Below are 111,402 nucleotides of genomic sequence, written 5' to 3'. Positions count from 1 at the left end.
CGTGCAAAGCCGTTTCGCCTGCGCAGCGGGAATCCGGCAAATGCGCGAAATGTGGTCGCGCTCTGGTCGAAATTCTGAGCTGCAGGAGTTCACTGCAATCGAGACAGCGAAACGGCCCCATTGACCTACCGGTGATCTGATCGACGTGTCGTGCGACGCCATCATTGCATCGGGCAAACGGCACTCTCAGGTCGCCGGACCTTTGCCATGTAGTGGCACAAGGTCGCCTTGCGTCTGTCAAAATGCCATCGCCATTGCCGTAGATCGGGCGATTCTGCGGGAGAGCCCGTTCAAAGGTTCATTTGCGGAGCCGGGCGCACGCACGAGGACTCAAACCTGGATTGGAATATCGACCACCGGACGGATGGCCTCCAGTTGGGTGGCATATTTGCGCACGACTTGATCGTACAGATCAAGTGTGTTGCGCGCTTTGACCGTGATGATCATGGCGTATGACAACGGTTCGTCAGGCCGGAAGTCACGTCCTTCAAGCCGGGCGTTGTAGTGCAAGTCGAACGACGGATTGCGAAGGCTGCTACCCCTAAAGGACTTGGTTGCGTGCAAGCAGTTTTCCCATTTCCACGCATCCTTGCGCAATTCGTCCTCTGTCATGCCATTGACGGTCGTTCCAAAGAAACTCTTTGAATCGGGGTGCAACTGCCCCTCACGCGAGAATTTCTGTTCATGGGGGCGGAAGGTCAGTTCCAATCCCGCACGCGTATAGTTGCCGGGATGGTGCGGGTCGGTGGGCGTCTTGTAGCACAAGGTGGCCTTGATGGAGACATTGCCGGTCAACTCCTCGGCAGGCATTGGCACCGGAATCCGGATATACCGCGCAGGCGAGATCGTGCCTTGGTATACGATGCGGATAGTGTCATCGTCGCAAAGGACAATTGCGCCGAGATCTCGCGGCACCCGTCCCCAACCAACTTCCTGCCGCGAGTGGTCGGCGCACTCCGTGCTGTGGATCAGCAAAGTCCGGATTGCCAACAAGTTCAGTCCCGAGCCGAAGTGCGCTCTGATGCCCGTTCCCAACCTAAGGACACTTGGAGCAGCAAACGAAGTGCCACCGGTGGCGTCAAATTCAGGGGTTAGTCCGTCACCCACAACGAGAAAGGGTCGACCGAGCGAGCCGCCGAAGTCGACAAGGTCAGGCTTCATGAGTCCGGGACTACGCCCGGGCCCCACGGAACTGTACGCAGCGCGCTGCCAGTCTGCATCAGGTGTGTCGCAGGCGCCGACAGCGAGTGCGTTGACGCAATCTGCGGGAACTTGGATGCGGTTCAACCCAAGAAGGGCGTCGCCCTCACCATCGTTGCCGACGGCAATGGCGGCTAGGGTGTCGGTGCGGGCCAATCTGTCGTCGAGCACGGCCGTCCAGGCATGCACATCGTCGTCTTCAATCGGCAGGCGGGGTCCCAGACTGAGGTTCACGAACTCGTAGGGCTGGTCGGCCAAGACACGTTCAATGCGATCAAGAACGTCGAACAATTCATGCGGGTTTTGTCCGGGATCGGTATCGAGGACCCGGTAATGATCGATATTCGCATATGGCACAGCTGGAGGCGCTTTGGGGTCGAGATGCCCAAACAAGAGCGCCGACGAAACTCCAACGCCATGCTTCAGAAACTCGCTGTGTGCCGTGCCGATGCCATGAGTTTCAAATGGGGTAACCCATGTGGTCAAAGGATGCGTGTCCGGAACCCCGCCGTCAAAGACGGCGACCCTGATCGATGTATCCATAGCTGGCGCAGTCGGCAGGATCAAAGCTTGACCTGGCAAGGTGGCCGCGCGGATCGTCGGGCGCAGCATACGCAAACGCGGCATTTCCCGCAGCGCTCGTACAACAGTGAAGGTCGCAATCTCATCGGCCAGGTCCACGGGGGCTTCGAGCTCGAGAAAGCACAGGCCGCCCGCGTAAAAGCGCCGTCCAAAGTCGGCTTCGACACCCAGGCGCGCGAGGTATTGCTGGAAATAGGGAAGGACAAACTTGTCGCCGGTCAGCGAGTCGGCGTGCAAGACGACTTCGAACACCGCTTCTTGAGCTTCGGGCAGCTTACCCTTGATCTTGTCTTCGGGGCCGGGAGCCTCGATCTCCTCAAGGGAAGCAAGGTCTTTAGCGCCGGGTGCATTCTCTACCAGCGATGGCAACAATGCCCCCCAATTTCTGAATGTCGCACGCGGGGCCATGACAAAGAGTTCGGTGGTCAGCGTTTCGGACGGCACTCGATTCCGTGACCGCCGCTCTGGCGTGATCCGGCGAGGACGACTGCCGACAGGCGTGACACCCGCGGCCTTCAGCAGTTCCAGCGGATAGGCAGATTTTGAGAGGTATTCGGGATTGAGCGTGAGGCCCATCACAGCTTGTTCGTTCGGGCAAGCCGCATCGGGCAGGGCATCGATCTGCGAGGATGCTTTTTGCAGCATTGGAGTCAGCCGCTGGCGGGCCTCGAAGAATGTGTATGGGGCTTCCTTCGGCCCGCCTCCACCACGAACGGTGATGTCTTCGGCAAGTCGCTCGCCTTTGCCGAGCAGGAAATTCCTTTTCATCCGACTTTCCTCTTTCGACCAGGCCGTGCCGGACCGGTGGCGCTGTGTGCCCGAATTGTATCACGCGAGACTCCAGTGAGTTCGGCAGCTTGGCGCTGAGTTGAGAACCCTTGGTCAACAAGCGACGTCGCGAATGCTATACGCTGCTCCTTCGACAGGGACTCCAACTGCAGCAAACTCAGCAGTTGTTCGTCTACCGACGTGCGCTGAAGCGCTGCTGCCCGTCGGGCGGACTTGAGATGTCGATCAATGTCGCTGAACGAATGACCCGCCAGCGCAGATGCCAGCACGTCGGCCCAAGCTTCAGATTTTTCGCTCAAACCATCCAACTCTCCAGCGATGAAACGTGCCGCGATGGCGGGAGTGGGAAGGGGAAACTCGACGGCCAGCTCAAAGCGGCGCCAGATTGCCGGATCCAGTAAGTCGGCGTGATTTGTAGCGGCTATCAGAAGTCCAGAAGCAGGCCAGTCATCAAGTTGCTGCAACAGGACCGTGACGAGACGCTTGAGCTCTCCGATCTCGCCGCGGTCGTCGCGGCGCTTGGCAATCGCATCAAGTTCGTCGAGCAGAAGCACACAGTCAATCGACTTGGCGTAATCGAGCACGTGGCGAAGATTTGACCCCGTCCGACCGAGGTAGCTGCTCATGACGGCAGACAGGTCCAGGATCAACAATGGGCGGCCGAGGGCTCTGGCAACCCAACGCGCCGCCAAAGTTTTGCCAACTCCGGGCGGGCCAGTGAAGATTGCCGATCGCACCGGCTCAAGCCCGGCCTCGCGTAGGACGATCTCTTCCCGCCGCTCTGCGACAAGCGCGTCAAGTGCAGATTGCACATCGTTTGCAAACACGGGCTCGTGATCAAGAAACGGCACTTCCTCGACCCGGAGAAGCTGGAATCTCGAATCGACGTCCACGGGAAGCGCGGCCTCGGTAGCTCTCCGCAATGGCGAGGATCGGGTCGGGGTCTGACGCAGCAGGTCTGTCAATGCGGCCGATAGCTCGGGAGACGCCGTGCGGTAGCGCTTCGAAATGCGATGGATGAGCGACTGCACGTCCTGCGTGCGACCGGACAGGCCGATCCGGGCCATTTGAACAAAATCCTCAACCATTTTTTCCACGACGTCGACTTCCCCGGCTTTGCGTTATCCGAGGTGTGTGCCAAAGAATGGCCTACTTTTCAACCCACCATGTCAATATTAGTCCATATAATGTATATATCGCTGAAATTACGTCATATTTAATGGCATTTTTAGAGGACGCGAGTGTGATGGCCCCATGCAGCGGCTAAGCGGACATTTGGCTTGCGTAAGCAAGCGTCAATGCTTTGCATCTGAGCACGCCCCCCCGCAATCGACCAATGCCAGGCCGCGAAAAACCGCTCAGAATAGCCGGTTGAATGGTGAGCTCCGCCGGGAGGCACCCAAACACCGCCGTTTCTGCGGGTTACGCCGCTTACGCCGTGCTTACTTTTGTGATTTTGCGGAGCGCGTAAACAGAAAAAGCGACCCACTAGGATCGCTTAACTGCTTGTTTTTCCTTAGAGAAACTGGAGCGGGCGAAGGGATTCGAACCCTCGACCCCAACCTTGGCAACTTCGATATCCGCCTACGCCACGGTTTTCGATTATACGATTTTATACGATATTTCAAATAGATATTGATTTTGCGCTGCGCCGCCTTATCCTCCAATGCGCTGCGAAACGGCTCATTTCTATTACGTCCCTATTACTTTTGGGTCGGCCGGAGCCCGCGTAATAAATTGGAGGAGCTTCCGATGGCGCAAGCCAAGCTGAACAAGCGGACGGTTGACGCACTCGTCCCTCCGAAGGCGGGCCAGGACTTCATCTGGGACACCGAGATCAAGGGCTTCGGGGTCCGGGTCGGCTCCACGGGCGCGAAGACCTTCGTCATCCAATATGTGAACACGGAGGGGCGCCTGCGCCGGGTCAAGATCGGGCGCTTTGGTGTCTTCACGGTCGACCAGGCACGCGATCTGGCCAAGATCAAGCTTGGCGCAGTCGCTGCCGGAGAAGACCCGGCGGAAGAGGCGCGCCGCACGCGCAATGAGATGAATGTCGATGAACTGTGTGACTGGTATCTGACCGAAGCACGGGCCGGGCGGATACTCGGGCGCAAGAACCGGCCTATCAAGGCGTCCTCGCTCGACATGGACGAGAGCCGTATCAGGACGCACATCAAGCCACTGCTTGGCAAACGGATCGCCCGCCATCTGACAATTGCCGATGTCGAGGCGATGCAGACCGATGTCATGAACGGGAAGACCGAGAAAGCGCGCACCGGCGGTCGCGGCGGCAAGGCCACCGGCGGACCCGGCGTGGCGGCGCGCTGCGTGGGCACCCTCCAGGCGATCCTCGGACATGCCAAGCATAAAGGGCTTCTCGTCGAGCACCCGACCAAGGGGGCGAAGAAGCTGGCGGGGAAGAAAAGAACGCGGCGCCTCAGCGTTGCCGAGATCGAGGCGCTGGGCAAGGCGATGGCATATGCCGAGCACAATGGCGAAAGTCCTACCGCGCTTGCAGTCATCCGCACGCTTCTCCTCACCGGCTACCGCCGCGAAGAAGCGCAGGCGATGCAGCGAACCTGGGTCAATCCAATGGGCGGCTTTGTCGCCTTCCCGGATACTAAGGGCGACGCGCAGATTCGCGCGATCGGGCCGGAAGCGATCAAGGTCGTCGTCTTGCAAGCGGAGATCGCGGGCAATCCGCACGTGTTTCCATCGGCAACGGCGGATGGTCCGTACACGGCGGTCAGCGCCTGCCTCAAACGGGTCTGCCAGCTCGCCGGCCTTGCCAATGTTACTCCCCATACCCTGCGGCACACGTTTGGCAGCATCGCCGGCGAACTCGGCTTCTCGGAACTGACAATCAGGGCGATGCTGGGCCATGCATCGCAGAATGTGACGCAGGACTACATCCATATCGACGAAGCCTTGAAGCTCGCCGTCCGACGCACATCGGACGAGATCGCCCGCTTGCTCGCGCAGGGCGCGGCCAAGTTGGACCGTATGCGCCTGGTCGCCTGATCGAGGGTCATCACTGGACAATTGGTAACGTATATGTTACCCGAAAGGGCGTGAGTTGATTGTTCAGGAGTATATTCGCGAGGACGGCTCCAGCCCGTTCCGATCATGGTTCGACGATCTCGATTCCCAGGCTTCGGCCAAGGTGGCGACTGCCATCGTCCGGATGGAACTGGGCAATCTTTCGAACGTCAAATGGATCGGCGGCGGACTCGGGGAATACCGGATCGATTGGGGACCGGGCTACCGGCTCTATCTTGCCCAGGATGGGGATGAACTCATCATCCTGTTCGTGGGCGGAACGAAGAAGCGGCAGCAGTCCGACATCGATCGGGCCGGCGGGCTGCTGAGCGAATACAAGGCCCGCAAGGCGGCGGCCAGGAAAGACAGGAAGTGACAAGATGGTGCTGACCCGCGACTTCAAGGAGACGGTGAAGGAACGCGCGACGCGCGATCCCGCCTTCGCCAAGGCCATGCTCGATGAAGCGGCGACCGCGTTCCTCAATGGGGAACCGCACGTCGCGCGGCTGATCCTGCGCGATCTGGTCAATGCCTCGGTCGGCTTCGAGGAACTGGCGACGGAAACCAACCGTCCGAGCAAGAGCCTGCACCGGATGCTTTCGGAAAAGGGCAATCCGAGTATGGACAATCTTGCGGCAATCTTCGGCGCTGTCCGCAAACGCCTTGGCGTGGCGTTCGAGGCTCATGCGGTCGAGGCTGCATAGAGAACGCCAAAAGCCTTGACTGGGCAGTCACCTGAACGCCATTCATCCTTTGGATTTGAGCGCCAAAGGCAGACCAGCAAACATCATAACGACCTCGTCAGTCGCTGCCGCCATCACCTGATTGATCCTGCCCGCAACATCACGGAATCTTCGGGCAAGCGCGTTGTCTGGTACAATGCCGAGCCCCACTTCATTGGCGACCAGAATGACCGGCCCCCGTGCGGCTGAAACCGCGCAGATCAGCCCTTCCGTGGCCGCAGCGGCATCCCGCTCTGCCAGCATCAGGTTCGACGCCCAGAGCGTCAGGCAATCTACCAGCACTACCGTTTTCGGCGTGCTGCATGCCGTAATCGTCTCCGCCAGATCCAGCGGCGCCTCGACAGTCGACCAGCGCGGGCCGCGATCGGCCCGGTGCAGGGCGATCCGCTCGCGCATCTCCTCATCGAAGGCTTGGCCCGTCGCCAGATAGACCAGCTTACCCGTCAGGGCTTCGGCCCGCCCTTGGGCAAAGCGGCTCTTCCCCGAACGCGCGCCGCCCAGCACCAGCAGGTGAGAAAAGGCATTGCTCATGTCCTGAATCCCGCCAGGCCGGAGGTGGATCGCTCCGCCTTGGCCAGCGCCATGAGCGCATCGATATCGAGATGCTCCTCCAGCGCGAATGCGATCTCATCCAGCGCCAGTTTGATAGAGACACCATAGTCCACACCCCCGGCTTCGACAGCCATGCGCGACAGAAGCGCGTGGCGAAGCCCTGCATCGGCCAGAAGGCCATGGACATAGGAACCGAACACTGTCCCCGCCGCGTTTACCGCGCCATCGCGGCGACCATCAGAGAACCTGGCGAAGGGACGCTCCGTATCCGGTCCGCTGGTCTGGCCCATATGCATTTCATATCCCTGAAAGGGTGCGCCCATCGCTATCCCGCTGACCGGGCGCAGCGCCTTGTGCGCGTGCAAGTGCGTTTCGACATCGAGCAGGCCAAGGCCATTTGCGACGCAAGCCGGACCTTCCAGCCCATCGGGGTCGGCAATGCTTTTGCCGAGCATCTGGTAACCCCCGCAAAGCCCCATGATCAGCCCGCCGCGCCGATGATGCCCGAGAATATCGATGTCCCAGCCTTCGCCGCGCAGTGTAGCCAGATCGGCGATGGTCGCCTTCGATCCGGGCAGGATGATGAGCGCCGACTCCGCCGGGATCGGCTGTCCGGGCGGGACCATGTGCAGTTCGATACCCTCTTCGAGCTTAAGCGGATCGAGGTCATCGAAATTGGAGATGCGCGGCAGGATCGGGCAAGCGATCAGCTTGCTGCCTCCCGCGCGCGTGCTGTCACGCTCCAGCACCACGGCATCCTCGCTGGGCAGCCGGGCGGTTGCATTCAACCAAGGAACAACGCCGAATCCACGCCAGCCCGACAGGCTCTCGATTTGGGCGTAGCCATCGGCGAACAGGGCGGGATCGCCCCGGAACTTGTTGATGATGAAGCCCTCGATCATCGCCGCGTCGGCCGGGTCGATGATCGTTCTGGTGCCGACGATGGCGGCGATGACCCCGCCGCGATCGATATCGCCGACCAGAACGACGGGCACACCCGCCGCCCGCGCAAATCCCATATTGGCGATGTCGCCGGCGCGCAGGTTGATTTCCGCCGGAGAGCCCGCGCCCTCGACCACGACAATATCGCAAGCCCGGCGGAGCCGATCGTAACTGGCCATCACTTCGCCGAGCAGGCTCCCACGCGCCTGTCGGAAATTGCCTGCGTCCAAGGTGCCGCGCACCTGGCCATGCACGATCAGTTGCGACGTGCGGTCCGCCTGCGGCTTCAACAGCACGGGGTTCATGTCGGTATGCGGTGCAACCCCGCAGGCGATCGCCTGCAAGGCCTGCGCTCGCCCGATCTCGCCGCCGTCGCTGGTGACAGCCGCATTGTTGGACATATTTTGCGGCTTGAACGGCAAGACCCGCAGTCCGCGTTTCACCAGTGCACGGCACAGCCCCGCCACCAGCACGGATTTGCCGACGTCGGAGCCGGTGCCCTGAAGCATTACAGCGCCCATGCCACGCCCCCCGCCATGAACCACAGACACAGGCAAGCCCGGCGATAGATGCTCAGCCCACGCCGAATATCCTCAGCCCCGGCAGAGCGATCGCCCTCGCCGATCCAGGGCTTGTGTGAAAGAATGCCGTCATAGGCGATCGACCCCGCCAGTCGCAGCCTCAGCACACCGGCCATCGCCGCCTCGGGCCAACCCGCATTGGGTGAGGCATGGTTGGCCGCGTCGCGCCACATGATCTGCCAACCACCTCCGCCGCACAGGCAGATCAGCAATCCGGCGAGACGCGCCGGTGCAAGATTCATCGCATCGTCGCTGCGCGCCGCGGCCCAACCGAAAGCGCGCCATCGCTCCTCGCGATGCCCGATCATGCTGTCGGCGGTGTTGATCGCCTTGTAGGCCCAGATGCCGGGCAAACCGAGAAGCAGGAGCCAGAAGAGCGGCGCCGCCACCCCATCGCAAAAGCTTTCCGCCAGGCTCTCGATTGCCGCGCGAGTGACGCCCGCTTCATCAAGATCCGATGTATCACGGCCTACGATCATGCCCACCGCGGCTCGCGCAGCGGGAATATCCTGTCGCTCCAGTGCCTCGGCAACCGGGCGGACATGGTCGTGAAGGCTGCGCTGCGCCAGACCCGGCCAGGCCAGGAGCGCGATCAACGGCCAGGCCCAAGCCCCGGCCATAGCCGCGAACAGACTCTGCAGAACCCAGCCCGCTCCGCCCGCGATAGCCAGGAGGATCAGCACGGTGGTCACCCCGGCCATTCGCCGCTGTCCATCGGAACGCGAGTGATCATTCCATCGCCTCTCCGCCAAGTCGATGATCCGGGCAAAGACGCCCACCGGATGACCGATCCGGCGATACAGCGACTGCGGCCAGCCCACCGCCGCATCGAGCGCCAGAGCCAGCAAGGCGACCGGATCAGCCATCGGCCAGCGCCCGATCGAGGCGGTCCAGCGCCTCGCGGTTGACGGGCAGGCCCAGCCGGAGCCAGCGGGGAGCATAGTCGAACGGCCGCGTCAGGATCGCCTGCCGCGCGAGACGTTCGAACAGGGCGGCGGCATCGGCTGCCTCGATCAGCCGGAACAAGGGGCAGGCGCCCATCGCCCTGAAGCCGCGCCGGGCCAGAACCGCATCCAGCGCCTCTGCCTGCTCGCGCAAGCAAATCCGCATGGAGGCGCACCAATCCGCGTCCCGATAGGCCGCCGTTCCAATGGCCAGCGCCGCCGCCGAGAGCGGCCAACTGCCGAGCCTCCGGCGATATTGCGCGATCAATGCTCGCGGTCCCAGCACAAAGCCGAGCCGCACCCCCGCCAGCCCGAAGAATTTGCCAAAGGATCGAAAGACGATCAGCCGCTGCCCGTCATGCACATGGGCGGCAAGGCTGATCTCGGGAGTGGCATCGACAAAGGCTTCATCCACCACAAGCCAGGACGCGCTACCTTGCCGTGCCTCCAGCCAACCCAGCAGTGTGGCGGCCGGGGTGATCCGTCCATCGGGGTTGTTGGGGTTGGCAAGGACAATGGTCGCCTCCTCCGCCCCCGTCTGATCGGACAGGGCTACAGGGCGGCTATGGGGTAACATCTCGCCATGGGTGCGATAGCTGGGCTGGGCATGGATGGCCGGTCCGGGCAGAATGTCGCCCAGCATCCGCAGACCGATCTCCGTGCCGGGCACGGCACAGACATGGGCGCGGTCGGTGCCGAAACAGGCGGCGGCAGCGGCTTCCAGATCGTCCAGCGCGCCCGGATCGGGAAGCGCCTGCCAGTCCATCGCCAGATCGCCGGCCCCCGGCCAGCCATGCGGATTGATGCCCGTCGAAAGGTCGATCCAGGGCGCATCGCCCATGCCGAAATGCGTCTTGGCCTCGGCAAGCCTGCCGCCATGAAAGCTGAAGCCGGTCATGGCCCAGGGATCCATGGGGCGGTGACCACCAGGGTCAGCAGCAGCCCGGTTTCGATCAGTTCGATGCCTGCCCCATGACTATCGCCGGAAATCCCGCCGATCATCCGGCGCACCTGCCAGCCCCACCACAGAACCAGCAATGGCGTGACCAGGAACGCTGGATAGAACCATGACGCCGCCGCCAGCGCGGCGGTCCAGACCGTCAGTTCAATCGGGCCGATGGCTGACCGGAATCTGGCAGCCAGCCCCTGATGCAGGGGCATGAGCCACCAGGTCCAGACGAGCGGGCCGATGCGCGCGGCGAAAGGCACAAGAACGAGCGGGAGAAACACATGCGCCTCGACCAGCATATGCAGGAGCATAAGCTTGCTCAGAAGTTGCAGGACAATGGCGACAACGCCGAAACTGCCGACATGCGGATCGGCAAGGACTGCCAGCAACCGCTCGCGATCACCCCCTTCGGCCTTGTGCGCCGCTCCGCTGGCGTCGGCCAGGTCGGACAAGCCATCAAGGTGCAGCGCGCCGGTCACACCCACCCAGACAATCAGTGCAGCCAGCGCACCGAGCCGGCTATCGGCCAGCCCTCCAGCCCATGCGGCCCCCGCGACCAGCGCACCGATCACCAGCCCCGCGGCAGGAAACCAGCGCATGGACCGGGCGAACGCGGCATCGTCAACGACGATCACGGGTGTCGGCAGGCGCGTCAGGAATTGCAGGGCGATGATGAAACCCTTCACGGATAGAGTCCCGCTATCTGGGCCGTGGGCCGCTGGCCAAGTCCGTCCCCGGGCCAAACGCGCAGCGACAGTAGGCAGTTGTAGGGCAGATCGATCGCCCAGGTCTGGCGAACGTCGAATCCGCAAAGCACCGCCAGCGCCGCCCGCATCGCGCCAGCGTGCGTGACAATCAGCGTGGGCCTTGCCGCCAGATCGCCAATGGCACCCGAAACTCGACGTACCAGCTCCGACCAGCATTCTCCTCCCGGCGGCGCATGAACCTCGGGATCGTCCCAGAACCGCGCCAAGGCCGGGCCTTCGACGTCCCCGGGCGCCAGCCCGTCCCATGCCCCAAAGTCCAGTTCGCGCCAGCGCGGATCGATGGACAGCGGCACACCCGTTGCAAGGCCGATCGCCTCACCCGCCAACCGCGCGCGGGATAGATCGGAGGCGATCAGCACCTCTGGCCCCAGATCCCGCGCCTGATCGACGCAAGCCGCGATACCGGCGGCTGTGGGCAGGGCGTCGGTACGGCCGATCAGCCGCCCCGCGCCTTCCGGCTCGCCATGACGCAGGAGATGAAGCGCAAAACCGCTCACAGGCTGTCTGCCACCCCGGTCTCGGCGAATGTCGCCATGCCGTTGTGCGCGGCCAGCGCTGCGCGGATCACCGACACGGCCACCGCCGCACCGCTGCCTTCCCCCAAGCGCATGCCGAGCGAGAGCAAGGGATCAAGGCCCAAATGCCCCAGCAGGCGGATATGCCCCGGCTCGGCGGAACAATGGCCCGCCAGGCAATGATCGATGATCGTCGGAACGGCTGCGGCCAGGGGTGCGATGGCGGAGCAACTGATGAAACCATCGAGCACCACGGGCACGCGCTGGCGGCGGGCCTCCAGCACGGCTCCGGCGATCGCCGCGGTCTCCCGGCCGCCCAGCCGCCGCAGGGTTTCGAAGGGCGTGCGCGGCGCGGCGTCATGAAAGGCCAGGGCCCGTTCCACCACCGCCACCTTGCGCGCGATGCCGTCCGCATCGACCCCCGTTCCCGGCCCCGCCCATTGCGCGGGCGTCCCGCCATAGCTGCGCGCGCAGAGCGCGGCGGCGGCGGTCGAATTGCCGATGCCCATTTCACCCACGACCAGCAGATCGAGACCAGGCCTGACTACCGCAGCCCCGGCGGACAGCGCGGAAAGGCACTCCACTTCCTCCATGGCCGGGGCGATGGTGAAGTCCGCCGTGGGCCGATCGAGATCGAGCGCGACCACCTTGAGGTCGAGCCCGGCGGCCGCTGCCAGCGCGTTGATCGCCGCGCCGCCCGCGGAAAAATTGCCGACCATGGCCGCCGTCACGCTGGCCGGAAAGGCGCTGACGCCGTGGACGACGAAGCCGTGATTTCCCGCGAAGATCGCCGCGCGCGCCTGCTCGATCACAGGCCGCGAAGTGTCCTGCCACCCGGCAAGAAAGACGGCGATATCCTCTAGCCGACCGAGCGCCCCCGCCGGTTTGGTCAACTCACCCTGCCGCGCGCGGGCGGCGGCAATCGCATTTGCGTCCGCCGCCGGAAGCGCCGCGAGCGCCGCCTCGAAGGCGGCAACGGTCGCAAAAGCGCTCACTCGGCCACATAGCCCGGCGGCGGGGTGCGGGTGATGAAATGGCCTTTCACGCCTTGCGGCCATTGCTTGAACGGCACCCGGCCATGCTCGCTGGCGGCATAGTGAACGGCATAATCGAGAATGGCGGTGGCGGCCTCCTCGTTCGGCGTGAACCGACCCAGCACATAGCCGACCTTGCCCGGCGCGCGCAGGTGAACGGTACAAAAGTCGGTGCAGGCGAACAGGCAGGGCATTTCCTGCACGGCGACTCCGGCATAGCGGGCATCGCTCTCCTGGACCGAGCGCAGCGCCGCCGCCATTTGCGCGCCGCCGCGCATCCCGGTGTCATCCTCCCGCTCGTCCGCGCTGTGACGGCAGGTATTGCAGGCCACGATGGCGGGGCCATCCTCCACTTGTTTCAGCATGGTCTTCCTGTCCTTCGGTAGAGGGTCATCGCTCGAACACCCGGTCATTCCACGGTTCGCGGGACTGCCAGCCGCGCCGTTCCAGTTCGGGTGTGTCGGATTCTTCGGCCGGGTAGCCGATGCACAGCAGCGCGATCAGTGACCATTCGGCGGGCACGTCCAGCAGGGCCTGGACGGTCCGCGGATCGAGGATCGACACCCAGCCGAGGCCAATGCCCCGCAGCCGCGCGGCCAGCCACAGATTGTGGATCGCCAGCACACAGGAGTAGCGGAGCATCTCGGGCATGGTGGCAATGCCGAGGCCGTGCCCGGCGCCAGTTCGTTCGTCACAGAACACCGCCAGCAGTTCGGGAGCCTCGCGCAAACCGTGCAGCTTGAGCGAAACATAGTGATCGTACCGGGCCTGCCCGGCGTAGCGCTCCGCAGCGCGCGCGCCCTGCGTATCGACATGGGCGGCGAGCGCATCGCGAATACCGGGCGAGCGCAGGCGCACGAAGCGCCACGGCTGCGCATTGCCGACCGACGGCGCGAAAGAGGCGCAGGCCAGCAGCGCGCGCATGTCCTCCTCCGCCACGGTGCGGCAATCGAAATGCCGGACATCGCGGCGCCAGCGCAGCAATTGCGTGAAACCCGCCGCGAATTCCGCGTCGAACAGAGGGGGGGCCTCGCTCAGAACTCGATCCCCTTCTGCGCCTTGACCCCGGAGCGGAAGGGGTGCTTGACCATGGTCATCTCGGTGACGAGGTCGGCCGCCTCGATCAGCGCTTCTGGCGCGTTGCGGCCGGTAACGATGACATGCTTCATCTCGTCGCGCACGGTCAGAACGCTGAGAACTTCGTCGAGCGGCAGATACTCATAGCGCAGGGCGATATTCAGCTCATCGGCCAGCACCATGTGGTAGGCCGGGTCTGCAATCATGCGCCGGACCTCATCGAGCGCGGCGCGCGCCGCCGCGATGTCACGCGCACGATCCTGTGTGTCCCAGGTGAAGCCCTCGCCCATCGGCTTGAATTCGACATTATCGGGAAAGGCGTCGAACACGGCCTTCTCGCCCGTCGACATCGCGCCCTTGACGAATTGGACCACGCCCACCTTCATGCCGTGGCCGATCGCGCGTATCACCATGCCGAGCGCCGCGCTGGTCTTGCCCTTGCCCTTGCCCGTGTGGACGATCAGCAGGCCCTGTTCGCGGGTCTTGTTGGCCATGATCTTGGCCTGCGCCGCTTGTTTCTTCCGCATCTTTTCGGCGTGGCGGGCATCGCCGGCCAACGCTTCCACTTCGCTGTCAGCTTCCATCGATTTGCTCCCTTCGCATGAGATAGACATCCATGATCCAGCCATGGCGTGCGCGCAGTTCGGCCCGATGCGCGGCGATCCTGGGGCCGGCTTCAGCCAGCGGCCCCTGGTCCAGCGCTTCCTGAGCCATGCCCAGATATGCGCCCCACCAGATGGTGATGCCCTCCGGCTCCAGCACCTCGAAGGCGCAGCCGCTGTCGAGCATGACGACGAGCGTGTCCGCTCCATCGGGCCAGCCATGAGTGCGCAGCATCCGTCCGGTGGTGACCGTCACCGGCCCGGCCAGCGGGCTCAATGGTATGGCATGGGCCGCGGTCAGCGCCTGGATACTGGTGATGCCGGGCACGACCCGGACCCGAATATCCATGCCTCCGTCCTTCAGCCGTCCGGCGATCCGCAAGCTGCTGTCGTAGAGCGAGGGATCGCCCCAGACGAGCAGCGCCAGCCTGCCGCCATCCGGCAGATGCATGGCGATCTGCGTGGCCCAGGCGGCGGCTATGGCCGCGTGCCAGTCATTGACGGCATCCAGATAGACCGCATCCGCATCACGAACGGGCAGATCGAACTCGACGATCCAGACGGGGCCGGTCAGCACCTCCGCACAGATGGCGCGGCGCAGGTCAATCAGGTCGGACTTGGCGCGACCCTTGCGCGGCAGCAAGATGAGGTCGGCGCCGTTCATCGCCCGAATCGCCTCGGCCGTCAGGTGGTCGGGGTTACCCGTGCCGATGCCAATGAGGTGCAGGTCGATCATTGAGACTCTCCCCTCGAAACGGGGGCGATCAGGTGGAAATAGGTTCCGGTCACGTGGCCGCGATGCGATCCGGTTTCAGCGACCTCCATGCCGTCGGCATCGGTCACGCGGGCAAGCGGCGCGTCGGCCTGTTCGACAATGGTCGAATAGTGGAACTCGTGGCCGCGCAGCCTGGTCCCGGCGGCAAGGCCCGATACCGGCGCCAGCAGCTCGGCATGACGATAGCCGAGATGCATCCGGCGCTGGGCATGGCTGGTGACAAGCCCGAGCAGGCCCGCCATGCGGTGCCGCTCGCCGTTCTTGTCGACCAACGCTTCGCCCAGCACCATATAACCGCCGCACTCGCCATGGACGGGCCGCGTCTCGGCATGATGGCGCAGGCTGGATAGGAAGTTCTCCGCGGCGGCGATGGTCCCGGCGTGGAGTTCCGGATAGCCGCCCGGGAGCCAGACCAGATCCGCGTCACGGCAGGGCGCTTCATCCGCCAGCGGCGAAAACGGCAATATCTCCGCCCCGGCGCGCCGCCAGCCTTCGAGCAGATGCGGATAGACGAAAGAAAAGGCGGCATCGCGGGCAATGGCGATGCGCTGGGCTGGAGGGAGAGGGAGCCGCCCGCCGCCGGGCAAGACCGCCGGCGCACTCCCGCCGGCCGCGCTGCGGATCGCATCGAGATCGGCATGGGTGCGAAGGAACGCGGCATAGTCGGCAATCGCCCGGTCGAGGTCGGGATGTTCGACCGCCTGCACCAGCCCCAGATGCCGCTCGGGCAAGGTCAGATCTCCCCGCCTGGGCAGCGCACCCAGCACGGGAATACCGGCCGTCTCCAGCCCCTTGCGCACCAGCCGCTCATGGCGCGGACTGGCCACGCGGTTGAGGATCACCCCAGCGAACGGCACGTGCGGATCCAGGCTCCTGAACCCCAGCGCGGTGGCGGCGGCGGACTGCGCCTGGCCCGACACGTCCAGCACAAGCACCACGGGCCAGCCCATGCGGCGAGCCATGTCGGCGCTGGCGCCATTGCCCGAGGCGCCCATGCTGGCAACGCCATCGTAGAGCCCCATCGACCCTTCGGCGAGCACCATGTCCGCTCCTGCCGCCTCGGCCACGATAGCGTCGAGCAGACCGCCGTCCATCGCCCAGCTGTCGAGGTTGAACGAAGCCCGGCCGCAGGCGGCACGGTGAAAGGCCGGATCGATATAGTCCGGCCCACTCTTGAACGGCTGCACCGTCAATCCGTCCTCGCTCAGCGCGCGGAGCAGGCCCAGCATCACTGTGGTCTTGCCTGTCCCCGATGCCGGGGCGGCAATGATCAAGCCCAAAGTCGAATTGCGCACGCTCATTCGGAGACCTCCGAAAAGCGTGAAGTGGCGTCCTGGGGCCGGAAGCGGCGGTCATAGCCGGGTGCGTAGAGGCTGCTTTCGGCAAAATCCTGGGCCGCCAGCACGCGCCCGACAAGGATCAGGGCGGTGCGCTCCATGCTGCCCGCGACGGCCTGCTCGCAGGTTTCGAGTGTGGCGCGGACGATCCGCTGGTCGGGCCAGCTTGCCCGCCAGACCACGGCGACGGGGCAATCCGCGCCATAGGCTGGGGTCAGGTCCGTCACCACGCGCGCGAGGTTGTGGATCGAGAGGTGAATGGCCAGCGTCGCGCCGGTCACCGCGAAATTGGCGAGGCTTTCGGCAGGCGGCATGGTGCTTGCGCGGCCCGGCGTGCGGGTGAGTACCAGCGATTGCGCCAGCTCCGGCAGGGTCAGCTCTGCTTCAAGCGCTGCGGCAGCAGCAGCGAAGGCGGGAACGCCGGGCGTGATCGTGAAAGGAATATCCATCGCGCGCAGGCGGCGCAATTGTTCGCCCATCGCCGACCAGACCGAAAGGTCGCCCGAATGGAGCCGCGCCACGTCCTGCCCGGCGGCGTGAGCCGCGGCGATCTCAGCCATGATCTCGTCCAGTTCCAGCGGTGCGGTGTTGACGATCCGGGCACCGGACGGACAATGATCGAGCACTGCCGCCGGGATCAGCGATCCGGCATAAAGGCACACCGGGCTACCCGCGATCAGGTCGCGCCCGCGCAGGGTCAGAAGGTCGGGCGCGCCGGGGCCGGCGCCGATGAAATGGACGGTCATGTCGGAGATCCTTGGGCAATGGCGCAGGTCGCCATGCGATCGGGGGAGATGTGGCGCGGCCCCAGCAGGCCCGCGCCCGCGCCAGCGCCCGCCAGGGCGGACGCTTCCGCGACGCTGCCGACATCGCGCGCCGCCAGACTGGCGACGGAGCGCGTGGCGGTCGAGACGGCAATCAATGCCTCGGGCGCCACGCCGGTCAGCGGCAGGCCCAGCGCTTCGGCGAGCGGAACCAGCGCCGCGACCTTGTCCTGCACCGTGGCAAGATGCGTGACCGGAGGTTGGCCCTGCTGCGCCCGGGCCAGAGCCCCACGCAGCGAGGACAGGCCGGCGCCCGACCGAAAGCCGAAACCCGCGACGATCACAGCACCGCGCTCCATTGCACCACGGGATAGCGTGCGCGCCAGCCATGCCGGTTCCCCAGCGGCGCGGCGTCGGCCAGTTCGATGCGGAGGAGACTGCCTCCTTTTTGACCATGCCAACGCGTCAGCAAGGCTTCCGATTCCAGCGTCACTGCATTGGCGACCAGCCGCGTTCCGGCGGGCAACCGCGCCCATAGCGTTTCCAGCAAGGCATCCGATAGTCCACCGCCGATGAACACGGCATCGGGCGGGGGCACTCCCGGCAAGACATCCGGGGCGATCCCGACGACGACCTCCAGCCGATCAACGCCCAACGCGACGGCGTTGGCACGCGCGCGATCAGCACGCACCGGATCGGCCTCGACCGCGCAGGCCCGGTTCGCCGGATGGGCCAGCAGCCATTCGATCCCGACCGATCCCGACCCCGCGCCAATGTCCCACAGCAGTTCGCCCGGACGCGGGGCGAGCGCCGCCAGCGTGAGCGCGCGGACCGGGCGCTTGGTGATCTGCCCGTCGGAGGCAAACCAGTCGTCCGGTAGCCCCGCCGTGACGGGCAATGTTCTGCCCTGTCCGGCGCAGTCGATCCCGACCGTTACCGGATGGGCGATGCCGGTCAATGCCAGCGCGTCAGCGGGTACACGGCGCACGCGTTCGCGCGGACCGCCCAGCGCCTCCATCACATGCAGCGTCGAGGGGCCGAAGCCCTCCCGCACCAGATAGTGCGCTAGCGCGGTGACCGCCTCGCCGTCACGCAGCAGTGCCAGCACACGCCGACCCGGTACGAGATGGGGCCTCAACCGTTCCAGCGGTGCGGCATGGAGCCCGAGGCAGGGCGTCTCCTGCAGAGGCCAACCCAGTCGCGCGGCGGCCAGGGCGAAAGTCGACGACGCGGGATACGCCAGCCATTCGCCCGGATCGAGACGCTGCGTCACGCTGGTCCCCGCGCCGAACCAGAAGGGATCTCCCGAAGCCAGCATCACCACGCGCCGCCCGCGATGTTCCATCAGGCGCGCAATCCCGTCAGCAAAGGGCACTGGCCATTCGATCGTGGGGCAGGTAATCGCGGGCAGCAGCGAGAGGTGCCGGGCCGATCCCATGACCAGTTCGGCCTGCGCCAGCGCGGCACGTGCCGCGGGGCCGAGGCCATCCGCCCCGTCCTCGCCGACGCCGATGATCGTCAACCACGGCATGTGCCGAAACTGGGGAGCCGCGTCAGCCATGCCGAATGTCCTCCTGCTGGGCGGCACGACCGAGGCGAGCGCCCTCGCCCGCCTGCTCGCGGCACAGGGCGTCGCGGCGACGCTCAGCTATGCGGGCCGCACGGAGACTCCCCGCGCGCAGCCGGTGCCGGTGCGTGTCGGAGGCTTCGGCGGCGTTACGGGGCTGGCCGATTATCTGCGCCGCCATCGCGTGACCCATCTGGTTGACGCGACACACCCCTTCGCCGCGACGATGAGCGTTCATGCCGTGGATGCGGCCCGGCTGGCCGGCGTCGCCCATGTCGCGCTGACCCGTCCGGCCTGGGAGCCGGTCACCGGTGACAGTTGGATGCATGTTCCGGACATCGACGGCGCGGTGGCGGCGCTGAACGGGCCGGCCCGCCGCATCATGCTGGCGCTGGGGCGGATGCATGTGGAAATGTTCGCTGCCCAGCCGCAGCACCATTATCTGTTGCGCTTCGTGGACACTCCGGAACGCCCGCCCGCTCTTCCCCATCATAGCCTGATCGTCGATCGCGGTCCCTTCACGGTCGTAGGGGACAGCAACCTGATGCAGCGCCATGCCATCGACCTGGTGGTGTGCAAGAACTCCGGCGGTCAGGGGGCCGAAGCCAAAGTGCTCGCCGCGCGACAACTCGGCTTGCCGGTGCTGATGATAGATCGCCCCGCCATTCCAGACCGGACAGAGGTCTCTCGCCCTGAGGATGTCCTCGCATGGTTGGTCCATGGACTCGGTCACGATGCCGGCCCGGACGCTGAACGCGGCGTATAGAGGATCGGGCCGATCGCCCGTTCGATCACGCGGGTCAGGCTCGATCCGACGATGACCATGGTGCGCATGTCGGCCATGTCGGCAGTGGCCTGGCCCAACGGCACGATCCGCAATTGCTCTTCCGGCGTCGACACGGCGCGCGCGAACAGGACCGGGCGATCATCGCCGCACACCCCGCGCAGCAGGTCCAGCACCCGCGCGAAACCCTCCGGCCGCGCTTTCGACCTCGGGTTGTAGAAAGCCATGGCGAAATCGGCCTCCGCCGCCAGTCGCAACCGCTTTTCGATCAGGGACCAGGGCTTGAGGTTGTCCGACAAATTGATGGCGCAGAAATCATGCCCCAGCGGCGCCCCCGCCCGGGCGCTGGCCGCCAGCATGGCGGTAATGCCGGGCAGCACCCGGATGTCGATATCGCGCCAATTGGTCGGACCGGCCTCCAGTGCCTCGAAGACGGCTGCCGCCATCGCGAAAACGCCAGGATCGCCGGAGGACACCACGACCACGTGCCGCCCCCGCGCCGCCAGTTCGAGCGCATGGGCCGCCCGGTCCAGTTCCACGCGGTTGTCAGACGGGTGAAGCGTCAGCCCCTCGCGCGGAGCAACACGGGCGACATAGGGGATATATCCGATGACATCGCTCGCCCCGGCCAGAGCGGTGGTGACTTCGGGCGTGACCAGTGCCTCGTCCCCCGGCCCCAGACCGGCGATGGCAATCCAGCCGCTCATGGCCGGCGGCCCTGGCCATGGATCAGCAGGATCGAGAAATAAGGCGTGACGCTTGTCGCTTCGACGAGCCGGGTGACACGCTGGCCGGGCATGGCGGCATGTTCGACCAGCCAGGCCGCGTCCTCGCGTCCTGCCGTCGCCACTGCGCGGCGCAGTTTGGGCAGGTTGCGGCCGATCTTCATAACCACCAGCGCATCGGTGTCACGGATGCGCCGGGCCAGTTCCTCCTCGGGAAGGGTAGCCATCGCCACCGTCAGCACGTCGTCGCCCCAGGTAATGGGGACACCCGTCGCGTTCCAGGCTCCGGCCATGCCGGTGATGCCCGGCACCACCGCCACCGGGACCATGCCCGCCAAACGGGCATGAAGATGCATGAACGAGCCGTAGAAGAACGGATCGCCTTCACATAGGACGACGACATCCTCGCCGGCCTGCGCCAGCTCGGCCAATCGCTCCGTGCATTCGGCGTAAAAGGCGGACAGACAGGCGTTGTAACGCGGATCGGATACCGGGATCTCGGTCGTCACCGGGTATTCCATCGGGATTTCGATCGCGTCGGCGCGCAGCATTCCTTCGGCAATGCGCCGGGCCTGCCCCGGGCGCCCCACCTTGCGGAAATAGGCGACATGACGGGCGCCGCGCACCAGCCGGTCGGCGCGCACGCTCAGCAGATCGGGCGCGCCGGGGCCCAGACCAACGCCATGAATCGTTCCGCAAGACATGACCGTGCTCATTCGGCGCGGCTCGCCAAAGCGTTGATCGCGGCGACCGTGATCGCGCTGCCGCCAAGGCGACCCTCGACGATACAGCAAGGCGCAGGCGGCGCAGCCCACAGCGCGGCTTTGGATTCGGCCGCACCGACGAAGCCCACCGGACAGCCGATGATCGCCGCCGGGTGCGGACAATCGGGATCTTCCAGCATATCGAGCAGATGGAAAAGAGCGGTCGGCGCATTGCCGATAGCCACCACCGCGCCCGCCAGATGCGGCCGCCACAGTTCCAGCGCGGCGGCGGAACGGGTGTTGCCCATCGTCCGCGCCATGGCCGGCACTTGGGTATCGCCCAGGGTGCAGATAATCGGATTGGCGGCGGGCAGACGCGCGCGCGTGATCCCTTCCGACACCATCCGGGCATCGCAGAGGATCGGAGCGCCATCGGCGAGCGCCGCACGCGCCGCGCCTGCGAAACCGGGCGAGAAGCGGATATGCGCCGCCAGGTCCACCATCCCGGCGGCGTGGATCATGCGGACCGCCACCGGCTCCTCATCGAGCGAAAAGTTCGCAAGATCGGCCTCGGCGCGGATCGTGGCAAAGGACTGGCGATAGATTGCCGCACCATCGGTTTCATAAACATGGGGCATCAGGCAGCTCCGAAATGGGCAAGTATCTCGGCCGGGCCGAGGGCAGAACGAAGCGAAGGCCCGCCAGCGGGGGCATTCCGGCACAGATCGAACAGGCCTTCCCGGCCGGTCAGCGTGACATCGGCGGCGCGCGGGTGGGCGCAGCCCTTGGCGCAGCCGGAGACATGCAGCCGTCCCTCGACATGCGGGGCAAGGCGCCAGGCAAGGTCGCGGGTTTCGACCGTAGCCTGGGGGCAATAAGGTGCGCCGGGACAAGCCTCTGCCCGCAGCAGCGGATCGGCAGGATCGCAGAGCAGACCTTCGCGGCGCGCAGCAGGCGCGCCCTCGAGGAGCAGCACGCGCCAGGGTGTGAGCCGTATAGCCCCGGCTGGCGGCGTTTCCATCATCCCGGCCAGAAACCGTGCCTTCACCCGGCCGAACGGCAGGCCATAGGCCGAACCCAAATCGTGCCGGCCTGGCGGGATGCGGGCAATGGGCGGCGCGGGCAGAATATCGCCCTCGGCCCAATCCGGCAGGACAGCCTGGTGCCGAACCATGCGTCCGGCATCTGCGCCGCCGCTTTCGCCGAACCAGTTGGCGAGCGCGATCAGCGCATCCGCTTCCTTGCCCGGTGCGACGGCAACGCCGGCAGGGCGACCGTCAGCGCGCAGGATGAGGTTACCTTTTTCGCCGCGCTCGATACGGAAATCGCCCGCCTCGCCGCAAAGGGCCGTGGCCTGCCCCGCATCGATGACAAATCCGACCTTACTAGACAGACCCGGCAGTTCACCCAACCGTTCCTGCAATTCGCTGGCGATGCGGTGGCTGTCGTCCCCGGTCCGCCAGTCCGGAGCGACCAGAATGTTGCGTCGCTTTTCGATGGCGGGATCGGCGTCCACCAGGTTCAGGGCCAGCAGCCGGTCCAGCACCGCCTGCCAGCCGGCTTCACGCACCCCGCGGATCTGGAGATTGGCGCGGCGGGTCATGTCGATCAGCCCATTGCCATGCGTCATGGCGGCATCGCACAGGCCCAGCACCTGCTCGCGCGTCAGGCGGCCAAGCCGTGGCTTCACCCGAACCAACAGGCCATCGCCCGCCATCATCGGGTGCCATGCATCGGGACACCAACCCTGGACTGCAAAATCGCTCATGCCCCGTCTTTCGGGCCGGAGGAAATCGGCAGTCCGGCGAGGATCGAATTGCGCCGCGTCCGCCACAACCCGGCGGCGTGAAGCGCGGCGAAGCGGCTTTCCATCGCCGCCAGCGCGCCGGGGTTCTCGCGTTCAAGAAACGCGCAGACCTCCGGCTGGCCCAGCGTGGCATCATGATAGAGGTCGAACAGGTGCGCGGGCACGCTGCCCGATAGATGCGCGAACATGCCCATATGATCGAGCGTGGCCGCCAGTTCGGCAGCCCCGCGAAAGCCGTGGCGCATCATGCCGGCAACCCAGCCTGGATGCGCGGCGCGGGCGCGAACGACGCGGGCAATCTCTTCGGCAAGGGTGCGAGCCACAGGACTGACCGGATCGCGATTGTCGAGGTGATAGAGCGCCGCCGTGCCGCCCGCGAGCATCTTGGCGGCGGCAAAGCCCGCCTCGTGCGCGGCATAGTCGGCGGCCAGCAGCAGATCGGTTTCGGGCAGGTCCTGAAGATGGACGAAGGCATCGGCCGCCACCACACGCTGGCGCAGGCCCCCAGTGTCTGCGTCGGAGTCGGCAGGGGCGCCGGCCGGATCGCAGATCGTGTCCAGCGCATGGTCCGATGCCGCCAGCCATGCTTCTCCGGCAGCGCGCCGGGCATCGTCGGTATAGACTTCGGCCGTATCGCCCATTCCCAGGCCGTAGCGGCCAGGTCGTGGGCCATAGACGCGCGGGGCCACGGGCTTGCCCGCGAAGGGATTCCAGTCCGCCGGTTCGTCCCGCGCGCCTAGCGCCCGCACCGCCTGCCCGAACAGCGCCGGCAAGGTCGGAAAGGCGTCGCGGAACAGTCCGGAAACGCGCAGAGTTACGTCAATGCGCGGTCGGTCCAGCAGGGCGAGCGGCAGGATCTCGATCCCTATCACCCGTTCGGACGCCATGTCCCACAGCGGTTTGGCGCCCAGCAGGTGCAGCGCCATGGCAAATTCCTCTCCCGCCGTGCGCATCGTTGCCGAGCCCCAGAGATCGACCAGCAGCCCGCGCGGATAGTCGCCATGATCCTGCAAGTGCCGCCGGATCAGTTCCTCCGCCAGGCAAACCCCTTGCGCATAGGCGGCACGGGTCGGCACCGCGCGCGGGTCGATCGTGTAGAGGTTACGCCCCGTCGGCAGCACATCGCTGCGCCCGCGATAGGGTGAACCGGAAGGACCGGGCGCCACGCGCCTCCCGTCCAGCGCCGCCAGCAACCCGGCCCGTTCCGCCGCGCCATGCTCAGTCCGGCCAAAGACATGCAGCCCGTCGCCGAACTGGCTGGCCTTCACATCGCAGACGAAGCGGTCGATGCGCGTGATCGCCTCGACCAATGTGGTCGCGCTATCCAAGCCCAGCTCGGCCTCCAGGCCCAGCGCGCGCGCTTCCTCGCGAATGGCATCCTGGAGCCGGTCGCGGCGGGCCGGATCCAGCCCATCGGCATTGGAAAATTCATCGAGCAGAGCCTCGATGCGGGTAAGGCCCGCACCGCTGCCGGTCTGCGTCAGGGGTGGCGGGACGTGACCGATGGTGACCGCGCCGATGCGGCGCTTGGCCTGCGCCGCCTCGCCCGGGTCATTGACGATGAAGGGGTAGATCACCGGCATGGCGCCCACGAGCGCCTCCGGCCAGCACGCATCCGACAGGGCGACCGCCTTGCCGGGCAGCCACTCCAGCGTGCCGTGCGCGCCGATATGGACCAATGCGTCCACGCCCTGTTCGCGCAGCCACAGGTAGAAGGCGACATAAGCATGGCGCGGACAGCGCGAGAGGTCGTGATAATCCTCCGCGCGGCTGGCGCTGATACCCCGCTCGGGCTGCAAGGCGACGATGGCCTTGCCGGCCGCGACCGCGGGAAAGCAGAATGCGCCGTCCCACACCGCCGGATCGCTTTCCGGATCGCCCCAGGCAGCGGCAAGATCGGCGCGCAGCCCCTCGGGCAAGGCAGCCAGCGCCCTACGATAGTCGGCTAGAGGCCAGCGCAAGTGCTCGCACTGGAGCGCTGTCGGCAAATCCGCGCGGGGAAGCACCTGGTATCCCGCCTGCGCAAGGTCGGCCAGGATCGCCTCGGTGGAGGCAAAAGTGTCCAGCCCCACGGCATGGGCCATCTGGTAGGCCTTGCCGGGATATGTGGAGAGGGCAAGCGCCACGCGCCGATCGCCAAGAGGCTTTCGGGCCAGCGCGGTCCAGCCGGCCACGCGGGCGACGATCGCCTCGATCCGCTGCGGATCGGCGCGATGGAGGCTGCGGGAAAATTCCAGCGCGGGATCGCGCGTCCCCGCTTCCTTGAAACTGGCGACACCGGCAAAGACGCGGCCATCCAGTTCGGGCAACACGACATGCATCGCGAGATCGGCGGGCGACAGCCCACGCGCTGCGCCTGCCCAGGCGGCGCGGCCCGATGTGGCGAGCGCCAGTTGGAACACGGGCACGCCCGCGCCGTCGAGCGGCGTGTCGATCCCATCGCCGCGGGCAGAGAAGGCGGTGGCGTTGATGATGGCGACCGGAGCAAGGGCACGGACCCAATGATCGACCTGGCCGCGCACCAGAGGCGCCTTCAGCGACGGGACGAAAATCGACAATGTGTCGAACCCCCGCTGCTCGAACGCGGCGTGAAGGGCGGCGAAGGGGTCCAGATCGTGGGCCGCCAGGTAGGAGCGATAGAATACCAGCAATACGAGGGGCCGGCCCGAATCGCGCGCGAAGGCTTCCGGGCAGACGACGCCATGTTCGGGATGCCAGCCGCCCGCTTCCGGCAATGCTTCGCTGGCCGACGCGGGCAAATCGACCAGCCGCGCGGCCCGCGCCAGTTCGACCAGCGCCGCCCGTGCCGCTCGCTCGCCGCCGGTATCGCACAGCCGCGCAAGCTCTCGCAGGACAGGCACGGGCAAGGTCGATACCGCATCCAGGCGTTCGTCGGGCCGACCGTCTCCAGGCAGGACGGCCAGCGCGATCCGATGCTCGCGGGCCAACGCCTCGACCTGCTGCAGTCCGTAGCTCCAATAAGGCATGCCGCCGATCAGCCGTATCAGGATCGCCTTGGCGCCGGACAGCGTGCGCTCGACATAAGTATCGACCGACAAGGGATGCATGAGCGCCGACAGATTGGCGAGCCTGAGCGAGGGTACATCTTCATTGACTGCGCGCGCGCCGTGCCATGCGGCCGCGAATGCTCCCAGGTCGCTGTCCGAAAAGGACAGCACCACCAGATCCGCAGGCTGCTGCCCCAGATCCTGCGGGACGGCAGTTTCCTCCATCCCATGGGTTTCGCGGAAGATGACGTGCATCGGCGGCGTTCAGCCTTCCAGCACCGCGCGCAGGACGCCATGATCAATAGCGTCATGCTCGGCGATGGCGACCAGCGTGGTGCGACGCGGCTCGTCCGGCCGCCACGGGCGATCGTAGTGATGACGCACCCGCGCACCCACGGCCTGCACCAGCAGGCGCATCGGCTTGCCGGTCACGGCGGCATAGCCCTTCACCCGCAGGATCCGGTGATCGCGCGCCAGCGTTTCGATCCGGTCCACGAGGTCGGCCGGATCGGCGATCTCACTGAGCGCGATCACCGTGCTGTTGAAATCCTCGTGCTCATGCTCGTCTTCGCCGTCGTGGTGCGAGGGGCGCGCGGCGATATCGTCCTCGGCGGCGGCTCCGAGGCCCAGGATCACACGCGGATCGACCACGCCTTCGGTGAGTTCGATCACCGGCACCGGACGCGGCGCTTCTCGTAGGATTACGGCGCGCGCGGCAGCCACGCCTTCGGGTCCGGCCAGATCGACCTTGGTGAGCAAAACCATGTCGGCGCAGGCCAGTTGATCCTCGAACACCTCCGACAGCGGTGTCTCATGATCGACGCTCGGATCGGCGGCGCGCTGCGCATCCAGCGCGGCTACGTCGGGTGCAAACCGACCGGCAGCGACAGCCTCGGCATCGGCCAGGGCCAGCACGCCATCGACGGTGATCCGGCTGCGGATCGCCGGCCAGTCGAACGCCTTGAGCAGCGGCTTGGGGAGCGCCAGGCCCGATGTCTCGATCAGGATGTGATCCGGGCGCGGATCGAGCGCGAGCAGCTTTTCGACAGTGGGAATGAAATCGTCCGCCACGGTGCAGCAGATGCAGCCATTGGCCAGTTCGATGATGTTTTCAGCCGGGCAATCGGGAATGGCGCAGGCTTGGAGAATGTCGCCATCCACGCCCAGCGTGCCGAATTCGTTGACCACCACCGCCAACCTGCGGCGGCCCGCATTGCGGATCAAGTGGCTGATGAGCGTGGTTTTCCCCGCGCCCAGAAAGCCGGTAACGATGGTGACCGGCACCTTGGAAACATCGGACTTGGACAGGTCGGACACAGTCAACTTCCCCGCGCGCCGGAGCGAGAAAAGCGGGGGCTTGCCGGACATATCCGGTCGGAGCGCGACGACGGGCGGGCGCGACAAGGCGCCCGTGACCACGCAACCCGTGCAGCCCCAGCCGCACAGCTTCGTCGCTCAGACGGAGAGTTACCGTGCCGTGACCATCCCCTGGATCAGGCAAGAGCGACCGGTGCGCCGGCAGGTCTCCTGGCTCGCGGGTCACAGCTTGATGCACGCCTTCCCAGACTGCGTGCATACGCTGTCCAGTGGCCGCTCCTGCATTCAGGAGCATGTGCATCGCGCTATCCGCTTACAGTTGCAGGGACAGCCGCGGATTTGGAAGCAAGCTTCCTCACCGCATTCCCGATTAAGTCCCTTTCGGGACACCGGCGCGATCATCGAAGGGCGGAATCAACCGACCCTTCGCCGCCCGCCCTAACCGAAAATGGGAGCCAAGCCAATTGATGTCGTTGCTGTATCTTCTTCGCGCCACCGACGTATCTCTGCCGGGTGGGCTGCCAGATGCTCGATCGCATCGCATGGATAAGTCCAGAGCGAGATCTCGGTTGTGCCTTTTCTGATCCTGGAGACCCCCGATCGCGGCAAGCGTCCGTCTTTGGCCCACCGTATCCGCTCGCGGGATGTGATGCCGAGAATATTCTCCACTTGCCGTTGGCTGATGGGCTTGTGCGCTATCCGGAAAAGGCGTTCGCGTATGTCGTCGGCGAGAGCTTCAGCAACCTTTCGTGAAGCCGGATCAAAAACGCAGCTCAGGCTCGACTTTAAGAAAGCTCCGGCAGAGCGCTTCATCAACATCCGGATCGCTGCATCGCGTTCACCGTAGTGTACGCGAAGTCCCAGCGGCATGTGGACATCGAGATCGATTGAGACAGTGCAAGCCTGCTTGTCATACCGAAGCATGATGCATCGATTCACACGGGCACGGTCAGGCAACGACCGCAACCTCGATCTCGTCGAAGCGCTTCCAGCGATAGATCGCGAAGCTTGCAAGCCAGCAGAGCACGAACAGGCCGATGATGGCGAAGCCGAGGCTGTTGAAGTTCTCTCCCAATTTCGCGGCAAGGTTCCATGGCCACCCCGTCAATCCGAGTTTGTCGCCGATCAGGGCGAGCGTCTCGATTCCGCCGATAACGATTGCCACGATGGCCGAGATCAGGGTGATGGTGATGTTGTAGTAGAGCTTGCGGATCGGTTTCACGAAGGCCCACTCATAAGCGCCCAGCATCACCACGCCGTCAGCGGTATCGATCAGCGCCATACCGACCGCGAACAGCGCAGGCAGGACCAAGATCGTGCCGATCGACAGGCCGTTGGCGGCCTGGCTGGCCGACATGCCCAGAATGGCGACTTCGGTGGCGGTATCGAATCCGAGCCCGAACAGAAATCCCAGCGGGGCCATGTGCCAGCTTTTGTTGACCAGGCGGAACATCGGCCTGAACAGCCTTGCAAGCAATCCGCGCGACCCCATCAGCAGATCGAGATCGTCTTCGACATAGTCGCCGCCAGTGCGGACATGGGCGAAGGTACGCCAAACGGAGCGCAGGATTAGAAGGTTCATGCCTGCAATCGTGAACAGGAATAGCGCGGAAACTGCGGTCGCCACTACCCCGCCAATCTCCTTGAACGCGGCAAACTCAGCCAGCGCGCTGGTCGTCAGCGCTATGGCGATTGACGCTATGGCAATGATCCCCGAATGCCCGATCGCAAACCAGAAGCCGACCGCAACCGGGCGCTGGCCATCCTGCATCAGCTTGCGGGTCACATTGTCGATGGCGGCAATATGATCGGCATCGACCGCGTGACGCAGACCCAGCCCCCAGGCCAGCAAGGCGGTGCCCAACATCAGGGGCTGCGCGTGAAAAAGACTATAGGCCCAGACCCAGACCGCAATGTTCGCGGCGATCAATCCCGTGAACAGGGCGCCGATCCGTCGGCGCAAGGATAGCGATGCGGCGGATGAGATCATGACGGGCTCCGTGATCGAAGGAAGAACGAGCGGCGGGACAGCCGCCGGATACGGCGCCGAATACGCCACAGGTCGCGGGCCAGCTTGCGCATGCCCATCCAGGCTCCGGTCCCGCAGACCAGTGTGACGGCTGCGAGCAAGGGCAGGATGATGATGTACCGCAAGCGGCTCTGGCGCAGGCCGGGCAGATCGAAGCTGTGCGGCGCGTTCCACAGCCAGCGTTCGGCACGGCCCGTGCCGTCGACCGCACGCAGCAAGGCGCCGGACGCCGCGTCGATATAGAGGCGTGTGGCTTGCGGATCGGCCAGCACGGCGCGCCACACTGGCAAGCGCACCGGCTCCTTGTGGGCGTAATAATAGCTGTCACCCTCGGACAGCAGGTCAAGCGACACGACGCGGGGGCCGCTGCGCAAGGCTGCCGCGACATCGGCCCGCGTCAGGACCGCGGGTCTGCCCGAACTGTTCAGCCGCACCATGCGGCCGTCGGCCGCAATGGCGACAAGCGCCATTTTCCCGCCGAGCGGCGCGCTTTCCACACGGACTGTATCGATGGGGAACTGGTTCATATTGGCCAGCGCGGCCCGCATGTCGGTCCAGCACATCGGTCCCGCAAGGCGCTGACGCTCGACAGGTCCGGCGTCGCTGTCGAACAGGCCCCAGGGGCTCATCGAGAACAGGCCGCTGCCGACCCAGGTGAGGGCGAACACCCCAAAGACCAGCCCCGCCATATGATGCCACCACCACAGGCCTCGATAGGGCGAGCCGATGGTTCCATCCTTGCCCCGCCTTAGCCGGCTGATGCCGACCCAGATGCCGGTGAGGGTGAGGAAGCAACCGATCAGCGACGTCCAGATGACCACCTGGCTCCATGCGGCGGGGTTCTGGCGAAGCACCGTCGGGTAAAGCCAGTGCGGCACGGCGCCCAGCCAGCCCCAGAACCGCTCAAATCGGGTCGTTCGCTGGACGACTTCTCCGGTCTGGCCGGCGATATAGGCCGCCGAGCCCGCGGCGTCGGCATAGTCGATACGATAGAGCGGGCGGTTGGCGGCAAAGGCCTGGACGGTCCATTGATCGACGGAAATCGGCGTGATCGCTGCCACGGGTCCGTCGATCCCGACATTGCGCCCGAATTGCGCCCCGACCTTGCCGAGGTCTTCGCGGGACAGCGGCGCCAGCAGCGCGCCGGACCCCAGATCATAGCTCTGCGGTGTGGCGCGCATCTGCCAGATCGCGCGTCCATCATTCTTTTCAGGCACGACTCGCAGCACGGGCTTGCCTGCGGCCATCTCGAGGCGGGCGGAGGCCAGACCGGTGTCAGGTGGCAGGGCGATCCGTGCCAGGCTGCCGCCGGCCGGCAAGTGCAGGGGAGACAAGCCCCGCACCTGCTCGGCCGGCAGCAGCCGGGGGTAGTCGACATAGAGCATCACGAACCCGGTGAGGCACCACAGCGTCATCAGCGTACCGACGATGACGCCCGTCCAGCGGTGCAGGACGAGCAGCGCCCAGAGCAGCCTGCCTCGGCTGCGTGGGCGTGGCGCCGCCACGGGTTTCGTGACGCCGTGCATCGTCAGTACCGGGCGCTGATCGAAAAATCGATCGAGCGTGGCCGGCCGAGCAGCCATTGCTCGTCATTGTAGGTGGTGGTCGCGTAATCCTTGTCGAACAGGTTGTAGACCCGCAGGTTGGCCGCGACATTCTTCGTCACGGCGAACGAAACGCCGCCATCCACTACGGCGTAGCCGGGCACGCGGAACTGGTTGGCGTTGTCGGAATAGGTTTTCCCGACGTAGCGCAGGCCAAGGCGGGTCTGGAACCGCGGGGTGACGTCGTAACGCAACCAGAGATTGGCGGTCGTCTCGGGCACACCCGGCGGGGTCTTGCCATTGTATGACGTGCCGCCACTCAGGAACTCGTCGAAACGCGCGTCGAGGATCGTGCCGTTGGCATCGATCCCGAAGCCCCCCGGAAGGTCCAGCGTCAGCGAAGCCTCCAGTCCTTTCGCCGAACGCTGTCCAACCTGATCCTGCCTTGGTGGAAGGCTGCCCGGAACCGTGGCGAGCAGGTTCTTCTTCACGATCCGGTAGGCCGCGAAGGTCGCCAAGCCGCGGCCGCCGAGGAAGCTGGCCTTGATGCCCGCCTCAATCTGGTCGCCCGTGGTGTTCTTGAACGCGGCCTGCCCGATGGAGAAGGTGATCAGCGAACCGAGCGGATCGACCGCCGTCGCATACTGACCGTAGAGCGATAGTGCAGGGCTCGGTTGGTAAACCGCTCCCACCCGCCAGGTGACGTTGTGCAGCGTCTTGTCGAGTCGCAACGTCTCGGTCGCCACGCCGGCGGTATCGTAGCTGTTGACGTAGCGTTTGACGTTGGCGTGGTCGTAGTTGATCCCGACCGACACCGACAATTGGTCGCTGAGCGTCAGGCGGTCTTCCGCGAAGAAGGAATATTGCCGCGTCCGGCTGCGATGCTGGGGCCGCACACCGAACGTGTTGTAATAGAGACCCGGGTCAAACACGAATGGATCGACCGGATCGGCGAAGCCGGCCGGCGCCGGATCAGAATCGAAATCGTTCGCGTGCCTGAAACTGATTGCGTTGACGTCGAAGCCAACCAGCACCTCGTTCTTCAGGCCACCCCATTCGCTGCGGATCGTGACGTCGGCCTGATTGCCGATCTGCGTCTGATCGTGATCGATGCCGAAGAAGTCGAACCGGTCGATCTTCCCCGTGGCGCCGTTCCAGAAATAGCTTTCGAGATTGCGCCACTTGCGATGCGTGGTCAGACGGTAGGCGGTATTGCGGACGCTGATGGAATCGCTCGGCGTCCATTCCACCCGGATCGTCGTCCGGTTGTCCTTGAAGCGCATCAGCGCGTCGGTGACGTTGTAGTTCCGGCGCTTGTTGCGATCATCGATCCTGCCATTGATCAGCGGTGTGCCGAAATAGAGCATCGGCTCCTGGTCGCTGTAATCGTCGGACAGGGTGATGGTCAGCCTATCGCTGGGGCGCAGCTGTACCGAGCCGGATATGGCCAACCCCTTCGAATTCCCGCGATCGACCCAGCCGTCCGACTGTGTGCGGCTGATGTCGAAACGATAGGCGGTCAGCTCGTTGACCGGCCCACCGACACCGGCGGCGATGCGCCAGCTATTCTGGGAACCGAAACCGGCTTCTGCTTCGAACTCGGTGCGGGTAGTGTTCGGCTTCTTGGAGATGACGTTGACGGCGCCACCGATCGCGCCTTGCCCATAGAGGACCGAAGCAGGCCCGCGCAGCACTTCGATCCGGTCGACAGTCCAGGGGTCGGTCGGAAACGTCACGGTGCCCGCGCCGGGATAGAGGCGAACACCGTCATAGAGCTGCATGACGGAGCCGGGTCCGCTAAAGCCCCGCGCGGCAAGACCGGTGCCCCCGTTGCCCGGATTGGCCACCGAGCTGATGCCCGTCGCGCGCGTGACGGCATCGACGATCGACAGGTCACCGCGTGCGCGGATAACATCGCCCGACAGCGTCTCGACGCTGGCCGGCGTCTCAAGGATGGTCAGGCCCAGACGGCTGCCCGTCTGCGTAGGAGCGTTGGCATCGCCGGTGCGAGTGCCCAGCACGAGGATATCGGACTTGTCGGCTGCCTCCGATGCATCTTCGGCATGAGCAAAGGCAGGCAAAAGGAGCGCGGCGAGCGCGGTGCTGGAAAGGATGGTCTTGATCACGAAATAGTCCTCCGGCGTCTTGCGACATGGCCGGGGCAAACCCGCGTGAACGGGCGGCACGCGCGGCGGCCGGACGCCATGGGCGGCCGACGCACGTCTCCGATGCGGCCCCAGCCGCTTGTTCGTCGCTCAGACGGAGTTCACCGTGCCGCGGCCATCCCCTGGACCAAGGCAAGAGCGACCAGACGCCGGCAGGTCTCCTGGCTCGCGGGTCACAGCTTGATGCACGCCTTCCCAGGCCTCGCATGATTTAGCGTCCGGCCCAGTGGCTGCCCCTTCAAGGAGGAGCGATGTGCATCGCGCTATCCGCTTACAGTTGCAGGGACAGCCGCGGATTTGGAGGAAACCCCTCCGCACCGCATTCCCGATTAAGCCCCTTTCGGGGGGCACCGGCGCGATCAATGAAAGCCGGAATAGTCCAACTCTCGCCGCAGCGCCTAGTCGAAGTGAACGGAAAAGCCAACAACCCATGCCGCGTGTTTGGCGAAGGGCTGGCCCTTCACATGGGGCAAGTGATGATAGTCGCGCTGGAACTTGCCTCGGAGCATCTTGTGCTGCCCGAACGGGGATGAGCCGAATCGGCGGTCACCGCCTCCGCCCAGCACAAGATGCTTCATCGCGCTCGATCCAGAAATCGCGTGAGACATAATCCTGCCAAAAGAACAGCCTTCCCCGCTGCTCCTCGATTATCTGAACCGCCCGTCATCCGCCGGCGAGGCTACATGACGATGACACTCGCATCCAGCCGGACGCCCGTGCGGCTCGCTTAAGCGGGATAGATGTAGCTGGCTGGGCCTTTGCGACCGTGCAACGGCAAGCGCCGCATCATTTTGATAATGATTTGCACAAGCAAGATAGTTTCAGTACTTTACTCGGGCGCTAAGCGGCGAAGGCCCGCAAAGCCACTTCACCCGCAGATCGCATTCACTTCATGATGACGCTTATCGATACATTGCATCGCTGGACTGGAGGTCTCGTTGGCCTGCTGCTGGCGATGCTTGGCCTGTCCGGCGCAATTCTCGTTCACAAGGATGCGTGGGTAGTGCTTCCCCATGCAACCGACGCGCAAATGCAAGGCACTGCGCATCTGGCTGAATTCACGCAGCGGATCATGGATGATCCCACAACCCGGCCCGAATCCATCCTCTTCGCAACCAGGGGTTTCGGGCTGGATCGGCTGACCTACAAGGGCGGCGCGGGCGCCTATCTCGATCAGAACGGCGGACTCGTGACGCGATGGACCAGCCAGTGGGAACGGCCGGAGATCTGGTTGTTCGACTTCCATCACCATCTCTTCGCCGGTGATTGGGGGGAAGTCATCATCGGCGTCGCCGCCATCTGCGGCCTGTTCTTCGTAGTGACTGGCGCGCTTCTATGGTTGCGGACACGCAAGACGTTCTCATTTCGCCTGTGGCCGGCGCGCATGAGCCGGCCGGCAATCATGCGGCATCACCGCGATCTCGGCATCGTGATGGCGCCGCTGCTGGTTCTGTCACTCGTCACCGGAGTGGTACTGGTATTCCGGCCAATGGCTGCGCTGCTCTTCGGGCCTGGCGCTCCCGTGCAAATCGACCGTTCGCTGGCCGAACCACCGCCACGCACGGGAAAGATCGCCGAGCGGTTAAATTGGTCGGCGATGATCGAAATGGGGCGACAGCGCTTTCCGGAAGCCGAGGTTCGCAGCCTCACTCTGCCACGTAGCGGCAACGGTCTCATCACCCTGCGCATGCGAAGCCCGGAAGAATGGCTGCCGAACGGGCGCACGACATTGTGGTTCGCGGCGGACAGCGGCGCGCTGGTGGCCACGCGCGATGCCAAGCATCTGCCACCTGAGGCACGCGGATATAATCTTCTCTATCCGCTTCATGCGGCCAAGGTTGGAGGATTTCTGTACCGGCTCGTGATGACGCTGTCTGGGCTGTCCCTGGCATTGTTGGGAACGCTAGCCGTGTGGGTTTTCTGGTTCAGGCGCCTTGTGTCGCCCCGTGGCTCCGGCTGAAGAAGCGCGTTCACTCGACTTCGGGGCGCTCACGGCGCGCGGTCTTGTTCTGCCAAGGCCGCCACCGTGAAGCACATCACGATTCACGATAACTAACCTTCGGGATCAATATCCCAAACCAGCGCTGCGCTCGCCTCCTTCAACGCATTCTCCAGCATGGCGTTGTCAGGCGCACTTACGCTCAGAGCGCCCAGATAGTCCTTGTTGGAGTTCGTTACGGCCACATGTTCGCCAAGGCTACGGAGCGAACGATATTCGACGCGCAATTCGTTATCCCTGCGAAGAAAACCCCCTGGCGCCGAGGCAATCCGTCCCGACCTGTCGGCTGGAAAATATCGGATCGTGGCTGCCCTGCCTGCCAAAGGGGTCGCACCGAGTTGCTCGCCGAGATGAAGGCGTAGAATTTTTTCGAACAGCGCGAGGTCGAGGGTGTGCTCCAGCATGAACTCCATATGGTCGCCGACCGTCCGGTAGTTGATTTCAATGAGTCGTGGCCCCTTTTCCGTCAGCACGAACTCGGTGTGGCAGGATCCGAAGCCGACCCCAACCGCCTTGATCTGACGTAGCACCTCGGCCCTCTGGGAAGGGGTGAGCCAGTTGCCCCAGCGTCCCTCCATCTCGACGAAATTTGGCGGCGGCCCCAACGCGACATGAAATCCCCCAAGAACGAGGATGTCCGCTCCATCGCCCAAGGTTTCGAGCGTGTAGAGTTCCCCCGCGATATATTCCTCGATCAGCATGGCGCGGCCTGCTTCCATGCTCCAGACATGCCGGCTGTGCGAGACGAGCGCGTCCTCGTTCTCGCACAACCGCACGAGTTGGCTACCAACGCCTTCGCGAGGTTTGAGCACGCAAGGAAAGGGAATCGCGGAAAGACGAGCGATTTCGTCTTCGTTCGTCACCACAGCGTGCCACAGCAGATCCACCCCCTGATCTTGTAAGCATTCGCGCATCGCTGCCTTGTTTTTGGCCCGGTAGGTGACTTTCCAGCCCTTGCCGGGCAGCCCAAAATAATCCGCCGCCAGTGCGGTGCTGGTTTGCAGATGATCGCTGTTCGAGAAGATGGCGGCGGGCCGCTCGGCATGGCGGCTGATTTCGCTGATGACCGCGACCGGATTGAACACATCGCATTCGATGATGCTGTCAGGATAGGCCGGCCGGTCGTCGGTTGAGAAGTAGTGTCGATGTGCTTCCGCCTGGTCGGTAAGCAGGGTCACGCTGAGGCCGAGACGTCGCGCCGCCGGGAGAAAGCCCTCGTTGACCGCATCTGTCGGCACATGGGCCAGCAATATCAGGGTCTGCATCGACAGTCCTTTCGTCCGTGTTTTTGCGAGCGCTGCTCGTCGGCAAGTGATCTGCTATTATTGCAATTGACTCGCAATAGCGAATCATTTTATGTCATTAGAGCGGGCCGGAAAATCACGAGCTGGCCTGACTACCCGCAGCGGCTACGACGCCGCACGCCCATCCGATTGGAAGGAGCCGCAATGCAATCTTCAGCAGAACTGTCCGTCGGCAACACGCCGCTTGTTGCTCTGGACCGCATGTTTCCGCCGGACGAGGTTCCGGTCTTCGCAAAGCTCGAAATGCTGAATGTCGGCGGCAGCGTGAAGGATCGCACCGCGCACTACATGGTGTCGCAGGCATTGGCCGCGGGCAGGATCACATCAGAAAGCCACCTTGTGGAGAGTTCATCCGGCAATCTCGCCATAGCGCTCGCCATGATCGCCAAGCGGGAGGGCATTCCCTTCACCGCCGTGGTCGATCCCAACCTTGCCCCCGCCAATCGCTGCCTCATCGAAGCCTTTGGCGGGCAGATCGATCTGGTGACGGAGAAGGACGAGGGCGGCGGTTATCTGCACACCCGCATCCGGCGGGTGGATGAACTGGTGCGCACCATTCCGGGCGCGGTTTGGCTCAACCAATATGCCAATCCTGATAATTGGCGCGCCCATTACAACGGGATCGGTGAGGAGATCGTCCGCGAGATGCCCGTCGAGCCCACGCATGTGGTCGCGGCCGTCTCAACCTGCGGGACATTGATGGGCCTGGCGCGTCGTCTGCGCGAGCGTTGGCCGAATATCGAGGTCGTGGCGGTCGATCTGGAAGGGTCCGTCATCTTCGGAGGGACGGGCGGGAACAGGCAGATCCCGGGCATCGGCGCGAGCCGCGTGCCGGAGCAGCTCGCCCTGCCAGAGGTGGACGCCGTCATCTATGCGACGGACTGGGAGTCGACGCTAGCCTGCCGCCGCCTCGCGGAAAGCCAGGGCATATTGGCTGGCGGTTCGTCGGGCACGGTCATGGCGGCGATCGCCAAGCTGATCCCAAACCTTCGCAAAGGATCATGTATCGTCACCCTGCTGCCCGATCGCGGCGAACGCTATCTCGATACGGTCTATGATCCCGACTGGCCGGCCCAGGAACGCCGCCTCACGCGGCCTTTCGCAGCGTCCTTCCGCCGGCTGGGTGAACGACCATCGATCGTGCGGCATTCCCGGAGCACAAGCGTGGCCGCGTCTTCATGGATGCCAACAGCCCATGTTCTGCCCGTCCCGATGCTGTCGGAGGGGGCAGCGATATGACAACGGCTACTCTGCGATACTTGTCCCGTTCGGACGTCGCTGCGCTCGGTGGGGACCATTCGGATCTCTATATGAGCGCGATCGAGGCGGGCTTCCGCAGCCATGCCGCCGGCGACTTCGTACAGCCGCTCAAACCCTATCTGCGCAGCCCCAGTACCCAGCATATCGCGGATCGCATCATTGCCATGCCGGCCTGGATCGGCGGCGCGCAACCCGTTGCGGGGCTCAAATGGATTGGCTCCAAGCACGACAACCCGGCCAGAAGAGGGATGGAGCGGGCGAGTGCCGTCATCGTGCTCAACGATCCGGAGACCAACTATCCCATAGCGATCATGGAAGGCGGACTTCTAAGCGCGATGCGGACCGCGGCCGTCACCGGCGTCGCGACACGGCACCTGGCGCGAAAGAACTTCGAGGAAGCCGCGATCATCGGCTGCGGGCCGATTGCCGAACGGCAGGCCCAGATGTTGCTCCAGCAGTTCGCGGGCGTGAAGACACTGCGGCTGTTCGATCTACGCGAAGAGGCCGCGCACGCGCTTGCCGCCCGGCTTAGCCAGCGCTTCGGCGACCTCGTCATTGCCGTCACGAAAAGCGCGGAAGCAGCAGTTCGCGACTGTCCGGTGGTGATCACCTGCACCGTGACCGACAAGCCCTATCTCGCTTTCGACTGGCTCAGCAAAGGCACGTTCCTGGCCAACGTTTCGATCATGGATGTGGAACGCGATGTGTTCCTCAAGGTCGACAAGGTCGTTGTCGATGACTGGGACCAGTCCAACCGCGAAAAGAAGATCATCAACCTGCTGGTCGAAGCAGGCGAGTTTTCGCGCGAGCAACTGCATGCAGAACTTGGCGAGATCATCGTCGGGTCCAAGCCCGGTCGCGAGACGGATGATGAAATCATTCTGCTGAATCCGATGGGCATGGCGATCGATGATATCGCCTGCGCAAAGGCGATCCTCAACAGGGCTGAGGACAGGAACATCGGTACGGTCTTACCCCTCTTCTAGGGGCGATGCCTCGTCGCCGCCCTGTATGCGCGGGCCGTCGCTTCCCTTTCTTCACCCCATCGAGAGATCCGTCTGATGACGTTGCCCCTACCTGTGGAGAGAACAGCCGAAGATGCCGCCGCCATCCGCGCCGGTATCGCGATGGAGCGGCTGCTCAATACATGGCTGCGAGAACGCATGACCGAATCCGTGCCGGTCGAGGGTGAGGCCTGCATCTTGAACATGGGCGCGAACAGGCTGCGCGCCTCGTGCCTGCGGGCATCGCCGGGAGGCTTCCATCGCTGGCGGCTACCCGTGTTGGTCGAACAAGCCGATGGGTCCGCAACGGCGACGAATGACCCTGTTCTCATCGCAAGCCTGATGGCGGATACGCTCGCACAGGAAAATGGCTCTATCTCGCCGGCGATCAAGGAGCGCCTCATCAAGGCGCTCGATGGTGCGGAGGAGCACGCTCTGGTCTGCGCGGCGCGTCCTTTCGATCCATCCCCAATGGGACTGGAGCAGAGTCTCTGGCACGGGCATCCATTCCATCCATTTGCCAAAAGCATAGATGGCTTTTCGGCGGACGATATCGACTGTTATGCGCCGGAGCGCGCCCGTGGTTTCCAGTTGCGCTGGATCATCGCCGAGACCGAAGTCGGGGCTGCGCTGTGGCGTGACGGGCAGGCCCAGGAGCGGGTGAACCGCATCCTCACCGATCTTTCCGGTCTGCCGGAAAAAGCGATCGGAGGCCGCCTTCTGATTCCGAGCCACCCCTGGCAGGCCGCGCGCCTCGAAACCGATCCATCATTCGCTGATCTCGTCGCGCGGGGACGCGCGATCCTCACCCTGCCCACCGGCGCGACGATGCAGCCGACGTCATCGGTCCGCACCGTGTTCGCACCCAGCGCCAATATGTTCCTCAAGCTCCCGATTGCGGCCCGGATCACCAATTTCGCGCGCACCAACCCGCGCGACCAGATCGCCCGAAGCATGGCGGCAGAGCAGGCGCTTGCGGCGATTGCGAAACAGGTCGCCGCCTGCGGCCTCGACGTGCTCGATGAGCCCGGCGCCGTCTGGATTGATCGTCCCGACCTCGAAGCAATTACGGCCGTCGTCCTGCGCGATGCGCCTCGGCGAGAAGCATTTGTACTGGCTGGCCTGCTCGAACCATCGCCGAACGATGGCCGCCCGATGCTAGAGGCCATGGGCTGCGGCTTTTCCGGTCTCGCCGCGGCGCAAGCCTGGCTACACGCTTACGTCCAGACGGCCATACTCCCGCCGCTGCGCCTGTTCGCCAGAACGGGCGTCAGCCTCGAAGCGCACAGCCAAAACAGCCTTCTGGAGTTGGACCGTGGAACTCCAACCCGCCTGATCGTGCGCGACCTGGAAGGGGTCAGCATAGATCGCGAGCGCTTCGAACGCATCGCGCCGAAGCTAGAACTCGATCCATCAGTATTCTTCCTCGCCGAGGAAGCGCGCCGGCGCCTAGTCTACTACCTGATCAGCAATCAGTTGAACCATGTGGTCGCGGCAGTCTCGCGTCTGGCTGATGCGCCGGAAGGCGACCTCTGGCGCTCCATTGCCGAGGCATTGTCCACCGCCGCCGAGGACAGCCCCACCGCCAGCCTCGTCGCCTGGCTTCTCGAAGCGGAAACCCTGCCTGCCAAAGCGAATTTCACGAGCTGTTTCGCCGGTCGCGGCGAACGGCCCGATTATGTCGAGATACCCAATCCCCTCCGACCTGCGCTGCGGGATGGATATGCACTGCAGCAATCGACGGTGGCGCTATCATGACGCTGTTGAGGCCAAGCGCCGCGCAAGTCGTCGCCGTGGTGGACAGCGAACGGCCGATCTGCGCCTTCCTGCACGATCTCGATGCGCTGCAGCGGCACGTGCTGGAAATGGTGAGGTCGCTGCCGCCCCGGGCGGAGTTATTCTATGCCGTCAAGGCCAACAACGACCCCAGGATATTGCGGACGCTCGCGCCGCACGTTGCCGGGTTCGAGGTCGCCTCGTCGGGCGAAATCCTGCGGGTGCGCGAGGCGGTCGGCTCCGGAGCCCGGATCATCATGGGCGGACCCGCGCGCACGGGCGGGGATATCGAGCTGATCCTGGCGCAGGGTGTCGAACGGCTCCATGTGGAAAGCCTGCACACGTTGCGCCTCGCGAACGCCGTTGCGGCACAGGCGGGTGCGGTCCTGCCCATATTGCTGCGTGTGAACCTTGCCGGCCCAGTGCCGGGAGCAACCCTCACCATGGGGGGAGCGGCAACCCAGTTCGGCATCGCGCAATCCGATATCCCCGACGCCCTGAAGCTGCTGGCGCATTGTCCGGCGCTGCGGTTCGAGGGATTCCATTTCCACACGGTCTCGAACAATCGCGATGCTGCCGGACATGCCGCGCTCTGCGCGATGGAACTCGATCTCGCCCGGTCCTGGGCGAACGAGCATGGTCTGGACTTGGCGGTAGTCAATCTCGGCGGTGGCTGGGGTGTCGACTATGGCGATCCGGACTGGCGGTTCGACGTGGAAGGCTTCACCCGCGCGCTCGCACCACATGTAGCTGGCGATCTGCGCCTGCAATTCGAATGCGGCCGGATTCTCGCCGCCTATCATGCCGTCTATGTCTGCGAGATTCTCGACATTAAGGCCGTCCATGGACGTGTCTTTGCCTTGCTGCGAGGTGGCACCCATCATTTCCGGCTGCCGAGTTCCTGGGCGCACAATCATCCTTTCGTGATTCTTCCCCGCGATGCCTGGCTTCATCCCTGGCCCCGGCCCGAATGCTCCGATACCAACCTGACGCTCGCCGGCGAGCTATGCACCCCCAAGGATGTGTTGGCCCGCGATGTGCCCGTCGCGCGGGCGCGGATCGGCGATCTCGTCTGCTTCCTCATGGCGGGTGCCTATGGCTGGGACATCTCCCACCATGACTTCCTGTGCCACGCCCATCCCGAGCGCATCTATCTGAACGAGGCGGGGGTATGAGCACGGCAATCCGCTCACCTTTTCAACTATTTGGGAGACGCGAAACGCAGCGCGGCTTCGCCGCCGTCCTTGACTTCGATCGCAACGCTACTCTAACAGCCCAAATATGCGAACGATTCGCATTAGCAAATATTTGGGGGCAACACATGCTTGCGACTACTATGAATACCCGTGTCGTTCGGAAACACGGCACCGTCTCGATACTGGCTTTGGTTGCGGCGATGGCGTCATCACCGGCCTTTGGCGCGGAGAGTGCGGACAGCGAAGTTGCGGCAGCCGGCTCGGGTCGCGACGACATCGTGGTAACGGCCACTAATCCGGAATACCGCACCCCCGACACCACGGCGTTGAAGCTCGACGCCCCGCTGCGCGACATCCCGCAGACAATCGACGTCATCCCCAGTCAGGTGATGCGTGACCAGCGGGCCTTGTCGCTGCAGGACGCGGTCAAGAACGTGGCCGGCATCGGCATGGCCACCGGAGACGGCCAGCGCGATCAGTTCGTGATCCGCGGCAATATCGCCTATGGTGACCTCTTCATCGACGGCGTTCGCGACGACGCCCTCTATTTCCGCGACTTGTCGAACATCGAGCGGATCGAGATTCTGAAAGGGCCGGCGTCCGTGCTCTACGGACGCGGCTCCTCCGGCGGTCTCATCAACCGGGTGCCCAAGAAGCCGGGCACCGAGGGGGGGGAGATCGTCCTGAGCTATGGCAGTTGGGACGACAAGCGCGGCGAGATCGATCTTGGCCATGTCTTTACCGACAATGATGTTGCCGTTCGCCTGACCGGCGCGATCGAACGGTCGGACAGCTATCGCGATCAGGGCTTTCTCAAGCGCGAAGCCATCGCGCCCTCGGTATTGTTCGCGCCGAGCGAACGCACACGGATACTTCTTCAGGCCGATTATCTGCGCGACCGCCGTTTGACCGACAACGGCATTCCGGCCTTCCAGGGACGTCCGGTCGATGTTCCCGCCTCGACCTATTATGGCGCGGCCAACGGCAGGGACGTGGATTTCAGCCAGTCGGAAGTCTGGTCCACGACCGCCACGCTCGACCATGAGTTCAGCGATACGCTTCGGCTGCACAACGCCTTCCGCTACTATGACTATACGCTCGATCGGCAGAACACGATTCCGAACATCGTCAACGAAGCCGCGCGGACGGTAACGCTCAATCGCCAGAGCACCGATCGCGCCGAGCATGGCTGGTTCAACCAACTGGAACTGTCCGGCACATTTTCCACCGGGCCGTTGGAGCACAAGCTGTTGCTGGGCTTCGAAGCGGGCCGTCAGTCCAAATATGAGCTGCGCATCGATCGGGCGAACATCGCCACGGTCGATCTGTTCAACCCGGTTCTGCCGGTCCTGCCCCTGGCAGTCTCCGGCAATCCCAGCACGAACCGGACCGGCGTCTACAAGACCCTCGGGTTCTATGCCCAGGACATGATCGCCCTCGGGGAACACTGGAAGGTGCTTGCCGGCCTGCGCCATGACCGCTTCCGCCAGGAAGTCCACCAGCGCATAGCGGGACAGCCCGACCTTGCGCGGACGGACACATTCTGGAGCCCGCGCATTGGCCTCGTCTGGCAGCCGACGCCGACCCAGTCCTACTACGCCTCCTGGAACAAGTCCTATCAGCCTTCCGGCGAGACGTTTGCTCTTTCGGTGAGCAGTGCGGACATAGCACCGGAAAAGACCATCAACCGCGAAATCGGGGCCAAGTTCGATCTGTTCGACGGCAAACTTTCGGCGACGATCTCGGCCTTCAACCTGAAACGGTCGGACATAAAGGCGACCGATCCGGTTCTGCTCAAGGTCGTGCCAGTGGGCGTACAGCGGACGCGGGGGATCGAACTGTCGGCGCAACTGGAGCTGTCGGAAGGGTGGCAGGCCATTGCCAGCTATGCGTATCTCGATGCCCGTATCACCAAATCGCCGGCGCTCGATTCCGGTGTTTCCATCCAGGGCAATCGGCCGACGCTGACGCCGGTGAACAGCGCAAGCTTCTGGCTGATGCGGAACTTCGGAGACCGCTTCGGCCTCGGCGGCGGCGCCAATTATGTCGGCGATCGTCAGGCTAACCTCGCGAACACCGTCGTGCTGCCCGAATATGTGACCGCTGACGCCATGGCGTGGGCGCGCCTGGGCAAGTTCAAGGCGCAACTCAACATCCGCAACATCTTCGACCGCGACTACATCGTGTCGGCTCATGGCACCGTGGGGAACCTCAACATGCCAGGCGCTCCGCGGTCCGTGATGTTCACGCTGCGATACGCGATCGACTAGCCGCTTCCAGCCACCCGTCCTCAGGAGAATAACGATGAACATCGCCACCGCTGTCAAACCTGCGCCATCGGTCCGCGATCACAGCCGCTATATCCTGAGGCGCGTGGCAGATTGCCTCGTGCGCGAAAACTATCGGGAAATCGCGCACGGGACGGTCATTCCAGCCGAGAGAGCACCCTTCGACAGGCTGATCGCACCCACGGATCACTATCTCGCCTATGAGGCCGCGGATGGCGGCACGCTTTTCATGCCGGTCGAGCCTGACGGGTTCATGCAGACGTGGCGTGTCTGCGCACCGCCGTTCGTTCATGTAGCGCGGCAAGGCGCGCGCCTCGTCGACAGCGTCACTGAGTTCCTCGAGATCATGAAGGCCGGGCTCGAAGGTGAGGACAGCGGCAATGTTTCTGCCTTTCTCGACGAGTGCCAAGCCGCGATCGAACAGGGCGCCATCTGCGACACGGCCCGCGATACCGCCCCGCCTGCCTCCGCACACCTGGCCGCCCATCCCGAATGGCACAAGCAGATGCTTGCCAACGACAGGTTGGCATCCTTCATCGATCATCCATTCTATCCTACAGCGCGGGCGAAGCACGGTTTTGCCGCCGACGATCTCATCGCTTATGGTCCGGAATATCAGCAGTCGTTCCGCCTAGCCTGGCTCGCCCTCCCCAGGGACGGTCTGTCCGTGCAAGGTGAAGTGCCTGCCCGTTGGCCGTCGTTCGCCGATGTGGGGCTCGATCCAGCGCTGGAGCAGACGCACGCGCTCCTGCCCGTCCATCCGTTCATGCGCGGCGAGAGAATGGACGAGATCCTGGCCAAGGCAGGGTTGACCGATCGCGCCTACATGGCGCCACGGGACTATCTCGAAGTCGCGCCCACGCTCTCGGTGCGGGCCTTGGCGGTCGTCGAGGAACCCGGCCTCCACATCAAGCTGCCGCTGGCGATCAGTACGCTTGGCCGCCTCAACTTGCGCGCGATCAAGCCGGTCACGATCAACGACGGCCATGTCGTCCATTCGCTGTTGGAGGCGATCCGGGCCGATGACGCGACGCTTCGGGCAAAGCTTCTCCTCACCGACGAAAGCGGCGGGGCGCATCACGCCGGGGAGCGATTCCTCGCCCACATCGTCCGCCGCTATCCCGAAGGGCTCGACGGCTGCGAGCCGGTGCCGGTCGCGGCCATGATGGCGCCAATGCCTGATGGCCGTCCCTACGCGCTGCATCTGGCAGATCGGTATTATGGGGGCGACGTTGAGCGGTTCCTCAGCGAGTTTTGTGACCTGCTCCTGAGCGTCCATCTTCGCCTGGCGGCGCATTACGGCATCGAGCTCGAGGCCAATCAGCAGAACTCCGTGGTGCTCTTTAGTCGGGGCGAGGGGGGCTTGCGCCTGCTGCTCAAAGATAACGACTCCCCCCGGATCGATGCTTCCGCCCTGCTTGTGGCTTTTCCCAGGGCGGACGCCTGGATCGGAAGGCTGCAAGATTCGCGTATCACCCAAACCGATACAGCGGCCATCGCGCAGATGCTGATCACCATCACGATCCAGCTCAATCTGGGCGCCGTCATCGAAGGGCTAGGCCGTCATCTGGGCAGGCCCGGCGCCTATCGAAGCCTGTTGCGCGCGTCCGTCGAGCGGCAACTCGACCGGCTGGATGACGAAGGCATCGTGTCCGGGCCGCTGCGCGCTGCGCTGCTGGACGCGCGCCATTTCCCGATCAAATATCTCCTGCGCGCCGCAACGCTGGAAACCCGCGAGGCGATCGGCGCTGCCGACGTCAACAAGGCCTATGGGTATACAGCGCCCAACTTTCTCCTTGGCGAGACGGGGCGGTGAGCCCGGGCCGCATCAAGGCCACCGTTCTCGCCTGTCATTTCGCGGGCGCGTTCGGTCCCATGGGTTTGCCGCCTTTTCTGGGCCTCATCCTGGTCGGGCTCGCGCCCAGTGCCAGCGAGAGCCTGATCGGCTGGCTCTACATCGTGCCGACTGCATGCCTTGCCATCTCCGCGCCGCTGTGGGGCCGTTTGGCCGACCGCTGGGGCCGCAAGCCCCTGCTGCTGCGCGCACAGATCGGCCTAGCCGTCAGTTTCCTGGTCGCCGGCCTCGCGGGATCGCTGCCGCTGTTCGTGGTGGCGCTCTGCCTCCAAGGCCTCTTGGGCGGCACCTTCTCGGCCAGCAACGCCTATCTCTCGGAAGCCTTGCCGCGCAGTGAATTGTCGCAAGCGCTGAACCTGACCCAGGCGAGCGCGCGTCTCGCGCTCATCCTGGCCCCCGCAGCCGTGGGCTTCCTGATCGATCAGCATATTGTTCCGCAGAATGTCTATCTGGTCATAGCACTCCTGCCGGTGATCGCCGTCTTGATGCTGCTCCCCCTTCCCACGAAGAGCCGCTCCAAAACCGAAGCGGCAGCGGATAGCGCGGTCCCGTTGCCCCATGGCCGGCAAGTGCTCTCGCGCGTCGCGATCATGGCCGGCCAGACCGGGTTCACGCTGGCCATGATCTCCTCCTTCCCGTTCCTCGTGCCTTACAGCATGAAAGCGTTCGGCATCGGTGCTGGCACCGCCGGATGGCTCTTCGGCTTGCCCCACATCGTCTATCTGTTCGCCTGCCTTCCGCTCGGCCGGCACTTGCGCGATCGCGATCCCGCACCCTGGTTCGCCGCCGGATGCCTGATCGTGGGCGGTATGCTCGCGGTGCAGGCAGTCACCACGTCGCTGCTCGTCTTTGCGATGGCGCGGGTCGCGCTGGGGGCGGGCATGACGCTCGGCTATGTCGCGCTCAATGCCCTGATCACCGACACGATAGAAGACGCCAGCGCGGGCCGGACTTTCGGCTGGTTCGACAGCGGTGCCAAACTGGCGACGATCGTCGCCAGCGTGGGGGGAGGCATGATCGCGGCCAGCGGTGGGATTGGTCCGCTGTTCTTCGCCGCCGCGCTCTGCGGGGCGATTACCGCCGCCATAGTCATGCTGCTGCGCGGATCGACAGCGTTCACCCGCTCAGCCGCCCTCAAATAACGCTCAGCTTGTAGCAAGGAGAACACCGATGCTGATGTCCGAACTCGTTGCGCCCGCTCATGGGCAGCGAGGCGACAGCCGTCGCCCGATCAAGCTGAACCTCTATCGCGACTACGAGGTCGATGCGGTGGCGAAAGCCATGGCCGACAGTCCTGTCCTCCAGATGGGTATTCGGCTCGATTGCCTCATGGTCTCGGATTCCTATCTGATGACGCACCTCGGGCGGGCCAGCACCCGGCTGGCCAAGGGCGAACAGGCCCTGTTCCTCGAGATTATGGCCGGCCTGGTCAAAGAGGTCGCGCATCGGGCAAAACAGCTTTTTCCCTACGAAGCTCCCTACATTGTCGGCGACATGCCGGACGGATCGGTCGTCAATGGGGAGGTTGCGGTCCGCAGCGCCGACCGAATGCGCCGTGCCGGCGCCGACGTCATCAAGCTGGAGGTCCATTCGGAAGCGGTCATTGCCATAATCGAGCGGCTGACGCGGGAAGGTTTCCGGGTCATGGCCCATTTGGGCTACACTCCGCAGGGAGGCGATGGCGGCCGGGTCGGCGGATCACTGGACGGCGCGTATGCGCTGTTCGCTTCAGCCCGGCAGGTTCGAGACGCGGGGGTCGAGAGCATCGTTCTGGAGAAGGTCGACGAGTTCGTACATCGCGCGCTTGTCGATCGACCCGAAGCCTTGCCGAGCTATGCCATCTTCAGCGGGAAGTCGGAAAATGGCGGGCAATCGCTCAATATCTGGGATTCCGTTTTCAAGCCCGGCTTTCGCGCACGCTATTTCCCACCTACCGCGCGGGAGACCGTCGATGCCTTCCCCATGGCCTATTCTGCAACTACCATCGCAAAGCACATCGGCACCTTGCTCTCCCTGACGGCCGCCGGCGAATTTCCACTGTCTCCGCCAACCTTGCTCTCCATTGATGATGTGGTGGCGCTGGCCTCATCCGATCCTTGGGCAGATTGATAACCCTTCGATCAGGGGGCCGGCGGGTGAGCCAACTCTGTAAGCTTTCCGCGAGCTTGTCGGCTGCTTCGCTGAAACACCTATGATCGAATTGCGCCAGCTTCGCTATCTGATCGCAGCGGCCGAGGCTGGCAGCTTCAGCCGGGCGGCGCGCAGTATGAATATCAAGCAGGCGACGCTCAGCCGGCACATCATCGAAGTCGAAAAACGGCTGGGTATGGCGCTGTTTGATCGTGGTACGCGCGGCGCGACCCTAACTCACAACGGAGGGGCCTATCTGCGGACGGCGCGACGCATCGTGCGAGAATTCGAGGAATTGAACGCTTGGGTGCGCGCCACGCAAAACGGTCATGTCGGCAGGCTGGCAATAGGCTTCTACACCTCTTGCTCTGCCGGCAACCTGCACGCGACCCTCAGCGAGTTCGACGAGCGCTATCCGGAGGTGAAACTGCGCGCATTCGAGCGGGACCGCGAGATGCTATTGGCGGGAATCGAAAGCGGCCTGCTCGACATCGCGATCATGATCGGCGAGGCACCCTACCCGGGCCTCACGAGTCGGCCGTTATGGAGCGAGCGCATCCTGGTAGCGATGCCAGAAAGTCATCCGCTAACCGAGCGCGAACGCATCCACTGGACCGACCTGACCGGCGAACGCTTCCTGCTGACCGAACGAGATCCCGGCCTGGAGACACGCAACATGCTCGTGGGCAAGCTTGGAATGCCCGGTTACACGCCAGAGATCGACATGGACGACATCGGACGCGACACGGTACTCAGCGCTATTGCACTCGGCGGGCGCCTCTCAATCGTCGTGGAATCCGCGCTCGGCATCCAGGTTCCGGGAGTGGCATTCCGGGAGGTCCACGAGACCAACGGGCATATGCGGGTCGGATTCTCGGGTTATTGGCGGGAGGACAATGAGAACGCCGTGCTGCGGCGCTTCCTCGATTTCGTGGCCGTCCGCTATTCTCTGCCACCTATGCCGGGGCCGCACCCATCGACAGAGCAATCGGGAAAGGAACCGTCATGACGCGTGGCAGGACGCTCATCATCGTGCTGGTCACGCTGACCCTCGGGTTTGGGGCTGGCTTCGTGCTGCGCCCGGTGATCGTGCCGGTCGGTCCAACGGCAACTGCCACGAGTCCGCCCGCCGCAGCGGTGGCGCCAGCCGCACCGCGCGGAACACAGTATTTCGCAGTGCATCTCGACGAGGCGCGACAGGTCGTAACGCAATGCGCGGAAGGCTCAGTAAGGGGCGACGAATGCGCCAACGCTGAGCAGGCCGTCGTCGAGGCGGAAGGTCGGGATCGTTTCAAGCGGTTCATGGGAAACTGAACGCAGGCGAACACGCCTTCACGTCTCCTGCGCGCGGCGTCGGCGGAAGGCCCGGTCGGTTTCCATGAACCGGGTGAGCATGGGCGCTATCAGTTTCTCGGGCAGGACCGGGGCTGCCCCGGTCTCGGCGGCGAGCGCCGCAGCGTAGGCGACGAGATCACGGTGAACCGGCGCGGGCAGCTCCACGGAGAGTTTGACCGGACGGTCGTCGGCCAGCGGCCCGAGCTTCAGTTTCGTCATCGCATCGCTCCGATGGGTTCGAGCACCAGATCGCGTGTAATGATCACGCGCAAGGGGTGCCCCGGCCGGATGGTGAGCGTCGGCTGCACATTGAGTTGTCGACGTACGATCTGCTGGCCGGTCTGATTGATGGTGTCCTGCGATCCACGCCGCAGCGCGCGGGTTAGATCGTCCTCGCTGTCGGCGCCCAGCTCGGCGCCCATGCCGAGCAATGTCGAGATGGCCGCCGCCTTGAACAGATTGCCCCAATGCTGGTTCACTCGATCCTGTAGGCCCGCAAAGCCGGCTCCGTCCGCGCCAGGCTGACGCTCGAGAACGATCGAGCGGCCATCCGGCATGATGAGCCGGTCCCAAGCCAGCAGCACGCGGGTCTGCCCGGCGGCGATCTCGCTATCATACTCGCCGATCAGCCGCGCGCCCTGCGGGATGAGAAGGATACGACCCGTGGGGCTGTCATAGACATTCTGCGTCACCTGCGCCGTGATCTGGCCGGGAAGGTCCGACCGGATGCCGGTGATGAGCGCGGCCGGGATGATGCTGCCGGCCTGAACGATGTTGGGCGACGTGGGCGGGGTCAGGCGCTGGACGCTCACAGTGCGCTGGTTCGACGCCTGCGCCATGAAGGCCTGCTTGGCGGCCTGATCGTTCTGAGCGGCGCTCGCCGGCTGCGGTTGCGGCGCGGCTTGCTCTGGCAGGACCAGCGAAGACGCTGGCGCCGTTCCGATATTGCCAGCGTTCCCGCCGAGGAACACGCCGCTCATGCGCGCCGCGTCGCGCTCTTGCTGCGCGCGCTGGCGGGCGGCTTCCGCGGCCTGGGCACGCGCATCGGGCTGCGCACCGACCGGAGGCACCGGGACATTCTCGCCGCGCCGCTGGGCGGAGACGATGGGACCGCCGAGGTCGCCGGGGAGCGGCGGCCCGAGCTTCGGCGCCTCGGCATAGTCCCTTGGTCCAGAGGTGATGGTCTCGGACGTGGCGCGGCTGTCGGTGCTGTAGAGTTCCTTCGCTTCCTTCTCGCCTGCCGGCCTGAGCGCATAGATCAGCGAGCCGCCGATCCCGAGACCGGCGGCGATGCCCATCATGGCCAGCGCTTTGCGCGAAAGACGCATGACGCGCGGGGGATCGCGGCGAAGCTGAAAGGCTTGGGGATCGGAACGCGGCGCCAGCGGTTCGGGCGGAGCACTATCGATGGGATCGTTCACGGCCGCCGCTCCCGTCCGTCGTCGCGCACGATGCGGACGCGCTGCTCGCTGCGTCGGTCGCCCAAGCGGAGCTCGGCGGCGGCGAACAGGCGATCGACCACCATGTAGCGGCCCTGCACGCGAAAATTGACCAGTTCGGCACCGCCGGCCGCGCCGGTCACGAACAACGGCGGCATCTCGCCCTGCGCGATCCCGCCCGGAAACTCGATGAAGACCTGGGCGGAATCGTCGAAGGCGCGAACCGGCTTCCACGGAACGCGGTCGCCCTCGATCCGGTAACGGAAATTGAGCGCGGACACGTCCACGCCGCTCGCCACCGGCGCGGCCGATGCCGCCGCCGCGTTGCGTCCCTGCAAGGCGATCAGCGCGTCATGCGGGTAGGTCCACGAAACCGACGCCATGTAGGTCGAAGCCGTCGCGCGCAGCTCCAGATGATAGGTGCGGCGATCGGTATTGATGACAAGGTTGGTCGCGATGTCCGGTCGCGTCGGCTTCACGAGGATATGCACGCGCGCCGCGGGACCGCTGCCGCTCACCGTGTCGCCGATGATCCAGCGCACGGTATCGCCGGCCGCGACCGGCCCCGGCCCGACAAGCTGCTCGCCCTTCTGCAAGGCGATGTCTGTCACCTGGCCGGGGGCGGTATAGACCTGATAGAGCGCGCCCTGCGTCCAGGGATATTGCTGGATCGCGTTGAGGAAGCCGTCTCGGGCGGGCTGCATACGCGCAGCGGCATTGGCCGCGCCGACACGGCGGCGCGGATCGGCAGGCTCGGAAGGCGGCGCGCTGTCCGCGACCGGCTTCAATTGGCCGGGGAGCGGCAGCGGTTCGGGGATCGTCACCACTTCGACGGCGCGCGGGGGTTCCGGCGCGAGTGTCGTTGCGATCCCCGCCGGTGGATCGTCGTAAGCGATGGCGGGCGGCTTCGCCGATGTGGTGGCGCAGCCGGCGAGCGCGGTTGCGGAGACAAGCAGGACCGCCGAAGCGGAGCGATGGAAAAGCGTCATTGCGACAGCTCCTTTGACCAGTTGAGGGCGTTGACGAAGACGCCGAGCGGGTTCTTGCGCAGCGCATCGGGCGTGCGCGGCGGTTGCACGACGATGGTGAGAATGGCCGACCAGCGTTCGGTGGCGGTGAGGTTGCCGTCCTGATAGCGGCGCTCGGTCCAGGCCACCCGGAAGCTGTCGGGCGAGGCCCGGATGACGCTCGACACGTCCACCGCGACCTGCACCCGGCCGACATTGGCGAACGGGTCATTGGCGCGCGCGTAGTCGTTGAGCGCCAGCGCGCCCTTGTCGGTGGTGAAGTCGTAGGCCCGGAGCCAGTTCTGACGGACGATCACCGGATCGGCCGGGATCGCGCGGACCTGCTCGATGAAGCGGGCGAGGTGGAACGCGATCTGCGGATCGGTCGGACGATAGCCGGTTTCGGCCGGCGCGACGGCCTGGGCCTCGCCCAGCCGATCGACCTGAACCACCCAGGGCACGATATGCCCGCGCGCGGACTGCCAGACGAGTCCGGCGGAGAGGCCACTGGACAGGGTGAGCGCGCCGAAGAAGGCGAGCCGCCAGTTCTTCGCCTGGACGCGCGCGGCGCCGATGCGGTCGTCCCACACCTGGGCGGCTCGCTGATAGGGCGTCGTGGGTTCGGGGGTCTGGCCATAGCGGATGGTGGGACGTTGGAACATGGAGGGTCAGTCCTTCTCTTCGATGTCGGGACCGGCGCCGCCGCCGTGGCTGTCGCCGGCCTTCATCGTGTGCGCGAGAACGGTGGCGCCGTGGGTCATTGACTGGCGGCGCTTCATCGCAGCCGCCCAACCAGGTTGGGCGGACGAGCCGGCCGATACGGCAGCGCCAACGGTCGCGGCGGCCGGGGTGGCGGGCGCGGGTCCGCCGGTGATCGTACCGCCGGTGGCTGTAAACCCGGCGCGTGCGCCCGAGCGGAAGTTGGACTTCATCGCCTCGCCGCCCTTGGCGGCCGCCTTACGCAGCGGCGAGAGGACAGCGTTCGCCGCGCTCCCCGCCGCCGCCTGACCGACCGCGGCCACGCCGCCCGCGACAGCGCCGGGGCCGCTCTTGCCGAACGAACCGAGGCTGTAGGCGCTGGTCGCGCCGCCCGCCATTTGAGCGCCGCCACGCGCGGCGGCTCCGGTCATCCTGCCGGCCGCCCCCACGCCATGCCGAGCTGCGGCCGCGCCGCCGATCAAAGCGCCACCCGCTGCGAGCGCGGTCCCGGCCGCCGCACCGGCGCCAAGCTGCGGGCCACCCGAGACGATGCCATTGGCAATGCCGGGACCGAAGATCGCGAGGCCCAGCAGCGACAGCGCGGCCAGCGCAATCGCCATGACCTGATTGATGTCGGGTTCGGCGCCAAGGCCGGCGGTGGTGAACTGGCTGAACAGCGTCGTGCCGATGCCGGTAATGACCGCGAGCACCAGCACCTTGATGCCGGTCGAGACGACATGGCCCAGCACCTTCTCGGCCATGAAGGCGGTCTTGTTGAAGAAGGCGAAGGGCAGCAGGACGAACCCGGCCAGAGTCACCAGCTTGAACTCGATAAGGGTGATGAATACCTGCACGGCGATGATGAAGAATGCGAGCACGACGATCAGCCAAGCGATCAGCAGCACGAGGATCAGCGCGGCGTTGGCGAAGAAGGCCCAAAGGCTGGAGAATTGCCCCGCCGCATCGAGCAGCGGCTTGCCGGCCTGAAGCCCGGTCGCAGCGATCGTGCCGGGCTTCATGAAATCAGCGATCGACATCGCGCCGCCGCTGGCCTGGAGGCCCAGGCCGGCGAAGCTCTCGAAAACGATGGTGGCCAGACCTGAGAAGTTGCCGATGATGAAGGCGAAGGTGCCGATATAGAGCGTCTTCTTGACGAGGCGCTGAAGCACATCCTCATCCGCCCCCCAGGCCCAGAACAAGCCAGCCAGCGTTACGTCGATGGCGATCAGCGTGGTCGAGAGAAATGCAACCTCGCCGCCGAGCAGCCCGAACCCGCTGTCAATGTAGCTGGTGAAGACATTGAGGAAGGTGTCGATGACGCCGGTGTCGTTCATGGTGTGGCGCCTTCATCCGGCGCCATGTCGCTGCCGCGCTCCGTCTCGGGCGCGGACTCTTCCTGGCGGAAGAAGCGGCGGCGATTGGCGGCCCAGGCCGCCTCGCAGCCGCTATCCGGCATGGTAAGCGTGGCGCAGCGGTCCAGCTCGCGAGCGACCCTAGCTTGGCCTTCGTCCACCGGCAGGAGGAGCGGAGGCGCGGGTGCAGGCTCATCGGGCTGAACGGCGGCGACAATCGCCACCGTCATCATCAACCCGGCCAGCGCCGCTACCCCTGCGATCTTCGCCGTGCGCGACATCGGGCGTCTCAGTTGCCCATGAAGCGGCGGAACCGCTCGCGGCCTTCGGCTTCCTCGGCGGCTTGGCGAGCGGATTGCAGCGCCTGCGCCCGCCCCTGTGCCGCAACGGCGGCGGTCAGGTCCGCAAGCTGCTGCGATTGCAGCGCGAGAAGCTGATTGCCCGCCTGGGCAGCCTGAAGCGCACCGGTCGCCGACTGGCTGGACGAAACCAGGCCGTCCATTGTCGTGCGCGCGCCGTCGATGTTGCCGACAACGCCGGCCTGAACGCGTAGCGCGTCCTCGAACGCGCCGACGCTATCCTCCCAGCGCGCATTGGCGTTGGCGACCATCTGCGCGTGGGTGCCGGTGAGCGCCGCGCCCTTGTAGCGGCCGTCGAAAACCTGCTGGACGCTCTGCACGTCGTAGGCGATGCGCTGCGCCTCGCCGAGAAGCTGCTGGGTGCGCTGCACCTGCTGCTGCAACTGCTGAAGCGAGCTGAACGGCAGCGTAGCGAGGTTGCGCGCCTCGTTGATGAGGCTGGTCGCCTGGTTCTGGATTTGCTGAATCTGGTTATTTATCTGCTGGAGCGACCGGGCGGCGGTCAGCACGTTCTGCGCATAGTTGGTCGGATCATAGACGATCCCGCCGAACTGAGCGTGAGCCGGCGTCGCGGCAGTGATGCCGATCATGCTCGACGTGGCGATAGCGCCGGCCAGCACGGCGCGGCGTAGAATGGAGGGCTTCATGGTTCGATGTCCTTCAAGGCAAGGGGAAGCTGGCCGGTATCTTCCCGGCGGCCGGCCAGCGGATCGGGTTGGGGTTCGGGAAGAAGCTCGACCGCCCAGGCGCAGCCGCGATGCCGCAGCCATTCGGCGGCGAACGCGGATTGCCCGTAGGCTTCGATGATCTCGGCGATGCGGAGCTGGTCGGCCTTGGCCGAGGCGGCGGTGAAGGCGAGCGCGACCTCGCCCAGCCCCAGCTCGAACAGCCGGTTGCCGCGCCGCGACTGGCAGTAATAATCGCGCTTGGGCGTTGCCCGGCTGAGGATTTCGATCTGCCGGGCGTTCAGGCCGAAGCGCTCATAGATGGCCGCGATCTGCGGTTCGGCAGCGCGCTCGTTCGGCAGGAAGATGCGCGTCGGGCAGCTTTCGATGATGGCCGGCGCGATGCAGCTGGTCTCGATGTCGGCTAGGCTCTGCGTCGCGAACACGACACTGGCGTTCTTCTTCCGCAAGGTTTTGAGCCATTCGCGGAGCTGGGTTGCGAAATCCGGGCTGTCGAGGACCAGCCAGCCTTCGTCGATGATGATGAGCGTGGGCGAGCCGTCCAGCCGGCCTTCGATTCGGTGGAACAGATAGGACAGGACCGCGGCCGCCGAACCGGCGCCGACCAATCCCTCCGTCTCGAACGCTTGCACCGACGATTCGCCGAGCCGTTCGGCCTCGGCGTCGAGCAGGCGGCCCCACGGTCCGCCGAGGCAGTAAGGGGCAATAGCCTGCTTGAGCTGCTGGCTCTGCAACAGCACCACCAGGCCGGTCAGTGTGCGTTCGGAAGGCGGCGCGCTGGCGAGCGAGCCGAGCGCCGACCAGATATGCTCCTTGGCCTGCGGATCGACCGCGACGCCTTCGGACGCGAGGATCGCAGCCAGCCATTCCGCCGCCCAGGCTCGTTCGGCGGTATCGTCGATATGGGCGAGCGGCTGTAGCTGGACGCCGGTTTCTGCCTCGTCGGCCAACATGCCGCCGAGATCCTGCCAGTCGCCGCCCATGCCGATCGCGGCGGCGCGGATGCTGCCACCGAAGTCGAAGGCGAAAACCTGTGCGCCGGCATAGCGCCGGAACTGCATGGCCATCAGCGCGAGCAGCACCGACTTGCCCGCGCCGGTCGGCCCGACGATCAAGGTGTGGCCGACATCGCCGACGTGAAGGGAAAACCGGAACGGGGTCGAGCCTTCGGTCTTGCCGTAAAGCAAGGAGGGAGCGCCGAAGTGCTCGTCCCGTTCCGGCCCCGCCCACACCGCTGACAGGGGGATCAGGTGGGCGAGATTGATGGTGGAGATCGGGGGGTGGCGGACATTGGCGTAGGTGTGGCCGGGCAGGCTCCCCAGCCATGTCTCGATCGCGTTCATGCCCTCGGGAATGACGGTGAAATCGCGGCCCTGGATGACCTTCTCCACCAGTCGCAGCTTTTCGGCGGCAATGGCCGGATCGCGGTCCCACACCGTCACGCTGGCGGTGACATAGGCCATGCCGGCATAGTCGGCGCCCAACTCCTGCAGGGCGGTGTCCGCGTCGGCAGCCTTGTTCGAGGCGTCGCTGTCGAGCAGCGTCGATGCCTCGTTGGTCATCACTTCCTTGAGGATCGCGGCGACCGATTTGCGCTTGGCGAACCATTGCCGCCTGATCTTGGTCAGCAGCTTGGTCGCGTCGGTCTTGTCGAGCATGATCGCACGGGTCGACCAGCGATACTCGAAGGCGAGCCGGTTCAGCTCGTCGAGCAGGCCGGGGAACGTGACGCTCGGGAAACCCGTGATCGTCAGCGTGCGGAGGTGATGGTCGCCGAGCTTCGGTTCGAGCCCGCCGGTCAGCGGTTCATCGGCGAGAAGCGCGTCGAGGTGCATCGGGGTTTCCGGCACGCGGACGCGCTGGCGCCGCGTCGAGACCGTGCTGTGCAGATAGGTCAGCGTCTCGGCATCATCGAGCCAACGGACCTCGGGGACGAAGCCCTCGACCAGTCCCAGCACGCGATCGCTGCGATCGGTGAAACCTTTGAGCAGCTCCCACGGATCTACGCCGGTTGTCGAGCGGCCCTCGTAGAGCCAGCCTTCGGCACGCGCGGCTTCCTCGGCTGGAGGCATCCACAGCAGCGTCAGGTAGTAGGCGCTCTCGAAGTGGGCACCTTCCTCGCGGAATTGTTCGCGGCGCTCCATATCCACCAGCGTCGACACCGGATCGGGGAACGCGGACTCGGGATAGTCGAGCGCGGGTGTGCGCTGCGCCTCGACGAAAATTGCCCAGCCCGAACCGAGCCGGCGGAGCGCGCTGTTCAACCGTGCACTCGTCGCGACCAGCTCGGCCGGCGTGGCGCTGTCGAGATCGGGACCGCGGAAACGGGCGGTCCTCTGAAAGCTGCCGTCCTTGTTGAGAACGACGCCTTCGCCGACCAGCGCGGCCCAAGGCAGGAAGTCGGCCAGGTGGGCGGCGCGATTCCGGTATTCGCGGAGCGACATCATGGCCGCATCCACGCCGGATAGCGGAGGTGCCGCCGGGCCACGTCCACGAACTGCGGATCGCGGCGCGCGGCCCAAACCGAGAGCGCATGGCCGACGGCCCAAATCGCCAGCCCGACGATCCAGACGCGAAGGCCAAGGCCGATCGCGCCCGCCAGCGTGCCGTTGACGATGGCGAGCGAGCGCGGGGCGCCGCCGAGCAGGATCGGCTCGGTCAGCGCCCGATGGACCGGCGCAAAATAGCCGGCGATCGGCTCGACGGGATCGGCCGCGCCCGTCATGCGACGACGAGCCCCCCGCCGAACGAGAAGAACGACAGGAAGAAGCTCGACGCGGCGAAGGCGATCGACAAGCCGAAGACGATCTGGATCAGCCGGCGAAAGCCGCCCGACGTATCGCCGAACGCCAGGGTCAGGCCGGTGATAATGATGATGATGACCGCGATGATCTTCGCGACCGGCCCCTCGATGCTTTCGAGGATGGATTGCAGCGGGGCTTCCCACGGCATAGACGAGCCGCCAGCGTGGGCCGGAACGGCGAAGGTTAGCGCGATCACGCTGGCGGTGGCGGTGAGCATGGCGCGACGCGCGCCATGCCGAAGGGCATGGATCATGGCAGGTCTCCGGGGTGGGGGGTGGTGAGCGGTGCGAGGCGGTAGTCGCCGGTCGCGGGGTCGAGTCCGTCGACGCGGGCCAGCTCGATCAGCCGGCGCCCGTGCCCGTCGCGGACCAGCACGGCGATCAGGTCGATGGTCTCGGCCAGCAGCGCGCGCGGGACCGTGACGACGGCCTCCTGGATGAGCTGCTCCATGCGGCGCAGCGCGCCGAGCGCGGTCCCGGCGTGAATGGTGCCGATGCCGCCGGGGTGGCCGGTGCCCCAGGCTTTGAGAAGGTCGAGCGCCTCGGCGCCGCGCACCTCGCCGATGGGAATGCGGTCGGGGCGGAGCCGCAGCGAGGATCGGACGAGATCGGACAGCGAGACGACGCCATCCTTGGTCCGCATGGCGACGAGGTTGGGCGCGGCGCATTGCAGCTCGCGCGTGTCTTCGATCAGGACGATGCGGTCGGTGGTCTTCGCCACCTCGGCGAGCAGCGCGTTGACCAGCGTGGTCTTGCCGCTGCCGGTCCCGCCCGCGACGAGGATGTTGGCGCGTGTCTGCACGCCATCGCGCAGCGCCGCCGCCTCGGCCGCCGACATGATCCCGGCGGCCGCATAGTCGTCGAGCGTGAACACCGCGACGGCGGGCTTACGGATTGCGAAGGCCGGCGCGGCGACGACGGGCGGCAGCAACCCCTCGAACCGCTCGCCCCCTTCCGGCAGCTCGGCCGAGACGCGCGGGGACCGGGCATGGACCTCGACGCCGACGTGATGCGCGACCAGGCGGACGATGCGCTCGCCATCGGCGGCGCTCAGCGTCATGCCGGTGTCGCTGATGCCTTCGCCGAGCCGATCGACCCACAGCCGCCCGTCCGGGTTCAGCATCACCTCGATGACAGCGGCATCGTCGAGCCAGGCGGCGATCGACGGGCCGAGCGCCGTGCGCAGCATCCGCGCGCCGCGTGCCTTCGCCTCGGAACGGATCGGATGGATGATCAAGAAGAGGCCCCTGAATTGGACCGGGCGAACCGCCGCCCGGCGTCAGGGACACATCAAGAGAGACAAAAAGGATCAGAGTTCAACAGATAGATTCGGCTGTCGTAGGCTGGCGAAGAACGACAGGGAGCAGCGTAGTTCGCTCACTCTTCCCGGGCAGGAAAGTCCTCGCTGATTTCCTGCCTGACCTTCGGACCTTTCGCGAGTCGACGGCCAAGCGCGTCGATGAAGGCATCGTAGCGATCACCGCCCTGTCGGCGCATGGCGCCCCGTTCCGCTTCGGGTGGCGGCGGGGTGTTCGATAGCCAGAATCGGACGAACATTGCGATCATCTCGACACCGATCCCCACATCGCGCTCCAACCGGATCATACGCCGGTCCAGCCGGTCGAGGCGCTTGGAGATGGCCGCTTCGCGCTGTTCGTCTGCATCGGGCGACAAGAAGGACGCAATGGCAGCCTCGGCGATCAGCGACCGCGACTGGCCGCGCCTATCCGCATAGGCTTCAAGCGCGTCCTTGAGGTCCTGTTCGAGATAGACGGACAAAGGTGACTTGGTGGTCATAGCTCGATGCCGTCGTCGGGATCGAGGGACGCCTGCCGGGCCAGCCGCTGCGTCTGACGGCGCGCCGTCGCTTGCCGTGCCGCGTCGACATCGGGTTCGGGCTCGTCCAGCTCAAACTCATTGGCGGAAACGGGCATGGGCGCCGGCGCGATGTCGATATGACGTTCCATCTCCGGTTCGCGGCGCAGGTCCGCGTTCGCGGCATCGTCCGCCGCACTAGCCTTCTTGGCGGCCTTTTTCTTCTTCGGCTTTTTCGGCGCATCATGCTCGATCGGTTGGGGCATCGGCGGAGCCTCGATCGGTGGCAAGCCGCTCCAGTCGTTCGGGCGCGGCGGGCCTTCCCCGACATTCCTATCCGGCGGCGACAGCACGCGCTGCGTGAACCGCCGATCCTTGAAATACCGGACTTTCTTCGCTCGGATCGGCGGGATGCCAGCGACCATGACGATCTCGTCGTCGGGCGGGAGCTGCATGATCTCGCCGGGGGTGAGGAGCTGGCGGGCGGTTTCGGAGCGCGACACCATCAAATGCCCGAGCCAGGGTGAGAGGCGATGCCCGGCGTAGTTCTTCATCGCTCGCATCTCGGTCGCAGTGCCGAGCGCGTCCGATATGCGCTTGGCGGTGCGCTCGTCATTGGTGGCGAAGCTCACCCTGACATGGCAGTTGTCGAGGATCGCGTTGTTCGGCCCATATGCCTTTTCGATCTGGTTGAGCGATTGCGCGATCAGGAAGCTCTGGATGCCGTAGCCGGCCATGAACGCCAGCGCGCTCTCGAAGAAGTCCAGCCGCCCCAGCGCGGGAAACTCGTCCAGCATCAACAGGAGGCGATGGCGCGACTGCCGCGCCTTCAAGTCCTCGGTCAAGCGGCGCCCGATCTGGTTGAGGATGAGGCGAATGAGCGGCTTGGTGCGCGAGATGTCGGATGGTGGCACGACGAGATAAAGCGTCACCGGCCGCTCGCCCTCGACGAGATCCGCTATGCGCCACTTGCAGGTGCGCGTGACCTGCGCGACGACGGGATCGCGATAGAGGCCGAGGAACGACATGGCGGTGCTCAGGACGCCCGACCGCTCATTGGCCGATTTGTTGAGCAGCTCGCGGGCCGCGCTGGCAACGACGGGATGGACGCCGGCCTCGCCAAGATGCGGCGTGGTCATCATGGCGCGCAGCGTGGACTCTATAGGCTGGCGCGGATCGGACAGGAAGGCGGCGACACCCGCGAGCGTCTTGTTCTCGCCGGCATAAAGGACATGGAGGATCGCGCCGACCAGAAGGGCGTGGCTCGTCTTCTCCCAATGGTTGCGCTTTTCTAGGCTGCCTTCGGGATCGACCAGCACGTCGGCGACATTCTGCACGTCGCGCACTTCCCAGGCGCCCTTGCGGATTTCGAGCAGGGGATTGTAGGCGGCTGAAGCGGCGTTGGTCGGATCGAACAGCAGCACTCGCGCGTGCAGGGCGCGAAAGCCGGCCGTGAGCTGCCAATTCTCGCCCTTGATGTCATGAACGATCGCTGAGCCGGGCCAGGTCAGCAGCGTGGGCACGACGAGGCCAACACCCTTGCCCGACCGTGTGGGCGCGAAGCACAGCACATGCTCGGGGCCGTCATGCCGCAGATAGTCGCGCCCGAGCCGCCCCAGCATGACGCCGTTCGGTCCAAGCAGCCCGGCGGCGCTCGCCTCACTGCGCGTTGCCCAGCGCGCCGAGCCGTAGGTCTCGGCGTTCTTCAGCTCGCGTGCGCGCCATACCGACATGCCGATGGCGACGACGATCGCGGCGAATCCGCCCGACACGGCGATGAACGCGCCGGTCTGGAATATCTCGGGCGCATAGGCTTCGAACGAGAACCACCACCAGAAGAAGGCCGGCGGCGGATAGACAGGCCAATCGCCAAGCATGAACCAAGGCGCCCCAAGCTCAGGCTGATAGGCGAGCGCCGCGGCCGTCCACTGCGTCGCGGCCCATATGCCGGCTAGCACGATCAGGAAGACCGTGATGACCTGACCCCAAAGGATTTTTGTCGCGGACATCACGCTTAGATCGGTGGGCGCTGGCTAATGAATCAAGCCCCAAGCGCCGGGGCGAAAAGCGTGGCGCAGAAATACAGGCAATGGCGTATGCGCCTCTATAGCTTCCGTACCCGCCAACATTCCAGACATTCGAGTTTCAGATTGCCGTGATCGATTCCTGCCTTTCGTTCATCACGCATTTGAGAAGGATGAAAGACTTGGTCTGGGACAGAGCCGCCGTCCCACAGCAATAAGTCGACCGACAGCTGTTGCCAGGAGCCGACATCCAGCAGTTGCCTGACCGGCATCGAAGAATAATAGAAAGGGACTTGTCGCTCTTAAGCTCTTAAGCTCCGGGGAGCCCGAGTATCGGGCTCCCCGTCTCACGTCAGTAGTCCATCGCCGGCATCGGCGCGGCCTTTTCCTCTTTCGGCACTTCGGCGACGAGGGCCTCGGTAGTGATGAGGAGCGAGGCGACAGAGGCCGCGTCCTGCAGCGCGGTACGCACGACCTTGGCCGGGTCGATCACACCGGCCTGGACGAGATCCTGGTACTCGCCGGACGCTGCGTTGAAGCCCCAGTTGTAGTCGTCGCTCTCGAGCAGCTTGCCGACGATCCAGGCGCCGTCCTCGCCGGCGTTCTCGGCGATCTGTCGGGCGGGGGCGCGTAGCGCCCGGCGGACGATGTCGATGCCCGACTGCTGGTCGTCATTCGCGGCCTTGAGGCCATCCAAGGCCTTGAGCGCGCGCAGCAACGACACGCCGCCGCCGGGCAGGATGCCCTCTTCGACCGCGGCGCGGGTGGCATGCAGCGCATCGTCGACCCGGTCTTTCTTCTCCTTGACCTCGACTTCGGTCGCACCGCCGACGCGGATCACCGCGACACCGCCGGCAAGCTTGGCGAGCCGTTCCTGCAGCTTCTCGCGGTCATAATCGCTGGTGGTCGTCTCGATCTGCTGGCGGATCTGCGCGACGCGGCCGTCGATGTCGGCCTTGGTACCGACGCCGTCGATGATCGTGGTGTTGTCCTTGTCGATCGTGACTTTCTTGGCGCGGCCGAGCATGCCGATCGTCACGTTCTCGAGCTTGGTGCCGAGCTCCTCACTGACGACATTGCCACCGGTGAGGACGGCGATATCCTCGAGCATCGCCTTGCGGCGATCGCCGAAGCCCGGCGCCTTGACCGCCGCGATCTTGAGGCCGCCGCGCAGCTTGTTGACGACCAAGGTCGCCAGGGCCTCGCCCTCCACATCCTCGGCGATGATCAGCAGCGGGCGGCCCGATTGGACGACCTTCTCGAGCAGCGGCACGAGGGCCTGCAGGTTCGACAGCTTCTTCTCGTGGATCAGGATGTACGGATCATCCAGTTCCACCTTGAGCTTCTCGGCATTGGTGATGAAGTACGGCGAGAGGTAGCCGCGGTCGAACTGCATACCCTCGACGGTCTCGAGCTCGGTCGCGAGGCTCTTGGCCTCCTCGACCGTGATCACGCCCTCATTGCCGACCTTCTCCATTGCCTCGGCAAGGATTCGGCCCACTTCCTCGTCGCCATTGGCCGAGATTGTCGCGACCTGCGCGATCTCGCTATTGGCGCTCACCTTCCTGGCATGGGCTTCGAGGTCGGCGACGACGGTGGTCACCGCCAGATCGATGCCGCGCTTGATGTCCATCGGGTTCATGCCCGCAGCGACGGCCTTCGAGCCTTCGCGCACGATCGCCTGGGCGAGCACGGTCGCTGTGGTGGTGCCGTCGCCGGCCTTATCGTTCTGCTTGCTTGCGACCTCGCGCAGCATCTGCGCGCCCATATTCTCGAACTTGTCGGCAAGTTCGATTTCCTTGGCGACGGTGACGCCGTCCTTGGTGATGCGGGGGGCGCCGAAGCTCTTCTCGATGACGACGTTGCGGCCCTTGGGGCCAAGCGTCGCCTTGACCGCGTTCGCGAGCGTATCGACGCCGCGCAGCATGCGGTCACGCGCGTCCGATGCAAATTTGACTTCCTTTGCAGCCATCGCTGCTACTCCTTTCTATGTCCTTCCTGAATGTTCGAGGGATGAGGGCGGTCGATCAGGCCGCCTGCTTGAGCGGCACGACGTTGTCGATCACGCCAAGGATATCGCTCTCCTTCATGATGAGCAGATCCTCGCCATCGATCTTGACCTCGGTGCCCGACCATTTGCCGAACAGGATCCGATCACCGGCCTTCACTGACAGTTCGACGAGCGTGCCGTTGTCGTCGCGGGCGCCCGGCCCGACGGCGACAACCTCGCCTTCCTGCGGTTTTTCCTTGGCGGTGTCAGGGATGATGATGCCGCCCGAGGTCTTCTCCTCGGCGTCGATGCGACGGACGACCACACGGTCGTGCAAGGGGCGGAAATGCATGGCAAAAGCTCCAGATGCAAAACATGATGTGACAACCCTGCCGTTCATCCGAACGACAGGTTTCGCTGAGCTAGGAAAACCGATTTTTCCGTTCAAGAGGCGGAATGAAATTTTTTGGCACTCTTGGCGTTGGAGTGCCAATCGGGTCCAACTTGCCTCTTGACGAGACTCGGAACGGAACCAAAATTCTCCGGTGCGGGTCTGTCCCGCATCAACGAAAGGAGCGACACAAGGAAAGGAGTTTTGGCCATGTCGCAGCCCTACGCACGTTTTCTTCACCCCTTTGATGTTGCGCGGCATCCGGATTTGGAACCCGAAGTGAAGCGTGCCATCCTCGCATCCTGGGCATCGGATCGATCTGCCGTGCGAGACAAGCCGGCGCTTCGCAAACCCCCGGGCGCAAAACGCGCCGTACCGATCGATGAAGTGCTCGCCGCCATGCGCTCGCTCGACGAAGGCAGGGATTCGGGTAGTCGGCTTCAATGAGGGATCGCGCTTTCCTCGCTCAGCTGCAGGGATATGGGCTAACCACCGCCGAAGTGCACTACTACCGGCCGGACGCCCCTTCACTACTGCAGCTGTACGTTTGGCAGGAGTATGATCTTGCGCCCGATTTCCCGGTGCTGTTCGACTTCCTCGATCATTGGCGGCGCGAGATCGAGGCGGCGCTCCACTCGGTGCAAATCGCGCACGACCAGCTCGTTCGTCCGACCGAGTGGCGCGCCGTCGATGGCGTGATCAGGATGCAATGACGAGGGGGCCGCTGCGAAAGTGGCGCGAACGCGGCGGCCGCCGCGTCCGCATTGCCTTGCCATTCGACGACATCATGGAGTTCGCGCTCGCGCTCCTGTCGGTGCCGCCCGAGGAACTGGAGGCGCTGGGCTGGAGCTTTGCCGATCGCAAGCGGCTGCTCGATCATTTTCTGCGCTCAGGCAAGGCCGCGCAGCGGATCGCGCCCGATCGTCTCGGAGCAATGCCGATCGAGCTCCGCCTGCCGCAGCGCGACGTCGACCGGCTGCAGCACTTCGCGCGCCGCGAGCTTCCCAAGGCGGCGAGCAGCGCCGGCGTGATCGACCGGGTCCTCGCCGCGCTGGATCGGGCATCCCATCGGCAGCGCGGGTGAATCGTGAAAGGCCCGGGAGAAATTGCTTCTCCCGGGCCATCGCTCAAATGGTCTTCGCTGGTGATGCCAGCTTGCCATGATCGGCAACGGCTTGAACCGGCCCGCGTGACGGTGCGCCGCAGTCACCGGAACTACTCGAAACGACCTTTGGCTGCTGGTCCGCGCCGAGCGACGTTACCTGGATGCTGCGGCTGCAAGTACCGTTTCCGGTGCTGGTAGAGACGAAGCGATAGCTCACGGTTCCTGCCGGCAGGGTGCCGAAGGCGGCCCGGTCGGGCGTTGCGCCTCTGGCCGCCGCCGCTTCGAGCATCCGCGCCTGGCGGAACATCGCATCCATCTGCCGATCCATGTCGGCGGCGATCCGGTCGAACAGCGCGAACGGCGCGGTTATCGCCGGATCGGCAAATCGCACCGGCGCGAACCTCATCGCCGGCTCAACGGTGACCTTGGGCGCCACATCGCCCTGGTACTCGATCCGGGCAAGCGAGCCGTCGGGCAAGTCGATAGTCATGACCCGGTTGTGGTTTGCGGCCGCGATAGCCGTCCCCGCGGTGGCGATTGCCGCCGCGCCGGCCAAGACGGCTGTACGAAGCAATTTTCGCATCATTCGTCCTTTCGTTGCTGGTTTGGTGGGTGAGAGATCTAACCGGCCACGCTGAACCTTGGATGACAATCACGCTCTGCCGCAGCGATCGGATAGGCACCGCAGCAACGCGCATGCGGACCTGTCGGCGAGCAGCACAGCACTGGAGCGGGCGCCGCGGGCAGGTAAGCGTGAAGCGGGCGCTGGCGACGCGCCTCTCCATGGACTGAGAAACGCAATCCTTGCCGCTGGCAATAGTTCGCCGCCGCCTCCAAGTTGGGAAAGCGCAGCTCGATCGTCTCGAGCGGATCGCCGCCGCCGGTCCATCCGGTTAGTGGATCCGCCACTGGCCGCCAGCGAGGCGCGAAGCGAACCTTCCACTGTTCGCGCCGGCCTCGTCCGCCTTGATTAGTGGCCGGCAGCACCGGCTCTATCATGGCACAGGCCTCGCGTGGCAGCGCGCTGGACGGGTCAGGCCCGGTGTGATTGTCGTTGGCGAATGGCCCGGAACCGAGGTTCCGGGCCAGACCGTCACGCCGCCTTGCCATTGACCGGGATGCGGCGGACATTTTCGTTCGCCGCCTCCGTCTTGGGCAGGGTGACCGTCAACACGCCGTTCCTGAACGTCGCGTTCGCCTGGTCACGGTCGACCCCCTTGGGCAGTCCGATACGCCGTTCAAAGCGGCCGTAGCTGCGCTCGCTATAGCCACGATCCTTGTCTTCGACCTCGGACCGCTTCTCGCCGCGAAGCGTTAGCGCACCGTCTTCGACGGTAATCTCCACGTCCTTCTCGTCGAGACCCGGCAGTTCCGCCGTGACGCGGATCTCCTTGTCGGTCTCGCCGAGCTCCACATGGGGCCAACCGGCAGCGCGGTCGAGGCCGGCGAAGGCGGGCACGCCGAAGCCGCGGAAGACGTCGTCGAACAGTCGGTTCACCTCGCGATGGAGCGAGAGCAGCGGGTGGGTATCATTGTCGCGGCCGCGCTCGGCACTGACCGGGACAGGGAGCCGGTTTTCCTGCCGGCTCCAGGGAATGAGATCACGAAAAGCCATGATGGTCATCTCCTTTTCTGGCTGGAAGGGTAAAGGCCTGCCGGCCCGCAGAGTGCGGCGCCGGCAAACCAGTTAAACCAAGGATCAAGCCGCTTCGCGGACCTTGTCCTTGGGCGCCTCGATCTGATCCTGGGCAGCATTGCTGCCGCCGATCTCGATCCGGCGCGGCTTCATCGCCTCGGGGACGACACGCTTGAGCGCGATGCTCAGCAGGCCGTTCTCAAAGCTGGCATTGCCGGCTTCCACGAAGTCAGCGAGCTGGAAGCGCCGCTCGAAGGCGCGCGCGGCGATACCGCGATGCAGATAGTCGCCCTTGCCGTTATCCTCGGCGCGTTTGCCGGTGACGGTGAGCTGGTTCTGCTGCGCCACCACCTCGATGTCTTCGGGGCGAAAGCCGGCGACTGCCAGCGTGATGCGATAGCTGTCCTCGCCATCCTTCAGGATGTCGAAGGGCGGATAGCCATCGTCTTCACGCGCGCCTGCTTCGAGCAGGTTGAACAGGCGATCGAAGCCTACGGTCGAGCGCCGATAGGGCGCGAAATCAAAGTTAGTTCTCATTTCCAAATCCTCCTATGAAGCGATCTGGGCATGAGAGGCGCCGGTAAACGGAGAGCCGACGCTCTCTATGTCCAACCGGACCCGAACGGCGTCCGGCAACAAAAATCTAGGTAGGCATCGAGGGCTTTCAAGAGGTTTTTGCGCACACACTTTTTGCCCGCGCGTGCTCTTGAATTTACAGAAGCGGTTACAAGATCTTGCCTGCGGACCGGGCCCCTCTGGCGGCGGCTGCAAAGCCTCCGCGATGTCGGACCGCATCGAGTGCGCTCGGTGCAGGATCGCGCAGCTTCAACGTGAAGCCGGCCGAGTGCCTCATTGACTTGAAGATCAATGGAGTGAGGCATGAACAGACATTTTGACCCTATCACCTATCCGCCCCCTTCGCCGGCGCGCGCCGGCGGCGCAGCCATCTATGATGAAGGCCTTCGCCGGCACATGCTCGGCGTCTATCGCAACATGGCGCTGGGCCTCGGTATCACGGCGCTCGTCGCGCTGCTGGTCGCGAGCACGCCCGCGCTTTACCAGCCGATCTTCGGTACGCCGCTGAAGTGGGTGGCCATCTTCGCACCTTTGGCGTTCGTGCTGTTCTTCTCGTTCCGCGTCGAGCGGATGACGACCACGCAAGCGCGAACCGCTTTCTATGCCTTCGCAGCTGTGATGGGCGTGTCGATGGCGAGCATCTTCCTCGTCTTCACCGGCACCAGCATCGCGCTCGCCTTCTTCAGCGCAGCGGCGGTGTTCGCGGGCATGAGCCTGTGGGGCTATACGACCAACGTCGACCTTTCGCGTTGGTCCACCTTCCTGATGGTCGGGTTGATCGGCGTGGTCATCGCCAGCCTCGTCAACCTGTTCATCGGGTCCTCGATGCTCCAGCTAGTCTTCTCGATCGCCGGCGTGCTGGTGTTTACGGGGCTCACCGCTTGGGACACCCAGCGCCTGAAGAGCGAGTATCTGGCCTATGCTGGAACCGAGCGGGCGGACAAGTTGGCCGTGATGGGCGCGCTGTCGCTCTATCTCAATCTTATCAACCTGTTCCAGCTGCTGCTGAGCCTGTTCGGGCAGCGTGAGGAGTGACGAAGGAGGCCAAGCTATGACGAGCATATCGGCCACGGTTCCCCATGCCGGTGCGGGCAGCGACGCCCGCACCGGCGTTCCGCTGCTCAACCACAACTGGGGATGGTTTGTCGTTCGTGGCGTCCTCGCGTTGACCTTAGGCGTGGTCGCGTTCCTGTTTCCTGTAAGCGCCCTGTTCGCCTTCACCATGGTGTTCGCCGCCTATGCCGGCGCCGATGGCCTACTCTCGACGATCGCTGGCGTGCGCGGCGCCACTCGAAAGGAAGAGCGCTGGTGGACGCTGATCCTGCGCGGCATCATCGGCCTCGCGGTCGCGGTCTTGTTCGTGCTGATGCCCTTTGTGGCGACAGCCAGCTATGCTCTGGCGACACTGTCGGTGCTGAGCGCCTGGGCCATCCTCACCGGAGTGCTGGAGATCGCCGCCGCGATCCGCCTGCGCAAGGAGATCGAGGGCGAGTGGCTGCTCGCGCTTTCGGGCGTGCTCTCCCTATTGCTCGGGATTGCGGTGCCGGTGGCGCTTTATATGAATCCGCCCGCCACGATCCTGTCGGTCGCATGGGCGATCGCGATCTATGCTGTCATCGCCGGTGTGGTCCTGATCGGCTTCGGGCTGCGGCTGCGCCAGCGGCCGGAGGAAACGAAAGGAGAGACGGCATGACGCGCGAAGACGTGATCGCAATCGCCGGTTCGCTGGAGGATCACTTTATCGTCGAGATATTGGAGGTCGGCGGTGATCGGGCGGATCTGATCGAGGCGGTCGCCCGGGCACGCGGCGATCCGCTGGACTTTCCGGCGCTACCGCATCCGATGTCCCCAATCGTGTCGCGACTGTGCGAGATCATCGAAACCGCCGACGCAGCGGTCGCAGACCCGCTCGAGTGGGAGGATGGTCGCCCGTGAGCCCACATGGACCGGGCTTCTGTCCGCCGCGCGGCTGGCTGGCCTTGCTGGCAGCGATCGGCCTGGCCTCGGGTGTGGCCGGCGGCGTGGGGGTGGCTTGGCTCAACTCCGACCGTGACATGGTGATTGGGGCGGAAAGCGCACAGGTTTCCGTCGACGCCGTCCCGCTTAATCGGCTGACGGTCGCACCGCTTGTCGAGCGTGTTGCGCCCGCTGTGGTAAACATCGCGGTGCTGCAGGCGTCGCCCTATGCGCAGAACCCGCTGCTGCGCGATCCTTATTATCGCTTCTTCCTCGGCGTGCCCGACGAGGCACTGGCGCCGCGGATCTCGGCGGGCTCCGGGTTCGTGGTCGATGCCGCGCGCGGTCTGGTTGTCACCAACCACCATGTCGTCGAGAATGCCCGCGCCATTGCCGTTGGCATTGGTGATCGGCAGGTCGAAGCCGAGTTTCTCGGCAGCGATCCGCGGTCCGACATCGCCGTGCTGCGCATTCCAGCTCGCGGGCTGAAACAGCTTCCGTTGGGTGACTCGGACAAGACGCAGGTCGGTGACTATGTGGTCGCCATCGGCAACCCGTTCGAGGTGGGGCAGACCGTCACGGCGAGAATCGTCAGCGGGCTGCGCGGCTCGCCCGACGGCGGCGCTCGCTACATCCAGACCGATGCGCCGATCAACCCGGGGAACTCGGGCGGCCCCTTGATCAACATGCGTGGCGAAGCGGTCGGCGTGAACAGCGCGATCATCGGCCCCAATGGCGGTAATGTCGGCATCGGCCTGGCCGCGCCATCGCGCGCTGCGCGCCAGGTCGTCGAGCATATAGCCGGTGTAAGCTTACCCGGTGGAAGCGGGTCTTAGACCGGGAAGTCCAGCTGCTTTGAGAGCGTCATCTCAGGCGATCACGTAGAATCGTCAGGGTGACACGCAATCCCTCTGGCCGCCACTCGCGCTCGATGGTGCCGCCAAGCTGTCCGCTGGCCAGGCGCCCAAGCAAGCTGCCGAATCCATCTTCCCCCGGCTCATCGCTCCGCGGGCCGCCGCGCTCATCCCAGATCAAAGCAAGCGTATCTTTTTTCGCGACGCATTCGACGGTGACGGTGCCCGATGGTGACGACAACGCGCCGTATTTCGCGGCATTGGTAGCCAGTTCGTGGAGGATGAGTGCGATCGTGGTCATCGCGTTTCCGGGCAACGTCACATCATCGCCGTTGATTCGCAGCCGGTCATCGCCACCGCCAGCACCCTCGTAAGGTGCCAAAATCGTCCGAAGCAATACGTGGAGCCTAACCGAATCGTTACTGCCGGCAGCGGAGTCCTTCGGCATTGTGAGAGCGTGCGCACGCGCCAGCGCGCTCAAACGCTCCTGGACGATGGAGGCCAGTTCCTGTGGGCTTGCAGCATCGCGCACGCTCATGCCGACGAGGCTGCCCGCAAGCGCGAACAGGTTCTTCATCCGGTGGTCCATCTCACGCAGCAACAAGCGTTGCCGCTCCTCGGCTTGCTTGCGCTCCGTAATGTCGCGCGCGATCGTGGACGCGCCGATGACCCTGCCGCTCGCTTCGCGCAACGGTGATACGCTGAGCGAGATGTCTATTAGACTCCCGTCCTTGCGGCGCCTGACCGTTTCATAATGACGGACGCGCTCGCCTCGGCGCAGCCGTGCCAGGATCGGTGCCTCGTCGTCCTGCCGATCATCTGGCAGGAGAAGCATGACCGACTTTCCGACGATCTCGGCGGCGCGATAGCCGAACAACCGTTCCGCTCCCCTGTTCCAGCTCGTGACGGTTCCATCCAGATCTTTCGCCAGAATGGCGTCGTCGGAGGGCTCGACGATCGCGGCCAGGCGCTGCGCGATCTCGTCCCTTGCGCGGCGCCGCTCATAAGGCAGGCCGGGCATCGCGCCAGATGGCGCGTGGCTTTCACCAAGGTCACTCATCCTCTTTTCCACTCACTCGAAGAGTGGTCGTTTCCAAAGCGTTCGCGGCCGAGATTAGCCGGGGTTTGGCGCTGCCGCCTTCGAACGCTGCGCCGGCGACGCCCCTTGGAGCGATGGCTGGCTAGATCGGACCGATTTGGAATTTTCGACCCGCCCCGAAGCCGCAGAGTCTGAAGTGCCACCAAGAGTCGACGCAGCAAACGTAACAAAAGCATGGTCGTCGAACAACCGCCCGATCACCTGTGACGTTATACGGACGCTGCTGTCCCGGCTATCGCAGACCTCACGCGGTGACGCACCCCGCCGCCGGCCGTTTCTGGCACGTTGCCGATTGTCTTCTTGGATCAGCCCGGGCGGCAGCTTCCGTCGAGACGGGACGTTGATCGAGCAAACCTAGACGACCGACCCTGGTCGGAAGCGACCAATGCAAAGCCGGCCAGCGGACTGGCAAGTGCCGCCAACAAACCCGCCGTTAACAGCGCCTTGCATGGTCGTCGAAACCGGCCGTTCATTCACACAGTGGGTTTTGCATCTCCTGGCCGGTAGCGGAATGGCGGCGTTCGGTGAGAGGTCACGATAATGCAGACGATCGAACTGCAGACCCTATCCGGGGTGTCCGAGTTGCTCACAGCGGCCGCACTCCAAGCCTAACGACATCGTGGCGGGCCAGAACAAAATTGACGCCAAGCCCCTGCGCCGGGTCCGTGAAATCCATCAGCGCATCGAAGACGTCTTGTACCACCGGGTCGGGCGTGGCCAGGCCATGGAGTACCGACTTTACATAGCGCATCAGGAAGCCAGCGATGATGTCGGCCGCTTGGATACCCGAAGTGGCGCCGGAACTGGCGAAGCGCAAGGTAGCCTGTTCGACGAAATGATAGTCGGCGAAACGCGCTGGCATCGCCGCCCCTTCGGCGGCCAGCCGCTCGGCGAGCGCCTTGGCATCAGCCAAAATTTCATCGAAATGCGCCTGCTCGTCATGCACGATGATGACGTCCGCCAGCCGGCGTCGCCGATAACGATTGATCCGGGCATATACGTTGGTGAGCGAAGTCAAATTCGGCAACATCCAGATCGACTGGCCTTTCTTCCCCAAATCGGGTGGCGGAAGGCAGCGGAGCTGAGCCGTTTCCGTTTCTGGGCCAGCGGTCATGAAATCGCTGAGACTGTCACGAGTGAAGAAGCGCATGGCTTCCGCCCGCTCGTCGCCAGCTTTCCGCTCATCGAGCCAATCGAGCAGCGTGTCGAATGCGCGGACGATGCTCGCTGCCGAGGGCGCATCGCACGCGGCCACATAAGCAGCGATCACGCTCGGCGACGCCTGTGCGTGCAAATACTCGGCAAGTTCGTTCCGAAACCATTGTGCCTCAGGTGTGACGTCGCACGCGCCAACTGCGGGTAGCACGAGATTGTTGATCATGTTGGCGGCGATCATGAATCTTTTGTCGACCACCTCCAAGAGAAGCGGCAGCTCGTGCAGCCGCAGGAAAGCAAGCAGGTCGCCAACCAGCGCCGGCTTGTTCTTGAGCGCCGAGGATTTCAGCTCTACCGCTTGGACGCGGTGATGGTAGCGTAAGTGCTCCAGCTCCCGGGCAAGGGCATCGGGATCGTCTGTGCCGATGCTGGCCAAAACAAAGATTTCCTGGCCGCCAAAGTCCATGTCTCGGCCCGACCGCGTGAGATCGCCACTGTTGCCGCTCTCGTCGAGATAGAAGATTGACGTCTGTGCGGAGGGGCTCATGCCCCATAATCATCGGTTAACCTGACCATATCAACAGCGCAGGCTTCCAGGCCGCAGCCTGCCGACGAGGCCGCAGCCTCGCACCCCACATGCACCGATGTTACTTTCGTTCCATCTTCGTTCCGTGTAAACAAATGAGGATCGAAGGAGTGGTGACGTGGAAGGCCAGGACGACGAGGCGCATCTGGCGGCGGTGGAGGCGATGCTGGCCGCCGAAGGCATGACCGAAGCAGCCGAATTGCTGCGCGAAGCCGATTGCGAGACAACAGAGACGGGCTGGGACAATTGGAACGGCGGGACGCCGATCTATACGCTCTTTCTGTCGATCGACCCAGCGCACTACGGCCGTCTAGGCGCAAAGCGCGCTACGCTGGAGGAGCAGATTACGGCGCGGGTGAAGGCCGTATATGAGCGCGACGGAGATATCTGGTTCAGCGCATCGATCAGGCCGCGCATTCAAGCGCGTCCCGACTGGCGTTCGGCGCCTGCGAACGTCTCGCGCCGAGCACGCCGCAACATCATTGACGGTCTCAAGGTCGACAACATCGCTTGGATGGGATCGCTGGACGATGTCGAATTCCTGCAGCGGCTTTGGGATCTAGAGACACTGCCGTCGCATGACTCACGGTACAAGGATGCTGCGGGCGATATCTGGCAGCACCGCTGGAACAATAACGACTGGGAAGACGATTGGATTTTCGAGGACAAGCGTTTCGATCTGATCGACGGGCCGGCTGACCGTTTCCTCGCTTTTCTTGCCGAGATGGTCCACCCGGTCGTGCGGCCAGACCGCAATCAAGCGCTGGATATGGTTCGCAACTTCAACGACCAGCTGCGGCCCGAAGGCTGGATGCTGGTCGAGGTCGAGAAGATTGCTGGGCGGCCGCGGTTTGTTGCAAAGGCCATCGGCGAGTTGGGCGGCAGGTCGGTGATGCGGGCGCGGACTGTCGCTGACGCGCTCGACGCCGCTTGGATGCACCGCGAGATCGAGCGGCTCGAAAATGCGGTTGATCGAGATCCGGCGTTGGCGATCGGTACGGCTAAGGAGCTGGTCGAGAGCTGTTGCAAATCCGTCCTGACCAAGCGCGGGATCAGCTATTCAGCCAGCGCCGATCTTCCAGCACTCACCAAGCTGGTGGCTAAGGAATTAGGGCTGGTCCCCGATGACATTACCGACGCAGCCCGAGGCGCAGAGACCATTAGGCTGATTTTGCGCAACCTGTCGGCGCTCACGCAGTATCTTGCCGAGCTGCGTAGCCTCTATGGCTCAGGCCATGGTCGCGACGGCCAGCATCGCGGCTTGCAGCCGCGTCACGCCCGGCTCGCGGTGGGGGCTGCTGTATCCTTCATTGATTTCGTGACCGAGACCTTCCGCGAACGTAAGTTCAAGGAAGAAGTGGAATGTTCCGCGGCGCCAGACAACCAACAGCAAAGTAAGCGCGCAGGAGGCCTGAGCGTATGAGCCGGTATACCTATGCCGTCCGAGCCCACTACGCCGGAATTCTTCTGGGCTGATCGCGATGGGCAAGCGGTTCGAGCCGGCCCTGCACCTATTGCGGCGAGGCTAGCGCGACCCGCCCGATCGCATGTTCTCGCGCACCTTTTTCCGACAAATCTTGATCGTTAATGCTGCGTAACTACATTGTCGTCCCACGGGGGCAATAGCGGGCGAATAGCCCGGCGATATTATTTGGGGGTTATTTCATGGCGACCAGAGCCACCTCGATTGCCAAGACCTATCTCGATGCGCTTGCCGATGAGCTCGAGATCAGCGATACGCGCTACGAGCAGGCGGAGGAGAGCTATCAGTCGCTCGGTCGATGGTTCAATCGTCCTGCCTCGACGCTGCGTGACTATGATCCCGCCGTGTATGTCCAAGGCTCCTTCGGTCTCGGAACGGTAATCAAGCCGCTGCATGCCGACGAGGAATATGACGTCGATGCAGTTTGCGAACTGAAGGCGCTCAGCAAGCCGCAACTCTCACAGGAGACGCTCAAGGCACTGGTCGGCGCGGAAATGGAGGGTTATCGCCGCTCTCAGGCGATGGCCAAGCCGCTCCGCGAGGGGCGCCGGTGCTGGACCCTCAACTATGCTGATGGCGCGCAGTTTCATATGGACGTCGTGCCCGCACTGCCCAATGCGCAGGACGTTCGCATCCTGCTCGATAGCAAGGGTCTCGACGCCAGCCGGGCGGCAACCGCGATCGCGATCACCGATAACGAGCGGCTGGACTATCAGCAGATCACCCACGATTGGCCACGCTCGAACCCCAAGGGCTATCTCGATTGGTTCAAGAGCCGCATGCGCGTCGTGCTCGAGAAGCGCCGCCGCGCCATGGCCGATGCAGTCAAGGCCAGCGTCGAGGCGATCCCGGACTATAAGGTGCGCACGCCGCTGCAATCCTCGATCATGATCCTGAAGCGGCACCGCGATATCATGTATGTAAAGGATGAGCTCAACTGCTGTCCGATCTCGATCATCATCACCACGCTCGCGGCGCATGCCTATCAGGGCGAGGAAGAGATCGCCGACGCGCTGCTGTCGATTCTGAGCGGAATGGAAGCCTATATCGCGCGTGACACGCGCGGTCGTGCAGTGATCGCGAATCCGAGTGACCCGCTCGAGAATTTTGCCGACAAATGGGCCGAATTCCCCGAGCGTGAACGGGCTTTCTATGCGTGGCTGCGCCAGGCGCAGCGGGACTTCGCCCATGCAGCGAGCCTTGCCGATCGACACTCAATCACTGACTCGCTGTCGCCGCATCTCGGGCAGGAGCTGGCCAAGCGCGCAGCCGATCGGAGCGCCAGCAAGCCCGCTGGGCTGCTCCGCGGGGCGACGGCGGCGGCCGCCGGTGCGCTGTCGACCCCAAGCTTTAGCAACACCGCGCGCACGCCGACCAAGCCGCAAGGCTTTGCGTGATCTGGTGGACCGATCTGCCGTCCCGCGCCCGCGCCGAACGGCAGGCGATCGCCGAGCTGGCTGAAGAAGCCGACTGGCTCCAGTCCGCCAAGTGGCGGCTGACCGACGATCTCCAGTTCGTCGCGGATTTCGACATCGTCCATCTCGGTGCCAGCTACCCGCTCAGCCTGACCTATCCGCACTTTTTCCCGGCGGTGCCGCCGCAGGTGACGCCCCGCGACGGCGCGAGAATCTCGGGTCACCAATATGGCGCAGGGGGCGAGCTCTGCCTCGAATATCGTCCCGACAATTGGGAACCGCAGTTCACGGGCGCGATGATGATCGGAAGCGCTTATCGGCTGCTGTCGGGCGAAAGTCCCTCAGATGGTGAGGTCGCCGATGTCGCCAGCGCCCATCGCCAGACTGTCGCGCAGGAGGTGCGCAACACCAAGCTGCGCCTGATCCTCAACACGGCCTTGCTGGATATCCTTGTGGAGCAGCCGCTCTTGCAAGCTCAGCCTTTCACGCTCGATGAACATTGGTTCGCGAAACATTGGCTTGCGCATCCACGCCGGCTGGGATCGCCCGACGCCCCGCCTATATGGGCCGCCGCGCCGCCGCTCACGGAGCCGCGCACGCGCGAGGGATTTGCCGTCCGGCTCCCCGACGAAACTAACGTCCCGTTCGAAGGCAGCTACGCCTTTCTGAACACCATTCTGACCACGCTGAACTTCGCCCCGGCGCTGGAGCGCATGACAGCTTCCGACGCCGAGATGCCGCTGCTGCTGGTTCATCGCGGGACGGCGCGGCTCTATTCGCTCGCGCAGGGCACCGGCAGCCGCGATGTCTATGTCTACCGCACGATCGTCGCGCCGGCGAACGAGCAACGCCTGTCTGCCGAGCACGGGGTGCTTGCGGACCGATCCGTCGCGATCGTCGGTTGCGGATCGGTAGGATCGAAGATCGCGGCAACCCTTACCCGTGCAGGCGTCGGCACGCTGGTGCTGGTCGATGGCGATCTGCTGCTACCGGGCAATCTGGTGCGCAATGAACTCGACTGGCGCGCGGTCGGCCTCAATAAACCTGATGCGCTGGCGGCGCGGCTCCGCGACATCAATCCGTCCACCAAGACGATCGTAAGACGATTGCTGCTCGGCGGACAGGAAAGTTCTGCATCGACCGACTCGGCGCTGCAGCAAATTGGCCAGTGCGATCTGATCATCGACGCGACAGCAGACGCGCAGATCTTCAACCTTTGTGGCGCGGTGGCATGTGCCGAACGGAAGCCGTTGATCTGGGCTGAAGTCTTTGCCGGCGGCATTGGGGGCATGATCGCACGCTCGCGCCCCGATCTCGATCCGCCGCCGTACGCTGCGCGGCGGCAGATACTGCGTTGGTGCGACGACAATGGCATTCCCTGGACCGGTGGCGATGGCGAGCAATACAGCCTGCAGATCGATGCAGAAAAGCCACCGCTGATCGCCGACGACGCGGATGTCTCAGTCATCGCCGCTCACGCCGGACGCATGGCGATCGACTTGCTCAAAGGTGGCGCGACCACCCTTCCGAATTCGGCCTATGCAATCGGGATGGCGCGTGAGTGGATCTTCGCAGCGCCATTCGACACTTATCCGATCGACCTTGTGCCCGAGGGGCAATGGGGTCCGGACGCCGACGAGAATGCGCGAGACGAGTTGGGCGGTTTGCTGCGAGAGTTTTTCCCCAAGGCCGAGGAGGCCGCGGATGAAGGTTGAGTTCACGCAGCCGCTCCGCGCACGTATGCGCCAGGCGCTGGCCAAGGCGCGACGGCGCGAGATCGGCGGTATCCTCATGGCCGAACAGGTGGAGGCCGGCCATTTCAGGCTCGCCGACTTTACGATTGATGAAGTGACGGGTAGCGCTGCTCATTTCGTGCGATCGGTCGAACATCACCACTGCGCGCTCGACCGATTCTACGAGGAAACCGCGTCGGATTTCGCGCGGTTCAACTATCTCGGCGAATGGCATTCGCACCCAAACCATTTACCCATTCCGAGCTCCACCGACCTCGCATCGATGCAAGATCTTGTCGAGGGGGAGCGCGATATTCCCTTCGCCATGCTGCTGATCGTGCGCACGGCTTGGTGGCGGCGGCTGTTGTTGTCGGCGACGCTGTTCCAGCGCGGCGCGCCACCGGAGCCGATCGAGATCATCGACGGCGCGAAGGGGAACCAGACGTGAAAAAGCATTTCGACTATTTCATTCGCTCCTGGATCGATTTCATCTTCCTGCGCCCGCTGCCGGGCATGCGGCTCATCAAATGGGGCGTGACGCTGATCCTCGCGACCTTTGCCGGGTTCGCGCTGACGGTTGGCATCCCGACCGAGAACGGCCGGATTGATGTGTCCTTCGATTCCGGTGCCGGCATACCGGCCTTTGTTTTGGCGCTTGTCCTCACGCTCGCCTCCCTAATGATTATCGGTGGAGCACTATGGCTGATTGTCGATCTGCGACGCGAGAGCCGCAAGCAAGTGCTGGCGATCGAGCTGCGAGGGCTACGGGACATGAGTGGACAACCGCTCATCTCCGCGGTCCCCACGGGGATTATGGACCGGCGCGTCTCACTCCTACTCGATATCCGGCAGGGTGCGGACGGCGTTTTGCTTTCGCCCGAGCAGGCGTTGGCCAGGCTCGAGAGCCTACCGCACATGATCCATCAGAACTCGACAGGCCGGGACCGTCGCGACCTCACGGTCGTTGCCGGCGGCATGGCCGCGGTGCCGTTCGCCTTTCTGATGGGGGTTCTTCTAGATGATGAGGGCCGTGTGACCCTGCTGGACTGGGATCGGGCCCAAGAATGCTGGCGCGGTCTCGACGAACCAGACGACGGCGAGCGATTGGTGCTGACCGGGCTCGAGACGGTCGGTGATGCCAGCGAAGTTGTGGTCGCGGTCTCGGTGTCTTACCCGGAGGATCGGGTTGCTATCGCACATCGCTTCCCAGGCCTGCCGGTCATTCGGCTAGGGCTACCTGCTCCGACAATCGATCATCATTGGTCAGCGGCGAAACAGGCGGCATGGGCGCAGCAATTCTTCGACTTGGCGCGCCAGCTTTGTGCGACTAATGTCCGGCAAGTTCACCTTGTGCTTGTTGCGCCGACCAGCGTGGTGATCAGCTTCGGCCGCAGCTACGACAAGCGCAATCTGCCGGCACTCACCGTCTATCAATATGAGAATGGATCGCCAGCGACCTACCCATGGGGTATCAAGATGCCCGTCGCGAACGCGCCAGGCGCAACGCTTGTTCGCTCATGAATTTGAAATCTTCGGCTCGTCGAGTGCCACAAGGGCGAAACCGGAAGATGGTGTAGAGCAGCGAATTGGATGTCCGCTTTGGGGCAGAGTCGAGGGGCCCTTGGACGTCTGATAAGAGGGCGCGAAGCTGACTCCCGAACTTGCGGCGAAAAACGTCCGCTATCCCGATTTATCTTCCTATGAGCTGCCGTTCCGGATCGTCCGCAACCACGGACCTAAAGTCCCAACGCCCGCCCACGCCCGAACGACCAGTCAACGCCGCCATCGCCGCGCATGACGCCGGAGATGTGCTTATCGATCTGGCGGTCGAGCGAAGGCGACCAGGGCACGAGCTGGAAGCTCAAGCCGTTGTGGATCATGGCGAAGCGGCCAGAGGCAAGGGTGACACGCTGGCGCAGCGTGCCCGCAACATATTCGCCGGCCTTGGACGGCGCGTGCGGCAAGCCGATCTCGGCCGACAAGTCCTTGGCGGCTGCGTCCAGCTCGCGCCGCCTGAGCGTGTCGAGCAGATTGCGCGCGAAGATGACGCGCTGGCCTTGCCGCCGCGCCAAGCCTTCGTCGGCGAGATGCTCGGCGCGCGCTTCCATCGCGACACCCACCTCGGTTCCGAAACCGCCGCCAAGATCGCGGCCATCGCTCGAAAGGTTGCGGCGGTCGAGCCAGGTGGCGCCCGGTGCATGGATCTGCGCTGACAAGTCCATGTCCGACCGGACGGCGAGCGCCACCCGCTGCCGGCCCTTGCGGTCCTCGAAACGGCGCAGTTCGACGATGGCGCCGGGCTTGCAATCGCCGGTCGCCTCGATGTCAGAAAAGCGGATGTGATGCGTGCGCCCGTCGATCCCGTCCACGATCGCATAGGCGCCGCCGGTCAGCTCGTCATGCAAGCCGCGGTCGACCAACTTCCCGATCACCGGCCGGCCCGAATCGGCGTCGAGCACATAGCTGGCGGCGCCTCGATCGATGCCGCGCTCGGTCATCGCCTTGTGCATTCGCTTGATGATGTCGTCGCGCTCGCCCAGCTCGCGCAAGGCTGCCTGCGCGTCGTCCGCGAGCGTCCACTGGCCTGGCGCGATCTCGTTGGCGAGACCGAGCCGCTCCAGCTTGCGCAGTCGTCCCATTCGCAGCGCATGGTCGCCATCCGGCTGCACGGCGGGCGCAGGCGCCGTGTCGATCAGCCCATCACGCTGCATGGTGCGCGACAAGTCGCGGTCGATCTCGGTCCAGCGTTCGGCCTCGACCTGCCGCTCCAGCGATTGCCGGATGTCGAGGTCGCTACGAAGGCCCAGTTCGCGGGTCACGATCTCGCGCGCCTGCGCCCGCATCCCTTCGCCGATATAATCGCGCGAGATGACGAGGTTTTGCCCGTCCTCACCGATGCCGCGCACGATGATGTGGACGTGGGGGTTGTCGGTATTCCAATGCTCGACGGCTCGCCAGTCGAGACGGGTGCCGAGGTCCGATTCCATCCGCGTCATAAGCTGGCGGGTGAAGCCCTTGAGGTCGCGCATGTGGTCCGCGTCCTCGGGCGAGACGATGAAGCGGAAATGGTGCCGGTCGTTTTCGCAGCGAGCGGCGAATTCATTGCGGTCGAGGCTGTCCGCCTCGGCGCCGAACAGCACGCCCTTCTCGCCGTCGCGGGTGACGCCATCGCGTTGCAGATAATTGAGATGGGCAGCGAGCGAGGCCCGGCCGCCCTGCCGGACCACGCGCGCCTTGACGATAACCTGACGCGATCGGTGGCCGAGCCGGTGGGTCGCGCGCACGCTCGCAACCCGGCCACGCCCGAAGGTTGAACTGCCCGGCGCGACGATCCGGCCACGTCGTGAAACATGACCGCCGGCACGCTGGGCGGCGGCGAGCGCCTGGACGATGATCGGTCGAGAGCGCTGGCTTCCCCGCGAGCGAATGCGGCCTGGCCGGATGCGGAAATTGTCGTCGCGGCTCATCGCGCGACGCCCCGCAATGTGCGGCAAACCCGGCTGTTTGCTGGCGTCCATCGGTGGCCGCACATTGCGCGGTTTCCGCGCACATTGCGCAGCAATGCCCAAAAGCCTTGAGAAACAAGGCCACGACCGGGGCAAAATGGCGTCGCACATTGCCGCCCTTTATCTTGCCCTCGACCCTTCGCCTGCAGAACCTGAAGCCTTCCCGCTTCCGGCACTGCGAAAGGCTGCGACGAAGCTCGCCAGAACGCGCGAGAGCGGCTCATGGCGGAGACCGGCCAGAAAGCGGGACGAAGAGGCCGGTCGAGGGTGGCGTGGCTGCGACCATCGCAACCTCCGTGCGGCCGGCTAGCGGGCGTCCGGGTTGCGCGGCCCTGGCATCGTTTGCAGCGTCCACCGGCATAGTCGAAGCCGGTCCTGAACGCTCCGCGAACAGTGCGGCACGACGCCAGGCAAGCGAATCGGGAGCTGGTGCCGCAGCAAACTGAGTGTCGTCCGAACCGCCGGTGATCGCCGCCAGTTTCATGAGATAGGCGCGTGTCTCGGCGGGCAGCGGACGGCCGCGCGCGAGATGCTCGTCGTAGCGGCCCGGTCCCGCATTATACGCGGCGAGCATGGCGGTCGCATTGCCGTAGCGGTCGAACATCTCGCGCAGATAGGCCGCGCCCGCCATAATGTTGTCGCGCACGTCGAATGGATCGGAGCCGAGCCGATAGCGCGCGCGTAGACCCGCCCAGGTCCCGGGCATGATCTGCATCAGACCCGTCGCCCCGGCAGTCGAGACAGCGCGGGAATTGCCGTTGCTCTCGACGCGCACCACCGCCCATATCCAGGCTTCCGGGATGCGGAACCGCTGCGCCGCATCGGCGACATGGCCGGCATGGGGATGGCTCGCCGCAACCCGTTCGGCCGGCGCATTCTGTGCCAGCGCAGCGCCCGGCGCGAGCAGCAGCAGGATCGCGGCCACGACGGCCGATCCGCCCCCGCTCTGACGCCAGCCTGCCAGCGTGCTCGCTGCGGTAAAGGGTTCGCGCGAAGCGCCGGCCGGGAACCGCCCTTGACCTTCGCTGTGCGCGCCGGCCGACCTGCGACCGAGCGGGACGAAGGGATGAGACGGCATTTCCGCGAACAAATGGATGATCGGAACAGGCACCGATCAGCTCCGGTCTTCGCGCGGTCGCGGACGCCGCCACGACAGCCAAAGCGTCCGGCCCTCGGGATCGGCGCGGAACAGCACGGGCCGGAACGGGGCCGGGAAGATCGGGCTGTCGATCTCCAGCGCGATGTAATCACCCGCCCGTTCGCCGACCCGTTTCCAGGCGCCGCCGACTTCGGGGCCATCCTCATCATCGAGATGGATGCGGTAGTCGGGCGCATTCTCGGCGTCGTTCGGTTCAAGCGGAACGAGCACAATCGCCTCGTCGATGCCGAACAGCCTGACGCGGCCTGCATAGCCGTCGCCGGTGGATTCAAAGTGCGTGGTGGGCACGGCCAGTCTCCTTGTGGTTGGCGGAAGGATGCGCTGAGGACGGCGCGGACAGATACAGCGGCGTCGCGCGTCCGATGACGGCTGAGGCCGGCAGCGGCCCAAAATAGCGGCCGTCCAGACTGTCGGGATGGGCGGGGTTGAGGAGCAGCAGATCGCCCGTTCGGAGCGTGCGGCAACCCTGCCAGATGGGCAGCGGACGGCCACGGCGATCGTGCGCAAGGGCGATGGCAACCGGCCGCGCATCGACGCTCAGCACGTCGCCGATCCGGCAGAGGCGCTGCCCGGCCTTCGCCGCGACATGCTTCAGGAGCGGCAAGCCCTCGGGCAGATAGCCTCGCTCGGCCATCCATCGCGCCAACCGCCGGGGCGGCGTGACCGCGACCAGCGCACCAGCGGGTGGATCATGATCGGGATGGATGCGGTAGAGTCCGATCGGCGCGCTCGCGCTGGCGTTCCAGATGACGCGCGGAAACGGATCAACGACGGCGATGGCGACGAACGAAACTGCGAAGGCTGATGCGACAATGGCGGTTGCCATGATATAGCGGCGGCGCGTCATCCCTCGATCTCCCGACGCTTGAGCCAGGCGCGATGGCGCTCCGCCGTGTAGGGCCTCGGCTGATGACCGGCGACGATGCGGTTGTGAACATGGCGCCAGTGATCGGCGGCTGCATCGCAGGGATCGACGCCGGCCGACTCCACCGCGTCAATGACGGCGAGCACCTGCTGGACCTTGGGCCAGCCCTCGATCTTGAGCAGGATATCCCCGCCAGGCCGCACGAACGGCAGCGTTGTGTATGACTCGTTGGCCGCGACCGCGCGCACCACGTCAATGCGCGAAATGATGGTTCCGAAGTCGTTCGACGCCCAACGGACGAAGGCGAAGACAGCGCCCGGCCGGAAGCTGACGATGCGCGTGCGGCGCGTCAGGATGCGATCCTGGGCGATGCGGCCGAAGCGTATCCAATGCTCGAGCCTCTTCTCGATCCAGGTCAGTTCGACATGGGTGAGGCCGTCGCGGGCGAGCGCGCTGAACGCGCCGCCACCGCGCACGGCCGGGGGCCGGTCGTCGATCATCGAGAGTCTCCTGGGATACGGGTCGCGATAGGATGGTACGAAGCCAGCGGATGGTCCGCCGACCGAACCGCGACGCGCCGAACGGGCCAGACCGTCCACAGCCGCGCGCGCCGTTAGCAAGAATCCGAAGGATTCGAATCTATTAGCACTGTTAGAGGGGCCTCGATTCCGCGAGGATTTCTGCGGCTTTCCGAAGCTCTGGCGTTCCCAATAGTCCGTGTTTCGCGTTCCCGATGGTCCGAATCCGGCTGTTCCCGATCGTCCGAGTCTCATCGCCGGTTCTCCACAGGCTTGAGACCGACGCGGCGCATGGCGGCGTCGAACGGATCGGGCGGCACAGGCGCGAAGCTCAGGCGCTCGCAACCGAGCGCATGTTCGAGCGAGAGGACGTAACCGGGGAGCGCTTGGCGCGCGACGATGGTGCGCAACTCGAACGCGAACCGGCGCAGCGGCGAAAGCACGCCAGACTTCAGGTGCAAGTGAGGAACATCGAAGCTCCAGCCGCCTTGCTGCCGCCCGCCATGTTTGCGCACGATGCGGTAGAGCCAGCGTTCAAGACCGCCGGTCAGCTCGAAATAGGCGCGGTCGATGGTCAGCACGAGCGCGCGGTCCAGCACGCCGGCGTAGAACCAGTCAGGCAGGATCAGTTCGATGCCGAGCGCGCGACCGTTGCCATCCGCCAACTCGCGCCACTCGTTGATCCACGAGAAGCGATGCCGCCGCCGCTGATGCTCCTGCCGGATCGAGGTGGCGACAGTAGTGGATTGCAGGCGGTCGAGCGCGGCTTTCAGCCGCTCGTAGCTCGCCTTACCGGTGCCGCGCTGCGTGAACGCCAATATCTCGTGCGGCGTCGTCACCATAAGGCGCGAGGTTGGCCGCCCGGCGTCACGCGCCTCAATGAGTTGACTCGCCGCCCAGATCAGCACGTCGGCGTCCCAAATAGTCGCCATGCCATGCTCGGCGACAGCCTCGACGGAGATCCATGTTGCGCCTATGCGGAACTCGATCGGGACAGCTCGCCGGGTTTTGGCGAGGCTGAAGAACGGCCAAGCCATGAGGTCTTGCGCATCACGGGGCGCGAGATCGCCGGGGACCGAGCGGAACAGCTCAAGCTGCGTTCGCTCGACGCTGGGCGTCCCGGAAAAAGGGTTGGCGCGGCGCATGATCGTCAGCGACGCACGCAATCGGTGGACAGGCGCTTGGCCGGATGGACGACGCCGGTGCCCGGATCAGAGGTCGAGCGGCGGGTGCCGAGTGCCGCCCAGGCCTCAAGGTCGTCGATCGCATAAACGATGCGACCGCCGAGCCTGCGGAACACCGGACCAGTGCCATAGCAGCGGTGCTTTTCCAGCGTGCGTGCCGACAACCCCAGGTGAATCGCGGCGTCGGGAGTTTTGAGATAGCGCGGCGTCGTAACGGCCACAGGCTGGTCCATGATGATCCTCCTGATGATGACCGGCCCCGGAAAGCAGGACCGGCGGACAGGAGGGCATGGTGGCGAATTCGCCCCGCCGCGGAGAAGGGACAGCATCGAGGGGGTCTGGGAATGTCCCCCCTAATCGCCGCGAAGCAGGCGAGTATAGCCGCCGTCTCTTAGCTCGATGGCTTCGGCAAGCCATCGGCCAATCCGCTTGCGCTCGCGACTTTCGACCCATTCGGCTGCGCTGAAGGCGCGCACGGCCGCATCGATTAGTGTGGCAGCCAATTCCCTACGACTCGCGCCTATCTGGTGGCCATCCAGTGCCCGAAGCAGGGTCAGAAGATGCCGACGGCGGGATGGCGGCGGCCTGAGCGGCGGAGCTCCTGCCGAAAGGCCGCGCAAGCGGCGACGCAGACGCTCGACCGCAGCCAAGCCGATGGCGAGATTGGCACCGAACGGCAACATCGCCGCGAGAGGCCGGTCAGGTGAATCGAGTACCCAGACGTGTGCGTCCCCATCAGCGTCGGCTAGAATGACATGAAGACGGCCTTCAAACGTCATCTTCGCACGAACGGAGCCTAACGCCGCGACATCGAAGGGTTGCGCTGACGCGAGGTCCGGCGGTGCGCGGGCCAGGACGATGTCATCGGGTGCGAGGTCGGGTCGCGCTATCGCAAGTTTTGGGTCGAAAGCCCAAGACGGCGCGGCATGAAAGCTCATGCCCCAACGGCGTACCAAGGCGCTCGTGGCTTCGTCGGCCGTGATTTCGCGGCGCTTCACACGGCGCAGTGCGCGGACGTAGTCAGCCTGATAGCGAGAATTGCGGCTGAGATAGCCAATGGCAATGTCGCGATATTGAAGCGCGTCATCGCCGGTTTCGTCCACCGGCGTGCGCCAGTCCTTCGCAGACGGCATTCGGTAGCTCCCAGCCCGACATCCGGCCGAGCGCACGCAAGAATTTCCCGGCTGGAGAGAAGGGGAGAAGTCCTGTCGGCCGTCGCGCCCCATAGCGGCGCGAAGTCAGCATATGGGAAGCTAATCAAAGGGATGCGGCCGAGAAAGCTACAGACGCGGCGGTTTCAGATAGTGGCGATAACCTGTCTCGGTCATCCATCGCGCGCGGGCGAGATGAGAGTCATAGATCAGGCGCGCGCGCTCGGGCTCGGCGGCGGGATCGATACCGAAGATGATCCGAACGACCTCGCACCAGTCCGCCTTTTCCGCAGCCGCATCGAGCAGCCGCCAATAGGTCTGATGGTGGCGCTCGTCATAGTCGGTGACATGCGGCGCATCGGGAGCGTGATCCTCGAAAGAGGCTATCGCCATCGCCAAGCTCCGATTTCAGCGCCCGCCCCCGCAGACGCTGCTTCACAGAATATACACCATAATGGAGCGAAGTAATTAGACCGCTCACGCTATGGACCGTTGATGCTTCAGGGATAACCCGTGCGACGGCGCATCTTACTTTGACGGTTTGCTCGCCGCGCCGCGGACCACCATCACACCCTCGCCACGGTCCGAATCGAGAAAGACGATCCCTGCACTTTCCAGCGCCTTTGCCACCTGATGGCGTGTATCCTCTCGCACAGGCAGCTTGTTCTCGGACTCCAGACGCTTGAGTGCCGTCAGAGCAACAAGGGCCTTGTCCGCAAGCATCTCCTGTGTCCAACCGAGAAGCGCACGAGCGGCCCGCACCTGGCGGGAAGTGATCATGTACGATCACGTTCACGAGCCGAGTGCTATACGCCATGAAAACGACTATTATAGTCGTCTTTGAATATTGGAAACATCTAAATCGCGAGCCGGGCATCCGCCCGGCGAGCCCGCTTCGTTTACGGCCGCGCGGACCATCGGGACGCGCGGCCGTCGATGGGTCGATGGTTATGCGGTAATGGGGAGGTTCGCCGCAGGACCGAAAGCCCAGCCCTGCGGCGGTCACGGTCATCCCGCTTTCAAGCGCTGCATCCCCTCGGCCAGCGTCCAGAGCGCACGGTTGAGCGTCACGTTCTGGTCGATGCCGTTGATTGCGCGCGTCTGCGCCCGGCGGATACGGCCCTCGGCGTTACGCTTGCGGCCCTGTAAGCCGCCCCGCACCACATTCTCCTGAATGACGTTGAACGTGCTCCACAGGCTATCGCCAACATCCTCACGCCTGCGCGGTTCGATGATCTGTTCGGGCCGCAGCGGGCTTTCGTCTTCCCCATAGCGAGCGACCAAACTCACCTCTCCGAGCAAGCGCCGCTCGTCTTCGGAAAGCCGGACCTCCTTCATCGTCTCGCTGGCGTCGATCAGGCGGGGGAAGTCTTCCGCGACGGTATAAACGCCCTCGATAATGTCGTGCTCGATATTGCCCTTGTGCGGCACCCGGACTTCTTCGAACCGCTCACCCGCGATCATGCTGTTGGTGCAAACGAAACGCAGCATCCCGGCGAACATCTGATAGGCGCTGGTCCCGTCATGGCTGTTGACGATAATGACTTCGGCGGCTTCGGGCTTGCCGATGCCTTCGTCCCGGCGCAGGCGCAGCATGTGCTTTGCGTGGCCGTGGCGCGAGCCGTCACGCGGCACCGATTGGACGGCGAAGAACGGGAACCATCCCTCACGGCGTAGTCCCTCCACGATGTCGATGGTCGGGACATAGACATAGCGATCCGAACGACTGCCGTGCGGCTCGCGGGCGAAGATGGACGGGACGTGCCGATAGAGCGCCTCGTTGTCGAGCGGCTCCCGGCCGCTGATCTGATGGGCGTTGCGACCGAACCGGGTGGCAAGCTGATAGTGCATTTTGACCTCCTTGGGCTTGGGTTTTCGCGCAGCGGAGCGCCACGCTGAAACCCTGCCCGTCGGCGAGACCGGGGGTGCAACCGGAGTGGGCGGCTTCGCGGGGAACCGGCTGCACGGAACGCGAAGCGTGGAGGAAGCTGGGCGGAAGCCGCTCCGAAGGGCGCCGGGGGCAGCGCCCCAAGCATCCGCCGCGTCTGCGGCGCATCACAATTCCAGTTTGTCGGCTATCCGGGTTGTGATGGCGCGAAGACGCCCAGGGAGCTAAGGCCGAACCATGGGGGCCACCGATCTTCTCGATGACGCGCAATTGCTGTTCGAGCGCGCCCAAGCGCACAAGCGCGAGCTTAACGGCCTCCTCGGCGCCGGTCCTGACCTGCTATGGAACATCGGACGCTCAATTTCGCCCGAGGGCCAGCATCGCGCCGAGTTACGGATCAACCGGCGCGCGCAGCGTCGGGCCAAGCCGGTCCTGGCCGATGTCGCCAACAATCTCGTCCACGCGCTCGACCATGTCACGGCTGCGGCGCGCAAATCCGCTGGTCTCCCCAATCCGAGAAATCTTTATTTCCCGATCGAGCGCGACGACGATGACTATGCCAAGGCCATCGAAAAGAAGGTCGCGATTCATCTCGACCAGCCCTGGATCAACATCTTTACCGCTGCACGCGAGGCACACCGTCCCTATCTCCACTATCTCCAACTGGTCCGGATTCTTTCGCGGGAATCGAAACATTGGGAGTTGGCCACCGGGACCGCCGGAGCGCTCGCCGTTCAATGGTTCCCGCCTGGATCGCCGCAACACCGGATCGTGGAGATGCCAGCGGATCATTTTGCCGCGAACGACAGCTACGCGATCTGCGAAGCCGCTGAGCCCTTTCCGAACGTCGGGGTTCAGATTGTCACAAACTATCGGGTCGCTGGTGAGGACATCGAGGAAGCGTCGCTGGAGTCAGTTCTGTCGACCAGCTTCACCTTTGTGTCCGGCGTGATCGCTACGAGCCGGGAGTATCTGGCGACCCTTCCTTTCCCAAGTTGACGGCCGAGCGCCCCGCTCGGTTGAGCGGGGCGTCGTCGGCCGGTTAGCGGGACCAGATGAGGGCGTATTCGCCAGCGATCTCGGTTTCGGACAGCGTGGCATAGATGGGAGCCGGGAAGCTCGGATCGTCCAGCTTGACCGAGATATAGTCGCGGCCTTCGCGGCTGGTCTTTTTCCAGGCGGCCCCGATATCCATGTTGGCGGCGCTGATGCGGAAGTCGGGGGACTTCTCGCCGTCCTTCTCGACCGGGCGGAAGTTGGCCTTGGTGTTGAGGGTAAGCGTCTTGATGACGCCGGTGAACTCGCCCTTGCTGTTGGCGGTGAACGTGCCGATCGTGGCCATGTCGTGATCTCCTGTCTGCTCGGACCGCGCCCATCGCGGCCTCGATGGCTCGGCGTCGGCCGGGGCACGATCGACCCGCACCGCTTGCGGCCGGAACGCAGAGGAGGTTGGACGACGGGCGGCTTTTTTGCTTCGCGATGCAAAGTCGAAGGCGGCGGAAAAAAGCCGAACGACGCCCTTGCGGGAAGGCGATCGGCCTCGGCCAGACAAGCCATTGGAGAGGCCGCCGGGATGTTCGGCTCGGAAAGATGGGATTTGCTATGGCTGACGTTTGTGTCGGCAACTCCGCCAACAGCCTTGCGCGATGTTCATCCTACGTTCCAAGGTGCTGCCGATTCGACCAAGGGAGGCCGTGGAGACACGCGGGGGAGTAGGACAGGTGACGAAACTATTTTCGCAGGATCAGCTCGAAGCCATCGCTGGCGCGCTCGGCGACACGGAAGCGGGGCTCAAGGGGACCGAGATCGCGATGCTGATAGCGACCTGTCAGATGACCGATCCGGGCGAGATGACCAAGCGGCACCGCATCTACAACGCCTTCGCCGCCAGCCAGAACGCCCGGCAGGACCGCACCCGCATCCTCGGCTTCATCCGCCATGCGATGAGCCCCGCCCGCTATAGTCGCGAGCCGCACCGTTACGAGCCCATGCGCGCCAGTCTCAACCAGGCCCTCGCCTTCGCCGGCCTCGTGGTTAGCGAAGCCGGAAAGATCGGAACAGTCGAACAGGCGACCACCCTGCCGGAAGCGCAGCGCCGCGCGAAGGAATTGCGCACCGATTTGGAGACGCGCGGCGTTCACCCGGACGTGCTGCGCTTCTGCCGCGCGGAGCTGCTAGCCGACGATTATTTCCACGCGGTTCAGGAGGCGGTGAAAAGCGTCGCCGACAAGATGCGGGTCAGGACGGGCCTGTCAGATGATGGGGGAACGCTGGTGGACCGCGTGCTGGGCGGCGATCCCCCGATGCTGGCGATCAATCCGCGCGGCACGGCCAGCGAGCGCAGCGAGCAAGGCGGTTTCGCCAACCTGGTCAAAGGGGTGTTCGGGATGTTCCGTAATCCGACCGCCCATGAAGCGCGTATCCATTGGCCTATGACCAAGACCGACGCCGAAGATCTTCTGACGCTCGTCTCCCTCATCCATCGTCGGCTCGATGCCGGCCATATGCCGCCGCGTCCCTGATCTTGCGCGACGAAAAGCGCCGCGCCCGGAAAGGGCGCGGCCGCGATTTTTTAGGGCCGACGAAGGCAGGCCGGGACCACTCGCGCGGCCCCGGCCCAATGCCGCTATTCGGCGGCGACGGCGTAGGACGCTTCGCTTTCCTCCGTTTCGGTATCGGGAGCCTCCATCTCGGACGGCTGCTCCACGATCCCGGCATCCTCGGCCTCGTCGGGTGCGGGCTGCTCCGCCTCTGGCTCGGGCGTCCGCAGGATAGCGGGAAGCCAGCCGGTCCCGACCAGAAGCTGCTCGGCCGCCTGCGCCATATCGGGCTTCTTCATGTCCGCGATCCGGCGGGCGGCGTCCTCCGACACGCCTTCGGTCACGGCCTCCACGATATGCGCCTTGGTGACGCGGCCAAGATAGCTGTCCACGGTCGGCGTCCAGTCCTTCGCCACGTCCAGCGCCAGCGCGCTCGCCAGCCTGTCCGCCGTTTGCAGCGAGCGGGGCTTGCGGTCCCACGGCAGGCGCAGCGCATTGACGGTACGGGACGCGCAATGCGCCAGCAGCGCCAGCCGCTTCCCGTCGTCCAACCCGGCGACGAAGCCCCACAGGTCCACCACGTCACGCGGCATCCGCTCGGCCCATGCCTCGCGGGACTCGTTCGCCTTGGCTGCAAGCGGCGTATCCTCGATCCCGTCCGCATGGCTGCCAAGTGGCGTCGCGGTCGGACGAACCTCAAGGCAACCGGCCTCGGTGTAGCTGTAGAACAACTGCGCCGTGAGCGTGTGGGTCAGGGCGATCAGCGCCAGATCGGGCCGCTCGCCAAGGGCGACACGCAAGGCCAGCGTCCGATGGGCGGACAGGTCGCGGGTGAGGCTGTCGGAAATCGGCCTGCCCGGTTCCTCGTCCTCTTCCTCGATTTGCTGCTCGTCCTCGTCGCCGTCCCCGGCCTGCTCGTCCGCGACGGCTTCCGGGTCGATGGCTTCGCCTTCGCCCTCATCCTCGGGCTGCGGGTCGGCCAGCGCCTCGTCCTCGGGACGGACGAAACCGCGCTCGAGACGGGGAACGCCGTCATGGTTCAGCACCACGAACACGCCGCCATGCGCGATCACGTTGGCGTCGTGGGCGTAACGCTTGGCCGAAATGGCGTCGATCTCGTCGGACACCGCCTCCAGCTTCGTCGCCACGTCCTCGGGCATCTCGTCATAGGACGAATAACCCTCGGCCAGTTCGTCATGCTCGGTGGACAGCGCCTCCAACCGGGCCTCGTCCTCGTCGGACAGGGCGACGGACTGCGGATAGAAGCGCCGCATCCCGTGGGCGTGGGGATAGTCGATATGCGCCTCGGCCCATTTCCAGCCCTCGGTCTGCACGGTCCCAGCGATCTCGCGCAGCTTCTCGATGGCGAGCATGTCGAGCAAGCCCGCATCCTCGAAGAAACCGCCCCGGTCCTCGCTGAACAGGTCACGGATGATGGTGCCGCCCGCCTCGATATAGGAGTCGGCCCCGACGAACACCGCGCGCCGGTCGGCGGCAGGCACGTTGGCGGCGGTCATGTCGCGCCGGATGATCCACGGCTCGCGATTATGATGCAGGTTCTCGAACACCTGCTCCTGCCGGGCGTGGTCCTCGGTGATGGCGAAGGCCATAAGCTGGTCCAAGGTCAGGCCATCCTCGCGATAGACCTGCAACAGCTTCGGGCTGACGGCACCAAGGCGAAGCCGCTGCTTCACCACGCCAGCCGACACGCCGAACCGCGCGCCGATCTCTTCCGCGCCCCAGCCCTTGCCGTCCGCAAGCTCCGCGAACCGCTCGAACTGGTCGGCGGGATGCATCGGTGTCCGGGTCACGTTCTCGTCCAGACTGATCTCGGACGGATCGTTCTGCGTATCGAGCCAGCAGCGGACAGGCTCGGACTTCCTGATCTGCTTACGCTTGGCGCGCAGCAGCATCGCCAGCCTGCGGCCCTCGCCAGCGGTGACGAGATAATAGCCGGTCGGCGTCCCGTCCTCCTTGACCTCGGGTTCCACGACAAGGTTCTGGATCAGCCCCTTGTGCTGGATCGACGCAGCCAGCGCCTCGATAGCGGCTCCCCCATGCGGCACCTTGCGGGCGTTGCGCGGGGACTTCTTGAGCTTGGCGAGCGGCACGAAAATCTCGATGCCTGACACAGGATCGGCGGCAATGGTTTCGGTAACAGCGTTCATCACACTACTCCTTCTAAAACCACACACACCCCGGAATGGGGTGGGCGGCGAAAGAGCGACCGGCAGGCCCGCCGGCGGAGCCGGGCAGCACCCGCAGGGCCGGAACGAAGAGGAGGTAAGCGCGCCTGCGCGCGTTGCGGCCCGGCGCGGCGGGCCTAAAGGGAAGCGTCGCCCACCCCATAGCGGGAGTGCCAAATCAACGCGAATGGGCCGGCGCACGCCCTGGCCCGATCTCCGCAGATACGGAAAAGCGCAAATCCGCAGGGGCGGATTTACGGATCGGCGTGGATACGCCGTCCCGCCAGGCTGATCGTCACCGGAATCGGACGAAACCCGTCAGGGGTTCGGTCGGAGCGAAGCGGAGATAGAGCGGCGATCCCGCAGGGAGGCGCCATGCCCTTTCACACGATTACTTCTCTCTTGCATGTCTGAATATCAGACACTATATGTAACCCATGTAGGCAAATCGTGCGAGGCGTAGATGGCGACAATTGCACCTACCAAGCCGGTTACGGTAGCATTCCCCAAGAGCGACGTCATTGCAACGCTCGTGGCTGAGCTCATCGAAGTGGCAAAGGCGGAGGCGCAGGTTCGCGGCATTCCGCTTCCCCCGGATAAGCCGAAGATCATCAAGGCTCCCATTCCGATGGATTCGCTGTCGGTCGTCGATACGCTGTGCGCGCTTGAACCTGTTGTCGGCTTCGAGCTGCGCGAGAGCATCGTCCGCACGGGTGGCTACAGTTCGATCGAAGCTGCGCTCGAACATCTTGTTCCCAAGATCGAGCGCGTATGGATTCGCAAGAAAGGATCGAAGCCATGACCAATCTCGCATTGCGTCACGAGGACGACGAGGAGGAGCGGCGACGCTTGGGAGAGCGGCTGCGCGAGGCCCGGAAATATCTGGGCCTAAAACAAGAAGAGGTGGCGGCCTATCTCAAGATCCCGCGCACAGGACTCACCGATATTGAAAACGGGCAGCGCCGCGTCGAGGCGATCGAGTTGACTCGCCTCGCGCGGCTATATCGGCAGTCGGTCGGCTATTTCACTGGCGAGGACGAAGCCTCGGCCAGCCTGCCGGCAGATGTCGCACATTTGGCGCGGCGCGTTGCTGATCTGTCCACGCAGGACCGCGAAGAGTTGGGCCGCTTCGCCGACTATCTGCGCGCGCGGTCGGGCGGAGGACAGGGCTGACCATGGCGCTCGACTACGCGAGCGCGGTTCGAGCCGGGGCCATGGCCGCTGGGCGGCTTCATCGGCAGTTGAATACGCGCGAAGTGATTGAACAGCAGGGCGGCAATGTCGATGTGTTCAGCGCGATCCACGCCGTTGACCTCCCGTTGTTGCTCCGGCCACTGAAGGGGCTGCTCGGTGCCTATCTGAGCGTGCCGGCGCATGGCGTCCTGGTGACGACGGAGCGGCCAATGAGCATTCAGCGCTTCACGGCCGCTCATGAGCTGGGCCATTTCTCGATGCAACATCAACCCAGCCTGGATGACGAAAGCATCTTGCGGCGGATGCCGAACTCGCCCGAACCGGGTGGGCTGTTTCAGGAAACCGAGGCGGACGCCTTTGCCATCGCCTTCATGATGCCAAAATGGCTGATCCTGTCGCACAGCGCGCGCCAGGATTGGCAGGTCGATGATTTTCGCCGTCCCAACGTCGTGTACCAACTCTCGCTTCGCCTGGGGGCCAGCTACGAAGCGACGTCCCGAACGCTGCTGCGCTACAATCTGATCTCGCAATCGACTATGACCGATCTGCTGCGGACACAGCCGCGCGCGCTGAAAGTCGATCTGCTCAAGGATTATCGCCCGGCCAATTATCGTGGCGACGTCTGGCTCCTGACCGAACGCGATGCCAGCACGAGAATCGACGGCAGCCGCAACGACCTGTTCGTGCTCCGGCTTAAGGAGCATAGCGGTGGCGGGTATTTGTGGGATTTCGACCAGCTTATCGCGAGCGGTTTCGCCATCGTCCGCGACGACCGCGAAGCGGTCGATGCTGATGGGATCGGCGGGCCGATCGTTCGGCGGGTCACGGCCGCCATCGAGGCGGCGCAGAGAGGTCGGATGTCGATCGAGGAACGGCGGCCATGGCAGCCGGTGCCGGCGTTGGCCCATCTGACGTTCGACTTCGACCTGACCGGCCCCGAACCCGAAGGTCTTTCGCGCGCCGAGCGGCGGCATCTGCTCGAGGCCGCCTAGCTCCCATGATCGAGATCACGACCGATCTTCGGCTCTTGTTCGGTGCTGCGCGCGATCAGGGCGCGCGACCGACCTGCATGGCCTTTGCCGCAAGCGATGCTCATGCCGGGCTGCGTGATGGATGGGCGCCGCTATCCTGCGAATTTGCCTTCTATCACGCCCAGCGGCGTGCGGGCCGCTCGCCCGCACAAGGCGCGCTGCTGTCGGCGATGCTCGATGCACTACGCGGCGACGGGCAACCCGAGGAACATGGCTGGCCCTATCTTGAAGCCGTCCCCGAAGATCACGGCCTGTGGAACCCGCCTGCTGTGGTCGGGGATCGCTATGGGCGCGATAGCCAGTCGGGAACGAAGAATCTCGCCTCGATCATCGCCTTGCTCGACACGGGTCGGCCAGTCGTAATTCTGACGATGCTCTCGCGCTCCTTCTTCATGCCGGCAGGCGATGGAGTCGTCGATCCGGCCAATGACGAACAGCCTGAGCCGAGCCAGCGCCATGCCGTGATCGCCGTAGGCCACGGCAAGGTCGACGGCACGACCGCAATTCTCGTCCGTAATAGCTGGGGTACAGGATGGGGCCTCGACGGACACGCATGGCTCACGGAACGGTTCCTGGCGCCGCGGCTCTTCGCCACCGCGAATTTGATGGAGGAAGTCGATGTATCTTCCAGTACCCTCGCAGCCTGACTGCGTTTCCGCGTGGCGCGAGGCGGTGCGTCTCGTTGACGGCGCAGCCGGCCATCAGGCCTACAACGTGATCATCGACGTTGCCGATCCCTCAGCGCGTGCGAACCTTGCTGATCCTGTCGTCGCCGAAGTGGACGCCTTTCTCGCTGGTCGAGGCAAGAAGCCGATCGAGACGGTTGCCAACACGATCTTCCCGGCAGCGCTCTATCACCGCCATGGCGCGCCGCTGTTCTTCGACCGGTTCCGCGACAATGTGCTGCCCAAGGTCAGACTGAAGGAAGCATGGTCGGGCTATTACTTCGAGCGAATGATGCAATTGCCGCAGCTCGACGGGCCGCCGATCAATCAGATTTGGGGGATCGTCGAGCGCCTGCGCAATCCGAAGGTGCGCGCGCTCAACAAGTTCGAGCTGAGCGTTTTCGACCCTGCCCGCGACGTGAACGATTCGCCTTACGGCGGGCAGTGTCTGAGCTTTACGAGTCTCAAGCTGATCGGCAAAGGCGATCAACGCCGGATCGCCATGACCGCGTTCTACCGCAACCATTTCTACATCGAAAAGCTACTGGGCAATCTGATCGGCCTCGGTAGGTTGCAATCGTTCATCGCCAAGGAGGGTGGGGTTGGACTTGGACCGCTGACGATCGTCTCTACCCACGCCGAAATCGATACCGGCAAATGGAATCGCGGTGATCTCCAGCAGCTTTTTGCGCGCTGCGATCAGGCGAGCGCGCAACTCCTCGCCGCGGCATAAGGCGCCTCCAACGGCAGACGCGGCGCTTCGAGAGCGTCGCCGTCGATCCCGTACATCGCAAACATGCCTTCGATGAAGTCGCGCTGCCCGCCATAGCTCGGATGGCGGACAGCCGTCGTCGGGATACCGACATCGCCAAGGGCTAGGTGAGCATCGCGCCCGATCGCAACAATGCGCCGGGGCTGTAGCATCGCAATCAGCGCCTGAAGCAAAGGCCAGGTCGCCTCGCGTTCTCCGCGGGTATGACAACGGTTCGACAAGGGATCGCCCACTTCATGCGGATGGAACGGGAAGACGTTCCAGAGCATGACCGGCTGCCCGATCTGTTCGAGCACGCGCCAGACAATCGCCGCTGTCCGCTCGGCGACCGCCGGGCCTTCCGTCGCACGTTGAAGGGCGATGCCGCCCATCAACGCACCCGCCCGGTCGAGATGAACCTCATCGGTGAGGGGGACGCCCGTGCGCCGGCCGCCGCGATAACCGAGGTCGCGGGCAATCCAGATGGTCTCGACCTTCGCGTCCAAGGCAGCGGTCAGCAGCCGTTCCAAATTATCGCGCCGCTTGGCCGCCGCGTCGCGCCGGTCATGAACGGCGCAGCGGTCACGCCAGGGATTGAAAACGGAAGGAAGTTCGGTTGCCGCCAGAGTAGAAACGAAATGCTTGGGGGTCATGACGGCAGTTCCTTGATACGCAGGCGACGATGGGCGAAGTCGATCGTGACGCGACCGCGCCGGTGTTTCTGGAGAAAGCGGAAGGCCGCGTAGCCCTGGAGGATCGCTTCCTCCCAGAGCCACAACGGACAGCGTTCGGATTCGTAACCGGCGACGAACTGGCGGACATGCTTGAGCATGTCCAGCGGCAGGCCGCCTGATTTTACCTTGTCGAAGTAGCGGAGCTGCTGGGCCTGGCCAAAAATCCATGAGGTGACGCCTTCCTCGATCAGGATCGCCCGCGCACCATCCTCCGCATCATCGAGCTTGGGGTCGCTCTTGCGCTTCAAGCGCAGCAATGCGCGGATGACGGGCGACCAGCCCAAGACCGCGACATGCGCATAGTGAAAGACGTCGTGGAAGCGATAATCGTCGGGTTCGACCGCATTGTCGGTGAGCCGGTCCCCGACATAGACGCCGCTCGATCGCTGATAGACGAAGGTCTGTCCGCGAACCTTGCGCTCATAGACGTCGATCGTCATCCGTCGCGGGAGCTGCTCCTCGGGGTCCATCGTCGAATCGGACGGAGCCGGATAAACTTTCTCGCGGGGCCAGCGGTCAAAGATCTTGTGAAGGTTTTTGACGGCGGCGGCCTCAATCGTGACCCCGGAATCGTTGGCAGCCTGAATTAGCCTGCGCATGACCGCCGCGAGCTGGCGAGCGAGCATCGCCTTGTCTCGCGTCAACGCCCCCAACTGGAAGCCATTGACGAGGACGCCGACCTCGCCGGCGAGCGCGAGGAGCGTGTGCTCGAACTGCGGCATGGGCGCCTTGGCCAGCGGAATGTGGGCTGGCTGGAGCGCATGGAAGCTCAAGGCGCCATTGCCTCCGGCCCGCCGCTCGTCGTCGCCCCTCGCGGCATTTGCCGCGATGTCGCTTAGCGCCAGTGCGCTGCGGCGCGCGACGGCCGCCAGATACCAAAGAACATCGCCGAGCTCTTCAGCGACGGCATCGGCATAGCCGAGGTAGGAGGTAGCATCGCGCTGTTTCTTTTTCGCCTCACTCAGAAGGCTGCCCGCTTCGCCGAACAATCCGAGCATCGAGAAACCCAGAGTGCTCTTTCCGCTACGCTGGTCCGTGCGGGCAGCCTGCTTGGCGTAGTCGTCGATGGTCAGCGCCTCGAAATCGCCCGACATTAGCTGCGCTTCCGGCGGTCGGAGATTGCCTCGGCCGGCACATTGACGCCGTAGGCCTGGAGCGCGCGCAGCACGATCATGCGGATCGGTTCGCGAGCATCGAGCGCCCTCTGACCAAGATCGCGCTTGGTCACCCCTGGGACTTGAATCTGAAGATGCTCGTCATCGGCATCGCTGCGAGCCTCCGCCTGTTTCATGAAAACGTTAAATCATAGTTTCATGAAACTATGAAGCGCAAATTGGCTCTGCGCAGGATGCGACCCTGGGAGCGGCTGCGTTGCGGCTGATCAGAGCCAAGGCGGATTGCGAAATGGGGCGCTGCGGGTCGCCCCCGGCCGAAGGGGTCCGGTGGGACAGCCAGCTTACCGTCAGGCCCGGATTCGACACGACCTCGAGCCCAAGCCACCGATTGCACGCCAAGATAGCCCGAAAACACGCTTCGAGCCTATTACGTCCTTATTACGCGGCCCTCACGCAAGGCCGGCGTAACGGAAAACCCCTCCCGATGGAGGAAGTATTTATCTGATTTATAAGGAAAATCTGGAGCGGGCGAAGGGATTCGAACCCTCGACCCCAACCTTGGCAAGGTTGTGCTCTACCCCTGAGCTACGCCCGCTCTGGCGGCCGGAGGAGCTTCCTCTCGGCGGGTGAGGCGGGCAACTAGCAGCGGTTTGACGGCTCGGCAAGGGAAGAATTTGCTTTCCTAGAAAATTCTATTTCCCCCAACGCCTCCTCCAAATCCATTGAGCCGCGCCGCTTGCATTGTCATCGACAGGGATGCTCCTCTGCCGGCCACGTTTTCCAACCTTGCGGCGGCATCGACATGTCCCGCCCGTTTAAGGTCTGCCGCTTGACTCGGATTCAGCCGTCGCCCTACGTCCCGCACAAATGATAATCGGGGCAGGTCGAGCCCCTTTCGAGCCGCGCCAACCGAGTGGAAAAGGGAAATCCGTCGTGAAATATCTGCCGTTTTCCATCGCCCTGGCAGCGCTCCCCGGCATCGCGTTCGCCCAGACGCAGCCTGATACGGCATCGCAGGCGAATATCGTCGTCACCGGAGCGGGCCTGCCTCTCCCGCCGGGCAGTCCCGCTTATGGCTCCGTGGTGATCGATCGGGACCGGCTGATCAACGGCGCGTCGGGGCGCATCGAAAATATATTGGGCGACGTGGCGGGTTTTCAGCAGTTTCGCCGATCCGACAGCCGGTCGGCCAACCCGTCCGCTCAAGGCGCCACGTTGCGGGCGCTGGGCGGCAATGCCTCCAGCCGCACGCTGGTGCTGCTGGATGGCGTGCCGATGGCCGATCCCTTTTTCGGCTATATTCCCTTTAGCGCCCTGGTTCCCGACCGGCTGTCGGTCGTACGGGTCACGCGCGGCGGCGGCGTGGGGGCCTTTGGAGCCGGGGCGGTCGCGGGCACCATCGAGCTTGCCAGTGCCACCCGCGATCAGCTCCCTTCTTTTGCCGCCAACGCCTTTTACGGCAGTAAGGATGCGACCGAACTGGCCGCCGCCCTCACACCCGATCTGGGCGGCGGCTATGTTTCCCTGTCGGGCCGCTGGGACCGGGGCGACGGCTTCATGACCACACCGCGCGATCAGCGGGTCGCGGCTACCGTGCCAGCCGCTTATGATGGCTGGTCCGGCAATCTGCGCGCCGTCGCGCCCCTGTCGGCCACCTCCGAATTGCAATTCCGCGCGACCCTCTTCCACGATGACCGCACGCTGCGCTTTCGCGGCGCGGACAGCATGAGCGAGGGGCAGGACGCCTCGATCCGCTATATCGCGCGCGGCGCATGGCAGGTCGATGCGCTGGCCTATATCCAGGCGCGTAACTTCTCCAATATCGTGATCTCGGCCAACCCGCCCTATCGCCAGTCGCTCGATCAGCGGAACACACCCTCCACCGGCATCGGCGGCAAGATCGAACTGCGGCCGCCGGTCGGCCCGGACCATGTGCTGCGCATCGGCGCCGACACGCGCTTCGCCACGGGCGACATGTATGAGGACGCCTATGATGCCGGCGACCCCGCCAATCCGATAACGGCCCGCCGCCATGCAGGCGGCGACCAGATCACGACCGGCTTCTTCGCGGAGGATGACTGGACGATCGGCAGCCTCATCCTGACCGGCGGCGTGCGGGCCGATTATTGGCGCATCAGCGGCGGCTTTTACCGGCAGGTCGGAGCCGATGGCATCGTCACGGTGAACGACGACTTCGGCAACCGGTCCGACTGGCAGTTTTCCGGGCGCGCGGGCGCGCTGTTCCGAGTCAACGGGATGTTGGCGCTGCGGGCGGCGGGCTATACCGGCTTCCGCCTGCCTACGCTCAACGAATTATACCGGCCCTTTGTAGTGCCGACAAAAGACGGTGTCATAAGAACCGATGCCAATGCCGCTCTTATCCCGGAAAAGCTCAAGGGCGTGGAAGCGGGCGTCGACCTTACGCCCCTTCCCGGCGTTATTCTCTCCGCGACCGCTTTCTACAATCGGCTGGACAATGCTGTCGCCAATGTGACCGATCCCGCCAATCCCAAACTTCGTCAGCGTCAGAATGTGGACGCGGTGATCGCCAAGGGCGTGGAACTGACTGCTTCGGGCCATATGGGCGATTTCCTGCTGTCGGCCTCCTATGCCTATAGCCGCACTAAGGTGCGGGCACCGGGCAGGGACTTCGATGGGTTAAGGCCCGCGCAAAGCCCGCGTCATGCCGCCAGCGCAACGCTGGCATGGCAACCGGCGCAGGGACCGGCGCTATCGACCACGCTGCGTTATGTGTCGAAGCAATATGAGGACGATCTTCAGACCGATGTGCTGCCCCATGCGCTGACGGTGGATGCGGTCGCCAGCCTGCCGCTGGGCCATGGGATCACCCTTGTCGCACGCGGCGAAAACCTGTTCGATGAGGAGGTCGTCACACGCAATGCAGGCGGGTCCATGGACCTCGGCACGCCGCGCACGCTCTGGATCGGTTTCAAATTCGCGGGATGACGGGCGCAGCGGGTTCCCGTTCTGGAGGCATCCGCCGAACGCCGCTGCGCTTTATCTTCCGTCGGGGAGAAATGGTGCTGCCGGTGAGGATTGAACTCACGACCTCAGCCTTACCAAGGATGCGCTCTACCACTGAGCTACGGCAGCACTCTGTTCTTCGCGCGGCCCGTATAGGGCGGCGGAGCCGGGCCTATGGCCGCGCGCGCTGCCCTTGTCAAGGCGGCTTGCGACGGGTCCGGCAATTTGCTTAAGCGCATCCCATGAGCAGCGGACAGGACGAACGCAAAGAGCGATTGGCGCAGGCGCTGCGCGACAATCTGCGGCGCCGCAAGGCGCAGGCGCGGGCGGACGCCGCCGAATCGAAGCCAGCCGAGGCAGGCCGGGACGGCGACGCCCAGCGACGCGACTGAGCTTCACAGCGGCGCGCAGGCCCCCGTCAGCCATGCAAATGCCGCGCCTTCAAGCTGCGGCCCGACGACATCCAGCACCCTGGCATGATAAGCGTCGAGCCAGGCGCGTTCTTCCATGCCCAGCAGTTCGACCGCGACAAGGTTGCGATCGATGGGCGCGAAGGTCAGCGTTTCGAAGCCCAGCATCTCCTTTTCCGCGCCGGGGATGGCGCGTTCCTCCACCAGCACCAGATTTTCGATGCGGATGCCATATTCGCCGGTCTTGTAATAGCCCGGCTCGTTGGAGAGGATCATGCCCGCCTGCAACGGCTCGTCGCCGCCGCCGAAGGTCGCGATCCGCTGCGGCCCTTCATGCACCGACAGGAAGCTGCCCACGCCATGGCCGGTGCCATGGGCATAATCCAGCCCTTCGGCCCAGAGATATTGCCGCGCCAGCACGTCGAGCTGTCCGCCGCGCGTGCCCCTGGGGAACACGGCGCGGGCGAGCGCCACATGCCCCTTCAGGACCAGCGTGAAGCGGCGCTTCATTTCCGGCGTCGGCGTGCCGATGGCGATGGTGCGGGTCACGTCGGTCGTTCCGTCGCGATATTGGCCGCCGGAATCCACCAGATAGAGAGAGTCGCGTGCGATGCGGCGGTTGGTCTTTTCCTCGGCGCGATAGTGCACGACCGCGCCGTTCGGCCCCGCGCCGCTGATCGTGTCGAAGGACAGGTCCTGCAACGCGCCGGTGTCGCGGCGGAAGGATTCCAGCTTCGCCGCGGCGCCCAGTTCATCGACGCCGCCCTTGGGCGCTTCGGTCGCGATCCAATGCAGGAAGCGGGACAGCGCCGCCCCGTCGCGGCTTTGCGCGGCTCTGTGTCCGACGATCTCGACCGGGTTCTTGATCGCCTTGGGCAATATGGCGGGATCGCGCAGCGCCAGCACATGCGCGCCGCCTTCCTCCAATCCTTCGAAGATCGCGGCGACCGCACGCTCGGGATCGGCTACGACCGTCTTGCCCGCGAAGCCCTTGAGCGCGTCGGGGAAGGCCGCGCGGTCGTGCACGCGCACGGCATTGCCCAGATGCTGCACCACGGCCTCGTCGATCTTTTCGGGCGCGACATAAAGATCGGCGGTCGCATCGGCGTTCACGACGGCATAGGCGAGCGCGACCGGCGTGCGGTCCACGTCCTTGCCCCGTATGTTGAAGGTCCATGCAATGGAATCGAGCGCGGAGAGCACCGCCGCATCGGCATGTTTCGCCGTCAGCCAGTCGGCCATCTCCTGCCGCTTTTCCGCCGCGCTCTTTCCGGCGTAGCGGTCTTCATGCACCGCCAGCCTGGCGGCGCTGGGCGCGGGGCGGTCGGGCCAGACCGCGTCCACCGGATTGGTGTCGACCGCGACCAGTTCCGCGCCGCGCTCGGCCAGAGCCTCGCTCGCCTGGCGCGCCCATGCGCGGGTATGGAGCCATGGATCATAGCCGATGCGCGCGCCCTGCGACGCATGATCCTTGAGCCACGCCGCGATGGAGGTCTGCGGCACGCTCTCATATTGCCAGTGCGCGGCGTCCACCTGCTCGCGCACCTGCAAGGTGTAGCGCCCGTCAACGAAGATCGCCGCTTCCTCCGGCAGCACCACAGCGCTGCCGGCCGACCCCTGAAAGCCGGTCAGCCACGCCAGACGCTGGGCATAGGCGCCCACATATTCGCTCATATGCTCGTCGGTCAGCGGCACGACGAAACCGTCCAGCCGGTCGCGCGCCAGTTGCGCCCGCAGGGCCTTGAGACGATCTTCATAGGTGGACATGGAAGCTTCCTCGTTTAACGAGCCTCTTGGCATTGGCTGTAATGCCGCCAACATAGAGCGCGCGCGGCGCTTCTGCCAGTGTCCGCCCGCCGCATGACAGAATATGGGAATTGCATGACCGATACCGCCAAGCCGCCCGTCGCCGCACGCCGTCCGCACAGCTTCGCCCGCCACGGCATCACGGTGGAGGATCCCTGGGCATGGCTGCGCGATCCGGGCTATCCCGATGTGCAGGACAAGGATGTCCTGACCTATCTGGAAGCGGAGAATGGCTGGTTCGAGCAGGCCATGGCCCCGCGCAAGGCGCTGACCGATGCCCTTTTCACGGAAATGAAAGGCCGCATCAAGGAAGACGACAGTTCGGTGCCGCAAAAGGACGGCGACTATGTCTACTGGCGCGCGTTCGAGGTCGGGGCGCAATATCGCAAATGGTATCGCAGGCCCGTCGCGGGCGGCGCTGACCAGTTGATCCTCGACGAACCCGCGCTGGCGGAGGGGCATGATTATTTCCGGCTGGGCGCGATGTCGGTCAGCCCGGACGGGCGCTACCTCGCTTATGCCATCGACAATAACGGATCGGAAAGGTTCGAGGCGCGGATCAAGGATCTGGCGACCGGCGAACTGCTGCCTGAGGTGATCCCCGGCACCCTGTCCGCGCTGGTGTGGACCAGCGACAGCAAGGGGCTGCTCTACGGCCTCGCCAACGAGAATTGGCGGACGGACAATGCGCGGCTGCACTGGCTGGGGCAGGGCGTGGAAAGCGACGTCGAGCTGTTCCACGAGGATGACGAGGGCTTCCGCGTGTCGGTGGGCCTTACGTCATCGGAAAAGTGGATCGTCATCGCGACCGGCGACCATGTGACGACCGAGGTGTGGCTGCTCCCCGCCGACAATCCGGCCGCGCAGCCGCTGCTGGTGTCAGCGCGCAAACCGGGGCGCGAATATGAAGTCGATGAGCATGACGGCACGCTCTACATCCGCACCAATGACGCCCATCCCAACTTCCGGCTGGTGAAGGCATCGCTGGAAACGCCCGATCAGTGGGAGGAAGTGATCGGACCGGACGATCATTTCTACCTGACCGATTTCACGCTGTTCAAGGGCTTCTACGTCACAGAGGGGCGGCAGGACGGCCTCGATCAGATCGAACTGCGTGACTACGCCACCCACCGGGCGAAGCGCATCCCCTTCCCCGAAGCCAGCTATTCGGCGTCGCTGGACGACAATCCCGAATATGATGTGATCAAGCTGCGGATCGGCTATGAGTCGATGGTCACGCCCGACACCATTTACGACTATCATCTGGCGACGGGCGAGCTGGAGGTGCTGAAGGTTCAGGAAATCCCGTCCGGCTATGACGCCACCCGTTATGAGACCGAGCGGCTGATGATCGCGGCGCGGGACGGGACGCCGATCCCCGTTTCCATTGTCTATCCCAAGGACCTGCCCCGCGACGGCAGCGCGCCGCTGCATCTTTATGGTTATGGCGCTTATGGCATCGCGATGGAGCCGGGTTTCTCGACCACGCGGCTCTCGCTGCTGGACCGCGGCTTCGCTTTTGCGCTGGCGCATATCCGGGGCGGGGACGATCTGGGGCAGCAATGGTATCTGGACGGAAAGCTCGACAAGCGAACCAACACGTTCACTGATTTCGTGGACGTGGCGAAGGGCCTGATCGAACGCGGCTATACGTCCAAGGGTCGGATCAGCATTTCCGGCGGATCGGCGGGCGGCGAACTGATGGGCGCGGTCATGAACAGCGACCCGGACCTGTGGGGCGCGGTGGTGGCGCATGTGCCCTTCGTGGACGTGCTCAACACCATGCTGGACGAGACCTTGCCGCTGACGCCGGGCGAATGGCCAGAATGGGGAAACCCGATCGAGGACAAGGCCGCGTTCGAGACGATCCGCGCCTATGATCCCTATGGCAATGTCCGCGCGCAGGACTATCCGCCGCTGATGGTGACGGCGGGCCTCAACGACCCGCGCGTCACCTATTGGGAACCGGCGAAGTGGGTGGCGAAGCTGCGCGCTACGAAGACGGACAGCAATATCCTGATCCTCAAGACCAACATGGGCGCGGGCCATGGCGGCAAATCGGGCCGCTTCGAAAGCCTGCATGAGACGGCGGAGGAATTCGCCTTCATCCTCTGGCAACTGGGCATGGCGGACTGATGGCGACTAGCTACACTACCACCCTCACCGCGCTTCCAGAGCATATCGATATACTCGGCCATGTGAACAACGCGGTCTGGGTGCGGTGGATGGAACAGGTCGCGACCGAGCATTGGATGCGCGATGCCGATCCCGCCCATCTCGACGCCTATGTCTGGGTCGTGACCCGGCATGAAATCGACTATAGCGGCAATGTGAAGGAGGGCGAGGCCGTCACCGTCCGCACCTGGATTCCCCAGGGACCGCGCGGCGCGCGCTTCGACCGGCTGATGGAGTTCACCGGCCCGGACGGCAAGGTCAAGGTATCGGCCAAATCCACCTGGGCGATCATCGACAAGGCAACGGGCCGCATCCTGCGGGTGCCGCCGGAGGTCGCGGCGCGCTTCCTCGATTAGGGCACGGTGGCGGAAAAACTGTCTTCGATGACCGGCTCCATGTCCATATCCTCCCGCTCGGATGCCTGCCGCGCCCACATGGCGGCATAGAGGCCATCGGCACGGACCAGATCGGCATGGCGGCCACGCTCGACGATTCGGCCCTGATCCAGCACGATGATCTCCTCCGCGTCGACCACCGTTGAGAGCCGATGCGCGACGATCAACGTGGTGCGGCGGCGGGAAATGGAGCGCAGCACCTCCTGAATCTCCGTCTCCGTCCGGCTGTCGAGCGCGCTGGTCGCCTCGTCCAGCACCAGCACCGGCGGATCTTTGAGCAGCGTGCGGGCGATGGCGACGCGCTGCTTCTCCCCGCCCGACAGCTTGAGGCCCCGTTCGCCGACGCGGGTTTCGTAGCCCTGCGGCAGGCTCATGATGAAGTCGTGGATGGAAGCCGCCTTCGCCGCCGCCTCGATCTCTTCCTGCGTGGCGCCCTCGCGGCCATAGCCGATATTATAGCCGACCGTGTCGTTGAACAGCACCATGTCCTGCGGCACGATGCCGATGGAGGCGCGCAAGGAGTGCTGCGTCACCTGCGCGATATCCTGCCCGTCTATGCGGATGCGCCCGCCCTGAATGTCGTAGAAGCGGAAGAGCAGCCGCGCGATGGTGGACTTGCCCGCGCCCGAAGGCCCGACGATGGCCAGCGTATGCCCGGCGGGAACGGTGAAGCTGACGCCGTGCAATATTTCCCGTTCCGGGTCGTAGCCGAAGCGGACATGGTCGAAGCGGACTTCTCCCACCTCCACATGCAGCATCGGCGCGCCGAGCGCGTCGGCGATCTCCGCCTGCGTGTCGATCAGCTTGTACATCGCCTCCATGTCGATCAGGCCCTGCCGGATCGTGCGGTAGACCATGCCGAGCAGGTCGAGCGGGCGGAAGAGCTGGCTCAGCAGCGTGTTCACCAGCACCACGTCGCCGGTGGTGAACTGGCCCTTGCTCCAGCCCCAGACCGTATAGCCCATCGCCCCCGCCATCATCAGGTTGGTGATGAGCGACTGGCCGACATTGAGCCAGGCGAGGCTGTTCTCGCTCTTGACCGCCGCATTGGCGTAGCGGCGCATGGCGCGGGCGTAGCGGGCGGCTTCGCGGTCTTCGGCGCCGAAATATTTGACCGTCTCGAAATTCAGCAGGCTGTCCACGGCATGGGCGACCGCATTGGTGTCGAGGTCCACCATGTCGCGGCGAAGCTGGTTGCGCCATTCGGTGATCGTGCGGGTGAACCAGATATAGAGTGTGACCATCACCAGTGTCGCGACGACGAGGCCGAGGCCGAACTTCACGAAGAAGATGATGCAGACCGCCGCCAGTTCCAGCACCGTGGGGGCGATGTTGAAGAGGAGGAAATAGAGCATCGTGTCGATGCTTTTCGTGCCGCGTTCCACGATCTTCGTAACGGCCCCGGTGCGGCGGTCGAGATGGAAGCGCAGCGACAGGCGATGGAGGTGGACGAACACATCGTCGGAAAGACGGCGGCCCGCCTCCTGCCCCACACGCTCGAACACGGCGTTGCGGAGGTTGTCGAACAGGACGCTGGCGAAGCGCGCGCCGGCATAGGCGGCGACCAGCGCAATGGCGAGGGTGGCGGCGGGTTCCATGCCCGGCGCCATCCGGTCGATCGCGGCCTTATAGGCGAAGGGCATGGCGAGGCCCACCAGCTTGGCGAGCAGCACCAGCACCATGGCGATGGCGACCCGGCGGCGCAGCGCGGGCGCGTCGGCAGGCCAGAGATAGGGGAGGAACCGGCGCAGCGTGGCCCATACGGGTGGAATGGGCGTGGCGCTGTCGGGGGAAGAAGGCGGCATCGACTGCTATTTAGGGTGAAATGCGCGCCGATCCAGTCGGAATGCTCGTTTGGGGCATGGAGAAATCTTATGAGACGCGGATTTCCTGCGTCAGCCCTGCCCTTCGGGACATTTGCCCGCGCGGCTTTCCTCCTTGCCGTTCTTGAACCAGCGTGTCTTCTCGGGGGCGACCGCCTCGTCGAAATAGCAGACCTGCGCCGCGCCGGTCTTGGGGTCGATCAGCGTCACCCATTGATGCGGGCCGCAATTGTGGGTTTCGCAGGTCCAGGCCGCGACCTTGCCGTCGATCATCTCGATCGGGCTGGACGGCCCTTCGGCGGCGAGCACCCATTTGCGGACCTTGGCGTCCGAAACCGCCGTTTCGATCGCGGATTTGACGGCAGGATCGTCATTCCAGCTATGCGCGCCGACCTTGTCGAAGGGATATTTGCCGACATAGCGGGAGAAGGCGTCCGCCGCCGGGACCGCCGCGCTTTCATTGGCGGATGCGGCGTTACCGGTGTTGTCGACCGCTTCAGCGGCGTTCATAGCGTTCGCGGCTGCATTTTCGGGCGCCTCTTTGCGTTCGCTCGAACAACCGGCGAGCAAAGCGGTGGCGGCCAGAAATCCGGCGAGGATCGTGCTGCGGGTCATAACGTCTCCCCTGTCGTATCGCTGGCGCAATGGTGCGGTTTTACGCGGCGCGAGGCAAGGGGGTTTGAGGCGTCAGGGCGAGAGGAGATGGGCGCGGAACCAGTCGGCCAGTTCCTTCTGCGAAAGGTTGCCTGCGGCGAGTTCCAGCATGGCCTTGAACATCCTGCGCGTTCTCGCCAAATAATCGCGCATGGGTGAAACGGAGACTGGCCGGCTGGAGCCGGTATGGATAGCATCGAGCAAACCATCCATGGGTTGCCTATCTAAAAAGGGGGCGCCTCCCGAGGCCCCCTTTCCCACTCAATCATGCTCCCGCCCGCCAGCACCCATATAAAGCTCGCTTCCGGTTTCGCGGAAGATTTCGCTCATTTCCTTCATGCCCTTTTCCGCTTCTTCCGCCGCGATGAAGGCGGTGGCGGGCTGGTTCTGCTTGGCCGCGAAGTCGCGCACTTCCTGCGTGATCTTCATCGAGCAGAATTTGGGGCCGCACATGGAGCAGAAATGGGCTGACTTCGCCCCTTCCGCCGGAAGCGTCTGGTCGTGATATTGCTCGGCCGTGTCGGGATCGAGCGACAGGTTGAACTGGTCGCGCCAGCGGAATTCGAAGCGAGCGCGGGACAGCGCATCGTCGCGGACCTTGGCGGCGGGATGGCCCTTTGCCAGGTCGGCGGCATGGGCGGCGAGCTTATACGTCACCACGCCCACCTTCACGTCGTCGCGGTCGGGCAGGCCCAGATGCTCCTTGGGCGTGACATAGCAGAGCATCGCCGTGCCATACCAGCCGATCATCGCCGCGCCGATGCCTGAGGTGATATGGTCGTAGCCCGGCGCAATGTCGGTGGTGAGGGGGCCAAGCGTGTAGAAGGGCGCTTCGCCGCACGCTTCCAATTGCTTGTCCATATTCTGCTTGATCTTGTGCATCGGCACATGGCCCGGTCCTTCGATCATCACCTGCACATCCTGTTCCCAGGCGCGCTTCGTCAGTTCGCCCAGCGTGTAGAGTTCGGCAAACTGGGCTTCGTCATTGGCGTCGGCGATGGAGCCGGGGCGCAGGCCGTCGCCCAGCGAATAGGCGATGTCATAGGCCTTCATGATCTCCGTGATCTCGTCGAAATGCTCGTAGAGGAAGCTCTCGCGATGATGGGCGAGGCACCATTTCGCCATAATCGACCCGCCGCGCGAGACGATGCCGGTGACGCGCTTCGCCGTCATCGGAATATAGGGCAGGCGCACGCCCGCATGGATGGTGAAATAATCGACGCCCTGCTCGGCCTGCTCGATCAGGGTGTCGCGGAAGATGTCCCAGGTCAGGTCCTCGGCGATGCCGCCGACCTTTTCCAGCGCCTGGTAGATGGGCACCGTGCCGATGGGCACCGGCGAGTTGCGGATGATCCATTCGCGCGTGTCGTGGATGTTGCGGCCTGTGGAGAGGTCCATCACCGTGTCCGCTCCCCAGCGGATCGACCAGACGAGCTTGTCAACTTCGGCCGCCACGTCGGAGGCGACGGCGCTGTTGCCGATATTGGCGTTGATCTTCACCAGGAAGTTACGGCCGATCGCCATCGGCTCGGATTCCGGGTGGTTGATGTTGGACGGGATGATGGCGCGGCCGCGCGCGACTTCATCGCGGACGAATTCGGGCGTCACATAGTCGGGGATTTCCGCGCCCCAATCCTGTCCGTCGCGCACATATTCGGCGAGGCGGGCACGGCCCAGATTCTCACGCTCGGCCACATATTCCATCTCCGGCGTGATGATGCCGCGGCGGGCATAGTGCATCTGCGAGACGTTCGCGCCCGGCTTCGCGCGCAGGGGCCGCTTGACGAGATTGGGGAAGGGCTGGACGCCGCCCGAACGGTCGGGGCCTTTGAGGCCGTTGTCTTCGGGCCTGATCTCGCGGGCGTCATATTCCTCCACATCGCCCCGGCCCATGATCCAGTCGCGGCGCAGCGCGGGAAGGCCCGCCATGATGTCGATGCGGGCTTGCGGGTCGGTATAGGGGCCGGACGTGTCGTAGACGCGGACGGGCGGCTCGCCGCTGCCCGGTTCCAGGGCGATCTCGCGCATGGCGACCTTGAGCGGGCCGACATGAATCTTGCGCGATCCACGGATCGGGCCAGTGGTGACGCGCATCTCTGTGCGAGCAGGAATATCAGCCATATCAGTTCCTTTCAGGCGATGACCGTCGCGCGGCCGGTAAGGCCTGCGTAAAAAAGAAGGATGCCCAGAATCAGCGCGAAGGCCGCCCAGGCACGAGTGAAGCGGAAAGACCAGTGGCCCAGCTTCACGAGTGGTGCGGGCACGGCGATCAGCAGCGCGCCCTTGATGAGCGCGACATAGCCGACCAGCGTGACGATGATGCCCAAGGGGTCGGCGAAAGCGCGGTGGACCATGACGATGGTCGCGCCCAGCGCGAAGGCGACGAGGCCGGTGATAAGGGTGAGGCCAGGCGAGCGGTCCAGTTCCTCCATCGCGCCGCGCCATCGTTGGGGCGAGGCAAGGCCGCTGATGCCGATCAGGATCAGGTAAAGGCCGATCGCTTCGGCGAGGCGCAGGGTCAGGATGGAGATAGTGTCCATGTCGTGCCGTCCTTCTCTTCCTCTCATGGGCGAAGGATGGGGCGCGGACTGCCAGTGACAAGCCGTTCCCTCCCTACGCCGGTCTTATCCGGATCAGGTTCAGCGGGTCGCGGCCACGTCAGCCGCCTCTCAACCGCCTGTGAGCGGTCCCCCGGGGATGGGCCAGCGATAGCCGATCGCGCGTCGGAGCGAAAGCCCCATGCCCGTCGGTTCATCCTACTGGACAGGATGCTGGACAAGGGCAGGGACTTTGCCGCACTGTCAGAAGCAATGAAGAATCCCGACCTGTCCACCAAAGCCGGACGCAAGGCCTATCGCCACGAAATGCGGATGATCGCCGTCAGGCCGCGCCGCTACGGGTTATGGCTGCTGACGGGTGGATTCCTGCTGGTGATGTCGCCGTCGGCGCTGGGCATCAACAGCCTGTTCGGACTGTGGCCGCCCTTTCTGGGCGGGGCGATGATGCTGACGGCGATGCCGCTGCTGGTTATCGGGGTAGTGCTACGGCGGCGCTATCTGGCGCAGCGGAACGGCGCGCAGGACATGATCCGGCGCATCAGGGAATAGTTGCATGAAAAGGATGATGAGCTTGGTTTGTGCGGCTTTGCTGACCGGCGCGGGTGCGCCGTCCCCCTCCACCGCTTCGGCCCCGGCCGACGATCCCCATGTCTGGCTGGAGGACTGGACCGGACCGCGCGCCATGCAGTGGGTGGAGGCAGAGAACAAGGCCACCGTCGCCACGCTGCAGGGCGATCCGCGCTATGCAGGCTATTATCAGGACGCGCTCGCCATCGCTTCAGCCAAGGACCGCATCGCCATGCCGATGCTGATAGACGGGCGCGTGTTCAACTTCTGGCGCGATACCGAACATCCACAGGGCGTGTGGCGGTTCACCAGCGAAGCGGACTATGCCTCCGACGCGCCGCGATGGATAACCGTGCTGGATCTGGATGCGCTGTCGAAGGCCGAGGGGAA

General features: G+C 64.6%; 112 protein-coding genes, 2 tRNA genes and 3 riboswitches (2 of these 117 cut by a window edge). Of the genes, 40 read left to right on the top strand and 74 right to left on the bottom strand.

The features are described from left to right. The 3 genes from LDB26_RS19080 to LDB26_RS19070 form a co-directional block, all read right to left on the bottom strand. On the bottom strand, positions 1-7 hold the beginning of the coding sequence (locus tag LDB26_RS19080) for a hypothetical protein (RefSeq protein WP_257539528.1). The gene continues 1,583 nt to the left of window position 1, outside the view; 7 of the gene's 1,590 nt are visible here — the first part of the coding sequence; it begins with the start codon at positions 5-7; its stop codon lies beyond the left edge, outside the window. 323 nt (positions 8-330) lie between these two features. Further along, positions 331-2,550 carry a S8 family peptidase gene (locus LDB26_RS19075; protein ID WP_257539527.1) on the bottom strand — a complete coding sequence of 740 codons (2,220 nt, stop codon included), beginning with the start codon at positions 2,548-2,550 and terminating at the stop codon, positions 331-333. After that, the gene (locus LDB26_RS19070; RefSeq protein WP_257542203.1) at positions 2,547-3,659 is read right to left on the bottom strand and encodes an AAA family ATPase; all 1,113 of its coding nucleotides are present in this window, start codon (positions 3,657-3,659) and stop codon (positions 2,547-2,549) included. The genes LDB26_RS19075 and LDB26_RS19070 overlap by 4 nt, the downstream gene beginning before the upstream one ends. Positions 3,660-4,323: 664 nt before the next feature. On the opposite strand from LDB26_RS19070, the gene LDB26_RS19065 reads away from it, so the two are divergent. From LDB26_RS19065 to LDB26_RS19055, 3 genes are read left to right on the top strand one after another with little or no spacing between them, the layout of a single operon-like run. Next, entirely contained in the window at positions 4,324-5,592 is a 1,269-nt protein-coding gene (locus LDB26_RS19065; RefSeq protein WP_062062768.1) for a site-specific integrase, read from the top strand. A 55-nt stretch (positions 5,593-5,647) separates the two neighbouring features. Beyond that, positions 5,648-5,986, top strand: coding sequence for a type II toxin-antitoxin system RelE/ParE family toxin (locus LDB26_RS19060; protein ID WP_062062765.1), 339 nt, complete (start codon positions 5,648-5,650; stop codon positions 5,984-5,986). A 4-nt stretch (positions 5,987-5,990) separates the two neighbouring features. Next, the gene (locus tag LDB26_RS19055; protein ID WP_062062762.1) at positions 5,991-6,314 is read left to right on the top strand and encodes a DNA-binding protein; all 324 of its coding nucleotides are present in this window, start codon (positions 5,991-5,993) and stop codon (positions 6,312-6,314) included. A gap of 42 nt (positions 6,315-6,356) precedes the next feature. Here LDB26_RS19055 and cobU read toward each other — a convergent pair whose 3' ends face one another. From cobU to LDB26_RS18980, 15 genes are read right to left on the bottom strand one after another with little or no spacing between them, the layout of a single operon-like run. Then, positions 6,357-6,884 (bottom strand): bifunctional adenosylcobinamide kinase/adenosylcobinamide-phosphate guanylyltransferase, encoded by a 528-nt coding sequence (cobU, locus tag LDB26_RS19050; protein ID WP_062062761.1) that lies wholly within the window; start codon positions 6,882-6,884, stop codon positions 6,357-6,359. Beyond that, positions 6,881-8,368, bottom strand: coding sequence for a cobyric acid synthase (locus LDB26_RS19045; protein ID WP_257539526.1), 1,488 nt, complete (start codon positions 8,366-8,368; stop codon positions 6,881-6,883). Before LDB26_RS19045 ends, cobU begins: the two co-directional genes overlap by 4 nt. Beyond that, a complete protein-coding gene (gene cbiB, locus LDB26_RS19040; protein ID WP_257539525.1) occupies positions 8,356-9,294 on the bottom strand; it encodes an adenosylcobinamide-phosphate synthase CbiB in 939 nt (312 codons plus the stop codon). The genes LDB26_RS19045 and cbiB overlap by 13 nt, the downstream gene beginning before the upstream one ends. Beyond that, entirely contained in the window at positions 9,287-10,270 is a 984-nt protein-coding gene (cobD, locus tag LDB26_RS19035; protein ID WP_062062753.1) for a threonine-phosphate decarboxylase CobD, read from the bottom strand. Before cobD ends, cbiB begins: the two co-directional genes overlap by 8 nt. Next, positions 10,267-11,007 (bottom strand): adenosylcobinamide-GDP ribazoletransferase, encoded by a 741-nt coding sequence (locus LDB26_RS19030; RefSeq protein WP_062062751.1) that lies wholly within the window; start codon positions 11,005-11,007, stop codon positions 10,267-10,269. The genes cobD and LDB26_RS19030 overlap by 4 nt, the downstream gene beginning before the upstream one ends. After that, positions 11,004-11,585, bottom strand: a complete 582-nt coding sequence (locus LDB26_RS19025; RefSeq protein ID WP_257539524.1) for a histidine phosphatase family protein — start codon at positions 11,583-11,585, stop codon at positions 11,004-11,006. Before LDB26_RS19025 ends, LDB26_RS19030 begins: the two co-directional genes overlap by 4 nt. Further along, positions 11,582-12,598 carry a nicotinate-nucleotide--dimethylbenzimidazole phosphoribosyltransferase gene (cobT, locus tag LDB26_RS19020; RefSeq protein ID WP_062062745.1) on the bottom strand — a complete coding sequence of 339 codons (1,017 nt, stop codon included), beginning with the start codon at positions 12,596-12,598 and terminating at the stop codon, positions 11,582-11,584. Before cobT ends, LDB26_RS19025 begins: the two co-directional genes overlap by 4 nt. Continuing rightward, a complete protein-coding gene (locus LDB26_RS19015) occupies positions 12,595-13,002 on the bottom strand; it encodes a DUF1636 domain-containing protein (protein ID WP_062062742.1) in 408 nt (135 codons plus the stop codon). The genes cobT and LDB26_RS19015 overlap by 4 nt, the downstream gene beginning before the upstream one ends. 25 nt (positions 13,003-13,027) lie before the next feature. Continuing rightward, positions 13,028-13,675, bottom strand: a complete 648-nt coding sequence (gene bluB / locus LDB26_RS19010; RefSeq protein WP_082635093.1) for a 5,6-dimethylbenzimidazole synthase — start codon at positions 13,673-13,675, stop codon at positions 13,028-13,030. Further along, positions 13,672-14,298, bottom strand: a complete 627-nt coding sequence (gene cobO, locus LDB26_RS19005; protein WP_062062736.1) for a cob(I)yrinic acid a,c-diamide adenosyltransferase — start codon at positions 14,296-14,298, stop codon at positions 13,672-13,674. The genes bluB and cobO overlap by 4 nt, the downstream gene beginning before the upstream one ends. Further along, positions 14,288-15,052: a precorrin-6A synthase (deacetylating) gene (gene cobF / locus LDB26_RS19000; protein ID WP_257539523.1), complete on the bottom strand. Its 765-nt coding sequence runs from the start codon at positions 15,050-15,052 to the stop codon at positions 14,288-14,290. The genes cobO and cobF overlap by 11 nt, the downstream gene beginning before the upstream one ends. Beyond that, complete coding sequence (locus tag LDB26_RS18995; protein ID WP_062062730.1) at positions 15,049-16,392, bottom strand: cobyrinate a,c-diamide synthase; 1,344 nt, start codon at positions 16,390-16,392, stop codon at positions 15,049-15,051. Before LDB26_RS18995 ends, cobF begins: the two co-directional genes overlap by 4 nt. Further along, positions 16,389-17,174 (bottom strand): precorrin-4 C(11)-methyltransferase, encoded by a 786-nt coding sequence (gene cobM / locus LDB26_RS18990; protein WP_062062727.1) that lies wholly within the window; start codon positions 17,172-17,174, stop codon positions 16,389-16,391. The genes LDB26_RS18995 and cobM overlap by 4 nt, the downstream gene beginning before the upstream one ends. Beyond that, positions 17,171-17,536: a cobalamin biosynthesis protein gene (locus LDB26_RS18985; protein ID WP_062062724.1), complete on the bottom strand. Its 366-nt coding sequence runs from the start codon at positions 17,534-17,536 to the stop codon at positions 17,171-17,173. The genes cobM and LDB26_RS18985 overlap by 4 nt, the downstream gene beginning before the upstream one ends. Further along, entirely contained in the window at positions 17,533-18,753 is a 1,221-nt protein-coding gene (locus tag LDB26_RS18980) for a bifunctional cobalt-precorrin-7 (C(5))-methyltransferase/cobalt-precorrin-6B (C(15))-methyltransferase (protein WP_062062721.1), read from the bottom strand. The genes LDB26_RS18985 and LDB26_RS18980 overlap by 4 nt, the downstream gene beginning before the upstream one ends. Between LDB26_RS18980 and LDB26_RS18975 the strand changes: the two genes are divergently transcribed. After that, complete coding sequence (locus LDB26_RS18975; protein ID WP_062062719.1) at positions 18,752-19,525, top strand: cobalt-precorrin-6A reductase; 774 nt, start codon at positions 18,752-18,754, stop codon at positions 19,523-19,525. The two genes, LDB26_RS18980 and LDB26_RS18975, sit on opposite strands and share 2 nt — an antisense overlap. Here the strand turns inward: LDB26_RS18975 and cobJ are convergent. The 10 genes from cobJ to LDB26_RS18925 form a co-directional block, all read right to left on the bottom strand. After that, a complete protein-coding gene (gene cobJ / locus LDB26_RS18970) occupies positions 19,489-20,250 on the bottom strand; it encodes a precorrin-3B C(17)-methyltransferase (protein WP_062062716.1) in 762 nt (253 codons plus the stop codon). The two genes, LDB26_RS18975 and cobJ, sit on opposite strands and share 37 nt — an antisense overlap. Beyond that, positions 20,247-20,972: a precorrin-2 C(20)-methyltransferase gene (gene cobI / locus LDB26_RS18965; protein ID WP_156415218.1), complete on the bottom strand. Its 726-nt coding sequence runs from the start codon at positions 20,970-20,972 to the stop codon at positions 20,247-20,249. The genes cobJ and cobI overlap by 4 nt, the downstream gene beginning before the upstream one ends. 8 nt (positions 20,973-20,980) lie before the next feature. After that, the gene (locus LDB26_RS18960) at positions 20,981-21,610 is read right to left on the bottom strand and encodes a precorrin-8X methylmutase (protein ID WP_062062710.1); all 630 of its coding nucleotides are present in this window, start codon (positions 21,608-21,610) and stop codon (positions 20,981-20,983) included. Next, positions 21,610-22,740: a precorrin-3B synthase gene (gene cobG / locus LDB26_RS18955; RefSeq protein ID WP_257539522.1), complete on the bottom strand. Its 1,131-nt coding sequence runs from the start codon at positions 22,738-22,740 to the stop codon at positions 21,610-21,612. The genes LDB26_RS18960 and cobG overlap by 1 nt, the downstream gene beginning before the upstream one ends. Then, positions 22,737-26,042, bottom strand: a complete 3,306-nt coding sequence (gene cobN / locus LDB26_RS18950) for a cobaltochelatase subunit CobN (protein ID WP_257539521.1) — start codon at positions 26,040-26,042, stop codon at positions 22,737-22,739. The genes cobG and cobN overlap by 4 nt, the downstream gene beginning before the upstream one ends. A 9-nt stretch (positions 26,043-26,051) precedes the next feature. Then, positions 26,052-27,104, bottom strand: a complete 1,053-nt coding sequence (gene cobW, locus LDB26_RS18945) for a cobalamin biosynthesis protein CobW (protein WP_231746382.1) — start codon at positions 27,102-27,104, stop codon at positions 26,052-26,054. Positions 27,105-27,286: 182 nt separating this feature from the next. After that, positions 27,287-27,513: riboswitch (cobalamin riboswitch) on the bottom strand. Between the two features lie 540 nt (positions 27,514-28,053). Continuing rightward, positions 28,054-29,094, bottom strand: a complete 1,041-nt coding sequence (locus LDB26_RS18940) for a HoxN/HupN/NixA family nickel/cobalt transporter (protein WP_062062700.1) — start codon at positions 29,092-29,094, stop codon at positions 28,054-28,056. Next, positions 29,091-30,716, bottom strand: a complete 1,626-nt coding sequence (locus LDB26_RS18935) for a peptidase (RefSeq protein ID WP_306812043.1) — start codon at positions 30,714-30,716, stop codon at positions 29,091-29,093. Before LDB26_RS18935 ends, LDB26_RS18940 begins: the two co-directional genes overlap by 4 nt. Next, the gene (locus LDB26_RS18930) at positions 30,662-32,803 is read right to left on the bottom strand and encodes a TonB-dependent siderophore receptor (RefSeq protein ID WP_231746381.1); all 2,142 of its coding nucleotides are present in this window, start codon (positions 32,801-32,803) and stop codon (positions 30,662-30,664) included. Before LDB26_RS18930 ends, LDB26_RS18935 begins: the two co-directional genes overlap by 55 nt. Positions 32,804-32,975: 172 nt before the next feature. Then, positions 32,976-33,212: riboswitch (cobalamin riboswitch) on the bottom strand. Between the two features lie 28 nt (positions 33,213-33,240). After that, positions 33,241-33,420, bottom strand: a complete 180-nt coding sequence (locus LDB26_RS18925) for a hypothetical protein (RefSeq protein WP_062062697.1) — start codon at positions 33,418-33,420, stop codon at positions 33,241-33,243. A gap of 317 nt (positions 33,421-33,737) precedes the next feature. On the opposite strand from LDB26_RS18925, the gene LDB26_RS18920 reads away from it, so the two are divergent. Then, positions 33,738-34,802 (top strand): PepSY domain-containing protein, encoded by a 1,065-nt coding sequence (locus LDB26_RS18920; protein WP_062068404.1) that lies wholly within the window; start codon positions 33,738-33,740, stop codon positions 34,800-34,802. Positions 34,803-34,894: 92 nt separating this feature from the next. Here LDB26_RS18920 and LDB26_RS18915 read toward each other — a convergent pair whose 3' ends face one another. Next, on the bottom strand, positions 34,895-36,091 hold the full coding sequence (locus tag LDB26_RS18915; protein ID WP_257539520.1) for an ATP-grasp domain-containing protein: 1,197 nt from the start codon (positions 36,089-36,091) through the stop codon (positions 34,895-34,897). Positions 36,092-36,289: 198 nt separating this feature from the next. On the opposite strand from LDB26_RS18915, the gene sbnA reads away from it, so the two are divergent. The 10 genes from sbnA (at position 36,290) to LDB26_RS18865 (ending at position 48,968) form a co-directional block, all read left to right on the top strand. Continuing rightward, complete coding sequence (sbnA, locus tag LDB26_RS18910; RefSeq protein ID WP_082635092.1) at positions 36,290-37,384, top strand: 2,3-diaminopropionate biosynthesis protein SbnA; 1,095 nt, start codon at positions 36,290-36,292, stop codon at positions 37,382-37,384. Then, a complete protein-coding gene (sbnB, locus tag LDB26_RS18905) occupies positions 37,324-38,391 on the top strand; it encodes a 2,3-diaminopropionate biosynthesis protein SbnB (protein ID WP_306812042.1) in 1,068 nt (355 codons plus the stop codon). Before sbnA ends, sbnB begins: the two co-directional genes overlap by 61 nt. A gap of 75 nt (positions 38,392-38,466) precedes the next feature. After that, positions 38,467-40,167: an IucA/IucC family siderophore biosynthesis protein gene (locus LDB26_RS18900; RefSeq protein ID WP_082635091.1), complete on the top strand. Its 1,701-nt coding sequence runs from the start codon at positions 38,467-38,469 to the stop codon at positions 40,165-40,167. Next, positions 40,164-41,360, top strand: coding sequence for a type III PLP-dependent enzyme (locus LDB26_RS18895; RefSeq protein ID WP_062062685.1), 1,197 nt, complete (start codon positions 40,164-40,166; stop codon positions 41,358-41,360). The genes LDB26_RS18900 and LDB26_RS18895 overlap by 4 nt, the downstream gene beginning before the upstream one ends. A 146-nt stretch (positions 41,361-41,506) precedes the next feature. Continuing rightward, complete coding sequence (locus LDB26_RS18890) at positions 41,507-43,651, top strand: TonB-dependent siderophore receptor (protein WP_082635090.1); 2,145 nt, start codon at positions 41,507-41,509, stop codon at positions 43,649-43,651. A 34-nt stretch (positions 43,652-43,685) separates the two neighbouring features. After that, positions 43,686-45,485 (top strand): IucA/IucC family protein, encoded by a 1,800-nt coding sequence (locus LDB26_RS18885; RefSeq protein WP_062062679.1) that lies wholly within the window; start codon positions 43,686-43,688, stop codon positions 45,483-45,485. Continuing rightward, positions 45,482-46,666, top strand: coding sequence for an MFS transporter (locus tag LDB26_RS18880; protein ID WP_062062676.1), 1,185 nt, complete (start codon positions 45,482-45,484; stop codon positions 46,664-46,666). Before LDB26_RS18885 ends, LDB26_RS18880 begins: the two co-directional genes overlap by 4 nt. Before the next feature lie 28 nt (positions 46,667-46,694). Continuing rightward, positions 46,695-47,633, top strand: a complete 939-nt coding sequence (locus tag LDB26_RS18875) for a 3-methyl-2-oxobutanoate hydroxymethyltransferase (protein WP_062062673.1) — start codon at positions 46,695-46,697, stop codon at positions 47,631-47,633. An 82-nt stretch (positions 47,634-47,715) separates the two neighbouring features. Continuing rightward, a complete protein-coding gene (locus tag LDB26_RS18870; protein WP_062062670.1) occupies positions 47,716-48,663 on the top strand; it encodes a LysR family transcriptional regulator in 948 nt (315 codons plus the stop codon). Continuing rightward, positions 48,660-48,968 carry a hypothetical protein gene (locus LDB26_RS18865; RefSeq protein WP_062062668.1) on the top strand — a complete coding sequence of 103 codons (309 nt, stop codon included), beginning with the start codon at positions 48,660-48,662 and terminating at the stop codon, positions 48,966-48,968. Before LDB26_RS18870 ends, LDB26_RS18865 begins: the two co-directional genes overlap by 4 nt. A gap of 18 nt (positions 48,969-48,986) precedes the next feature. On the opposite strand, the gene LDB26_RS18860 is transcribed toward LDB26_RS18865, so the two are convergent. The 15 genes from LDB26_RS18860 to groES all read right to left on the bottom strand — a co-directional run bounded on the left by LDB26_RS18860 (position 48,987) and on the right by groES (position 63,515). Next, complete coding sequence (locus tag LDB26_RS18860) at positions 48,987-49,208, bottom strand: DUF2274 domain-containing protein (RefSeq protein WP_020817596.1); 222 nt, start codon at positions 49,206-49,208, stop codon at positions 48,987-48,989. Further along, complete coding sequence (locus LDB26_RS18855) at positions 49,205-50,410, bottom strand: TrbI/VirB10 family protein (RefSeq protein ID WP_062062666.1); 1,206 nt, start codon at positions 50,408-50,410, stop codon at positions 49,205-49,207. Before LDB26_RS18855 ends, LDB26_RS18860 begins: the two co-directional genes overlap by 4 nt. Next, positions 50,407-51,417: a P-type conjugative transfer protein TrbG gene (gene trbG, locus LDB26_RS18850; protein ID WP_257539519.1), complete on the bottom strand. Its 1,011-nt coding sequence runs from the start codon at positions 51,415-51,417 to the stop codon at positions 50,407-50,409. The genes LDB26_RS18855 and trbG overlap by 4 nt, the downstream gene beginning before the upstream one ends. Further along, positions 51,414-52,097, bottom strand: coding sequence for a conjugal transfer protein TrbF (gene trbF / locus LDB26_RS18845; protein ID WP_062062660.1), 684 nt, complete (start codon positions 52,095-52,097; stop codon positions 51,414-51,416). The genes trbG and trbF overlap by 4 nt, the downstream gene beginning before the upstream one ends. Before the next feature lie 6 nt (positions 52,098-52,103). Continuing rightward, a complete protein-coding gene (trbL, locus tag LDB26_RS18840) occupies positions 52,104-53,468 on the bottom strand; it encodes a P-type conjugative transfer protein TrbL (RefSeq protein WP_257539517.1) in 1,365 nt (454 codons plus the stop codon). Beyond that, a complete protein-coding gene (gene trbK-alt, locus LDB26_RS18835; RefSeq protein WP_062062653.1) occupies positions 53,465-53,767 on the bottom strand; it encodes a putative entry exclusion protein TrbK-alt in 303 nt (100 codons plus the stop codon). Before trbK-alt ends, trbL begins: the two co-directional genes overlap by 4 nt. Positions 53,768-53,775: 8 nt before the next feature. Further along, positions 53,776-54,492, bottom strand: a complete 717-nt coding sequence (trbJ, locus tag LDB26_RS18830) for a P-type conjugative transfer protein TrbJ (protein ID WP_062062650.1) — start codon at positions 54,490-54,492, stop codon at positions 53,776-53,778. Next, entirely contained in the window at positions 54,489-56,978 is a 2,490-nt protein-coding gene (gene trbE / locus LDB26_RS18825) for a conjugal transfer protein TrbE (RefSeq protein ID WP_062062647.1), read from the bottom strand. Before trbE ends, trbJ begins: the two co-directional genes overlap by 4 nt. Continuing rightward, complete coding sequence (locus tag LDB26_RS18820; protein ID WP_257539516.1) at positions 56,975-57,256, bottom strand: VirB3 family type IV secretion system protein; 282 nt, start codon at positions 57,254-57,256, stop codon at positions 56,975-56,977. Before LDB26_RS18820 ends, trbE begins: the two co-directional genes overlap by 4 nt. Beyond that, entirely contained in the window at positions 57,253-57,588 is a 336-nt protein-coding gene (locus tag LDB26_RS18815) for a TrbC/VirB2 family protein (RefSeq protein ID WP_257539515.1), read from the bottom strand. The genes LDB26_RS18820 and LDB26_RS18815 overlap by 4 nt, the downstream gene beginning before the upstream one ends. Then, positions 57,585-58,571: a P-type conjugative transfer ATPase TrbB gene (trbB, locus tag LDB26_RS18810; RefSeq protein WP_062062641.1), complete on the bottom strand. Its 987-nt coding sequence runs from the start codon at positions 58,569-58,571 to the stop codon at positions 57,585-57,587. Before trbB ends, LDB26_RS18815 begins: the two co-directional genes overlap by 4 nt. Positions 58,572-58,711: 140 nt before the next feature. Further along, a complete protein-coding gene (locus LDB26_RS18805) occupies positions 58,712-59,131 on the bottom strand; it encodes a CopG family ribbon-helix-helix protein (RefSeq protein WP_062062637.1) in 420 nt (139 codons plus the stop codon). After that, positions 59,128-61,158, bottom strand: coding sequence for a conjugal transfer protein TraG (locus LDB26_RS18800; RefSeq protein WP_062062635.1), 2,031 nt, complete (start codon positions 61,156-61,158; stop codon positions 59,128-59,130). Before LDB26_RS18800 ends, LDB26_RS18805 begins: the two co-directional genes overlap by 4 nt. A gap of 367 nt (positions 61,159-61,525) precedes the next feature. Continuing rightward, a complete protein-coding gene (groL, locus tag LDB26_RS18795) occupies positions 61,526-63,145 on the bottom strand; it encodes a chaperonin GroEL (protein WP_062061339.1) in 1,620 nt (539 codons plus the stop codon). A gap of 55 nt (positions 63,146-63,200) precedes the next feature. Then, positions 63,201-63,515, bottom strand: a complete 315-nt coding sequence (groES, locus tag LDB26_RS18790; protein ID WP_072596869.1) for a co-chaperone GroES — start codon at positions 63,513-63,515, stop codon at positions 63,201-63,203. 249 nt (positions 63,516-63,764) lie between these two features. On the opposite strand from groES, the gene LDB26_RS18785 reads away from it, so the two are divergent. The 3 genes from LDB26_RS18785 to LDB26_RS18775 are packed head-to-tail and all read left to right on the top strand — an operon-like array spanning position 63,765 to position 64,638. After that, positions 63,765-64,001, top strand: a complete 237-nt coding sequence (locus LDB26_RS18785) for a hypothetical protein (protein ID WP_062061345.1) — start codon at positions 63,765-63,767, stop codon at positions 63,999-64,001. Continuing rightward, positions 63,998-64,267 carry an usg protein gene (locus tag LDB26_RS18780; RefSeq protein WP_062061348.1) on the top strand — a complete coding sequence of 90 codons (270 nt, stop codon included), beginning with the start codon at positions 63,998-64,000 and terminating at the stop codon, positions 64,265-64,267. The genes LDB26_RS18785 and LDB26_RS18780 overlap by 4 nt, the downstream gene beginning before the upstream one ends. Next, positions 64,264-64,638: a hypothetical protein gene (locus LDB26_RS18775; protein ID WP_062061351.1), complete on the top strand. Its 375-nt coding sequence runs from the start codon at positions 64,264-64,266 to the stop codon at positions 64,636-64,638. The genes LDB26_RS18780 and LDB26_RS18775 overlap by 4 nt, the downstream gene beginning before the upstream one ends. A 43-nt stretch (positions 64,639-64,681) precedes the next feature. On the opposite strand, the gene LDB26_RS18770 is transcribed toward LDB26_RS18775, so the two are convergent. The 4 genes from LDB26_RS18770 to LDB26_RS18755 all read right to left on the bottom strand — a co-directional run bounded on the left by LDB26_RS18770 (position 64,682) and on the right by LDB26_RS18755 (position 66,832). Beyond that, on the bottom strand, positions 64,682-65,215 hold the full coding sequence (locus LDB26_RS18770; RefSeq protein WP_257539514.1) for a hypothetical protein: 534 nt from the start codon (positions 65,213-65,215) through the stop codon (positions 64,682-64,684). A gap of 65 nt (positions 65,216-65,280) precedes the next feature. Further along, entirely contained in the window at positions 65,281-65,658 is a 378-nt protein-coding gene (locus tag LDB26_RS18765; protein ID WP_231746454.1) for an NADH dehydrogenase ubiquinone Fe-S protein 4, read from the bottom strand. 94 nt (positions 65,659-65,752) lie between these two features. After that, a complete protein-coding gene (locus tag LDB26_RS18760; protein WP_062068276.1) occupies positions 65,753-66,274 on the bottom strand; it encodes an Hsp20/alpha crystallin family protein in 522 nt (173 codons plus the stop codon). Positions 66,275-66,358: 84 nt separating this feature from the next. Beyond that, positions 66,359-66,832, bottom strand: coding sequence for an Hsp20 family protein (locus tag LDB26_RS18755; protein WP_062061360.1), 474 nt, complete (start codon positions 66,830-66,832; stop codon positions 66,359-66,361). A gap of 435 nt (positions 66,833-67,267) precedes the next feature. Between LDB26_RS18755 and LDB26_RS18750 the strand changes: the two genes are divergently transcribed. From LDB26_RS18750 to LDB26_RS18735, 4 genes are read left to right on the top strand one after another with little or no spacing between them, the layout of a single operon-like run. Further along, entirely contained in the window at positions 67,268-67,906 is a 639-nt protein-coding gene (locus LDB26_RS18750) for a Bax inhibitor-1/YccA family protein (RefSeq protein ID WP_156415324.1), read from the top strand. Between the two features lie 16 nt (positions 67,907-67,922). Continuing rightward, positions 67,923-68,564 carry an HdeD family acid-resistance protein gene (locus LDB26_RS18745; RefSeq protein WP_257539513.1) on the top strand — a complete coding sequence of 214 codons (642 nt, stop codon included), beginning with the start codon at positions 67,923-67,925 and terminating at the stop codon, positions 68,562-68,564. Beyond that, complete coding sequence (locus LDB26_RS18740) at positions 68,561-68,806, top strand: hypothetical protein (RefSeq protein ID WP_257539512.1); 246 nt, start codon at positions 68,561-68,563, stop codon at positions 68,804-68,806. Before LDB26_RS18745 ends, LDB26_RS18740 begins: the two co-directional genes overlap by 4 nt. After that, on the top strand, positions 68,803-69,663 hold the full coding sequence (locus tag LDB26_RS18735; RefSeq protein ID WP_257539511.1) for a trypsin-like peptidase domain-containing protein: 861 nt from the start codon (positions 68,803-68,805) through the stop codon (positions 69,661-69,663). The genes LDB26_RS18740 and LDB26_RS18735 overlap by 4 nt, the downstream gene beginning before the upstream one ends. A 28-nt stretch (positions 69,664-69,691) precedes the next feature. On the opposite strand, the gene LDB26_RS18730 is transcribed toward LDB26_RS18735, so the two are convergent. Next, positions 69,692-70,741: a PAS domain S-box protein gene (locus LDB26_RS18730; protein WP_257539510.1), complete on the bottom strand. Its 1,050-nt coding sequence runs from the start codon at positions 70,739-70,741 to the stop codon at positions 69,692-69,694. Between the two features lie 625 nt (positions 70,742-71,366). Next, positions 71,367-72,482 carry a DUF3800 domain-containing protein gene (locus tag LDB26_RS18725; protein ID WP_062062630.1) on the bottom strand — a complete coding sequence of 372 codons (1,116 nt, stop codon included), beginning with the start codon at positions 72,480-72,482 and terminating at the stop codon, positions 71,367-71,369. A gap of 202 nt (positions 72,483-72,684) precedes the next feature. On the opposite strand from LDB26_RS18725, the gene LDB26_RS18720 reads away from it, so the two are divergent. From LDB26_RS18720 to LDB26_RS18700, 5 genes are all read left to right on the top strand, one after another. Further along, entirely contained in the window at positions 72,685-73,944 is a 1,260-nt protein-coding gene (locus tag LDB26_RS18720) for an abortive infection family protein (protein WP_257539509.1), read from the top strand. A gap of 242 nt (positions 73,945-74,186) precedes the next feature. Continuing rightward, positions 74,187-75,401: a nucleotidyltransferase gene (locus tag LDB26_RS18715; protein ID WP_062062623.1), complete on the top strand. Its 1,215-nt coding sequence runs from the start codon at positions 74,187-74,189 to the stop codon at positions 75,399-75,401. After that, positions 75,398-77,134: a ThiF family adenylyltransferase gene (locus LDB26_RS18710; RefSeq protein ID WP_062062620.1), complete on the top strand. Its 1,737-nt coding sequence runs from the start codon at positions 75,398-75,400 to the stop codon at positions 77,132-77,134. The genes LDB26_RS18715 and LDB26_RS18710 overlap by 4 nt, the downstream gene beginning before the upstream one ends. After that, on the top strand, positions 77,124-77,600 hold the full coding sequence (locus LDB26_RS18705; protein WP_062062617.1) for a Mov34/MPN/PAD-1 family protein: 477 nt from the start codon (positions 77,124-77,126) through the stop codon (positions 77,598-77,600). The genes LDB26_RS18710 and LDB26_RS18705 overlap by 11 nt, the downstream gene beginning before the upstream one ends. Then, positions 77,597-78,673: an SAVED domain-containing protein gene (locus LDB26_RS18700; protein ID WP_062061437.1), complete on the top strand. Its 1,077-nt coding sequence runs from the start codon at positions 77,597-77,599 to the stop codon at positions 78,671-78,673. The genes LDB26_RS18705 and LDB26_RS18700 overlap by 4 nt, the downstream gene beginning before the upstream one ends. Positions 78,674-78,888: 215 nt before the next feature. Here LDB26_RS18700 and LDB26_RS18695 read toward each other — a convergent pair whose 3' ends face one another. The 11 genes from LDB26_RS18695 to LDB26_RS18645 form a co-directional block, all read right to left on the bottom strand. Further along, on the bottom strand, positions 78,889-80,619 hold the full coding sequence (locus LDB26_RS18695; protein WP_257542201.1) for a VirD2 family relaxase/mobilization nuclease: 1,731 nt from the start codon (positions 80,617-80,619) through the stop codon (positions 78,889-78,891). 259 nt (positions 80,620-80,878) lie between these two features. Beyond that, positions 80,879-81,769, bottom strand: a complete 891-nt coding sequence (locus tag LDB26_RS18690; RefSeq protein WP_062062614.1) for a lytic transglycosylase domain-containing protein — start codon at positions 81,767-81,769, stop codon at positions 80,879-80,881. Between the two features lie 3 nt (positions 81,770-81,772). Continuing rightward, positions 81,773-82,105 carry a DUF736 domain-containing protein gene (locus tag LDB26_RS18685; protein ID WP_062062612.1) on the bottom strand — a complete coding sequence of 111 codons (333 nt, stop codon included), beginning with the start codon at positions 82,103-82,105 and terminating at the stop codon, positions 81,773-81,775. Beyond that, positions 82,086-82,664 (bottom strand): S26 family signal peptidase, encoded by a 579-nt coding sequence (locus tag LDB26_RS18680; RefSeq protein ID WP_062062610.1) that lies wholly within the window; start codon positions 82,662-82,664, stop codon positions 82,086-82,088. The genes LDB26_RS18685 and LDB26_RS18680 overlap by 20 nt, the downstream gene beginning before the upstream one ends. Next, entirely contained in the window at positions 82,661-83,182 is a 522-nt protein-coding gene (locus LDB26_RS18675; protein WP_257539508.1) for a DUF2840 domain-containing protein, read from the bottom strand. Before LDB26_RS18675 ends, LDB26_RS18680 begins: the two co-directional genes overlap by 4 nt. Before the next feature lie 269 nt (positions 83,183-83,451). Beyond that, a complete protein-coding gene (locus tag LDB26_RS18670) occupies positions 83,452-84,345 on the bottom strand; it encodes a replication initiator protein A (protein WP_062068400.1) in 894 nt (297 codons plus the stop codon). A 5-nt stretch (positions 84,346-84,350) separates the two neighbouring features. Then, the gene (locus LDB26_RS18665) at positions 84,351-84,617 is read right to left on the bottom strand and encodes an AlpA family transcriptional regulator (RefSeq protein WP_062062605.1); all 267 of its coding nucleotides are present in this window, start codon (positions 84,615-84,617) and stop codon (positions 84,351-84,353) included. A gap of 120 nt (positions 84,618-84,737) precedes the next feature. Beyond that, a complete protein-coding gene (locus LDB26_RS18660) occupies positions 84,738-85,517 on the bottom strand; it encodes a DNA -binding domain-containing protein (RefSeq protein WP_062062602.1) in 780 nt (259 codons plus the stop codon). 147 nt (positions 85,518-85,664) lie between these two features. Beyond that, complete coding sequence (locus LDB26_RS18655; protein ID WP_062062600.1) at positions 85,665-85,928, bottom strand: DUF2285 domain-containing protein; 264 nt, start codon at positions 85,926-85,928, stop codon at positions 85,665-85,667. A 135-nt stretch (positions 85,929-86,063) separates the two neighbouring features. Next, positions 86,064-86,315: a helix-turn-helix transcriptional regulator gene (locus LDB26_RS18650; protein WP_062062597.1), complete on the bottom strand. Its 252-nt coding sequence runs from the start codon at positions 86,313-86,315 to the stop codon at positions 86,064-86,066. A 228-nt stretch (positions 86,316-86,543) separates the two neighbouring features. Beyond that, positions 86,544-87,386: a DUF932 domain-containing protein gene (locus LDB26_RS18645; RefSeq protein ID WP_257539507.1), complete on the bottom strand. Its 843-nt coding sequence runs from the start codon at positions 87,384-87,386 to the stop codon at positions 86,544-86,546. A 307-nt stretch (positions 87,387-87,693) separates the two neighbouring features. Between LDB26_RS18645 and LDB26_RS18640 the strand changes: the two genes are divergently transcribed. Next, positions 87,694-88,422, top strand: coding sequence for a hypothetical protein (locus LDB26_RS18640; RefSeq protein WP_257539506.1), 729 nt, complete (start codon positions 87,694-87,696; stop codon positions 88,420-88,422). A 43-nt stretch (positions 88,423-88,465) separates the two neighbouring features. Here LDB26_RS18640 and LDB26_RS18635 read toward each other — a convergent pair whose 3' ends face one another. Further along, the gene (locus tag LDB26_RS18635) at positions 88,466-88,765 is read right to left on the bottom strand and encodes a DUF736 domain-containing protein (RefSeq protein ID WP_062062588.1); all 300 of its coding nucleotides are present in this window, start codon (positions 88,763-88,765) and stop codon (positions 88,466-88,468) included. A gap of 352 nt (positions 88,766-89,117) precedes the next feature. On the opposite strand from LDB26_RS18635, the gene LDB26_RS18630 reads away from it, so the two are divergent. Next, positions 89,118-89,945: a TIGR02391 family protein gene (locus tag LDB26_RS18630; protein ID WP_257539505.1), complete on the top strand. Its 828-nt coding sequence runs from the start codon at positions 89,118-89,120 to the stop codon at positions 89,943-89,945. 104 nt (positions 89,946-90,049) lie between these two features. Here LDB26_RS18630 and LDB26_RS18625 read toward each other — a convergent pair whose 3' ends face one another. Next, entirely contained in the window at positions 90,050-92,131 is a 2,082-nt protein-coding gene (locus LDB26_RS18625; RefSeq protein ID WP_062062583.1) for a ParB/RepB/Spo0J family partition protein, read from the bottom strand. Positions 92,132-92,612: 481 nt separating this feature from the next. Here LDB26_RS18625 and LDB26_RS18620 point away from each other — a divergent pair, with 481 nt between their 5' ends. Genes LDB26_RS18620 through LDB26_RS18600 form a run of 5 tightly spaced genes read left to right on the top strand, consistent with a single transcriptional unit; the run spans position 92,613 to position 95,772 of the window. Continuing rightward, positions 92,613-92,951: a hypothetical protein gene (locus LDB26_RS18620; RefSeq protein ID WP_062062582.1), complete on the top strand. Its 339-nt coding sequence runs from the start codon at positions 92,613-92,615 to the stop codon at positions 92,949-92,951. After that, a complete protein-coding gene (locus tag LDB26_RS18615; protein WP_062062580.1) occupies positions 92,948-93,322 on the top strand; it encodes a helix-turn-helix domain-containing protein in 375 nt (124 codons plus the stop codon). Before LDB26_RS18620 ends, LDB26_RS18615 begins: the two co-directional genes overlap by 4 nt. 2 nt (positions 93,323-93,324) lie before the next feature. Further along, positions 93,325-94,335, top strand: a complete 1,011-nt coding sequence (locus LDB26_RS18610; RefSeq protein ID WP_082635089.1) for an ImmA/IrrE family metallo-endopeptidase — start codon at positions 93,325-93,327, stop codon at positions 94,333-94,335. A 5-nt stretch (positions 94,336-94,340) separates the two neighbouring features. Next, positions 94,341-95,021, top strand: coding sequence for a C1 family peptidase (locus tag LDB26_RS18605; protein ID WP_062062578.1), 681 nt, complete (start codon positions 94,341-94,343; stop codon positions 95,019-95,021). Continuing rightward, on the top strand, positions 94,993-95,772 hold the full coding sequence (locus tag LDB26_RS18600) for a hypothetical protein (protein WP_062062576.1): 780 nt from the start codon (positions 94,993-94,995) through the stop codon (positions 95,770-95,772). The genes LDB26_RS18605 and LDB26_RS18600 overlap by 29 nt, the downstream gene beginning before the upstream one ends. On the opposite strand, the gene LDB26_RS18595 is transcribed toward LDB26_RS18600, so the two are convergent. The 4 genes from LDB26_RS18595 to LDB26_RS18580 form a co-directional block, all read right to left on the bottom strand. Then, positions 95,739-96,443 (bottom strand): uracil-DNA glycosylase, encoded by a 705-nt coding sequence (locus tag LDB26_RS18595; protein WP_062062574.1) that lies wholly within the window; start codon positions 96,441-96,443, stop codon positions 95,739-95,741. The genes LDB26_RS18600 and LDB26_RS18595 overlap by 34 nt on opposite strands. Continuing rightward, on the bottom strand, positions 96,440-97,618 hold the full coding sequence (locus tag LDB26_RS18590; RefSeq protein ID WP_257539504.1) for a nucleoside triphosphate pyrophosphohydrolase family protein: 1,179 nt from the start codon (positions 97,616-97,618) through the stop codon (positions 96,440-96,442). The genes LDB26_RS18595 and LDB26_RS18590 overlap by 4 nt, the downstream gene beginning before the upstream one ends. Continuing rightward, entirely contained in the window at positions 97,618-97,815 is a 198-nt protein-coding gene (locus tag LDB26_RS18585; RefSeq protein WP_062062570.1) for a hypothetical protein, read from the bottom strand. The genes LDB26_RS18590 and LDB26_RS18585 overlap by 1 nt, the downstream gene beginning before the upstream one ends. A 344-nt stretch (positions 97,816-98,159) precedes the next feature. Further along, a tRNA-Gly gene (locus LDB26_RS18580) sits at positions 98,160-98,234 on the bottom strand. 338 nt (positions 98,235-98,572) lie between these two features. On the opposite strand from LDB26_RS18580, the gene LDB26_RS18575 reads away from it, so the two are divergent. Further along, positions 98,573-100,606, top strand: coding sequence for a TonB-dependent receptor (locus LDB26_RS18575; RefSeq protein ID WP_257539503.1), 2,034 nt, complete (start codon positions 98,573-98,575; stop codon positions 100,604-100,606). Positions 100,607-100,678: 72 nt separating this feature from the next. On the opposite strand, the gene LDB26_RS18570 is transcribed toward LDB26_RS18575, so the two are convergent. Next, positions 100,679-100,753, bottom strand: a tRNA-Thr gene (locus LDB26_RS18570). Positions 100,754-100,866: 113 nt separating this feature from the next. Between LDB26_RS18570 and LDB26_RS18565 the strand changes: the two genes are divergently transcribed. Next, on the top strand, positions 100,867-101,016 hold the full coding sequence (locus tag LDB26_RS18565) for a hypothetical protein (protein ID WP_184204970.1): 150 nt from the start codon (positions 100,867-100,869) through the stop codon (positions 101,014-101,016). Between the two features lie 3 nt (positions 101,017-101,019). Here LDB26_RS18565 and LDB26_RS18560 read toward each other — a convergent pair whose 3' ends face one another. Further along, entirely contained in the window at positions 101,020-102,801 is a 1,782-nt protein-coding gene (locus tag LDB26_RS18560; protein WP_257539502.1) for an aminopeptidase P family protein, read from the bottom strand. A 114-nt stretch (positions 102,802-102,915) separates the two neighbouring features. Between LDB26_RS18560 and LDB26_RS18555 the strand changes: the two genes are divergently transcribed. Both LDB26_RS18555 and LDB26_RS18550 read left to right on the top strand, forming a co-directional pair. Continuing rightward, a complete protein-coding gene (locus LDB26_RS18555) occupies positions 102,916-104,976 on the top strand; it encodes a S9 family peptidase (RefSeq protein WP_257539500.1) in 2,061 nt (686 codons plus the stop codon). Next, positions 104,976-105,371 (top strand): thioesterase family protein, encoded by a 396-nt coding sequence (locus tag LDB26_RS18550; RefSeq protein ID WP_257539498.1) that lies wholly within the window; start codon positions 104,976-104,978, stop codon positions 105,369-105,371. Before LDB26_RS18555 ends, LDB26_RS18550 begins: the two co-directional genes overlap by 1 nt. Here the strand turns inward: LDB26_RS18550 and LDB26_RS18545 are convergent. The 5 genes from LDB26_RS18545 to LDB26_RS18525 form a co-directional block, all read right to left on the bottom strand. Continuing rightward, positions 105,368-107,215, bottom strand: a complete 1,848-nt coding sequence (locus LDB26_RS18545) for an ABC transporter ATP-binding protein/permease (protein WP_257539496.1) — start codon at positions 107,213-107,215, stop codon at positions 105,368-105,370. The genes LDB26_RS18550 and LDB26_RS18545 overlap by 4 nt on opposite strands. A gap of 90 nt (positions 107,216-107,305) precedes the next feature. Beyond that, positions 107,306-107,848, bottom strand: coding sequence for an inhibitor of vertebrate lysozyme family protein (locus LDB26_RS18540; RefSeq protein ID WP_257539494.1), 543 nt, complete (start codon positions 107,846-107,848; stop codon positions 107,306-107,308). 72 nt (positions 107,849-107,920) lie between these two features. Continuing rightward, positions 107,921-108,100 carry a hypothetical protein gene (locus LDB26_RS18535; protein WP_062062551.1) on the bottom strand — a complete coding sequence of 60 codons (180 nt, stop codon included), beginning with the start codon at positions 108,098-108,100 and terminating at the stop codon, positions 107,921-107,923. A 48-nt stretch (positions 108,101-108,148) separates the two neighbouring features. Next, positions 108,149-110,008, bottom strand: a complete 1,860-nt coding sequence (thiC, locus tag LDB26_RS18530; RefSeq protein WP_062062548.1) for a phosphomethylpyrimidine synthase ThiC — start codon at positions 110,006-110,008, stop codon at positions 108,149-108,151. Between the two features lie 11 nt (positions 110,009-110,019). Next, positions 110,020-110,427: a DUF2065 family protein gene (locus LDB26_RS18525; RefSeq protein WP_062062545.1), complete on the bottom strand. Its 408-nt coding sequence runs from the start codon at positions 110,425-110,427 to the stop codon at positions 110,020-110,022. 53 nt (positions 110,428-110,480) lie between these two features. After that, a riboswitch (TPP riboswitch) is annotated at positions 110,481-110,590 on the bottom strand. 107 nt (positions 110,591-110,697) lie between these two features. Between LDB26_RS18525 and LDB26_RS18520 the strand changes: the two genes are divergently transcribed. Continuing rightward, on the top strand, positions 110,698-110,994 hold the full coding sequence (locus LDB26_RS18520; protein ID WP_257539491.1) for a hypothetical protein: 297 nt from the start codon (positions 110,698-110,700) through the stop codon (positions 110,992-110,994). A 4-nt stretch (positions 110,995-110,998) separates the two neighbouring features. Next, a protein-coding gene (locus tag LDB26_RS18515; RefSeq protein ID WP_257539490.1) for a prolyl oligopeptidase family protein crosses the window boundary here: on the top strand, positions 110,999-111,402 show its start. The gene runs 1,705 nt beyond the window's last position; the window shows 404 of its 2,109 coding nt (coding positions 1-404); the start codon lies at positions 110,999-111,001; its stop codon lies beyond the right edge, outside the window.

This window comes from Sphingobium sp. CFD-1 (assembly GCF_024611115.1).
Lineage (GTDB): Bacteria > Pseudomonadota > Alphaproteobacteria > Sphingomonadales > Sphingomonadaceae > Sphingobium > Sphingobium baderi_A.
This window is presented reverse-complemented; position numbering and strand designations above follow the sequence as displayed.

What these genes read in the sequence shown, in the direction of transcription:
- LDB26_RS18550 (WP_257539498.1), top strand. Translation starts at nt 104,976, where the DNA reads ATGGCGACTAGCTACACTACCACCCTCACCGCGCTTCCAGAGCATATC.
- cobN (WP_257539521.1), bottom strand. Translation starts at nt 26,042, where the DNA reads ATGCACGTCATCTTCCGCGAAACCCATGGGATGGAGGAAACTGCCGTC.
- thiC (WP_062062548.1), bottom strand. Translation starts at nt 110,008, where the DNA reads ATGGCTGATATTCCTGCTCGCACAGAGATGCGCGTCACCACTGGCCCG.
- LDB26_RS18535 (WP_062062551.1), bottom strand. Translation starts at nt 108,100, where the DNA reads ATGGATGGTTTGCTCGATGCTATCCATACCGGCTCCAGCCGGCCAGTC.
- LDB26_RS18545 (WP_257539496.1), bottom strand. Translation starts at nt 107,215, where the DNA reads ATGCCGCCTTCTTCCCCCGACAGCGCCACGCCCATTCCACCCGTATGG.
- trbE (WP_062062647.1), bottom strand. Translation starts at nt 56,978, where the DNA reads ATGATGTCGCTCCGCGAATACCGGAATCGCGCCGCCCACCTGGCCGAC.
- LDB26_RS18725 (WP_062062630.1), bottom strand. Translation starts at nt 72,482, where the DNA reads ATGAGCCCCTCCGCACAGACGTCAATCTTCTATCTCGACGAGAGCGGC.
- LDB26_RS18600 (WP_062062576.1), top strand. Translation starts at nt 94,993, where the DNA reads ATGTATCTTCCAGTACCCTCGCAGCCTGACTGCGTTTCCGCGTGGCGC.
- LDB26_RS18900 (WP_082635091.1), top strand. Translation starts at nt 38,467, where the DNA reads ATGACGTTGCCCCTACCTGTGGAGAGAACAGCCGAAGATGCCGCCGCC.
- LDB26_RS18670 (WP_062068400.1), bottom strand. Translation starts at nt 84,345, where the DNA reads ATGCGCCGCGCCAACCCTTTTTCCGGGACGCCCAGCGTCGAGCGAACG.
- cobM (WP_062062727.1), bottom strand. Translation starts at nt 17,174, where the DNA reads ATGACCGTCCATTTCATCGGCGCCGGCCCCGGCGCGCCCGACCTTCTG.
- LDB26_RS18625 (WP_062062583.1), bottom strand. Translation starts at nt 92,131, where the DNA reads ATGAACGCTGTTACCGAAACCATTGCCGCCGATCCTGTGTCAGGCATC.
- LDB26_RS18610 (WP_082635089.1), top strand. Translation starts at nt 93,325, where the DNA reads ATGGCGCTCGACTACGCGAGCGCGGTTCGAGCCGGGGCCATGGCCGCT.
- cobD (WP_062062753.1), bottom strand. Translation starts at nt 10,270, where the DNA reads ATGACCGGCTTCAGCTTTCATGGCGGCAGGCTTGCCGAGGCCAAGACG.
- trbK-alt (WP_062062653.1), bottom strand. Translation starts at nt 53,767, where the DNA reads ATGTCGCGCACGGCGAAGATCGCAGGGGTAGCGGCGCTGGCCGGGTTG.
- LDB26_RS18745 (WP_257539513.1), top strand. Translation starts at nt 67,923, where the DNA reads ATGACGAGCATATCGGCCACGGTTCCCCATGCCGGTGCGGGCAGCGAC.
- LDB26_RS18595 (WP_062062574.1), bottom strand. Translation starts at nt 96,443, where the DNA reads ATGACCCCCAAGCATTTCGTTTCTACTCTGGCGGCAACCGAACTTCCT.
- LDB26_RS19065 (WP_062062768.1), top strand. Translation starts at nt 4,324, where the DNA reads ATGGCGCAAGCCAAGCTGAACAAGCGGACGGTTGACGCACTCGTCCCT.
- LDB26_RS19055 (WP_062062762.1), top strand. Translation starts at nt 5,991, where the DNA reads ATGGTGCTGACCCGCGACTTCAAGGAGACGGTGAAGGAACGCGCGACG.
- LDB26_RS18730 (WP_257539510.1), bottom strand. Translation starts at nt 70,741, where the DNA reads ATGAGTGACCTTGGTGAAAGCCACGCGCCATCTGGCGCGATGCCCGGC.
- LDB26_RS18740 (WP_257539512.1), top strand. Translation starts at nt 68,561, where the DNA reads ATGACGCGCGAAGACGTGATCGCAATCGCCGGTTCGCTGGAGGATCAC.
- LDB26_RS18720 (WP_257539509.1), top strand. Translation starts at nt 72,685, where the DNA reads ATGCTGGCCGCCGAAGGCATGACCGAAGCAGCCGAATTGCTGCGCGAA.
- cobG (WP_257539522.1), bottom strand. Translation starts at nt 22,740, where the DNA reads ATGAGCGATTTTGCAGTCCAGGGTTGGTGTCCCGATGCATGGCACCCG.
- LDB26_RS18785 (WP_062061345.1), top strand. Translation starts at nt 63,765, where the DNA reads ATGTCGCAGCCCTACGCACGTTTTCTTCACCCCTTTGATGTTGCGCGG.
- LDB26_RS19015 (WP_062062742.1), bottom strand. Translation starts at nt 13,002, where the DNA reads ATGCTGAAACAAGTGGAGGATGGCCCCGCCATCGTGGCCTGCAATACC.
- cobO (WP_062062736.1), bottom strand. Translation starts at nt 14,298, where the DNA reads ATGGAAGCTGACAGCGAAGTGGAAGCGTTGGCCGGCGATGCCCGCCAC.
- LDB26_RS18895 (WP_062062685.1), top strand. Translation starts at nt 40,164, where the DNA reads ATGACGCTGTTGAGGCCAAGCGCCGCGCAAGTCGTCGCCGTGGTGGAC.
- LDB26_RS18565 (WP_184204970.1), top strand. Translation starts at nt 100,867, where the DNA reads ATGAGCAGCGGACAGGACGAACGCAAAGAGCGATTGGCGCAGGCGCTG.
- LDB26_RS18800 (WP_062062635.1), bottom strand. Translation starts at nt 61,158, where the DNA reads ATGTCCGCGACAAAAATCCTTTGGGGTCAGGTCATCACGGTCTTCCTG.
- LDB26_RS18635 (WP_062062588.1), bottom strand. Translation starts at nt 88,765, where the DNA reads ATGGCCACGATCGGCACGTTCACCGCCAACAGCAAGGGCGAGTTCACC.
- trbJ (WP_062062650.1), bottom strand. Translation starts at nt 54,492, where the DNA reads ATGAAGCCCTCCATTCTACGCCGCGCCGTGCTGGCCGGCGCTATCGCC.
- LDB26_RS18820 (WP_257539516.1), bottom strand. Translation starts at nt 57,256, where the DNA reads ATGACGGGCGCGGCCGATCCCGTCGAGCCGATCGCCGGCTATTTTGCG.
- LDB26_RS18665 (WP_062062605.1), bottom strand. Translation starts at nt 84,617, where the DNA reads ATGGACCAGCCTGTGGCCGTTACGACGCCGCGCTATCTCAAAACTCCC.
- LDB26_RS18865 (WP_062062668.1), top strand. Translation starts at nt 48,660, where the DNA reads ATGACGCGTGGCAGGACGCTCATCATCGTGCTGGTCACGCTGACCCTC.
- LDB26_RS18660 (WP_062062602.1), bottom strand. Translation starts at nt 85,517, where the DNA reads ATGCCGTCTGCGAAGGACTGGCGCACGCCGGTGGACGAAACCGGCGAT.
- LDB26_RS18615 (WP_062062580.1), top strand. Translation starts at nt 92,948, where the DNA reads ATGACCAATCTCGCATTGCGTCACGAGGACGACGAGGAGGAGCGGCGA.
- trbF (WP_062062660.1), bottom strand. Translation starts at nt 52,097, where the DNA reads ATGTTCCAACGTCCCACCATCCGCTATGGCCAGACCCCCGAACCCACG.
- LDB26_RS18780 (WP_062061348.1), top strand. Translation starts at nt 63,998, where the DNA reads ATGAGGGATCGCGCTTTCCTCGCTCAGCTGCAGGGATATGGGCTAACC.
- cobJ (WP_062062716.1), bottom strand. Translation starts at nt 20,250, where the DNA reads ATGAGCGGCTGGATTGCCATCGCCGGTCTGGGGCCGGGGGACGAGGCA.
- LDB26_RS18555 (WP_257539500.1), top strand. Translation starts at nt 102,916, where the DNA reads ATGACCGATACCGCCAAGCCGCCCGTCGCCGCACGCCGTCCGCACAGC.
- LDB26_RS18520 (WP_257539491.1), top strand. Translation starts at nt 110,698, where the DNA reads ATGAAGAATCCCGACCTGTCCACCAAAGCCGGACGCAAGGCCTATCGC.
- LDB26_RS19045 (WP_257539526.1), bottom strand. Translation starts at nt 8,368, where the DNA reads ATGGGCGCTGTAATGCTTCAGGGCACCGGCTCCGACGTCGGCAAATCC.
- LDB26_RS18920 (WP_062068404.1), top strand. Translation starts at nt 33,738, where the DNA reads ATGACGCTTATCGATACATTGCATCGCTGGACTGGAGGTCTCGTTGGC.
- LDB26_RS18680 (WP_062062610.1), bottom strand. Translation starts at nt 82,664, where the DNA reads ATGACGCGCCGCCGCTATATCATGGCAACCGCCATTGTCGCATCAGCC.
- LDB26_RS18860 (WP_020817596.1), bottom strand. Translation starts at nt 49,208, where the DNA reads ATGACGAAACTGAAGCTCGGGCCGCTGGCCGACGACCGTCCGGTCAAA.
- trbG (WP_257539519.1), bottom strand. Translation starts at nt 51,417, where the DNA reads ATGACGCTTTTCCATCGCTCCGCTTCGGCGGTCCTGCTTGTCTCCGCA.
- LDB26_RS18655 (WP_062062600.1), bottom strand. Translation starts at nt 85,928, where the DNA reads ATGGCGATAGCCTCTTTCGAGGATCACGCTCCCGATGCGCCGCATGTC.
- LDB26_RS18715 (WP_062062623.1), top strand. Translation starts at nt 74,187, where the DNA reads ATGGCGACCAGAGCCACCTCGATTGCCAAGACCTATCTCGATGCGCTT.
- LDB26_RS18995 (WP_062062730.1), bottom strand. Translation starts at nt 16,392, where the DNA reads ATGAGCGTGCGCAATTCGACTTTGGGCTTGATCATTGCCGCCCCGGCA.
- LDB26_RS18775 (WP_062061351.1), top strand. Translation starts at nt 64,264, where the DNA reads ATGACGAGGGGGCCGCTGCGAAAGTGGCGCGAACGCGGCGGCCGCCGC.
- LDB26_RS18925 (WP_062062697.1), bottom strand. Translation starts at nt 33,420, where the DNA reads ATGAAGCATCTTGTGCTGGGCGGAGGCGGTGACCGCCGATTCGGCTCA.
- LDB26_RS18585 (WP_062062570.1), bottom strand. Translation starts at nt 97,815, where the DNA reads ATGAAACAGGCGGAGGCTCGCAGCGATGCCGATGACGAGCATCTTCAG.
- groES (WP_072596869.1), bottom strand. Translation starts at nt 63,515, where the DNA reads ATGCATTTCCGCCCCTTGCACGACCGTGTGGTCGTCCGTCGCATCGAC.
- sbnB (WP_306812042.1), top strand. Translation starts at nt 37,324, where the DNA reads ATGGATGCCAACAGCCCATGTTCTGCCCGTCCCGATGCTGTCGGAGGG.
- LDB26_RS18620 (WP_062062582.1), top strand. Translation starts at nt 92,613, where the DNA reads ATGGCGACAATTGCACCTACCAAGCCGGTTACGGTAGCATTCCCCAAG.
- LDB26_RS18755 (WP_062061360.1), bottom strand. Translation starts at nt 66,832, where the DNA reads ATGAGAACTAACTTTGATTTCGCGCCCTATCGGCGCTCGACCGTAGGC.
- LDB26_RS18605 (WP_062062578.1), top strand. Translation starts at nt 94,341, where the DNA reads ATGATCGAGATCACGACCGATCTTCGGCTCTTGTTCGGTGCTGCGCGC.
- LDB26_RS18675 (WP_257539508.1), bottom strand. Translation starts at nt 83,182, where the DNA reads ATGATCGACGACCGGCCCCCGGCCGTGCGCGGTGGCGGCGCGTTCAGC.
- LDB26_RS18975 (WP_062062719.1), top strand. Translation starts at nt 18,752, where the DNA reads ATGCCGAATGTCCTCCTGCTGGGCGGCACGACCGAGGCGAGCGCCCTC.
- LDB26_RS18875 (WP_062062673.1), top strand. Translation starts at nt 46,695, where the DNA reads ATGCTGATGTCCGAACTCGTTGCGCCCGCTCATGGGCAGCGAGGCGAC.
- LDB26_RS18890 (WP_082635090.1), top strand. Translation starts at nt 41,507, where the DNA reads ATGCTTGCGACTACTATGAATACCCGTGTCGTTCGGAAACACGGCACC.
- LDB26_RS18560 (WP_257539502.1), bottom strand. Translation starts at nt 102,801, where the DNA reads ATGTCCACCTATGAAGATCGTCTCAAGGCCCTGCGGGCGCAACTGGCG.
- LDB26_RS18960 (WP_062062710.1), bottom strand. Translation starts at nt 21,610, where the DNA reads ATGCCCCATGTTTATGAAACCGATGGTGCGGCAATCTATCGCCAGTCC.
- LDB26_RS18650 (WP_062062597.1), bottom strand. Translation starts at nt 86,315, where the DNA reads ATGATCACTTCCCGCCAGGTGCGGGCCGCTCGTGCGCTTCTCGGTTGG.
- LDB26_RS18645 (WP_257539507.1), bottom strand. Translation starts at nt 87,386, where the DNA reads ATGCACTATCAGCTTGCCACCCGGTTCGGTCGCAACGCCCATCAGATC.
- trbL (WP_257539517.1), bottom strand. Translation starts at nt 53,468, where the DNA reads ATGAACGACACCGGCGTCATCGACACCTTCCTCAATGTCTTCACCAGC.
- LDB26_RS18750 (WP_156415324.1), top strand. Translation starts at nt 67,268, where the DNA reads ATGCTCGGCGTCTATCGCAACATGGCGCTGGGCCTCGGTATCACGGCG.
- cobU (WP_062062761.1), bottom strand. Translation starts at nt 6,884, where the DNA reads ATGAGCAATGCCTTTTCTCACCTGCTGGTGCTGGGCGGCGCGCGTTCG.
- LDB26_RS18980 (WP_062062721.1), bottom strand. Translation starts at nt 18,753, where the DNA reads ATGGCTGACGCGGCTCCCCAGTTTCGGCACATGCCGTGGTTGACGATC.
- cobF (WP_257539523.1), bottom strand. Translation starts at nt 15,052, where the DNA reads ATGATCGACCTGCACCTCATTGGCATCGGCACGGGTAACCCCGACCAC.
- LDB26_RS18935 (WP_306812043.1), bottom strand. Translation starts at nt 30,716, where the DNA reads ATGGCTGCTCGGCCGGCCACGCTCGATCGATTTTTCGATCAGCGCCCG.
- LDB26_RS18540 (WP_257539494.1), bottom strand. Translation starts at nt 107,848, where the DNA reads ATGACCCGCAGCACGATCCTCGCCGGATTTCTGGCCGCCACCGCTTTG.
- LDB26_RS18525 (WP_062062545.1), bottom strand. Translation starts at nt 110,427, where the DNA reads ATGGACACTATCTCCATCCTGACCCTGCGCCTCGCCGAAGCGATCGGC.
- LDB26_RS18590 (WP_257539504.1), bottom strand. Translation starts at nt 97,618, where the DNA reads ATGTCGGGCGATTTCGAGGCGCTGACCATCGACGACTACGCCAAGCAG.
- LDB26_RS18870 (WP_062062670.1), top strand. Translation starts at nt 47,716, where the DNA reads ATGATCGAATTGCGCCAGCTTCGCTATCTGATCGCAGCGGCCGAGGCT.
- cobI (WP_156415218.1), bottom strand. Translation starts at nt 20,972, where the DNA reads ATGTCTTGCGGAACGATTCATGGCGTTGGTCTGGGCCCCGGCGCGCCC.
- LDB26_RS18805 (WP_062062637.1), bottom strand. Translation starts at nt 59,131, where the DNA reads ATGACCACCAAGTCACCTTTGTCCGTCTATCTCGAACAGGACCTCAAG.
- sbnA (WP_082635092.1), top strand. Translation starts at nt 36,290, where the DNA reads ATGCAATCTTCAGCAGAACTGTCCGTCGGCAACACGCCGCTTGTTGCT.
- LDB26_RS18695 (WP_257542201.1), bottom strand. Translation starts at nt 80,619, where the DNA reads ATGAGCCGCGACGACAATTTCCGCATCCGGCCAGGCCGCATTCGCTCG.
- LDB26_RS18705 (WP_062062617.1), top strand. Translation starts at nt 77,124, where the DNA reads ATGAAGGTTGAGTTCACGCAGCCGCTCCGCGCACGTATGCGCCAGGCG.
- LDB26_RS18815 (WP_257539515.1), bottom strand. Translation starts at nt 57,588, where the DNA reads ATGATCCATGCCCTTCGGCATGGCGCGCGTCGCGCCATGCTCACCGCC.
- LDB26_RS18940 (WP_062062700.1), bottom strand. Translation starts at nt 29,094, where the DNA reads ATGATCTCATCCGCCGCATCGCTATCCTTGCGCCGACGGATCGGCGCC.
- LDB26_RS18760 (WP_062068276.1), bottom strand. Translation starts at nt 66,274, where the DNA reads ATGGCTTTTCGTGATCTCATTCCCTGGAGCCGGCAGGAAAACCGGCTC.
- cbiB (WP_257539525.1), bottom strand. Translation starts at nt 9,294, where the DNA reads ATGGCTGATCCGGTCGCCTTGCTGGCTCTGGCGCTCGATGCGGCGGTG.
- groL (WP_062061339.1), bottom strand. Translation starts at nt 63,145, where the DNA reads ATGGCTGCAAAGGAAGTCAAATTTGCATCGGACGCGCGTGACCGCATG.
- LDB26_RS18765 (WP_231746454.1), bottom strand. Translation starts at nt 65,658, where the DNA reads ATGATAGAGCCGGTGCTGCCGGCCACTAATCAAGGCGGACGAGGCCGG.
- LDB26_RS19075 (WP_257539527.1), bottom strand. Translation starts at nt 2,550, where the DNA reads ATGAAAAGGAATTTCCTGCTCGGCAAAGGCGAGCGACTTGCCGAAGAC.
- LDB26_RS18885 (WP_062062679.1), top strand. Translation starts at nt 43,686, where the DNA reads ATGAACATCGCCACCGCTGTCAAACCTGCGCCATCGGTCCGCGATCAC.
- LDB26_RS19070 (WP_257542203.1), bottom strand. Translation starts at nt 3,659, where the DNA reads ATGGTTGAGGATTTTGTTCAAATGGCCCGGATCGGCCTGTCCGGTCGC.